We start from the raw sequence: 85,026 nt of genomic DNA, 5'->3' as shown, positions 1-85,026 counted from the left end.
GCAGAAGAGAAAATTGAAAACAATTGTATTACCCGATATCTGAACAGCAATCTTTTGACTATAAACTACAGTACCAAAACAGGTACATTTCCTTTTGTACACAAATACACTTCTTTTCAAGATGGCAAAGTGTTACAATTCAGAAAATCCAAGTTGGTAAAAACAGGAGAAAAACAATTCGAAAAATACTACTCCGATGCAGAGCGGGAAAGCGACAAAGACAATTTTAAATTGTTTGGTGTTTTTCAATTAAATGATCAAAACTTATTGAGTTCTTATTACTTTTTTAAAGATGGAGTAAAAAGCAAGATCAAAATCGACTATGCTTATTTCAACGAAAATTAATGCTTGTTATAAGTCGTATCCGCTAAAAACGCTTGCAATGTCAACAAAAAGTAAGACAAAATATTTTATGAAACTTAAGAATATCGTTCCATTTAAAATAACATTCCTCTTTTTAATCTTCTTAGCACCATCAGCCTTTGCCCAACCAACACATAAAAAAACGGATGATCAATTAATAACTGATTATCTGCACAAGGGGTATAAGTATCAGGTAAATAAACAGCCGGATTTAGCGATGATAGAGTATGACAAAGTGTTGAAATTGGATAGTACCAATCATACCGCTTACTACAATACAGCGTTGATTTATGCAAATTCTAAACAACAGCTTAAAGCCATTGCCATTTGCGATAAAGCCTTACAATTTTGCACAGAAGATTTGGCCGATTTTTATCGTACAAAAGCAAACTGCTACTCAGATTTACAGCAATATGAAGAAGCATTGCCACTGTTTCACAAAGCTCTTTTATTAGAAGGTTCAGAGGCTAATGACAACACCCATTATAATCTCGGCTATACCTATTTTAAATTACAAAAATGGGAAAGCGCGATTGTTTATTTAAATAAATACCTTGAAAGAAGTGACGAAGAGAGCGGCAGTGTTGGTGATGCTTTATTTTTTTTAGCCACTTGTTACAGTGAATCAGGTGACGATAATAAAGCAATTCAGTATTTTGATAAGGCCATTGCCAAAAGTCCACATTACTCCTACTATTACAACAAAGCAGAAACGTTGGTGAACCTTAACAAAAAAGATGAGGCCCTAAAAGTTATCAACGAAGCATTGGTTAGTTACCCGGATAAGGCAGACTTATATTTCAAGAAATCGCAAATTTATACCTCATTAAAGCAAACGGAAAAAGCTAAGATTGAATTGAAACGTGGTTATGAAATTGACTCTACAAATACCAATATTTTATTAGATATGGGTGTAATATATGAGCACGATAATCAAATGGACATGGCGATAACGATGTATAAAAAATGTATTGAATTAAAGGGCAACCTATCAGGTGCGTACGGTAATTTGGCCCTCATATATGGTGATATTGAACTTAAGAGAGACAGCGCTTTATATTATTTTCAAAAAGCGTTATCTGTAGATAATAAAAACCCTATTAATTATTATAATATGGGGAATTATTACAGGGAAGAAAAAAAATATGATCTTGCTTTAGAAATGTATGCCAAAGCTATTGAATTGAAGCCTTTGCTTGCAGCCGCATATACTAATACCGCGATAATATATGAAGACAAAAAGGATTTGAAAAAAGCAATTGATCTTGCATTAAAAGCACTTGATATAGAACCGGATGATTATTACGCAAACTCATATCTAGCATCTCTTTACTTTGATTCAACTGACTATGAAAACACAATTCTTTATACAACAAAAGCTTTACGTCTAAGTGCGAACCCCAATATAGATCATCTGTTATTATACAAGAGAGGCGTGAGCAGGCAAATTGTTGGTGATTATAAAAATGCACTACATGACTACTTAGATATTGTAAAAAGATATTCCGACGATGAAAAAAAGGATCATGCAGATGTTTATTCCAATATTGGATATTGTTATATGGAAGACGATCAACTGCAAGCCTCGTTAAAATATTTTCAAGAAGCTGTGAATTACAAACCCGATATTGACCAGCTTATAGGTTTGTTTACTGTTCAATATTTACTCAATGACAAAGTAGGAAGTAATAAAACAGTATCTAAAGCAAAGAAAGTCGAACCAAAATTAAAGCAAGGGTATAAGGGAATTGAGCAACTAGAAAAAGACGGGTATTTTTATACAAAAAAGCATAAAGAGATTCTTAAACAGATATTGAATTAAGATTTTAAAAGTTCGGGAATCTAAATAAACATTAATACATATACTTAACAATACTACCGTTCTTTTTTCTTGTAAAAAATCAAAAAAGAAAGTCAGCAAAAAATCCCTAAGAATAAGGATAACATTTATAAATGAGAATACTAATAATCATACTCGCAGTTGGGCTTTTTTCATGCGGGCAGGCATTGAAAGATAAAAAAAGTGTTGTCGAAAAGGTCAAAATGGTTGAAAAGGTTGAAAAGGTTGAAACGACAATATCGGATTTGCCTACAATTGGAGAAAAAATTCAAGGGGACTTTAACGGAGACAGACATATGGACACTGCAACTGCCACTAAAATTAAAGAGGGAAAAGGAAATCCTGTTGAAGATGGCACTGCTGATGAGTATGCTATTCAATTTTCTGAAACCAGCCTAAAATCAATAGACGCAGGCTGTTGCAGCATTTGTTTAATTAATGAAGGCGACTTAAATAATGATGGAACCGACGAAATTTCAATATTCCAGGCACCTATGAACGGGTGCACCTGTTCAATGACCAGCCACCATTCTTTGCGATAATCTCAAAACCGCCGTCACAAGACCGGATCGGTATGAACCTGTCTTCACTGATGTTTGCTTGCAGCTCTCAGAACATTATGCCACGACCTTCAGCGCTACGCGCCCATACTCTCCACGGGATAAAGCCATGGTAGAACGGGCAGTGAATATTGTCTATAATAATATTTATGGTCCCTTGCGCCACCATGAGCCCACCAACTTACAGGCACTTAATACCGCTATACAGGAGCAATTAGTACTGCTCAATAACAAGCCTTATAAAAACACGCCCTTCAGCCGCCGGTATTTTTTTGAACAGCAGGAACGCTCTTTACTAAAACCTTTGCCTGCAACACCGTTTACCTCCAAAAAAGTAGTAACACTTACCGTGCAACGCAATTATCATATTCAACTCACAGAAGATCGCCGCTATTACAGCGTACCCTACCAGCATGTAGGCAAAAAAGTAAAAGTGCTTTATGACAACCGGGTAGTGGAAGTATACCTGGACACTGAACGCATCGCATTGCATATGCGTAAAAATCATCACAAAGCCTACACAACCCTGAGTGAACATATGCCACCGCATCACCGGCATATGCAACAGATCAAGGGTTGGAACCGCGATGATCTGCTGGCGCAGGCTTCGCGCATCGGCCCCTCTACAGTACAGGCAGCAACCTTTATGCTGCAAAACAGCATTTACGTAGAACAGAATTACAAAGCCTGTTTCGGCATGCTGATGTTACACAAAAAATATGGCGCTACCCGCCTGGAAGCGGCTTGTAGCAGAGCCATGCAGGGATCACGTGTCAACTATACCATGATAAAGAATATACTGGAACGGGGACTGGACAAACAGGTAGAGATCTTCATTACATCTGCGATACCAAGCCATGACAACATAAGAGGAAAAGATCATTATCAATAACCAATAAAAATCGGCCACACAAAATGAACACAACACAAACTCTGGATCAAATGCAACAACTACGACTGTCCGGTATGCATCATGCTTATCGTTCGCAATTGGAACTACCCATTGATCAGCAACTGGACGGACACGACATGGTGGCCCATCTGCTGCAATCCGAAGCATTACACCGCAGCAATGAAAAAACAGCTTGTTATCTGAAGCTCGCAAAACTGCGGCTGCCAGCTTGTATAGAACAGGTGGAATGCAGCGCTGCGCGCAACCTCACCAAACAACAACTCGCTTCACTTATTGAGGGCCGTTATCTTAGGCAGGGAGAAAATATTCTCATCACCGGTGCCACCGGTTGCGGCAAAAGCTATCTCGCCTGTGCATTGGGCCACCAGGCCTGTTTGCAGGGACACAAAACAATTTACCTCAACATGAACCGGCTCATAGAAAAAATAACGCTGGCCAGGCTCGATGGTTCTTACATTAAACTCCTTAACCAACTGGAACGACAAACTCTTATTATACTCGATGACTTTGGATTGCAGCCATTGACACAAGATATAAGGCTCACGCTGCTACAACTACTCGAAGACAGGTATGGTAAGAAAAGTATCATCGTCACCTCACAGTTACCAGTAGCCCAATGGTATGAATTTATAAATGATCCTACACTTGCCGATGCAATCATGGACAGGATGACAGCTAATGCAAACCGTATAGAGTTAAAAGGTGAATCATTACGAAAAAGAAAAAAATAATTAACAAACACAAAGCTCTTCGTATTTTTAAACGCACATCAAGCTCTTTCTCTTATCGCCATATACCGGGGTGGGTTAACATGCAGGAGTGATGGGTCACCATGGCAAGAATAGACATCCAGCAACTTGCATTCATACTACCATCACCGTTTTTGTCAAGATTGTTTACAATTTTTAAATTGCAAATAACTTCAAAATTATCTCGAAACGTCATAAAGTCCTTTCTCCAAATTGTAAGTCCGTAAGAACCCAGAAAGTATGGTTTAGTCTCAGGATGAATAGTTCACATTTTATCGAGTTCCATATCGGAATATTTAAAACGGTCATTCTTGGTGTTTCCTATTCCCCAAAATTCGCAGTCAAGTATGTTTGTAATTGTCGGCTTGTTTAAACTGTTATAAGTCAATACAGCGAAAGTGAAGTATTGCGAACTTTTGTCCTTATAAGTGCTTGTACAAAGTAGCACTTTGTATTTATTGTCAGTCGCTCTAAATGTCAATAGGTCGCCTTGACTTATGTCTTTTATTTTTTGCTTAGAGTGGTCTGTCTTAGCATTGCTGGTAACGGTCTCGCATTGACGTTTGTGGCAGCATTTTGAATTCCGTCAGCCCGTAACTGTTGGTGAATAAAAATACTAAAAGTTGACGATTAAAATTAAAGCTGATTTCTATTCTTCTGCCGGAACTAAAGCTCAAAAAAGAATCGATATTCATACGCAAATTTGTAAGGGTTAAATGTAAAATTCTTGTAAAGATCTATGGTTTCATTCAGAGTGTTGGTTATTGGGTTCACTGACTCGGTATTTTCGGATTATTCGATAGAAATTTGACTTTTCTTTTCATCGTCGAGATGCCGAATGTTTTATTGAAAATTTGAAGATTGATGCGGGCGGTGTAATTCCAATTTAAAACAGAATAAGAACGTTCTGAATTTTACATGCAAAGTAGGTTATTGACTGATTAACGCTAACAAGTGGAGCTGAGGGGAGTCGAACTTGACCTAAATATGCTTGCTATATCTGCATTTTAGGTCATCTCTATTTTCTACTCACCGAATCAATCACCAATATTTTTCATGCTTTTGCTGCAATGCTTAATATGAAATTACTAATAAATATGATATATGTGATTATTCGAAGGGAAGTTGATTCTCATTTTTTAATTTTTCTGAAACTCCTCCGAGGGTTCCTTTTGTGTATTCCTTTTCAATTTGGGTGTCAACACGCAATGGTTTTTTAGCTCCATGTAGACGTTTTAATGAAGACTCTCCATATTCGTTTTTTTCAACGATGGCCGCTTGATCGCGTCGGAGAATATTTTTGCCCAACAAGAAAGTACTGTGGGTTGTAAAGATCATCTGAGAACCTGAAAAGTTGACCTTCTTGCTAAGAAAAGTTTTCAGTAAAAATTTTAACAACAAAACATGAAACTTAGAATCAAGTTCATCCACCATAATTAATTGACCTTCTTTAATTGCATAAGACAAATAACAAGCCAGTATAAAATATTTGATAGTACCTGACGACTCACTTTTTAGTAGTTCAAATAAAGTACTACTCACCTTTTTATACTCTCCATCATAAATATCATGTCTAGTGTAAAGTTCAAAACGATCTAATTCCATTGAGTAAATTAAATCAATCAGCTCTTTATCGAGAGACAATTTATTTTTGAGTTGACTATCTATTTTTTCAATAATTGTCACAAACCCTAAGTCAGCTTTTTCAATAAAGCTATTGATAATGGATCTGTATTTTGGTGAGGAAAGTATTAAAATTGCTCGTTTCAGGTGAGTGTCGCTAGTGATATCAGTAATGATAATATTTCCCTTTAACCATTTAGCAATTTCAGAAATTTGGGAAATACTTCCTTGTGAAATTAGAACTGATAGAAGTAGGTTTGTCGGTTTTGTAAAAAATACAGATTGATCGACCTTGCCCTCGGATTCCTTGCTCCATACCTTACTTAATTTGAAATCCTGCTCCAATCTTACAAACAAGTGATTTTCCCTGACCCTAGATTCAGAATAGTAAAGCCATTCTTCAACAACTTTTTCACCGGTAATCTTAAAGCCATATCTATATTTCTTTTCCCTAATGTAAAATTTGGCTTCAAAATAACTTGGTTGAGTAGCTGTAGATGTATTTAGTTTAAAATTTTCAATAGGTATCGATTCTTCTGACCTCCCAATTTTAAAAGAAGAAAAAATGAAATCTAGAAAAAATTGATAGCCTTTTAAAAAGTTGCTTTTCCCATGTGAATTGTGACCAAAAATTCCAACCGCTTTCAATAGTCGCGCTTCGAAATCGTATAAATATGGAACGTGTAAAAAATCAGTGTGCTCCTTTAGTGCTTCAGGGGTTAGATCTAAAGTTTGTTCTTTTTTGAAGGATAAAAAATTGCGCAGGGAAAAACTAATAAGCATGCTGTTGATTCAGGTATCAAATATATTGAAATATTCTATTTATTCACACTCTGTGGATAAGTCTGTAAGATCTGTATTTGTTAAAATTGAAAAACACAATAATTTTGATGTCAGATAATTTATATTGTTAGTTCAGGTCGGGAGTTTTGTTGAATTGGCAATTTTCCTGCTTGAAGGTTTTTTTAAATTAAGAGATGATGAACGATATTTTTTCAAATTTTATGGTGCAAAGAGAGGACATCCTGACAAGAATTGCAGAGAGTCTTCAATTGGATACCACCAGACGTCAAAGGATGGAAAGCGCTTACAAAGCCCTATGTACCATTATTAATGAAGATCAAGGGTTCTTTAAGGGGATGGAAATTGATATTTATCCGCAAGGATCAGTTGCTATCGGTACGACTGTTAAACCATTTCAGGGCGATGAGTTTGATCTTGACGTTGTCCTCCATATTAAAAGAGGCTATTCAAATTTTACCCCGCTGGAGATATATAATGCATTGTTGAAAAAGCTTGAAGGTGATGGTCGGTATAGTCATATGGTAGAGAAAAAGCGCAGATGTGTTCGTCTGAATTATGCTGGTGATTTTCACATGGATATTCTTCCAGGATGCATGATTGTTATTAGTGACGAAAAAAATATAATGGTTCCAGACCGTGAATTAAAAGATTGGACAATCAGTAATCCAAAAGGTTATGTAGAATGGTTTTTGTCTATTGCAAACCTATCTAAAAAGTCAGAGCTTCAAGCTTACTATAATAGATTGTATGAACTCAAAGCTGAAATTCAGGAGTTACCAGACGACGATTTTTTATCGAAGAAGCCATTGCAAAGCGCTATTCAGCTTATCAAACGTTACAGGGACATTTATTTTGAACATAAGTCGGAATTTGCTACCTCAAGCATTATTATCACCACAATTGCAGCAGGCTTCTATCGCGGTGAAAATTCTATTTTTGGAACTATCGACTCGATTCTTACGAGAATACAACAAGAATCGCGATTGCCGCAATTCAAAACATCGCGCCTTAAAGTAACGAATCCCGTAAATCCTAATGAGGATTTTTCTGAGAAGTGGGATAGTGATCCCCGCTTATACCAACACTTTTTAGCATTCGTTAAAGACTTGTATGAAAAATGGCAAATGTTAAAAAAGGATTTTTCAGAAAGTGCTCTTACATACGAAACGCTGTTTGGCGAAAATATATATAAAGGAGCCATTAGGCAACAGTTACAAAAGCTAGGGCAGAAATCTTCAAATAAGCTCATACAGTCTGGGACGTTGATTATTGGAGCAAATATGAGAACAGATAGAGACGGCAATATTAACCTTCATACAGGAGAAAGAAATGAAAGGCATAGGGATTTTGGAGACAATATTGGTTAAAAAAGCAAAGCAGAATAGCTACTCATATTTGCTAATTGAGAAAATTTTAATTGAGAGCAAATATGATTGGCTTCGTTGTGTTATCGACGGCGAGAATTTGTTTTGTAGAGGATTTTTAAAGCTGGATAAAGGCAAGTATGAGGTAATGATTAAATATTCGTACAACCATCCGCAAAGATTTGAGCGAATATGGATTGCTAGTCCCTCAATTAAATTTCATAAGGAAACTCACATGTATTTTGATAATACTTTGTGCTTGTATTATCCGAAAGATTTGCCTGCTACGAGGATGACCCCTTTAGTGAAAATGTTGCCGTGGGTTTCTGAGTGGATAATTAAATATGAATTTTGGAAACGATATAAGGTTTGGATTGGAGAAGAAGCTCCACACAACTAGAAAAATATGAAAACAACTATACCCAAGACAATTGCATTCTCAATAGCCCTTACAGTGATTTTATTATTAACCAAAAGGCTTCCGGATAATCCGTGGTCTTTATTAATTGTTGGCTTATTGATAAATATAATTTCGGCGCCAATAGGCTTTTACATAGTGGAGCTTATCGCCAACATCAAAAGGTTGCCATTGTTTTTCCAAACAAGAATATTATTACCGGAGCAGTATATAAGAATGTCTTTTGCCTATCTAATTAGAATTAAGGTGAATGGTAAGTATTTGTTGGTGAAAAACAGGAAAGGGAATTATTACCAATTAGTTGGTGGAGCTTATAAAAGGTACGTGTCATCTGAAAAGCTGTTTGAAGAGCTTGAAATTAAATCAGACAGACAATTTTCGACTGAACATGGAATAGCAAAAAATGACCTTCGTATGCAAGTTAAAGGGAAACATGTCCTCGATGTTTTTAAATGGTTTGCTTCCAAAGAAGACCGCGAAATTTCTCAATGGCGAGAATTTTGTGAAGAATTATTAAGTACAGGTATATTAAATAAGGAGTTGTTCAGGTATATTGATTATAAATATGTTGACACTCTACTCACTCCATTTCAAAAGGCAAGGTACCTGGATTGTCAAGAATTATTGATTTACGAGATATTTGATTTGATACCAAATGAAGAGCAAATGCACGAGTTAGAAAAGTTAATTGATCAAGGAAACAATGAAAAGGTAAAGTGGGCTGACGATATGCTGATAAATGGTTTGGGTTTTAATGAATGGAGCAGGGAAACGGAATTTGAAATTGGAGCCCATACAAAGTGGGCTGCGAACTTGAAATATAGTAACGAATAAATTGCAGTGATCATAAGATGGAAAATTTGGCAATGTTGGCACCACTTCCGCACAAGAAATTACGTTTAAATTTTCGCGATTAGCGAAGTCACCCTTGGCGTTTTTTCCAAAAGGATTAATAAATTGAATATTATGGCAGAAAAAGGAAGTGTATTTCAAAAAGGAGGTGGCGGGACTAATTTCGAACAATCCATTCAAACGGCTTTTATTACAGGCTTGGTAATAACTGGTAGTGCGCCATGCTTGCCAGCGAATGAAATAATTGAAGTTGGTTTTCAAAATACCAGCAGAGGATATGAAACTGATGACTTGTTAGTCATTGCAAAATCAGGACTTGGCGAACATAGATTATTGATGCAAATCAAACATGACGTATCATTTACTGAAAATAACGACACTTTCAAAGAGGTGTTACAAGCGTTTTGGAAAGACTATAACAATACCACCATTTTTGATAAAACAAAAGATAAGCTGATTATCGTAAAAGGTGGATTAACTAAGGATGAACGCAATCATTTTAAATCCATCTTTAACTGGGCTAATTCACATGCGACAGAAGTTGATTTTATTAATGAAGTAAATCGCATTAAAGGTAAAAAGGAACGCTTAGACACTATACATACCATTTTGAAAGAGGCCAACGGAAATGTTGCCTTAACAGATAAAGAGATCTGGGAATTTACAAAATGTATGGATGTATTAGAGTATGATTTGTTGCAATCAGGAAGTGTAGACCAAGCATATTTTTTAAACCTGATTAGGCTTGCAAAGAGCAGAGTATCTGCCCTCAACGAGAAAGAAATATGGGATGGATTATCAGCCATTGCCGCTACATTTAATAAGGATGGAGGAAATATCACTACCGCAACCATCCGGCAAATGGACATTTATAAAAATTTTTCTGCAGAGAATTTGATTCCTTACTTTAACGCAATAGAAAAATTAAAAAGTGATAGTAGCGCCATAGTTAACCCGCTAAAAGATACCATTGGAGAAGTACATCTTGAAAGGTCAGATATCACCGATAATATAGTTCAATCGATTTCGACATTTCCTATCACTATAGTGACCGGAAAACCCGGAGTTGGTAAATCAGCCCAGGTAAAGGATTTGTTGCAGAATGTATTTACGACATCAGGTGTCTTTGTATTTAGAGCAGACCAATTTAATCAGCCACATATTGCCAATGTTTTTTCAAACCAAGGTGTTGACATATCTATCCGGGACATATTTTCTTGTATCTCACTTCTTCCGGATAAAATCTTATATCTGGACAGTTTTGAAAAATTATTGGAAGCAGATCCAGAATGCGCATTTAAACAACTTATGGGCATATTGGCTGAGTATCCTGATATTAAATTAGTTGTCTCTTCAAGAAAGTATGCTATCGATCTGATTATTCAGAAGTTTGGATTAAGCAGAGAAAAAATTGGTGTTGTTGAAATTCCGCTATTGACAGATGAAGAATTTGAAATCGTTTTTCAAAAATACCCTCAGTTAAATAGTGTTCTGGGCAATGTAAAAATAAGGCCATTGTTGCAAAGCCCTAAGTATTTAGACTTTGCCGTTAAAGCCTTACATAAAAGTGGCGATGATTATGCTAATATTGAACTTGCCGATTTTAAAAAAAGGTTGTGGAATATTCTTGTCGTTGATGAGGCAAACGAAATAAACGGGCTACCAATTAAACGGGAAAATGCCTTCATGGAAATAGCAATTAAACGGGCTAAAGAAATGAAACTGTTTACGCAACCAGCTACGGCTGATGCGGAAGCAACTGCATTGCTTGTAAAAGACGAGATGCTGGTGCAGGAACCATTGAACAGGCGATATACACCTGCTCATGACATATTAGAAGATTGGGCACTGATAAAACATATTTCATCAGTTTATGAAGATGCAGCCAATGTAGATGACTTCTTCAGTAAAATAGGGAAAGAGCCTGCAATAAGAAGGGCATTCAGGCTTTGGATAGAAGAATTGTTAGCAGAAAACGGGACAAAAGTAGTAACGCTTGTAAGAGATGTTTTAAGCAGTAAATCATTAGAGCGCTATTGGACAGACGAAATTCTTACCGCAATTTTCAGATCACAAGTCAGTGAAGCCTTTTTTATTGGTTTTGAAAAAGACCTGTTAGCAGGAAATGCAAAATTGCTAATAAGATGTTTGCATATAATTAAAACATGTTGCAAGGAAAACAATGACAAGGTAAATCTCTTATTGCCTGTAGGATCTGGCTGGAGAGAAATCCTTATGTTCATTGGAAAGCATATCGATCAGCTTGCCGCTAACAGGTTTAATATTATATCTTATTTGTCTGACTGGCACTTAAGACTGATGTTTCAGTTCAAGGATATAGACCAGTATGAATTAGCGTCTGCTAAAAAACTCGTACTACACTACATAAGTGAAATTGAATCGGGTTTAGAATTTTGGCAAAAAAGGGAAATGGAAGGCAGGAAAAAGGATCTGATAGCTATTTTGTTCGACCTAGCTTCCATCGCAAAAGACGAAATAAAAAAACTTGTTGAGCAGGCATTTGCAAATGAGGAAAGCAATTCCCGGCAAGGTCGTTCATTGGACAAGGCTGTAATTAAAAAATGTCTTTCGGGATTGGGTAACCAAGAGTTAATAAAAGAACTGCCTGAATTGATAGTGGAAAGCGCATGGAAGGAATGGAAGCTCCGTCCCATTGAACCACCGCCACCCGGTAGCATTAGTGCAATGATTGGTGATGATAGCTTAAATAGTGATAAATGTTGGGGCATTGAAGATAAGCACGAATTCTTCCCTTCCGGTATTTACAAAACACCTTTGTTTAACCTATTGCAATATCATCCTCTTAAGGGATTAGAATTCCTTGTACAGTTCATTAACTATTCGGTAGAGTTTTATGTAAAAGCAAAATGCCAATATAAACATCAACTAGAAGAAGTTGAATTTGAATTGCCTGATGGAACAATGAAAAAACTATGGGGAGCGGGAGAATTATGGGTCGCCTATCGGGGGATAAGCGTTACCCATTATCTTTTGGAATCGCTTTTGATGAGTTTTGAAAAATTCCTTTTAGGTATGGCTGCCAGGAAAACAGAGACAAGCCGGGCCAACCTCAAATTTATTTATCAGTACATCTATAGCAATACAAATAATGTGGCACCTCTTGGGGTACTGGCGAGTGTTGCTATAGCATACCCCACAGAAGTGGATGAATCGATATTGCCTTTATTAAAAGTAAGAGCATTTTATGAATGGGATTTAAATAGGGCGCTACAGGAACATGCTGCAATGGCTCCTTCGGACCAAAAAATCCCATTTGCACAAGAAGAACGATGGAAGGCCAACCAATTGCCTCATAGAAAGAAATTTAGGAGGGGGCTTAGAGATTTTATTTTAGATTATCAATTTAATATCAGGAAGCTCAATAACGAAATATACCAGGTATTTGATCAGCTAAAAACAGATATTCAAGAGAACGATATTGTTTGGAAAAAAACAATAACGGAAATAGATATCAGGAATCATAAACTTGGTGAATACGATGAAAAAATAGGAGGTTTTCCTATAGCACCGGAATACGACAAAGATGTTCAGGAGTTTATGGATTCCGGCAAAGAAGAGTTTGAATCTGATAATAAAGCAATGAATTATTCAAGTCAATTGCAAAAAGCATTTGATGGAAAGGAACACATAAGTTATCCAGACTGGCAAGCTTGTCAGAAAGAATATGAGAGCAATGAAAATCTTAATATCCTTTTCGACCGTCCGGTTACACTAGCTATTATAGGACTAAGAGATATTGCCCGGCAACTGAGTGAAGAAGAAAAAATGTGGTGTATAAATAAAATTCGGGGAACCGCAGCAATAATTATCCAGGATACGACCAGTCGAAATTTTGGGTTGAATATGAGCTACAATCTTAGGGAAAAGGAATTGGCTTTATCTTCTTTTCATCTTCCCCTTAATTTTTTAGAATCGGAAGAAGATCGTCGGAAAGTACTGCTCATTATGGTGCATATGGTTATTGCTCCATTTTCTGAGCATGAAGTTGGCGAAATAACTAAATATATCAGAGGTGTTTTTTCCAATCATCATCCTAAAGACGCAAAAACAATATGGTTTTCAGTAGTACAATATGCAGCGTATCGCAAAGCCAATCCGTATTTCCATATTGGTCATGATGATAACAGTCTTCAATTAGCAAAAGAAAAAGAACATCAATACATTGAAGCACAAATAAAAAAAGATAATGCAGTTTTAGATCTTTCTACTGTTACTCTTGATAGCCATTCAGGATATTTATTAACACGGGCATTATTGATAATTCCTTGTGCTACCGATGATGTTCTGCTTAGAGAATTTATTCGGCATTTCGTCTTGCTACTTGTAGAAGATCAGAAACTTGAAGAAGATTATTCATATAGAAGCAGAAAAGAAGGTAAGCAAATAGGATTTCAGGAGGTTTTAGAAATCAAATTCTATTTGGCAGAATTGCTTATAGTGGCAGCCCCCTCATTCTCAAAACGAATTTTGGATATTATTTTAGATGAATGCGACAGAACTATAGCCGACGCAGATACATATAGGCACCAGGATGATCTTTTCGAATTTGCTGCAGATGTTTTAAAATTTTCTGTAGCCAAACTGGACGATATTGTCGCTAATAATCCAGACGATACAATTAAGAATCTTGCAATTAAACATTTTTGGGACGTTTGGGAACACCTGTCTGGTAAAATTAAAAAAAGTGGGACTGGTTATTTTGCCAAACAATTACTACTTGATACCGGTTGGAAGGAACAGGCAGCAGACTGGCAGCCACTACACGGCAAAAAAGAAATTTACCACCAAATGATCAGTGATTTTGGCGCTTCTAATGCGCAGTCCATTTTAAATGTTTTTTCTACAATTGGTGAAAAAACTTTCTTACCAGAAGGCCTTAGTTGGCTTGTAGAGCTTATTAAAAAAGAATCATTACAATTAATCGCACTAATGTCAATAGATGCCGAACGATTGGTGAAAAGGTTATTCTATAATCATATATCTGAAATAAAGAAGAGCAAAAGATTGATAGACGATTTTGTTTGGCTCCTCGATAAGATGATTGAATTAGGTTCTTCTGAGGCTTATTTGTTTAGAGAAAATGTGATAACATTCAAGAGTGTTACGTAAGATAATATATGTACTGAAATAAATTGTAATGATTAGTATTTAATCGTACAGACATTGTCAGGAAAGTTTAAACTCATCGTAGAATTCTGTTCCATAATATTTTCTGGCAATGTTCTTCTACAAACAAGAAAGGACTTGACTAGAAAATATTTAAGTCAAGAACTTGGATTTATGACGGGGCATGTTATTTGTCCAATTAAATACTGAGTTTTACAAATAAATTAGATAATTATGTTTCTAAATCAACTTGAGATTTACAAATATCAAGACTGCTGCTGAATATTCTAACCTTTCTTTGTAATCACCAATGACTGCAGTTCTGGAGTGTAGACAATTCTGTCTAGTTCATAGGAAACAATTTTTTTTACAGCAGCTTTTATTTCATAAAAGCGCACTCTATACTTATTTACTTCTAACGTCGAGTAATCACAAATCGGTTTAATCGAATGATCCAGCACTTGTTTGGAAAGATCAATCTAGCCAGCTCTCAAATGAATCGATAATTATCCTTTGTTGCTATCAACTATACTAAGGATGGCAGAGATGCTTTAATACCGTGAAATTCAATGAATATTTTGTTAGTAAGCAAACTTTTAATACCTTAATTTGATTAAACCCAAACCATGATTATAATTCTCCCAAATTGTAAAACAAAAGCATTGCTTTTGTAAAAATCTCATTGCTAATTGCCAAATACTCATCAAAAAATACTTTAATGGAAATTTTTGCTGTATGAAAACTCTCTATACTGGAAATTGGCATATTGACCGGTTGAATTGTGTGGTTAATGCTTTAGCAAATCTTACGGGAAACGATATTTGTCCGAAAATACTCTTGCGTATTTTTAAAGGTTGTTGGTGAGCAAGTATAAAAACTGTGCGACCAACATTAGAATACATTAAATAGAAAGGCTTGTAAAAGCATAAAAATTATCTTAGGTCATCTATGAAAATAATTAAACTCGAAGTTGAAAACTTTAGATTACTCAAGAAATTCTCAATAGATCTTGAAGGGGACCTATCCCTCATCATTGGAAAAAACAACACAGGAAAAACTTCCATCTTATCTGTGCTGGATAAATTCTTAAATGAGAAATATAAGTTTTCTTACGACGATCTTAATATCGATTTCAAAAATGATCTGGAAGCTTTAATTAAAGCAGCCGGTACTCCCGAAGAATTTGCACCTAAAGGAATTAAACTAAAGGTCTTTATCGAGTATGATGAAAAAGATGATCTGTCAAATGTCAGTAGAGTATTAATGGATTTGGATCCTGACAATAATAAAATTGTATTAGGATTTGAATACACTTTGAGTTATACAGACTTTCTGAGAGTTCGAGCAGAATATTCCGATTTTTCAAGAACTGAAAATGAGAAAGCAGAGAAGAACGAAAAATACAAGCCCAGAGACCTAAAAGACTTTTTGAAACGAGGAATTGACGACTATTTTGATACGCACAAAAAATCCTTCGAGTACGATATAGTAAACAACATTGTTAATGAAGGTAATTCAATCAATCTCGAAAGTGAAGGCATTAGTATAAAGGATATTCTTAGTTTTAAATACATCAGTGCAAAGCGCGATGTAACCAATAAGGAAAAAGAAAATACACTGTCGAAACAAACCTCTGCGCTCTATAAAAAGAAAGAAGATACCAGCGACAAAACACAAGCCACCGAGAATTTTAAAGACCAACTTTCTGAGACAGACAACACCTTGAGTGACATTTATAAAGACCTGTTCAAAGATGTTATAGAAAAGGTGCAAAATTTTGGCGGCATAAGACTCAATGATACAGATATTGCTATCATCTCCACTCTTCAACACCGGGAGTTACTGGAAGGAAATACCACGGTAGTCTATACGCACGATGAACATAAGCTCCCGGAGCATTATAATGGCTTAGGTTATATGAACCTGATCAGTATCATTTTCGAGATTGAAATTCTTGTGCAGGATTTTAAACGGGACAAGGATAAAAAGCCGGCAGATATTAACCTGTTAATCATTGAAGAGCCGGAGGCCCATACTCATCCTCAAATGCAATATGTTTTTATAAAGAACATCAAGAAGCTGCTTGCGCAAGGGGTGAAAAGGGAGGATGGAATAACCAGGCCACTTCAATACATAATCACAACACATTCTGCTCACATCGTTGCCGACAGCGATTTTGATGATATCAAATATCTAAAAGCTGAAAGTAAGAATAATGTTGTTGCAAGAAACCTGAAAGACTTAAAACAAGAATATGAAGTTAATACCGATCAATATCAGTTTTTAAAACAGTATCTGACCATAAGCCGCGCTGAAATATTTTTTGCTGATAAAGCAATTCTTATTGAGGGGGACACAGAAAGGATTCTGATACCAACTTTTATGCGAAAAGTGGATTTAGAAGAAGCTGCCCGTCTGAAAGCAGAACATAAAGAGGATAATTTTCTGCCACTCCTGTCTCAAAATATATCAATTATAGAGGTGGGAGCATATTCACAGATATTTGGAAAGTTTATAGAATTTCTTGGAATCAAAGCGCTCATTGTTACCGATATTGATTCTAAAGGAGACATAGGAAATAAAGACAAAAAAGGGAACATAGTTTTAGAAGCCTGTCCGGTTCATCTTGGTATTGAAACAAGCAATACGGCCTTATTGCATTTTTTAGATAGTACTTCCTGGCAAGATTTAAAGATACTGACAATCGAGCAAAGGACGCTTACACGAGGGAGTGCTTTCATTTGTGTATGCTACCAGCAAGAGGAAGAAAATACAGGAAAGAAAAAATATCATGCAAGAAGCTTTGAAGATGCGTTCATCCATTTAAACAGGGATTTTGTAAAAAAGAATAAAACGACGTTTAGAGGATTGAAGAATGCGGATGATTTTAATAATGATGGAATTTGTGCTTATAATCTGGCAGAGTCTTGCATCAAAAAGAAAACGCATTTCGCTTTGGATATCCTTTATCACAGCGATGAAAACTTCAGCAATTGGAATATTCCGGCGTACATTAAAAATGGATTACTATGGTTGAAGAAAGACTAAAATTAGAGCCGGAAGTGCAAGAAATTTTCCGATCTATTGATAATGGAAGAAATTTTCTTTTGAGCGGTGGTGCCGGCAGTGGTAAGACTTATTCTTTGGTTAGTGTAATCCGTCAAGTGATTGCCGAAAATCCGACAGTTAAAGTAGCTTGTATGACCTACACCAACGCGGCTGTCAAAGAAATTGAAGAAAGGGTGAACCATCATAACTTAAACGTATCAACGATACATGATTTTTTATGGGATAATATAAAGCACTTTCAAAAGGAGCTTAAAGAAGCGCTTATTGCTTTGGTCAACGATGACACTATAACTCAAATCTCAATTGACGATATTAATCCAGTTTCGGCAGGTTTCTATGACCATTTACCTGAAGGCATCCAGTATAAAGAGTTTGTAAGATTACGCGATGGTATTATTTCTCACGATGAGCTGATTATAGTAACAAACTATCTTTTTGAAAAATATCCGAAGCTCAGCAGTGTTGTAAAGGATAAATACCGTTTTATTTTTATTGACGAGTACCAGGACACAGATAAATCTGTAGTTGAAATATTTCTCACGCATTTCAAAAAAAGTACAAGAAAAAATATTATTGGATTCTTTGGTGACGCAATGCAGTCAATTTATGATGAGGGCATTGGAAATCTCGATGACTATAAGGGAACAGATGTGAGTAAAGTAAATGAGATTCCCAAGACGCAAAACAGAAGAAATCCGCAAGTTGTTATCGATTTAGCAAATGAAATCCGAACTGATGGCATTCAGCAAATACCTTCTTCTGATTCTACTGCTCCCAATATGATTAATGGTGTGGTAAAGCAAGGCTCTCTTTTATTTCTGTATTCTGCAGATGGAGATACTGATGCCGTGAAACAGGTTTTGACAGAGAGATACAACTGGGACTTTAATAATGCGAAAGATACTAAAGAACTGAACCTTACCCATAACCTGATAGCTGATAAAGCTGGCTTCAGAACATTAATGGATATCTATGATAAAGATCAGATCTTAAGCTTTCGGGACAGAATAAAGAGATACATAAAAGATCAAGCTATCACTACTGACTTCTCTGAAAATACATTTGGTGAAGTAGTTGCAATACTCCAACAAAATAAAACTGGACGTGAGTTAAATGCTGTTAGCCCAACTAACGCCATGAAAACTTTCATTGATAGTAATCTGGATCTGTATAATTATGCGACATCTTTAAACTACGGTGGTTTTGTAAAGCTGTATGTAAACAAAGACCAATTGCTCGATGACAAAAAACAAGATAAGGATGATGAGAATAAAAAAGGCTCGAAAAGAGATAATTTGATCAAGCATCTGTTCAAAATTCAAAATAATATTTTCCTCTATCAAAGTAAAAGATACAATGAGTTTTTAAGAGCTACTGATTACCGTATTAAAGTAACAAATATTGCGGGCAAAAGAGCTTTAAAAGAAAACATTGATAATCTTGTTGAGGTCGGAGATAAAACCATTGAAGACGTAATTACTGAAGCGAACGAAACTGAAATTTGTCTTATAGACGATAGGCTTTTGGACTTTAAGCAGAACAAACAGTACTTATATAATCGCGTAAAAGAAGTGAAATTTAGCGAATTTCAAAAACTATATAAATACCTGGAAGGTCAAACACCATTCTCAACCCAGCATAAAACAAAAGGTGCTGAATTTGATAATGTATTAGTGATTCTTGATAATGGGAATTGGAATAATTACAATTTCAGCTATTTGTTTTTAGGCAATGGATCAGCAAGTGTATTGGAAAGAACACAGAAAATCTTTTACGTATGTTGTACACGGGCCAAAGAGCAGCTAGCTGTTTTCTTTCATGATCCGAGTGAACAGGTTATAGCTAAAGCCAAAGAATGGTTTGGCGATGCTAATGTTATCAGTATTGATTAAATGTTGATTATCGTTTCTCGAAGAAATCTTAACAACAATCGAAGAAATCTTTATCATGACAACCCAACACCAATATTTAGACCGTTATCCCATAACACCAGATAGTAAATTGCTTATACTGGGAACAATTCATCCGCACGATGTTGAAAGTTTTCAGATACCTTTCTTCTATGGCAATAAGAACAGCATCTGGAATTTACTTAGTGATGCCTTTCCTGATGCGTTACAGAAACCGATCACATTAAAGGGAGTGCTTACCTTTTTAAAAAGCAGGCAGATTACAGTTAGTGACACCATCGTACAATGCCGAAGGCAAAACCCTACAGCTTTGGATCAAGACCTGATACCCGAAATACTCAATCATGATTTGGTGCAACAAGTATGGCAATCAAAAATTGAACGCATCCTTTGTACGAGTGCTTTTGGAAAGAACAATGCGTTCAAGCTATTTTACGAAAACATACTTGGACAGAAAATAACACGCGCCATACGTGCAGATCGAAATATGCTACTTACGCCTGCAATCTTTGGCAGAACAGTACTGGTAAAAGCACTTTATTCTCCTTCGGGGTCATCTAATATTTCTTTATCCAAACATCCGCTTTATCTCAATAACAGAGACAAGTATAAAGGTTCTTCAAGGCCTGTTTATGACTTTAAAGTGGATTATTATCGTGAACAATTTTCAATGTAAAAACAAAAATTAAAAATGGCAGAACAGAATAAAACACCAAAAGAATCTGTAGTAAAAATTCTTCTGACTAACAGTAGTCATGCAAAAAAGTTTGAAGGAGAAAATTTGATTCATCAAGAGGAGTTTGATGAAACGATAAGATTGATTAATGAATCTTTGGCAAATGCAAAAAATGACCCAGACAGCAAATATCTTCATAATACCATTACCATTTTAGGAACAAGGGGAAGTGGAAAAACTTCGTTTTTATTAAGCATAAATAAATTTTTAGAAAAAAGTAATGAGATTGAAGTACTTAATATTATAGATCCTACGCTAATAGAAGAGAAAGGTCACGTATTTCTGAATGTTATCTCGCTGATTATGGATTTGGTTGAGACAAAATTAAATCAAGATGAATGCCATAAATCAGCAGAAAATAAATCGTCAACATATACTCGAAAAGAATGGCGTTCTTTTTTAAATGACTTGGCAGCAGGCTTGCCCTCCATTGATGGTATTGGTAGTCATAATGCCGATAGTTGGCAAGACCCGGAGTTTGTGATGGACAATGGATTGAAAGGCGTATCTGCCTCTCAAAAATTGGCTAACAATTTTAATAGATTTCTAAAAGCATCTCTTGACATTTTAGGGAAGAAGGCTTTCTTACTCATGTTTGATGATATTGACGTGGATGCTTCTAAAGGGTGGATTGTACTCGAAACCATAAGAAAGTATTTTACGAGTGCACGGTTAATCACATTATTAAGCGGTGACTTAAAATTATATTCAACTGTAGTTCGTCAAAAGAAATGGGAGAATTTTGGCAAGGAAATATTAGCTTATGAAGGGAAGCAGCAAAACCAGATATCGCGATTTAACGATATGGTTACAGAACTGGAAGCTCAATACTTGCAAAAGATAATGCAAACAAATTTGCGCATTCACATTCCTACATTAGAACAGAAAAACAAAAAAATACAAAATATAAAAGTCTGTACAACCTCAAGTGAATCCTCAAAAAATGAAATAATATGTACAGGCTTAAAAGTGTACTATTATGAAATTTTAAAATATTTTGGAGTTCACAATGAATTTCAGGCTGACTGTTATTTCTTTTTTTTACTAAGGCAGCCTCTAAGGTCGCAAATACAATTCATGAACCTGTTCAAGGTTGCGGATAAATATACATTATCGGAGCCGAACAGACTTCTGGATATATTTTATAGTGATCTTTCAGAAAAAGGAATAAATATTCAGCTCATTTCTCTTTCAGACACCGACATAGTTTCAGAAATATTGAGGTTTTTAAATAAAGAGAAAAGACTTTTTGATATATACCAACTACAACCTACTACAACCGACAATAGTTTAAACGCAAGTCTTGCGGCTTTAAATTTTCTTTTATCTCACCGCATACAAGAGGACAATATTTATTTGGTTTTCGAGTACTTTATAAAAATTGGCTACGTAAGGAATTTACTCCCCCTGATTGCAGACAATTCAGAGAAAAACGTCGGGCCTAACATTAATGATTTGTGTGTCAGTTCAAATCTATTCAATGACAGCGTCTTTCGAGATCAGGTTGGACACATGATTGCATATATCCGTGCATCGATCGATTTTACTACAAAAACAAGTGAATTCAAATTAAATGCAGGTACCGTTCCATTGTATGGCGAAAGAGCTAAACGCAAACAGAAATTAGAAACGCTTTCAAATAGAATAGATAGCCACCTTAGTAAAGAGGACAATTTATTAAAGAGGCTTGTTTATATTCCGCTAAGCGCAAATCAATATAGCAAAAAGCATTCTTCACTATTAACCTATTCCATTTACCTATTGTTGGCAACAATTGCAGAGATGTTAAAACGTAATTCTGCTTCTGAAAGCATGGTAATAAGTGACCTACTTGAATTATCTCAGCTACGATCATTTGTTATGCCAGATTTCAGAGGTGCTAACGATGATGATGAAAATGAAGCAACAGACGACGCAGCAATTAATGAAGAAGAAACTTCAGTTGTGAGCGATCTCGAAAAAACATTTGTTAATAGAATTGAAGAATGGAGGTCAGAAGGAAGAAACATACAGATCAACCCACATGTAATGGGGAAAATATCGACTAGGCTTTCTTATGCTTTAGATAATATAGAAACGGCTTACAATGGTAAGGAAAATTTAGGACAGGTTTTTCATGCTCAGATAGTTTCATTCTTAAACGCTGTGTTAATCGAAGATGTAAGGGAGAAAAGTGGCATAGAAGGACTGAACTTGAATAATACGCGATTCTCTGACAAAATATTTATTAGCAATATAAAATCACAGTTAGTCGAAGAGGATGGCAAATTGAAAGTAAAAAAACAAGAGGAACTGACTTTTTCGAGATGGTTATTCAAATGCCCTCTACTTATATGCTATTTAAATATAGAAGAGAAAAAACAACGAAATATGCCCAAAACATTAAAGGATATTAACACTATCCAGCAGGCTATTGAAAGCTACTGCACTTTTACACAGGAGAAAGATGCAAGCCTGTTTAAAGATTTTTCAGTTTTTTCAATCTTAGAAAAAGTGTCCATTAGGAATCGAGGTAAGGAAAATCTAAGTAGTAATAGAATCAGTTCAACTGGGAAAAATGTTCCTAATAAGCAACTCTCTTTAGGTGCAACAAGACAATATGACGATATAATAAAACTGCTAAAAGCAATTCCGCTTTCTTTTGATCTTTTCAAAGAGAATGGAAGATCCGAAACTACCAAAAACAATAAAGTAATTATAGCGGAATTAGAAAAACAAAAAATGACTGGCTTATCATCATTTAATATCGCAACATTTAGAAAACACCTTAAGGATAACAAGATAAAATGGTAACAATTTGATACTGAAATTTCTTTTGACGGACACTGAATCTCTTGCCCGCTACAATCACGGCAAATTTGTTTCATTTGCCGATGTGAAAAGGCGTTTGTTCCTCAAAGCAAGAGAACAGAATCGTGCTGTGCCCGATTCTCATTACTTATTGGCCCGGGAAGAGACATTTAGAAGTATTGAGTCAATAGGTGAAATTTTTACCAAAGGCTTAAAAGAACTATCGGAAGAGTATTTGGAGCTTCTGGGAAAGAGGGTGTATGTGAAAAATGCGAAGCAAACACAATGGCAGGAACTGATTACCTATATTCCTCCATTATTATTGCAATGCGTATTTTTCCAGGATAAAATAGCTTTCGATATAAACGACAATGCATCATTGATTGCGGTGGTAAAAGATTACCTGTTACCCAACACAAAATACACCGCTATTCCCAATGCACGCATCCCACAGTTGGACTATTACATACACCAACAACAAGGGTTGCATGATTTGCACATGCACCTCAACGGTGCATTGGAAACAGACCAGGTGTGGCAGGACTACTTGTTTGCTCCTACTAGTGTGTACCAGGATCTGAAAGCAGGCTTTAAAGCTCCAAAAGTCAAGGAACAGTTAGAGCAAGAATCGCATTTACTGGAACCTGAAAGCTATATTTCCTTGCTAAAAGCGGCACAAAAATTACGGAACTTCTTTTTTGAGTATTTATTTCCTGATCCTATACGAGATGATAAGGAATGCACATTGGATAAGGTGCATACAAAAGACCAAACTAATACGCCCTCCAAGCACGAGGATAAGGAAAGTATACCCATCAACAAATATTCACTACTTCAAAAAATACTAAACAATCACTCCGACTATGCGGGGAGCTATAAGCATCCATTTGCTTCGCTAATAAGTCTTGATACTAGTTATCCTTATTTAATGTCTGTAGAGGCATTAATGTACTTATTGTTATTAGATCAGATCAAAAAATTTAAAAATGAAACATTAGCAGGCTTCTTTCATTTTTATCTGCTCATACTTGGCCTAACCAATCGGTTGCTGGTACAGCAAACACATCAGAACGGATTTGATCAATTTCAAAAACACACTTTGAACGGTCTTCGGGAGGAAAGTGAGCGAATTTATCGAAGACGATACTTTCAAATGCACGGAAATGATTCGCGTCATCTACATTTCCTGGAAGGAAGGTTTTCGCCCAAAAAGAATGAAAAGGACTCTATTCAATTTATTGATGACATCTGGAACGGTTGGGAGAAGATGTGTAAACACTTGAAAGAGATTCAGGAAAAAGAAGAACCGAATATCTTTAAGGAACCTAAGCTGAAGCTCATTGCACACTTCATCAAAAAAGAAGACAAAAAGCCCGATAGCTTTATCAGGCACAAAGAGTTAAGGTACGATCTGTGGCAAAGAGGTAAAGTACTGGCATTATTGCTGAAACATTATGTTAAATACCGTGAAAGAGTTACTGCCGTAGATGCTGCTGCAAATGAGTTTGATGCCACGCCCGAAGTATTTGCACCTGTGTTTCGACTGATGCGACGTTATAACATCAGGCATTTCACCTATCATGCAGGGGAAGACTTTTATCACATCCCCGGCGGCCTTCGTGCCATATACGAGGCGATTGTTTTTTGTGATTTAAGAAACGGAGATCGCATCGGCCACGCCACGGCAACAGGCTTGCCGCCTTTACAATGGAGTCAGGTTGTAGGCAATCAGATATTGTTGCGGCAAGGAGAATATCTGGATGATCTCATCTTTGCGTATCATTTAATCATTGCCTGTAAAATAGAAGCACTGCATAGTGTCGTTCCTTTTATTACCAATAAAATACATGAACTGAGTTTTAATATCTACAAAGAGTATTATCCTGTTACCATTTTGGAAAATGCTTGGCTCATGCGCCAATGCTGTCCTATTCATACACTGGGGCAAAGTAAAGAAAACACAGAATTAAAACGTGTTTTTAATGATGAAGAATGGGTGTATCCGATAAAAAAAGGGTTTATTGGAGATAGAAAAAATGTAGGTCAAAATACTGCATGGACTATATACGAGCGATATCATGATGAGAAATTTAGAAAGGATTACAATAAGATTATTGAAGTCCTCCCTTTTGAGATCCTTAAACCCGAACAAATCGAAATGCTTCAGTTGGCATTATTAAAAGAAATGAATCAACGCGAAATTGTGATAGAAACATTGCCCACCAGCAATGTACGTATAGGCTTTCATAAAGATTTCAGTACCTATCATTTGTATAACTGGATCAAATGGCGCCAGGAGGGTAAGAGCATTCCGCCTATTGTGGTAGGCTCTGATGATACAGGCATCTTTGCCACCAATATTTACAACGAGTATGCAAACATTTACTGTGCACTGCTCAATCATCATCACATGCCGCATGCACAGGTGATGGAAGTCATTAAAAAGCTGGACGAAGACAGCCGTATTTACAGGTTTGAATAATAAGTCTATGAATCTACCTGCACTAGAAAAAACAATTACACCTGAACGCATGTATCATGCCTTTGGCGAACTATTCCCGAGCGAATTTGAGTTTCTTGTATTGTACCACTTGTATCTTAATTATCCAGAAGCTGAAATACAATATGCAGAAATAAAACAAGCAATTACAGATACTTCCCGTCTTCCGTTTTTACAGGGCAAAGACAAACAGGTTGAACGAACCTTTAAAGGCCTGTTGCGCAATTTTATAGAGCGGGCACCCACAAAGTACAATCGCTTTTTGCTCACACTACATGCAAGAAAAGTAATAGAAATAGTCACGCAACGCATCCATAATCCATACCTGAAATTTCCGCTGAAAGAAACTTTTGAAACATATTTCAAACTTCCTGTAAATGCAGGCGAAGATACTACGCGCTTACAAAGCTGGTTTAAGTTTGGGTTTCTGAACAATGCGCAACAGGTTGTGACTGGTCATTTGGAAGGGCTGAAATTATCTGTAGATGATGCCATAAAAGCATTAAACCAAATATTGGAGGCCGATGACCTTTCGGCTATGCAAATGCTGGAACAGTTTTCAAAAAACTTTCAAATACTGGGTGATAAGGCGCGACAAATAACCGAAGCAATCAAGATGAAAGTGGATGTTCATTATCAACTGCGTGATATTGTAGAGGTGTTTACGGATACGACGTCTGATAAAGAAGGAACTTCGATGGACACTGCCACCAGGCATAATAACCGTCGTATTGCACTTGAAATAAAAGAAGATGTGCATCGTTTTTTTGACAAAGTAGATAAGCAATTAGACCTTATTAACATGAAAATGGTATTTGCAAGTACGAAGATCAAGGAACTGCAAGAATCATTACGAGCGCAATCACTGTATAAGATCAGCCTGAAAAAGCTATTGGTATATCTGTTGGAGAATAGCAAAATAGATTCACAAAAACGGGTACAACTACCCGAAAAATTTCCCACAAAAGGATTGGTGCTTGAAAAATTCCGCTTTAGAAGCATACGGTATTATGATATGGGTTTTCTGAAAAAAGCAAAACCAATAGAGCAGGAAACAGATGAAGCCTACGAAGAAGGTCAGCGAAAATTGTTTGAGCATGAGTTGTACAAGCAAGCACAGATACAGCAATATTGTGAACAGATTGGCGAAGAGTTGTCTGTGATTAAACTGGTAGATCTTAATGCAAAACTGTTTGAGATCATGCAACAGGATGACGGCATAGAGATCGGCATCCAAACAGGATATGAATTGATACGGAACCTCTCACGAGATAGCCACGTTGAAATTGAGGAAGAACTTATGAGTAACGAAAGCAAAAGCATTCATTTATGGAAGACAACCATACAGGAACATTTGATTTCCTGAATAAACCGCAGGTGCAAAAGCATTTTGCAGAGTTAAATATAGAATTGTTGAAAGGCAGGCACATCATGCAGTCCACTCCTGCGCTGTTTGCTTTGCTGGATGAATTTGAAAAAGAGGTGGGCAGCTATTACAGAACATTATATGGCTTAATATTGGAAAGGCGAAGCCATGATAGCGTTAGCTATTTTTATCTTGAGTTTCCTGAAGCAGGCAGAGGAAAGCTGTCGAATCCGCTATTGTATGATGAAATGGATGCGAAAACGACTATTGTTGCCTGTATTCTTGCCAACCTGTATTTTTCCAACTACTTCAGCTACGACAAAAAATTCCAGTGGGATGATATACAATATGAGATAGAACACGGTGAACATCGCGAAGCATATCAGCAACTATTTTTTAATGATGTACGATCTGATTATACAGACAAAGAGTGGGAGGATGTACAACAATGGTTTAAAAGTGTGATTAATTTCTTTAACCGTATCGGGCTGGTGGAAAAAGAGGATGCTGACGATGGCCTGCAATTTACCATTCAGCCAACCATTCATCATTTTATAGAGATCTATAAAAGCGAGATCGAAGACATAGACAATTTTCTCCGTGAAATAAAACTATAACAAGCAACGCTTTTGGTTTGCCAACAACACGACTTATTATGACACCACGTTTATATTCCATATCTACCGTTTGCCTGCTGAAACACTATAACCAGGATTATTTGCTGCATGCTTTAAGAACTGATTTTACGGGTTCCAACGGCGTAGGGAAATCTATCATAGCCGATCTTTTCCAGATCGTTTTTGTAGCAGACACAAAGTATATAAAATTTGCTACAGAAGGCATTGATAAGAAGAAGCGTAAAATAGAAAAGCTGCCGCATGAAAGTGGTGTTGGCTATGCATTTTTTAATGTGCAGGTTAGCGAAGGGGCTTATATAGCCATAGGCGTAGCCATTTTTGCAAATGGTAACCAGATTGTAAAACCATTTATTATTACCTCCTCCATAGCATTAGAAAAAGACAAACTGGAACAACATACGTTTGGGGCAGACAAATTATTGTTTAGCAACAATTTTTTAAAGCCAACCCGTGAACCATATATGTTGGATGAACTAGCAGGTATATTGCCTGATAAACACGGCTTGTATCTGCATTACTTCAATACAAAAGAAGAGAGAAGTGGGTATTATAACTGGCTATACAAACATGAATTGCTGCCTATAAACCTTGCTAGGGAAGGCAACTTGAAGGCTTATGCAAAAGTGATACAATCTTTCTCCAAATCTAAAGCATTAGACATTGACAGCTCTAAAAGCCTGATCGAATATTTGTTTGAAGAAGACGAAGTGGAAATAAACCTGGAATACCAGCAGCAGGAGCAAACCATTAAAAAACTACTGTACCATTTTAAAACAACGAAGGATCAGATCAATGATATTTCAAGTAAACAGACTGATCTCCGACGCCTGAAGGAATATGAAGGCGAAAGCAATGAGGCAGACTATAAATTGGCTGTAGCTACCTATATACAGACGCACCAAACTAAAGTAAAAAAGCAGGATGAGTTTGATAAGCTGACAGCAGAGTTATCGGGCAAAGAAAGCAGGCTTGAGATGCTTGTGGAGCATTTGAACAATTTGTCAGAATCGGTTAATGAAGCAGCTGTTATAGCGCAACGGGAACATAAAATATTTACAGATCTGGCGGGAAAGCAAATTTTATTTACGAAGTTAAAAGAGCTTAAGGATGAGGAACGGTCGCTCAGAGATATTGATACGGAAGGATTATTGGACGAAACATTTGCAGAGCGAACTGTGGAATTATTGAAGCAAGATGCAAGATTTTATATGGAGAATATAGAGAGATCAAAATCCGTCTTGCAACGCTACAGCACAATGAAGGTTTTATTACAAAAAAAAGAACAGCAAGATGAATGGTTGAAGGGTAAGCTGAAAGATATTGACAATAAAGAAACACACCTGAATAAGTTTAAGAATACACTGCAAGATGTAGCTAAAAATAATATATTTACACAAGCACTGTCCACTACTGATAACTTGAGTAAAATGCAGCAAACAGTATTGGTACATTTGCGCGATGTAGTACTTAATAAACCTGCGGTAGTGTCAGAAGGAACACGTTATGTGGAATCCATTAAACAGGTACTTGATTTAGAGCTTACCGAAGATAAGGTCAATAAAGGATGGTGGTTGCATGCAGGAGTGTTGCATGAGTTTGTGCCCGAAACCTCTACACTGTTACCCGATCTCTCTAATATTTCGTTCAACAACCTGGAGCAACTAAAAGCATATGTTGATAAAGAAAGTGAAGCATTGCAGGAACAAAAAAGGAGATACACTAATTTACAAAAAGGTATAACAGTCGAAGATTTTTCTGAATATAATTTTGATATCGATCTCTCAGATCTAACGAAGATCAGTAATCACAGACTCGCAGCGCAATTATGTGCTATAGTAAATTACAAAATTGAAGAATTGCAAAGGCAGCAGATTAAAGAAGCTGAAGAGATAGAAAAAGCCAAGCTGCAATATGGAATAACTTTAGAAGGAGTAGGTTATGAGAAACTCTTTGAAAAAACAAAAGAGCGTGATGAAGAAGCAAGGCGTAGACATGAAGATCTTAAGGATCAACTAAGCGAGAAAAAGACTGAGATAAGTGGTCTGGAAACCTCATTGCCTTTGTTGAAAGAAAAAAATGAAGGTTTATCTAAAGAATTAGAAGATGCTCAAATCATATTTAACAAGGAGGAAGTTTCTTATCAATCAAAATATCCCGATTCAGAGATGCCCGACACAGATACTGGTTCAATTTCTTTATCGGAAATACGCCAGTTGAATGAGCGTTTCACAAATGCTGCAAGCAAATATTTAACCGAGTACAATCAAATTGTCGGTAAGTATGAAGAAACGAAAGACCATCGGGACATTCGCGTAAGTGAACAAATACGCAATCGTAATTTCGATTTTCAAATATTGGAACGGGCATTGTTAGGCAATAAAATACAAACGCTGGACGATATAACCGATCATTTGGAGGTATTGAATACAGCGTTATTAGAGATAGCTGATGATCTGTTGACAAGCCTTGTAAAAGTGTTTGGAAAAACAGAGACTTACTTTGACCGGTACAAAGAGTTGGTCAACAGTTTGAATGACTTTTTTAGTGGAAAACTCATTAGCAATCGCTTTTATTTCAGGATAGAGTTTGAGCCCGCACTCAAGCTGGATATCAAATGGATTGAACATCTCAGGAAATCGACCACAGATATCGCAAAAACAAAGATGGCCGGTGACATGAGTTCTGAACAATTCATAGAAACGTTTTACTTGCAATACTCCGGTAACAAATCCATCGTAACGGTGGAAGACCTGTTAAACCCCAAACGTTATTTTGTACTGAAAGCAAGGCTTACCGACAAAAACGGAAAAGATATTCCCGGCAGTACAGGCGAAAGCTATACCGCTATTGCATTACTTGGTATAGCAAGGTTGTCTATTGTGCAGGATGGCGAACGGTCAGGCTTGCGGTTTATCATCCTGGAAGAATCTGCCACTTTAGACAATGTAAATTTTAGTCTGTTTCCTACTATTGCCAAACAGTACGGCTACCAGATCATCACCATGACACCAAAGCCTTATGCCGTTGGTGATGATGAAGGTTGGATCATTCACCAGCTCATTCCGGGTAAAAATAATGAAGACATTAATTATCCAAAAACGATGAGCTATTTTAGGACAAATAAATCGCAAATGGAACTTGAGAATTATTTAAAAGCAAGGAATAACAATGAACTGGCAAACATTTAAATCTTTACATGAGCTTTATGAAACTGGCAAAACAAAGAAGAGGCCGAGCCTTGCGATCGATGCTGTTTTTAAATATCATACAGCTCAGACAAAAGAACTATTGTTTACTAAGAAGGATGTGCTTGTAAAGAATAAAGCATTGTTCGATCAAACCTTCAGGAATCGTTATCTCAATGAATACGACGAATGCCAAGAGCTTTTAAACAGTATAGATGAGAATACACCTCAATGCAGGTTTGAGGTAGAGGATATTTTGTGCCTGCAGGAGATGAAACGCCAAATGGATAACGGCGAATTTGAAGATATCAGAAAGCAAATTATAGACTCTAACGAAACACGACGCGGTGTTTCATTGATGTTCTTCAAGCATGAAAAGCATCTCGACTCAAGAGAGGCTTTGGAGCGTGCCGTAAGGAAAATTCTTCAAATAGAGCAGTTTGCAGATAACCGCGACTTCCAATATTTGTATGTATTGCAATGCCACGACCCAAAAGTAATTGTCCTCTGCGAGAATCTATACTTTCTCAAAATGCCTGAAAAAGCGCGTAAACGTCATATTGAGCTTTGGTATGCCGGTGGTCGGAATATTGAAAAATTGATATACACCGAAAGCCGCGAGTTGCCGATCTATTACTTGTGCGACTGGGATCACGATGGGTTGGATATTTATGAAGCTGTAAAAGAGAAGATTCCCCATATTCAACTTCTAACGCCGAATGGCACTCCAAGAGATATTGTGAAAACGGAACATAAAAGTCTGTGGAGATTTCCCGAGACGCCTGCGTATTTATCTGGACTAAATAAATCGTTGTTTTCTGATGAGCAAAAATATCTGATAGAAGCACTAATCAGGGATGGTACTTGGATTGTGGAGGAGTCGAATGATATAGTTGGAATGATTGGAGGGTGAACGGTTACCACATTGTCTTATTTCGCTCCGTATGAAAAAAATGCCAGCATCATACCAAATTTTATTGTCTGAAATCTTAGAAAATTTAAGCTTTTTTGTGGATAATAATGCTTAGTTCCGGTGTATTTATAATTCGGCTCATCTCTTCAATAACTAACTTTTTTATATCTGTTTTTAATTCAATGTATTTTTTGTTTATGAGCTGACGAACCGGGTCGGTTTCTTGAACAAGTAAGTCCGAGTAGTGATTTTTCAAGGGACTGTTGACTGGGAATTTTAATTCCGCATGAAACATCTTCCTTTCAATTTTTTGGTCCGGATTATCCGCAACAACTCCCACAAATTCCCCCGCCGAGAGGCTCGCTATTGTTGAATGCGGAATAGCATTGTCGAGCTGTCTTGATTGGCTAAATGAATTATCGCTACTATTTGTGGTCATGCTATTCCTATCCTGCATAATATTTCCAAATCTTTCAGAAAGCGATTTCGCTGTCTCATTCGTAACTTGCCCAGAAATTATATTCCCGATCATGGCATAGATAACATTAGCTTGCTTGATGCCGTAGTGCATTACCAGTTGGCTCACGTCTTGGATAACTAATGTAGTGGACACCAGATAGCTACGGCAAACTGACAAGAACTTATCCACCCCATGCCATGATATATTAGCAAACTCCTCCAACACAATGCCGCAAGGTTGTTCCTCCTGTTCTTTTAGAAGCTTTTGAAGGTTATTTAGGTAAAGAGAAATAACGGCACTGTAGACGTTGGAGATTTGCGGATTGTTGGCGATGCAAACAATCTTAGGATTTGCAGGGTCATTAATGTCCATTGTAAAATCATCACCGGAGAGTACATAATACAAGTTTTCAGAACTCAGTGTTCCGAGACTAATGGCTGCTCCTGATAATTGTCCCATGAGTTGCTTCATGGCATCGCTATTATATGCGGCAATAAAAGGATTGACCAATGCTTCTAAAGTTGGCTCGGCTCTTAAAATAGTAAACAGTTTTTCAAATTCAACCTGTGCCAGTTCTATCACATGCGGTAGTGTACAATAAATGCCGTCTTTATATTTTCTAAGAAACCAAATTAAAGCAGTCACATAATTGATAGATGACTCCACCCAAAAATCTCCTTGTTTGCTCATCCATTCCTGGTTGAGTCCCAGCATGATGGCGCGGGAGGCAGAAGCCGCATCGGTAATGGTTTTAATGGATTTTACCATTAAGGGATTGCAACGGTGAACAGGACTATCAAAATTGATAATATAGAACTGCGGTTCTTTTTTGTAGGATTTTTTATTTTTCAGAAAATGATGATAGGCGACATTGGTAAGATCAGGGTATTTAAAATCGTGGATGAACATGGCAAATCCTTTTTCAATTTGTTGTTGAATTACCTGCTTCACTACAAAGGCCGTCTTGCCACTGCCGCTTAATCCCATCACAAGTAGTCCTCTGAAGCCATTGATCACGTTCACCCAGCTATGCCGGGTTCTACCTTTCAGGTTATATTGAGCCCTAAAATTCATGCTGTATTTATTTTCGATCAGTCTTTCTTCCTGCGGAAAAGTTTCGTTTAGTTTATTAAAAACATCGGGAGAAAGTTTTTGAATAACTAATCGGCTGAGTAGAGAGCCACCGGTTAGAAAAAGGATGTAGCCGGTAGTAGTAACGAGTATGTATGCTGTGGCAATAATCTTTGGCTCTTCATTGAAATAGAAAATCCAAACACTGCCAAAGTAAAAGAACAAACCAAGTCCAAGAAAAATGAGTGTTGATTTAAAATTGACAGACACATCCTTTCTGCCTTTTGTTCCCAGTAGTGATATCGCTAAAAATCCCAGGGCAATCAATTTGCTGCGGTGAATACTATTTAATAAACCTGTGTGACTAATATTTTTGAGTAAGCGATTCCCGATTGGGTGTATCCAGCCCAACTCTTTAAAAGCGGCATAACAATAAAAATAGAAGTGCAGCAAGAGAATAACAATACTGATCGTTCTTGTGAGGTCCACGATCTTTTTCAACCCCATTTCATTTTCACTTTTGAGCATAGTTGTACAATTTTAACGTTCAAGTTCACGATTCCTGCGCCTGCGACGTTGTTCTTCTTCGTTCCTTAGTTCTGCATTCAGGGATTCATTTGTGTTTTCAGGAGATGCGAGATCTGTAAGAGTTTTGGAAACCTCTTTGAGTGTTTCCTTGGTAGGAGAGATGCCAGTTTTCGTTGATTGCGTTTCCTTTGTTTCTAACAGGTTTTCTTTTTGAGGTGTTTCTTTTTGTTGTACCTGTTCCCGTTTTTGTAACGACTGTTCTTTTTCCTGGATTAAAGTCTGCGGTTCAATACCCAGTCTTTCAAGGATGCGTTTGGCTGCATATTCTTTGCCAAGATCACTTCCGTTGAAAACTGACTTCGTATTCAGGTCAACATAGGTCAGTCCATACACTCTTCCTTCCGGGTTTCTTCTTACAACTACAGCGATTTTTTCTTTCGCTAAATTCCTCACGAGTTGATCAACCGTGCGGGGCTTTCTTAGGATTTCCCAATCGATCATTGTCCTCAATGGTTTTTTATCGGCCTCTCTTTTTGTTTCGTTCTCCCGGAATTTTTCTTCCAGTTTTTTTAATGTGGGCTTGGAATAAATATCGCTTGCCTTGATTGGTACGCCCACTTTTTGTCCCTGTTCATCCAACACGCGGTATGTTAATCCGCCCGTTTTATAGATCCTTCCATTTTCATTTCCCCGGTCGGCCATTACGTTGTAAAGTTTTAGCACCGCATTTAGTTCCTGCAGGCTGGTATACTTATACCGGTCAACTACATTGTCGAGAACATTAGTGATACTTCGTTTGGTTTCCGATTTTCCGTATTGTACTTTCTGTGCATTCACTACCAAACTTTTTTCTTTTTCTGTCGCACGTTCTCTTTTATCTGCACTCACGAGACCATATTTTTGTTCCAGTTCCTTGCGCGCTTTTTCCGAAATATCCTTTCCGAGGTTGTGCGTATTGATGCGACTCCCATCTTCTTTTATCAGTGTAGAAACAATATGCACGTGCGGATGTCCTGCATCATTGTGCTGGTACACGAGATAAGGTTGGTTGCCAAACCCAATCTTTTGCATGTATTCATCACTAACTTTTTGCAGGAATTCTTTTGAAAGTTTGGGCGAATCGTCGGGGTGAAAGTTGAGAGACACGTGCATCACTTTTGTTTTTGCACGGTCATTTAATTCCATGAGTTTTTGAAAACGTTCCAGTTTTTCATGGAAGTTCATCTCTTCTCCACGCTTTAAAAAGTTGGCGGCATGTAACAAAGTCGCCTGTTCGTTGTCCACTTTATGTTCGTTGTAGTTCAATGCGCGGCTGATACTTTGGGGATGTTTTATTTGTGGTACCATTGTTCATAGAGTTGGATCATAGTAAGTCGGATGTCTTCAATTTTGTGCAACAATATTTGCTGCGTGTGTTCATTACTGACAGCCCATGACCTAACTTCGGGAATGGTGTCGAGTGTGTGCAACTTATGAACCACCTGGTTAAAATTATTTCCAACGGCACTCAGCTCGTTTTTGATCCGGTTGAGCACTGACAAAATTTCATCGGCAGACTGGTTGCGATGATTGATCACAACCGGTTTGTTTAGTAAAACCTTCCTTGCATACTCGCTTAGTTTGCGACAAGTGGTAGAAGTGAAGTGACCGTGTATGATCAAATACTCGTCATGCTTCACACGAAAGCTGATCCAATTTTTGGGTGTTTTGATTTGTTCTTTCATCACAATTTCATTTTCACGTTTTCAAAATCACTGCATCCTACAGATGCAATCACAATAAATGTCTCATCCGCTTTTCTCCGCAACGACTCCGGAGTGTAGGAGCGAGGTCCGAATGTGCAACATTTGTACACCTCGCCGGTTGCGGGGACCGGCAACCTGGATAGCTTTTGTCTTTGGTATTGGACAAAGTGGTTTAGGATGTAGATGTCTTTGTAAATGTTTTTTGATCCTGTTCTATATACTGAATGGATAAGTTTCAACAAAAGTCTTTGAATTGGTTAGCTTAGGTTTCTTGTGTTTGCAAATTGCGGCATTGCTCCATACAGAACAAAAATTACAAGAGTGCGACGCAACGGCTGCTTCATAGTAGCAATACTGCCGGGTTCATAAAAAAAACAAACTGAACAGAACGCCTGCCTGGAGTAATTAAAACCTGTAAAGTTGACAGTTGCCGGTAGCTTCAAAAAAGACTTACGGGCAACCATTACCATTTGAACAATTTACGGTTGTATCTTTTGTTGTAAAAGGTTATGAGACAAAAATAGATTGTGCAACAACGCCAGACAAGATGTTTAAAAAGTGAACAGGTGGTTAGTGTTGGGCTTTGAGTTTTGATAGCGATAAAAGACAGGGATAATTTCATTTTAATTAAAGGACAATGATCGTGGTTGCCCAGATTCTCGGAGGTTTAGGTATTAATACGGTTGACCGACTGCACCACAAATTTTAATTTTCCAATAAAATGTATTGTGTTATTTGGTAGAGCAATCAATAATTAAATCTTAATTGAATGAGTTATCATAGAAAATTACACGCGGCATGTCTTACCCTTGCTGAGGAGTTGAACTGGAAAGAAGAATCAGAAATGACTGCAACCTATGTCAAGCAGACGGCAGAAATGACCAGGAAATTTATTGAGATAGCAGATAAATGGTTTCTAATTATTTTAGACTTACCAAACAACCAGTCAATAATTATTGGAGCGATTAACTATTTAAGAGGACAAGCTGTAGGGCCAAGTCCTGACTATTATACCTGGTTTGAAAATACGTTGGCAACACTTTTAAAGATTTGTAACCATCAGTTACCGATTAGTTTGGAAGATATCCCCTTCCTTATTTCTTTGCAACAGGGCACACTCAATGCTATGCAAGAGGTTTTAAATAAAAACGCAGAAGAAAAAAAGACACGCAACAATAATCGACAGACACGACAAAAAAGATTGGACAAATAGTTTTATGTTTCCTATATATTACTAGGATGCATAAAAAAGGGGGCGATCAAATCGCCCCATCATCAGCAAAGGAATAATAGCTTTCAGGAGTTATAATTAAATGATCCAGTATTTTTATATCCAGCAATTTCCCGCCTTCACAAATTTTATGGGTCATTTGCACATCACTATTGCTGGGTTTTAAATTCCCCGACGGATGGCAGTGACTGATAATAGCCGAAGATGCTCCCGCTTTTAACAGCAATCCGAAAACAAGTTTAGGATCAACGATGGTAGCGCTGATGGTGCCACTGGAGATTTCACAAATACCCAGTACGCGATTGGCATTGTTTAGAGCCATTACTTTGAACTGTTCCAGCAGTTCAATCTTGCCCATATCCCATGAGGCGAGAAACAGTTTGTAGGCATCGTTTGACGCTTTGATCTGCGGTCTTTCAGAAGCCCTGATCTTTGGTTTGTAAATGATTTCAAGTTCTGATACTTTCATCCAGGCTGGTGAGCTTGCTAACTTTTCCATAATTCAAGATTTTAAAGTGAAGAAATTATGGAACCATCACCTGGCTTTTACTTTGATTAAGTGGAAGGAGGAGCGGAATAAATGATGGCTTTGTGCGGAGGGTTTACTGTGTTTATGCCGCAATTCCTTGCCAACTTATCAACAGTAAAAGCCTAACTTTTGCAATAATTGATGCAGTAAAAAACTCAATAAAAAACAATCAACCAAAGGTTACCCTCGGCATTAGCCTTTCTTTTGCCAAGCTTTTATTTTGGTGCCTGAAAAGAAAAGCGGCGACCGCGGCATGATTATGCCGAGTCGTCGCCCGCAATAATTGAGCTGTAAAATATTTTTACTTTAATGAATCCGGCTAGAAACAGACTGGAACTTTTTTTGTAAGGCCGCAAATTGTTGCGCTTGTTTGCCTGCAAAATTTGCCGACCATTCTTCCAGCTCTTCGAGTTGCCCTTCAATTTTTTCTTTGGTTCGGGATAATTTTTTCATAGCCTCCGCATCTCCACCGAGGGTTTTATCAATCAACTCTTCATATTTGGCGATGGATTTAGTGCAGTCTTCCAGTTCCTCTTCAATAACCGTAGTTGAAAGCATGTCGGTGCCCGAGTCTGCGTGTAAAATGGTTGGAAGTTTTGTTTTAACGGGTTCGTCACATGATGACAATAAAATTGTCAATAATGAAAGAAGGGGTATTATGTTTTTCATAGTAATTTTTTAAGGCTCGAACTAAGTTGTTTATTTGAAAAGAAACGTTGCATTTTTGTGGGGGCTGTCGAAAAAAAAGCATTGCCCTACCAGTTTTTTGGTTTAAAAGTTTGGGAGATGTTGTAAAAGGCCGTGCCACAAAACAATGGCACGGCTAGAATAAAAAGGCTATTTTAAGAAAGGGATAATTTGCCAAAGTTTGAACACAGGTCGAATGCGGTTTGTGTTCTTTGCTGCGCAACACCTCCCAGCAAAATAGACTTTAGTTTTGTTTCATCATTCTTGTATTGTTTTACATTTTGAAAATAGCCGGTGATCCCGTTATAAAAACCAAACAAAGTGCCTTTTGTAGTGTCTAATTGTTGAGAAGGAGCTGCCAACATATATTCAAAAGTATTGTCACAAATATTGATAAATTGGGTCGAAAGTTCATCGTCTTGACCGTTGTTGATCTTTTCCAATACTTCTTTGTTTGGTACCATTGCCAACTGGATTAACTTTTTGATTTCCTTGTCAGTGATTTTTACTTTTGACCAATGGTTAAACAGTTCACTAAGTTGACCCGACAATTTGTAAGTAATGCCCATTAAAGTATGCGCCTGTTGCAATCTTTCTTTGGCGCTGGTAGTGTGCCTGATCTTTACCGCATTGCTGCAATTGTTGAGTGCGGCGGCGAGAGTGTTCGCGCATACAACTCTTACGGGAGTAAAAGCGGCGGTAATGCTACCTAATCCATCATGAGAAGTCGTAAGGAAAAGGTACTGTTCTATCAAATCACCTCTGCCCACCTGTATGTAATTTGGAAGTTTAGCGGTTATAAAAATTCTTTCCCCTGAACCCAAGGCACCGGCGGTCTCATACATGATACCGTCACCTTGTACAATCGCATCAAAGAAAGCAAAAGCATCTATATTTTGTACCACTTCATAATCTTTGCCCACCACACCTAAAACCTGTTCGGTGTCGGTGCGAATGGTAGCGTAATAATTGGGAACAAAAATCTCAGGGATTTTTAATTCCGTTTCTTCGTCTGCTAAATGATTTTCATTGTCATAAGTAAACAAAGGTCTTTTTTCAACGGTATAATCCAGTCCTGCAAATTTAATCGCTTCCTTACTGGTAGGATAATTCTCAACAATGGTTCCCAGACCATGCCAGGCTTTTTGTTGAACACTGAAAAAGCTGTGTTGATTTGTCTTTTGATTGTGGTTGATATTATGTGCCATGATTATAATTTTAAAAAGTTTTAAATAAGCGTGGTACTACCTGCAATACCACGCTTTGATTTTTTAGAATGGTAAATCTTCTTTTACATCGTCGGCTGTTGACGAATTTGGAGTTTCCGTTTGCTCGCCTTCTTTGCGTGTGCCATTAAAAATTTTAAGTTGTTGCACATGCATGGTTAAGCCTCCTTTTGGTTCACCGTCCATGTTTTTCCAAACGTTCACCCCTATGCGACCAAACAGTTCCACCACGGAACCTTTTTTAAGAAAAGCGGCCACACCGGGGTTGATCCAGTAGGCACATGCAACGTAGGTTACGATATTTGTCACCTCGTTACTGCCTTTTGATTTAAAACGGTCATTGATGGCAATAGAAAAATTGACTACTTCACGTCCGTCTTTTAATGCTGCTCTTTGAGCGTCCTGTGTTAATCTGCCTGTGATTTCCATAACTGTATATTTTAAAGTGATAAAATGATTAGCGGTTAAAAAGGGTGAGGGTCTGCGGTTGCGTTTTATTCGCATAGTTGGTATGGCTAAACCTTCGCGTAAGGTGATACACCGTTATATCCTCGTTTTGAAATATTGCCCATGCAGAAAGTAGGGCTTTGTTTCGTGTGATCTTCCTTTTGCGTTGGATTTCCCAAGAAAGAAACATGAGCTTTGATAGCTGTTGTGTGTTGTGCATAAAGACTGGTTTTAGAGTGAGTAAATATTTGTATGAATCATTCGGCTACGCCTCATTCTCATACTTGTAGCGACCAGTCATTAGTCATGTGGAGATGGGAGAAAGTTTTGCGCAGAAAAAATACTGTCCGGACGAAAAAATGGAAGAAGGCCAAAAAACAGGACGCAGATTTTTTCTGTGCAAACGTGCAAGCCGCAGGTTTACCGCAGGCGCAGACTTTCGGACATTGGAGCAGGACAATAGCTTTGCGAAAGAGTATCGAATGAAAGTTTATTGTAAAAAAACGAATATGAATTGCAGCACACTGACATGCAACCAATTGCCTAAAGCTTAACTCTACTATTGAATTTAGTATTGTCGTATCATCTTCGTGATACGAGGGTTAAAGTTAGACGCTCCTCTTCCTGGGAGTATTTTTTATGGAACCTAGAGTGTACTAGCAAAAGGTGTAACTGAAAACGCATTACCTAAATTTGGAAATCGGTTCTCTGCTTATAAATATGAATACCGCATATGTAGTGACAGTGAACTATTTGATATTTTTGAAACTCAAAAAAGAGGGCGTCTGCTATTTGAATATGTGAAAAGTTCTTCGGATAAGTTTGTTACGATATATGACTTAAGAAGAAAGGAAATTGTGTACAAGTAATATACCCCCCTAAGCTATGCTTTGAAAGAAAAAGATCTTCGATTTTAGATTCGTATGCAACTTTAAATAAAAAGAGGTTGAAATGAGTTTAATTTCTCTCAGCCACTTTTAGAATTCTTTAATAAGTCAGAAGCCGAAAAGCGTTTTATTCAAACAAAGACATTGTGATGTTTTTTTGTTGTCACAAGGTTACTCCCATTTGGTTGTTTTAAGCATAATCTTGATTTTAACAACGGGTGAAAGAGTGATCCTAACTGTTATAATCATACTAATTAGTTAAAGCAAAATAATTTTTTGCCGGCACATTTTTTCGCTTAATTTCGTTTTTGCAATTACAAGTGCCCCCTCCTCATACTTACCGGAACAAAACTCTGCCATATGAAGCAAATTCCGGTAAAGCAAAAACTGCCTTTATTTTTAATAATTCTGTTCGCGCCTCTACTCGCACAGGCACTGGCTGACAGCGTATTCAATTTCCCCGGCAAAGAAATTTCAACGATCGACAAAAAATACAATGCGCTTAACGATCGCCTCGAAAAGCAGCTTGCTAAAACACTAGCGCATTTTGCCAAACAGGAAAAGAAGATACAGAAGAAGCTGGTCGCAAAAGACAGCTCTGCAATTGCACTGTTTGCTTCCTCTCACCAACAGTATGAACAACTGCAGCAGCAGTTGAAAAATCCATTGAAAGGAAAAAGGGTCGCTAACTACATTCCCGGATTGGACAGTTTGCAAACCGCTTCAAAATTCCTGCAGCAAAGCGGGATTTTGAAAAACGACAAACTTGGCGAAGTAAGACAGCTAAGCAACGACCTACAAAAGCTGGAAGGCAGCTTGTATTCAGCCGAACAGATCGAAGTTTTTATAAAACAACGGAAAGCCTTACTAACATCTCAGTTGGAAAAGTTTGGCATGACGAAAGAATTAACCAGCCTGAAAAAACAGGTTTATTATTATCGCCAGCAAATAGAAGAATATAAAAATCTGTTCCACGATCAAAAAAAGCTGGAAGAAAAAGCGCTGGCAACACTTCGTGAACTGCCCGCCTTCCAATCTTTCATGCAAAAGAACAGTTACCTCGCGCAGTTGTTTCCTTCGTCAAATGGTGCAGGCACAGGTGATCCTGCTACTGCCATTGCGGGGCTGCAAACAAGAGCCAGTGTACAATCCATTTTACAGGAGAGGCTAGGTGCAACCTCACTGCCTTCCCCCGGCAATACAAGCGCTGCAGCGGTCAATCCATTGGATGAATCAATGCAGATGGCGCAGCAACAACTGAATACGCTAAAAGACAAGGTCAACAAACTTGGCGGTGCAAACAGCGACCTGGATATGCCCGATTTCAAGCCCAAAACGCAAAAAACAAAAACATTCCTGCAGCGCCTGGAACCGGGCATTATCATTCAAAGCAGTGGCAGCAGCAAATTTTTACCCGGCATTCTGGATCTGGGCCTGTCACTGGGTTATAAACTGTCCGACAAAAGCACCGTTGGCCTGAAAGCAGCATGGAAATCGGGGCTTGGCCATCCTATAAAAGACATTCATTTTTCAAGTGAAGGCGTAAACATGGGTGCTTTCATTGATATCAAAATTAAAAAATCGTGGTGGCTCAGCGGCGGCGGCGAATACAATTATCTGCAGTCTTTTAAAAGTTTGCAGGAGTTACATGCCAATGTAAAGGTATGGCAGCAAAGTGCACTGCTCGGTATTTCCAAAAAAGTAAAAGCGAGTAGACGCAGCCGTAATGTGCAATTGCTGTATGACTTTTTGTGGAAGCGGGAAGTGCCGGCAGCGCAGCCGTTGAAATTTAGAGTGGGCGTGGGGTTGTGAGGGAAATCACAAACTATTCTTAAACAAAAAATAAAATAATTGAATTCTTAAAACTAAAGTCATTTATGAAAAAAGCTTTTTTATTGATCCTTGCATGCAGTGCTTACTTTGTATTGTTTTCTCAGAACGCATTTCTATCAAACGGAAATGTATTAATTAATACTTCAACGGATAATGGAAATCAGTTACAAGTAAATGGTTCTGCAACTATTACAAAAGATATAATCGTTAATGGTATCACGGTTGGGAAGGGGGCTGGTAATTTGGGGCAGAATACCGCGTTGGGCAGTAATGCGTTGATGAGTAACACTGGTGCCTATAATACGGCAATCGGCTACAGCACATTGGTATATAATACCACAGGAATTCGAAACACAGCTGTAGGGGTGTGGGCGCTGCCGCAAAATACAACAGGCAACTATAATACGGCAGTAGGTTTTCAAACGCTTTATAACAATAGTACAGGTGTTTTTAATGCTGCATTTGGTCATGCTCCTCTCTATAGCAATACAACGGGAAACGGTAACATCGCGTTCGGCCAGGGTGCACTTTTCTATTCCACAGGAAGTTACAACATCGGGTTAGGCTACCGTGCCGGTTTTAATCAATCTGCCGGCGATAATAATATTATAATTGCTGCCAACGCCGCCTTTCCCGACCTGCCTAACCTTACCGGTTCTAATCAACTAAACATTGGTAATATTATTTATGGAACTGGTGTTAATTCTTCGACAATAGGAGCTGGCAATATTGGAATAGGAACAACTTCACCCTCCGAAAAGCTTTCAGTTAATGGCAACATAAGGTCCAAAAAAGTTATTGTGACCCAATCTGATTGGGCCGACTATGTCTTCGAACCATCTTATAAACTTCCTTCTTTAGATTCGGTGTCATCATTCATTAAAGCAAATAAACATTTACCTGAAATACCCTCTGCTGCTGCCATTGAAAAAGATGGCCAGGATGTAGGTGAGATACAAAAGTTGTTATTGAAGAAGGTGGAGGAGTTGACGCTGTATGTGATTGAGTTGAGAAAAGAGAATAAAGACCTTAAAAAAGAAATATTGGAATTGAAAGCCCAAAAATAGTGTCAGTTATTTATCGCCGGCACTTCAATTTAGAATTCATCAAATAAAACAAATGTAAATGCATTTTATTATTAGGAAGTTTTTCATCTTAGGAATTTGGATATTAGTTCTTAATACTGGTTACTCACAGGTTTGGGGAACGAATAACTCAAGATCAGAGACACGGGATGATGCCAGTGTAGTTACACAAAACGGCTCATCTGTACCATCTGGTTTTTTTGAAACTTACAACCCAATCAATTATCCAGCAGGTGCAAGCGGGTTGTGGCATTTATTAGGTATAAGGTATTCAAACTCTTCGAATAACCCGGTTAACCTTATTGGAATGCAATTCGCGGGAAGTGCATTTGGCAAAATTTGTATTTCCGGAAGCCATCATATTATACTGCACAGCCGTGGTCAAGAATTTTAATGGAAGATCCGATCGGACGTGTAGGGATTGGCACTTTAGATCCCGGGTATACTTTGCATGTAAAAGGCAAAATCGGGTATTTATTCAATATCGAAGACGATAACGGAGTAGGGAATTTCGTTGGCCTGCGTATGCAATCAACTTCATCCACAAAGGCACTTGGACTGCATTTAATTTCTGATGGGTTTCAAAATAACTCCTTGAGGTTTGGCTGGTATGGATTAGGTGGTATATATGACTGGGAAGCAGTTCCGGTTATTTTTGGATTGAACGCTCCGAGCGGCAGCCTTGTTTTAAATGACGCCGGCTATTTAGGAATTGGAACGTTCCGCCCAACGGAAAAGCTTGCTGTAGATGGCAACATAAAAGCACGAAAAATAATCGTAACGCAGTCCGGCTGGGCAGATTATGTTTTTGAATCTTCATATAAGCTTCCATCAATAGCTTCCATCGTTTCATTTATAAGAATACATAAACATTTACCCGGAATGTCACTGGCCAGCATCATTGAAAAAGAAGGCTTGGATGTTGGCAATATTGTAAAGCAACAGCAAGAAAAGATAGAAGAGCTGATGCTTTATGTAGTTGAATTGAAGGTAGAGAACAAAAAGCTACAACAGCAGCAACAAAAGACCGAAGAGCTGATACAATATTTGATGCAAATTAAGGAAGAGAACTTGATACTGAAGCAGGCTATGACAGCATATAAAAAGAATGGTCATATAAAAAGAATTTAAAACCCGAGAAACAAATTTAATTATGAAAAATATTTTCTTTTTAGCAATCCTACTGATTGGTTATCAAGGATACTCGCAGGACCCCTTACTTTGGGGTAATAATAATTCACGAACCGAAGGGCGTGATGATGCAGGCTTGCAAGGCAATGCTGGAGCGCGGTCAGGTTTTTTTGAAACCTACAACCCTATTAATTTTCCTTCCGGAGCATCCTCATTTTGGCATTTGTTGGACGTGCGCCATTCAAACTCGGCTAACAACTATGCTATGCAGTTCTCCGGAGGTTTTTTTGATCAAAATTTTTATTGTAGAAAAGTGAATAACAATCCTGCCCAACCCTGGTCTCGAATACTGCTTGAAAGCGCAGATGGAAAAGTTGGTATAGGAACTACTTCGCCAGAAAATGCAGAAGGCTGGCAAAGAGTATTGGAAGTACATGGAGATCTTCATTCAAAAATTATGACCACTACCAGCGGCATTCAAACGGGTTTATATGCTGATGGTTATAATGGTTTCTATAGCTGCCCCGCGGGCGAAGCGGTAGGTACTGCAACGAATCATCCCTTTTCGATAGTGACAAATAAAATAAACAGGGTTACTATTGGTGAAAATGGACTTGTTGGCATAGGTACAACAACGCCACAAAACACTTTGCATGTGGATCCTAAAGGGTCTGGCGGTATTAGCATTGGAAATGGTTTTGATAACGGAGGGTATACCAATTTTCTAGTGGGAATATCGCAGTCGTCAGGCGGATATTCATATCTGCAAAGTATTAAAGCTGCCGGCTCTGTATGGGGCGATTTAATATTAAATAGTAGGGGCGGTAATGTTGGTGTTGGCACCACCTCTCCTACAGAAAAGCTTGCTGTAAACGGGAACATACGTGCTAAAAAAGTAATTGTAACGCAGTCTAACTGGGCTGATTATGTGTTCGAACCTTCTTACAAACTTCCTTCATTAGATTCTATTGCATCATTCATTAAAGCAAACAAACATCTTCCTGAAATGCCTTCTACATCTACGATTGAAAAGGACGGGCTGGATGTTGGAGAAATGCAAAAGTTATTGTTGAAGAAATTAGAAGAATTGACGCTATATATAATAAGCCAGGAAGACAGGATAAAAAAATTAGAAGAGGAGAATAGACAGTTGAAAAAATAATTGTTGATCTAAAAGTTAAAATAGGAATGGGTATAGCGGCATGTGTAATTGCGGTGCACTAGAAGCAGCAAATTGATGACGCAGCAGCAGCAGTATGCATTGAAGGGATGGGAGATTTTTAAGCAACAAGTCATAAAATAGTTCCGTGCTTTATGTAATAAAAGCACCGGCTTTGCAATGCCCCAAAAGTCAGGCACTAATTGGGGGCATTTTTGTTTTTCGGAAATCAGATAATAATAAGTGCCAATCTGAACTTTAGCCAGACTGCAAGTCGCCATACCCGTTTCCTTCAGAATAGCTCCATGAGAGATAGCTTACGTTAGTTTGTTTTCACTTCCATCTATTGCTGAAGCGGGTCTCAGCATTAGTGAATGTAGATGTAAATAAAGATTATTTTACCAATACAAAAACTGTCCTTCTATTTTGCGATCGTCCTTCAGGTGTGTCATTATTTGCAATAGCGTGAGCGTCTCCCAAACCTATTGCTTGCATTTTAGTTCTATCAATGCCTTTAGACGCAAGATATTCCAGCACAACAACTGCACGTTCTTTACTCAATTCCCTGTTTCTCTTCGTGGTTCCGGTATTGTCCGTATACCCTTCTATTGTTAGTTGCTTATATTGCTGTGTAGTCAGCAATCTTGCAATAGTATCAAGTATTTGAGCCGAGAGTGGCATAAGCGTAGCTTTGTCGGAATTAAAATGAATCTCTTTCGCTAAATTATTTATAACGTCTCCAATATAGGAAGTCGCAGGAATGTTAGAGGTGTCCACTATTACAAGTTGCGGCGGACGGCTAACAGGAAGAGGGCACCCGTTAAGCCGTGCAAGTCCTGGTATAGTTGGACAATTGTCTTTATAATCAGGTATTCCGTCTCCATCCGAGTCGGGAAATCTGGTAAATGATTTTGGGCCTGCAATAGTGGAGCAAGAATCATTAATGTCAATAATTCCGTCATGATGCTGGTCATTTGTTTTTTGTATTGTTGATACAGAACGCTCAGCAGTGTTTGCAACAGGTTTTCTTTTTCGTTGAAATATTGTGCCCAACAGTCCTATCGAGACGGAAGTATTGTTATCGACCTGTGACGAAGTATTTATTTGATAATTGAATTGGGTATGCAGAAATATTTTACTGGTGAAACGAATTTCAAATCCCGCTCCCGCATTGAAAAAGAAATTTGTTTTGCTGGCTGTAACGCCAATCCCAGGACCTGCGTTTATAAAAGGATTGAAAGAAACTGAGTCAGAAAAAAAACGTCGTATTCCATTTACTGAAATAAAATGAAGCAAATCCTTATTGCTGGCATTTTTGCTAAAGGCAAATTTGGGTGAAGTACTTCCTGCCTGGATCATATAGTCATATTTGCCGGCGATCCCATCTATAAAAGAAAAAAAATAGCCCGTGTTAGTTTGAGATAGATTGAGTGGCCTTGAATAATTGGAAGCGTTGAAATGAATGCCCAACAAAGGATTTCGTTTGTAGAAATTGGTGGGGCTGTTTCCCGTCTGTGTAAATACATTGCAAAAACAAAAACAAACGGCAACGAATAGGGTAATTCTTTTATTTTTTTCAAGGACAGTAAACATGCGGCAAAGTTATTGAATACTGAATGTCTCTTTTTTTGCCACTAAGGTTGCTTGAATAAAAAATTGTTTTGTTAAAAAATCTCCATTACTTTTGTTATACCTAGTACAATAAGATCAGCTATTGATCACCGTTATACTTTCTGTGTAGCCCATTCCAAAATACTTCCGGTTAATCATCAACATCATTTATATTAATGCGCCATTGTATTTGGTGCGGCTATATGAACAACTACTGCTTATATATATTGAAAGCAGGCATTACACTTCTATTACTTTCAGTAATGCAATCTGTCGCCACGGCGCAGACAACTCCCGCCTGTATATGTAAATATGTCGATACTGGTATGATTACTCACGTTGAGAGTGAGGTGAAAAATATCCTAAAAGGACCGCCTTCAGATTCCGCTCTTGATCAAATAAGAAAGCTGAAAAAAATTAAAATTGAAGCCTCACCGGTTGGTATTGCAAAAGGACGACTTTTGGATAATCACATGCTCAACTATAGGGCAACCTATATATCAAGAATCGAAGGGGTATATGATTACAGCGATATCATTCAACAAAACATAAATTATACAACGAAAGTGCATGCGGTAAAGGACCTGCCGTTTAATGTATCTGTGTTCGGACGATATACTAATTCAGCTTATTTCAGGAACTATGTAGATTTCAATATAGGATTAAATGGGAAAGAAGTGGCTGGTCTTGCAAAGGATAAGTACCAACAAAACGCTCAAAAGGCATACCAGGCCGAGCAGCAAATGCTTCAATTGTATGTTGATGATAAGTTGGCCAAGTTAAATTCTTTATCAGATGAGTTTAAAAAACGGGATAATCCGGAGTGTCTCAATAAGTATATCCATTATAAAGAGATATTAGCCAATAAGCAGGTATATATTGACAAAATAAAGGACGGGGAAGATTCCATTTCTGCAGCGGTAGAATATGTAAGCAAATTCGACAGCATTCAGCATTCTATGGATGTTCTGCAACGATTGACGGACAGTTTAAAAAATGAATACAACAATGCGGCGGTTGAAATAAGAAAACTGCAAAAAGCAGATATAAACGACCTGAAAGGCCAAGAAGAGCTGTTAAGAAAATATGCGCCATACTTGAAAAAAATGCATGTCGATACTTCTTTTGTCGATGAGTACCGAAATAAATTCTGGGAGGGTTTTCAGAAGCTGTCATTAGGCAGAAGCATTGCAACTTCCACCCAATTGAGTTTTCAGAACGTCTCAATAAACGGCGTCAATATGGAATATGATTTGGGTGATGCGTTCTTGTCAGTACAGGCTGGATGGACAGATTTTGGGTTGCGTGATTTTGTTTTTAATACTTCGAAAAAAAAGGTCAACAACTTTGTTTATTCAACAGGTATCGGCATCGGGCTGCGAACTAAAAATTATGCGATGATTAGCGTTTTTGGAGGAAAGCATAATCCTGTTTATAGTGGTAGTCAGTCGGGTAGCGCAGCGCCGGGTTCAATAGGGATGAGCCTATCAGGACAGTTGTCTTACCGGCATCTCACACTTAATGGAGAAGTTGCCCAGTCAACGTATGCAAAACCCGTGGCAAACGGAACGAAAAATTCGTTTAGCATAAACGATAAATCCAACAAGGCTTTCAGTTGTTCTTTTTATAGCATATTACCTAAAAGAGGATTGAATGTAAATGGTTATTACAAGTATTATGGCGCTAATTTTTATGGATTCAATGCTTATCGGTTAAGTGCCAATAATAGTCAATGGGGTGTGCAGGCAAGTAAAAGTTTCTTTCATAATTTGTTAACCATAAATGCAGGAATAAAAAAGAACGACTATCAAAACCCATATGTGGAGCAAGTGTACAACGGTAAAAATACCGTGACCACATTAATGGCAACGTTTAGAAAAAACAGGTGGATTGTTTCCGCCGGTTATATGCCCTCTTTTCAATACGTAAGCATACACGATACCGTTTATGAGAACAGGTACCAGGTTCTGAACTGTATGGCAAGCTATTCTTATAAGGTGGGAGACGTGCCGGCTACGTCAACACTTATATTCAATAGGTTTATGAATAACAGTGCATCAGGTTATTTCTATGGAAACTCTTCGAACATTGTTATGACCCAGCATTTTCAGTTTGATAGATATAGCTCAGGGTTAACAGCTTCCGTTATAAAGAACAACATTTATAGTTATGTAGTATTCGACGGACATATACAATACATGATTAGTCGTAAAGTCACTGTTAAAGGCGGCTTTAAAATAAACAGTTTATCTGCTGCGGAATATGAAAGCAAAACAGGCGGCTACGGCTCAACAGCATTGACTATTCCTAGGGTAGGCGTGTTGTCTTTGCAGGTGGACTGCAACTATTATCCGGATATTAATTACAAATTATATAACAATACGATGGGTGTATTAAGTTTTACGACCTATTTTAAATAACACTATGAATGTGAGAATCAAAAATCTTCTAATTGCATTTGTGATGCTACTTGTCACAGGCAACGAGTTTGTTCAGGGCCAGGACCTGGTCGTAAGTGCTTTTTTGCCACCAGGAGCATTGATTGAAAAAGAGCAATTGTGGAATGTAATTATTGCAAACCCTTTATCTACACCGAGGCATTGCCAGCTGTCAGTAACAATACTCAATAAAAGCAATGGGCAAAAGATGATGACTGCTTTATCGGGCAGCATTGTAGTGCCTACAGGAGCAAGGCAGATGCAGATTGCAGACGTGATGCCTGTTGTATACAATTCGCTTAGCAATGACATTGACTTGTCATCACCTGGTTTTTTACCCGTGGGCCTTTACCAGATTTGTTATGAGGTATTGGAAGGTAAAGAGATGGCTTCGGGTGGAAATACCTGTGTCGATGTACAGGTAGATGTATTGGCTCCCCCTCAATTGATATTTCCGGAGAACAAGTCTGCGGTGAAAGAGACGCAACCTTTATTTAGCTGGGTGCCACCTGTACCGCTGTCACTTGTACGCAATTGTACATACGAATATAAGATTGTTAAGGTTGGGGGCAACCAGGTCCCTGCAGACGCCATCCGCGACAATGTTCCGGTATATGCCTCATCCAGGCTGGCAAACACAACACTTCCATATCCCGCATTTGCAACTGCGCTGGAAAAGCAACAGCTGTATGCGTGGCAAATAACCGCCCAGTCTTCCACCAGCAATCTGAAAAGTGATATCTGGACCTTCACCATTGAAGACGAAAACGACCCTACTGTATTGCCCGACGAGGGAAACACCTATACCAAACTTGCAAAGGGATATGACAAAGCCGGTTATTCGATTGTGCAGCAGATGCTAAAATTTTCATTTTTTAATGAAAGCGCAGATTCTGTTTTTCAAATTACCATAGCAGATGTTACCAGTAGCGCAGGGATTCGCCAGGTAAAACTTAACAAAGACAAACAGCCACAATTTTTGCGTGGCCTTAACCTGGTAGATATGGGACTGGAAGAGCAAGGAAAGTTCATTAAAAATCACATGTATGAATTTACCCTCATTGATAAGATAGGACAGGAGTGGAAAATGTTATTTGAGTACAAGGGAAAAAATAGAAAGGGCTAGCCGGGTTTTTTGAATTAATTGTAAACAACAGATCGACAATACGCTATTATGTTACAACTTCTGGGAGAAAGATATAAAAAGCAGATCGCCTTTTTTTTGGTGAATATTTTTTATATGGGATTTTTAGGGCAATTGCAGGCAGGTTTGTTAGCAGCACCGATAGGCAATTTTAAATCTCACTTTGATTTTAAATCAAAGCGATTGATATTGCCTGGAGATAATGATAGCGGTGCAGAAAATATATTTTCAGTACACGCAGGAAAAACAAAAACAAAACTCAATCCTTTGCCTGATGAATACAGTGTCTCCAAAGATGTTGCGCAGATTACGGAGTCCAATAAGCGAGAGTCTTCTCCAGCCATTGGCCCAAGTCAGCCGGAAAGCTCAACTTTTCAAAGTGCAGGAACGGATAATATGGTTGATCTATTCTCCGGTAATTTCTCCTACAATATACCCTTGATGGATGTGGGCGGTTATCCCGTGTCCATTCACTATAACAGTGGCATAACAATGGATCAGGAAGCCAGTTGGGTCGGATTGGGTTGGAACATCAACCCGGGCTCGATTACGCGTAATATGCGCGGCTTGCCGGATGATTTCAATGGAACGGATTCGATTACAAAAACGGAAACCATAAAGACAAATAAGACGGTGAGTGTGGATGGTGGATTTAGCGTTGAGATAGTTGGCCTGAAGCAGGTGGTAAAATCAGCAAAATTTGGTGCAGGAGTGAGTTCTACTTTAGGCGTTCGTTACAACAATTATATGGGTTGGGGCATTGAGTCAAGTATAACGCCCACGGTGAGTAGTAGTATTTCAGGCGGCGCAAATACCGCCGGCAAGTTAACGGCTAGTTTGTCCATAGCCAATAACACAATGTATGGCCCCAGTATTTCTCCCAGTCTTTTTGCGTCTCTAGGCGATAAGAATAATAGTAAGTCAGTTAGTTTGGGTATTGGTACTTCTTATAACAATCGTACGGGCATCAGCGGTCTTCAGCTGGACGCGGGATATAAACAAGCGCCAAAGTCTTACCAGAATGCAAAAGCATCCTTGTCTGGAATGGATTTGCATTTATCATCCTATATTTCCTTTGCAGTGCCTTCCTATACACCTACGATTACGATGCCGATGAGGAACACTGCATACAGTTTTACGGGAAAAGTTACTGGTGAGATATGGGGACTGGCACCTGGCATTTCTATAACAGGAGCTGTTCAGCAACAAGAAATACCTGATAAATACAAGATCAGGAAAATGCCGGCTTATGGCTATATGAACTATACCAGGGCAAAAGATGATGTGAATGCGCTAATGGATTTTAACCGGGAAAAGGATTTGACATTTAATAGTGAATCTACACCACATATTGCGGTACCTGTTTATACGCCCGATCTGTTTCAGATAAGTGGGGAAGGCACAGGAGGCATGTTCAGGGCCTATCGTGGTGATCTTGGTTATATCCGTGATCACAAGATGGAGACAGAAAGTGGCTCTGATAAACTGTCGACAGAGGTTGGACTAGGCGATTATGTTCACGTGGGGGCGGACCTTATGAAGGTAGATGCTTCTACTACCAACTCCGCCTGGAAGGATGATAACAAGCTTGCCAGTAACTTGACTTTTAAAGATGATGACACCACTTTTGAAAGTGCGTATTTCAAAAATCCCGGGGAACAAACGGCGGTCGACAGAAATTTTTACGCAGCTGTAGGAGATGATGACTTGATAAGAGCTTCATTAACTGGAAGTGGAGAAAATGTATCGCTTGATTCAAAGTTTGAAAAAGTACGTGGTGGTGCTTTTATCAATGGAAATGTAAATGTAGCAACTGCGATAACCCGTAAAGAAAGGGACAAACGAACGCAGTTGATTACTTACCTCACAGCGGAGCAGGCCGATAAATACGGCTTCAATAAAAAGATACTGTCCTACCCTGAAAATGAATTTGGAAAACCATCCATGATCAATCCCGGCGGAGATACCAGCTGCATGACAGGTATCAAGGTTATTGATAGAATAGGCAGCATAAGAAAAGGCAATCACCTCTCCGAAATTGACGTTTTGGGCAATGATGGAAAAAAATACGTATACGGCATACCGGTATACAACACAATGCAACAGGATGTGACTTTTTCCGTTAAGCCGTCTCCCACCAACATGAACAAAGGGTGGATAAATTACGATCCAACCGATGCTTCCCTTGCCAACAAGAGTGGCAAGGATAACTACTATTCAAATGAGCAAACACCTGCTTATGCACATTCCTTCCTGTTAACAGAAATCTTGTCGCCCGATTATGTAGACATACGGGGTGATGGGGTAACGGACGACGACCTGGGTGATGCCATACGATTTAACTATACGCAGGTTTGCAGTGAAAAGGACCCTTTCCAGTGGCGCATACCGTATACAAAGGATTCGTTCATGGCCAACTATAATGAAGGCTTTAAATCGGAAAGTCGTGACGACAAAGGCTCTTATACATTTGGAAAAAAAGAACTCTGGTACCTCAATACCATCGAATCCAAAAACTTTATTGCGGTCTTCACCACCTCCAAAGAAAGAAAAGATGTCATAAACATAAAGGATTCTACTGGTGGTTTTGACTACAACGAGAGTAAGGCCCAGAGAAGGCTGAAACAAATTGATCTCTATTCAAAAGCGGACTGGGTGAAGAATGGCAATAGCGCGAGACCGGTTAAGACGGTTTATTTCGACTATGATTATTCTCTTTGCAAAGCCGTTACAGGCGTTGACTCAACGGGAAAACTTACGTTGACAAAGATTTCCTTTAGCTACAGTAATGGTAAAAAGAAAAATCCTTACCTGTTCACCTACGGTGGGAAAAATCCTGACTACAATCCTGCGAGCTATGACCGTTGGGGAAACTATAAGGACATGTCCGGAAATCCTGTATCCGCAAAAACTACTGCGCTAAATAACTATGATTATCCATATTTAGTACAGGATAGCACCGTTGCAGCAAGTAATGCTACTGCCTGGAACCTGACCGACATCCAAACACCCGCGGGTGGAAAAATGAAAATCACTTACGAGAGCGATGATTATGGGTATGTACAAAATAAACGGGCTTCCAGGCTTTTCGATATCCGCGGTTTTGCTGCCAGCCCTACAGGTACGCCTACAAAATATATTTATGGCGATGCCCAGCTCAATGAGAAATTATATGTAATGGCAAGGGTGCCTGTAGCAGTAACTAAACCGCAGGAAGTAAAAGAATTGTATTTGCAAGGCATTACCAAGTTATTTTTTAAACTCAATGTCCCTATGCCTGCAGACAAATGGGGCAATGGCAACGAATGGATCCCATTATACGCAGACATCGCAGATGCCGGTGTTGTAAGCGGAGGAGACAATAAAACCATTTGGATAAAAGTAAAAGATGTAGATGGCGTTAGTCCTTTCAAAAAAGTGGCCATGCAATTCCTGCGGCTGAACCTTCCTTCCAAAGCGTACCCTAATTCTGAAACCGGCGATGATGTCAATTTTAAAGACATGGTCAAGGTGATCTTTTCTTCCATGAGCGGTTACCTGCAAATGTTTTCAAAATTTGAAGCAGTAGCTGCAAACAATGGATGGTGCAAAGAAGTGTTTTTAGGCAATTCATTTGTACGATTAGATGAGCCTACCTTGAAACGATATGGAGGAGGATCAAGAGTAAAGCGAATTGAAATATTTGATAGCTGGAACAAAATGACAGCAGGGCAGCAGCAGGATGCATCTTACGGGCAGGAATACATGTATACAACAAGCCAAATCGTGAATGGCGTTGCTGCTACTGTTAGCAGTGGCGTGGCATGCTATGAGCCGCAAATAGGAGGCGATGAAAACCCCTTCCGCATTGCAAAAGAGCTAAGCGAAAAGACAAACCTGCTTGCTCCGGTAAATCTCATGTATTCGGAAGAGCCCATTGGGGAATCTTTCTTTCCGGCACCCATGGTCGGGTATTCAAAAGTGAGAACAAGAACCATTCACAGCAACAATAAATCAGCAAATGGATGGAGCGAAACGGAGTTTTATACATCCAAAGATTTTCCAACGGCAGTAGAAATGACGCCGCTCGATGGTTCCGGCAAAAAGCCTTTCAGATCGAGCCCTCTGGGACAATTTTTGAAAATAGAATCCCGCCAATACATGAACCTGAGCCAGGGATTTAAAGTGGAGCTTAACGACATGAATGGCAAAATGAAATCACAAGCTTCTTATGCAGAGATAGATCCTGCTAACCCGATTGCCTATACGAGATATTATTACAAGGTAGATGATAACAACGCTGACCATAAACATCTTAATAATGAGGTGGGCGTGATCCTTGGAAACAAAGGAGAAATAAGCCCTGGCATGGTGGGGAAAGATATCGAGGTAATGGTTGACCTGAGGCAGCAGCTATCACAAACCACCTCGCTTAATCTGGGTGTAAACGTAGACGTGGTAGCCGCAGGCGTTTGGCCGCTGCCGTTACCATCCGCCATTCCGTTTCCGCAAAAAGAAACTATGCGTTTTCGTTCTGCTGCTGTCGTTAAGATAATTAACAGATATGGTTTGCTGGATAGCGTGGTACAGATGGATAAAGGAAGTATTGTGTCCACTAAAAACGTGATATGGGATGGAGAAAGTGGACAGGTGGTGGTGAGTCGCACAAACAACGAATTCAATGATCCTGTCTACAACGTAAACTATCCGGCTTATTGGGCATACGATGGCATGGCACCAGCATATAAAAATATAGGAATCGATCTGGCTAAAACTACAAACGTCAGAAAGCAATTGAAAATAATAAGAGGAAAACTGTTTGATTATGATGATAACCCATTGCCAAATTGGGAGGCATTCTTTAAAAGCGGCGATGAAATCATTGTGCAGCGCGGCCTGGAAGAAGATGTGCAGCAGCTCACTCCGATGGCAATGGACATCCCCGTAACCTCTGACCCCACATTGTGTGGCGATCCAAAATGGCGTGCTCCAATCAAACAATATATTAAACTATGGGCCATTGATGCGAGCATAGGCAAAGAGCACAACCAGGGAATTTATTTTATTGATCAGGAAGGGCGCCCTTATAGTTGTAAGGAAATTAAAGAATTTAGAATTATACGCTCTGGCAGAAGAAACATGATGGCTGCAGCAGCGGGGTCGCTGGTATCCCTTGCTAATCCTATCCGCACAGTAAACGGCATTGATAAAATTCAAATAGATGCGCAAACAAATGTCTTGCAGGCATCGGCGGCTACCTATAAAGATTTATGGAAGGTGGTGAATCATTGGTATGTGAAGGATACTCCATATATCGTAACGCGGAATTTTACTACCACATTGCAGCCCACTGTAACTATTTTGAAAGACCAGAATGGTACTTTTAGTTATTCAAATAATGCTGGATATATCGTTAGCAGTTTTTTCTATTTGGGAAGAATTAAAGGACTGTGTGGCAGACATTCGTTTGGAACATCATCCCAATCTATCATAAACTTTCCAATTGAAAAAATACCAAAAGACGCTGTCATTGCAAATGCCACGCTTAATTTATCTCCTTATGCTCCACAGGATGTTTTTCCTATTGTAACAGTGGGTCGTGGTGCTTGTGGTACAAAGAGGAATTCGTTTGATTGGGGAAAAAACACAGCTTACTATGCTAATCTATTTTACCTGCCTCAATCCCAAACGTCTGCCGCCGCTAAACTGAGCCGGATTACATCGACTTGGACATCAAGCTTGCAGTTAACAGTGCCAACTACCACAGATAATAATGTGGCAATTACTCAGGATAATTTCACCAACCTTAACTGTACAGGATTGGTTAAAGATGTGTTCACAAGAGAAAATTTCGGCTTTTTATTTAAAGAAGATGTAATGAGCCCTAATAATGAGACCGAAGATCAGAATAACTTTCTCAGCTTTTGCAACACGGATAATATTTCAAATAATTCGACCGGAAATGGTTTTGTATGCGATAATAGTGGTGTTTATTGTAAAACATGTTCTGTTTCCAATTTGAAAATAAATTACAATAAAAGCGTTGACAGTGTTGGACAGATCTGCAAACAATTCATATCAGACACCGTAGTTAATCCTTACCGATTCGGTATACTTGGTAACTGGCATGTCGATAGAAGTTATGCATATTATAGCGACAGAGATGAGCGCAAGGAAAATGATCTGTCGTCTGCAGTCGTGTATACAAGAACGGGTGGCACACTTGCAGGTTTCAAACCCTTCTGGAGTTTTGGAGGTGATGTAATGGCTGCAACCGCCGACACTACTCAGTGGAACTGGACGAGTGCAGAAAACTTTTTCAACAGAAAAGGTTACGAAATGGAAAACTATGACGCATTGTACAGGTACAACTCCGGGCAGTATGGGTATAACCAGCAGTTAGCAATTGCTGCCACTCAAAATGCGAAGAACAGGGAAACTTTCTTTGATGGATTGGAGGACTACGATTACAAAACCAATAAGTGTAATTATCTGTGCAAGGATGCAAGAACTTTTGATGGCTTTACAATTACAAATGCAGATGCGCATACCGGTTTGTATAGTTTGAGCCTCGCAGCGGGGCAATCAAAATCTATTACTTTACCGCTTACTGCCAGTGCAGATACAGCAGCAGCTTTGTCGATCAAGGTTGATTCCTCACTTGTACCAAGAGGAACGGTAATACCTAAGGGAACTGGATTGACCGGCTATTATGTAGCAGGTGATAATAACCAGTCATTGACACGCACCGATGCCAGTATTAACTTTAATTGGGCTGTAAATCAAGCGCCAGATCCCGGTTTGCCTGCTAATGGTTGGTTGACAATAAACTGGGTGGGCAAACTACAGGTGCCGGAAAATGATACTTATACTTTTTATATTGACTATCATGATGGAAGAACCGTTAATTATATAATGACTGTCAATGGGGTCCAGGTTGTTTCATTAGGCACCGCAACTGTTCCAGTCTTTTTGGAAAAGGGAAAGCTATATGATATAGCAATATATGCAACAACGGAGCGGAGCCATAAGTTTTGGACTGGAACTGACAATATTGCCTTCAACTTCTCCGCTTTATGGAGCCGCGAAAAAGGCTTCACAAAAACGCTTATTCCTACAGGGGCCATGTATCCTATAGGTGCTGATACTTCCGGATCCTTTAAAGTACAAAACTTCTATTGTGTAAAACTAAACAGCGTTAAACCACAAAGCGTGATTCTCCCAAAAACAGCTCCGATAAAGGGTTCACAATCTTTAATAACGGCTTGGGTGAAGGTCAAGGATGATAATACCAATACCGCTAATGTAGACGGCCTTGCGCCAATTAAAATTCAATACGCGGGATTGTCAGGCTCAGACGCTACGCTTGCGCCTACGGGTGTGCGCATTGAAGGATGGCAGCGCTATGAAGCCGTTACAAAAATTCCGGCGAGTGCCACCAATATGCAACTGGTGTTTCAGCCAGGCACGAGAAATATTCTGGTGGACGATATACGCATTCACCCGTATAACAGTAACATGAAATCGTTTGTGTATGATCCTGTGAGCCTGAAGTTAATGGCAGAACTGGATGAGAATAACTACGCCACTTTTTATGAGTATGACGATGAAGGCAATTTGATGCGTTTGAAAAAAGAAACAGAACGAGGCGTTATGACCATCAAGGAAACCCGGAGCAACACACAAACTGCGTTATAGAACAAGAACTGATTTATTAAAATGACTCAAAGTAAAAATATGCGATACCTGTTGAAAGCGTTGATAGTAGCTGTATTGAGCATGAGCCTGTCGGCAGGTGTAAATGCGCTTCAAGCCCAAAAGGAAATGCAGCCATTGGGAATAAGGCTGGCAAGTCGTACCAATGCATTTAAGGAAATGATTGCTATAGGAAATGCTTATCAATCAACCGATCTGCTTAGCTACAATGTAGCTTACGATTTTGCCGATAGTGCCGCCTTGTCAACATCACTGGAGCATAAGGAGGGGCAATACAAAATGTTTGATAAAATGTTCTGGGGTATTGTCGACAGTAGTATGGAGTATTTGCAGGGAAACCAATATTATATCTCAATCGATCACGATAGCAAAAACATATATATAAGCAATAAGCTTAATTATTCAAGAGCACTGAATATACCGCTGTTGGATTCCATATACAACGAATCAACCTTGCAGGATCTTATACTAAAAAATGCCGGGGGCATTTATAAAAAACTTACCATTCAATATTTGCCAAACATGCCCTACAAGCAAGTTGAGATGGTATATGATTCCACAACTCATTTGCTGAAGAGCATCGCCTATTATTATAACACCATTTACTATCCTGATCAGAATACTTTATGCGATAATATGCAGAATCAATTAATTGTTCCTTCTACCGGAACAACTATGCCTGTATCTATTACGCCTGCGTTACTGATCAAAACCTATAAGAACTTTATTGCAGAATTTCCCGGGCATACAAAAGGTGCAACCGTACATATGTTTGTGCCAGGGTCTCAAGGTTCTGCATATAATAGTGTAAAAAACTATCGGCACAACGATGTGTATGCTTTGATGCAAGAACCGGGTAATTTCAGTTATACATATTCCCTGGCAGTTAGTAAAGCAAAGGGAGGGCCGAATAACATGGATGAGTTCACTGCCACTCCAAACCTCGTAACCGACTCTATCACCCCTCCGCCACCGGCATCCAAAGTAAATTTACTAGGCGCACCTGCCGGCAACTGGGTTGATTCTACGATGAATGGTTTGCAACTTTTTGAATGGTACATGAATGAGCATTTGGCTTTAAATTATAAAGCTGAGGTATACGCTGAATGGTTGGTTAATACTTGTAATTATAAACTATATCAGTTGCCATGGAGCAATGATATAGCGATAGTGTCTGATACCTTGCAAAATATATGGAACCAATTTGCGAACCAATATCCTTCCAATCAATTATCCATCACAGAAACGATTAATGTCCCTATTGTTAATTCAATGCTGATCAAATCAGATATGCCCACAGTAGTCGCAAATGAAGATGGTATAGTGGCCGGTACGTGGACAAACGGCACTTGGTTTGTTCAACGAGCCGGCGCTACGTTTGATTTATCAATGCTGGCCAAAAATGCTACTATAAACAGTGCGACCCTTAATTTATATGCCAACAATTATTACGGACTATTCGCCAGCCAATTCCGCTATGTCAGCCAATATCCATTTATGCAGATACAACCTGTGAGAGGTATTTATGTCGCCGGTAAAACCACATTTGAGTTGCAACCCGAAGTCAATACAAACATAACCGCAGTAAATCTTCCATCTCTCAGCAATACGCAAATCTCCAGCGAGAGCTCTGATGACTTTTGGAGCGAACAGAACTATTACGGGCAGAAAATAACGGGGCTTATTGCCTCTATGTATACAACCATTAATAACACTGGCATTAACTATCCTGTGCAGTACAGGATGAACGACGAAGGGTATGTTTATAAAATAATGCAGTTCGGCGGCATTTCATGCAGCAACCCGGCTAAACGCCCGTCATTAAATATTTCTTACACAGCTGCACGTTGGGATGTATTTACTGCTTTTGTAAACAACACGCTAAAGCTTAATCTATCGAATGATCAGGTGAAGGACATATACAAGTATGCGGGAAAATTAGAAATCAATAATGACTGTACGGTTGCCTCGGCAGGGATTGGCTGTGGTGGCGCAAGTGTCGGCAGGCCTATTACCGGAGTTACAACCATTACGCTCAATCAAACAAATGCTACAGAGAATGACTTGCCATATTTTGGAGAATCAAAATTCATTTATAAAGTAGGGGATGCCTTTTATCCAACCGCAGCTTACTCCGGGTATAAAATCATTCCTGTGTTGAATAATAATTAGTAGTTAATAGGATCCCCATTGCCGTTAGTAGCCCTCGCATCAAATACCTACCGAGATTTATTACAAATAGTAACAGGCAGAAGATTCAACAATCTAATTATGAAACGAATTGTTTTTTGGGTGCTATTATTGGGTGGTTTAGTTGTCAATAACAATGTATCGGCACAATGGAAATATGAAGAATATACCAAGGCGCTCAATGGTGCACAGAATCCGCTAAATGTTGGCGACGTGTTGACGGTGACCGATGTACTCCTGGCTGATCCGGGTGCGAAACCTGCCGTTACTGCAACCAACGACATTACCAATATAGTATCGCTGGCATTCAACGAACAGTTTCAGCCGGGTGCGGCACCATTGCCCGATACTTGCAGTATTACTGTTCGAGCTAAAATTTCAGTGTCTCAAAATGATCCTAACATCATAAACACAACAACCAGAGACTTTACAATAACCTACAGTAAAGACAATCCATATAAGAAGAACGACGTATTCTATTTCACGAGCGGAAGAAGTGTCAAAGTTGAAATTATAGCCATCGACAAATCTAACATTGACGTTCAAGTTGCCAAAACATTGATTGTCCTTACCAATGATCTGCGCATTGACAGGAACTATGATATGAATTGTACAGATTGCGGACTAAGACCCATTTCCGGTTATGCAACTGGCACCAATGGCAGTGGAGGTCTTGTTAATATCAATTGGTCCGCCAGCAAATGGGCAAAGGCATATGATCTTGAATGGACCTATATAAGCAGCCAGGCCTATGCAGATAACAGATACGGTACTTCAGGAACGGCTGCATTTGCGCAAAATGTTTTTAGAAACAATGCCACACGCGTAACCGTTAAGGATGTTACGTATAGCATACCCCTATTATTTAACGATAACGGCTATGTGTTTTTCAGGTATCGCGCCGTACAGGAGCTGGCAGATGGCCAAAGGCTCACGTCAAAATGGAGCTCGGAATACGATCCCGCAAATGGGCTAGGGTCTTATTATTATATCGGGCACGAAAACAACCTCAACTGGAAAACTGCCACTTCGTTTGCTGAAGAAGGAAAACGCAAAAGTGTGGCGCAGTATTATGACGGTACGCTAAGGGAGAGACAAACGGTAACAGCCGACAATACAACCAACAGAAACATAGTGGGAGAAACCCTCTATGACAACCAGGGTAGGCCCGCCATTACAGTTTTGCCTGCGCCAACCATATACAGTCCCATCCGTTATTTGCCAACAGTAACCAGTTTGAATGCACCCGGCTCAGAGTATACCAAGGACCTGTATGACGGCCTGGCAGCAAATGCGGATTATTGCAATGGTGCTGCTCCCGGCATGGGCACCGACAATGGCGCCTCGCAATATTACTCACCGGCAAACCCTGATAAAAACACCGGAATCAATAAGTTCATACCGGATGCGAAAACATTTCCGTTTTCTGAAACTAAATACACGCAGGATAATACGGGTCGCATCGCCGCACAAGGTGGGGTCGGAGAAAGCTTTCGTTTGGGAAGTTCACACGAAACAAAATACTATTATGGCAGTGCAAGCCAAATGGATCTCGATGCTCTGTTTGGTACAGAAGTAGGAGACGCCTCACACTATCAAAAAAACATGGTGCGGGATGCAAACGGCCAGTACAGTATTAGCTACATGGATATGAAAGGGCGCACCGTAGCAACAGCTTTAGCAGGAGCCGCTCCGCCCAATGTGTCGCAGTTAGACAGCTATGCTTATGCAAGCCAAACAGAAAGCCTGCTTACTCCGGTAAATAATATCTCAAAAGATAACAGCATTGTATTTAGCCGCACTTTGCTTGTGCCGCAACAAGATACCATCTCCTTCACGTATTCGCTGAACCCGCAAACATTAACCATGGCCAACTGGAACAATCAGCCAATTTGCTATGATTGTTTGTATGACCTCACTATCACCATTGCGGATGAATGCAATAATCAAAACATGCCAGACGGAAAGCCTTTTGTCTATACAAAGTCAAACTTTTCGCTTGACGAGATAAACAGCAATTGCGCGGATCCTTCAAAGGGACTTACTCAATCGTTTGATGTGGTGCTTCCTGAAGGTTCTTACACTATAACCAAAGAGTTATCCATTAGCCAGTACGGCAAAAATTATTATCGCGATAATATTTACATGCCCAATAACAGCAAGACTACATTTCAGGACATTTACAACCAGCAAATGACCGTAGTGAAGCAGCAGCTTGGTGATTGCAGTACCAATGGACAGTTTACAAAGGCACCTGACTATGAATACTACAGGCAGGCCATGTATGATCAAATGGAACCAAGAGGGCCCTATGAAGTTAAGTACAACCGGCCCTTAAGACCGGGAGAGGAATTGAGCATGGACGATGCCATTACGAACCATCCTGAATTCAACGTATATCAGAATTATAAATTGCTGACAGCAAGCAATGATTGGGATGATGCAATGAATGCCGTCACCACTTATGATGAGGCAGTGCAGAAAGGATATTTGAACCCTTTAACTATGGGGACACCCAACGCCCAAAAATTTGCATCCAATGGAAATGCTGATCCCTTTTTTGCAGGTATTGGTCAGCGTTATAAAGGCCAAATGACGGATTCCATAAATAGAGCAGTAGTAACTGCCCTTGCAAATGGTAAGCCTTCCGCTTATGCCGATCTTTGGTCGTTAAGCAACATGATGGCAAAATGCGGATTGGTAGATGGAATTATGGATAAAAACTGCATCAACACCTACAGCAATTCCGCCAACGTTTTTAATACTTCACTTCTTTGTCCGACTGAACTGGATGATGCATGGAATAAATTCAAAACCATTTACCTCGCGAAAAAAGGGATGTTAACAGCCGCTTTCCTGTTCTCGGTTGGCCACCCGGTAGTAGATGACAATTTCAGAATATTCCCGGATCCCCGCTTATACATTAACAAAGATTCGTTAAAGGGTGTTGATCCTTATCCAACTGATCCGGTACAACTGACGGAGCAAGCGAAAGCAGCCTTACAAAGTTCGGTGGATGCCAACTGCCGTGCTTATGCCGACTATTGGTGGAGCAAGCTGGAAGCAGCTGATTGTGGGTTTGACAAAGCAAAAGACTATGATAATGTCATTAGTCGCCTGGTAGAAGTCTGCAAAGCAGGTGGCGACGCAACGCATCCATTGGGCGCAAGCACCATCAAACCCGGTGCCACAGCTTCTTTCAGAAGTTTTAATGATGCCATTATAGACTATGCCAAAAATAATGCAGACCGCATCGTTACCGATGTTACTATTTGCAATGGTACGCTCATAGATGCCCCCGGCCCCTATGAAAAGCCGTTCATTAGTGTCAACGAGCCTGTGTCTGCAAAACCTACCGATTGCGAGTGCAAGAATATTAGTGGCTTATACCAGGTGTACAACAGCACCTACAAGTCGAAATATCCAACCATGAGCAGTTTCATGAAATCGGTGTATAAAACAAACATAACAGATGGTGCCATCGATAGCCTGCGCCGTATGTGTAATGATGAACTGAAATGTACACGCATTCCGATGGCGGTTATTTTGCCTCCCGTATTGCAATGCGGCAATGTGCAAAGCGTGTGTGCCGATTGTGAAAAAGTAAACAATGCATTCAGCGATTTTAAATCGGCTTATTTCAACGTAACGCCCACATCTGACGAGGACACTGCAAAGAAAAATATATTCTTCGCAGGTTATATGAACGACAGAACCGGGCTGGGCAAAACAGCGACAGACTATCTCAATTTTATTGATCAATGTAACAAGACGCCGGGAGCTTATGCAGGATCTGTTGATGTTGTTGATAGCGCAAGCAACTGCATGCCGGATGTTATTACATTTCCGTCGACAGGCGTTCCAAAACCAACATGGATAGATTGCAGTGACCTCATCAATGCCTATCAAAACTTCATAGTAGAATTTCCAAATCATACCAAAGGTGCGACGGTGCATATGTACGTATTTGGTGATTCGCCATCCTATCTTGCCGCCACGGATAAGCAGGTATTGAAGCAGGAAAATAATAGCAACACAACGTGGACGATATTGCAGGCCAATGATCGCTTAACAAAAGGAGGCGCAACAGCTTACCTGCTTCCCGCGATGATGTCTGCCAAAGTAGTGGCGAACAGTATTGCGCTTTCAAATGGAGAAGTAACGATGAGCGGTGACAGCATACTGCCACCACCGCCGGCTCCCAAACTAAATCAGATGGCAACGCCGGTCTACATTTGGAGAGACTCCGTTATGAATGGTAAACAGCTTTTTGAATGGTACATGAGCGAGCATTTAAACGTGGTGGGATATGGCTACACCTATTTAAACTTTGCGGACTGGTTGATCAATAGCTGTGGCTATAAATTGAACCAGCTGCCATGGAATGACACCGTGGCCGTACGACAGGATACTTTACAAAACATCTGGAACAGATTTATGGCAAAGTATGCTGCTGACAAGCTTTCCATTACAGAGACCATTGGTGTGCCCATTATAAAGTCAATACTCATTAAGTCTAACGTTAGTACAGTGTTATCCAATGAAGATGGTATTGTTGCAGCCACCTGGTGTTATCCGGGATGGTTTACACAACGGACAGCCAATACATACAACCTGGCGGCTCTGCCTAAAAATGCCAATATAAACAATGCCACACTCAATCTGTACGCGTATAGGTTCTATGGTTTGTTTGCGACCCATTTTCGTGACGTAAGCCAGTCACCATATATGCAGTTACAACCGGTAAAGGGAGTCTATATTCCTGCAAGAAATACATTTGATATTCAGCCGGGGAACTATGCCGGAATGTCGGCCATAAATCTTCCGGTTACAAACTCGGCACAGGTAAATAGCGGCAATCCAAATGACTTTTGGAGCAACCAGAATTATTCGGCACAAAACGTGACAACACTTGTTTCATCGATGTATGCTAATATAAAGAACACCGGTATTAACTATCCGGTGCAATACAGGCTCAACGATGAGAATGTTATAAATAGCCTGCAAAAAATCATACAATTCGGCGGCCCTTCCTGCTCCGATGCGTCGAAAAAATCATCATTAAACGTATCCTACACCGCTTCGCGTTGCGATGTGTTTGCCGCGTTTGTAAACAATGCTTTGGGCACCTATATGGACATTGCCGCTATAAAGGCATTGTATGCTTCCAAAGGCAAACTAGTTATTAGCGATGATTGCACAAGTGCAGCCGCAGGACCGGGTTGTGGTGCAAAAGAACAGGAGAGAGCTTATTTACAACTCAGCGGAAATCCATATGACGAAAATGTTGGTTTTACCAGTATCACCAATAACTTCACTATGGAGTTCTGGGCAAAACCCACCTCTGCCCATGAAATAGATTGGGAATCCGGCTGGGGATACGATGGCCTTAGCGGGCAGAAATATGCCATCGCACCAGCTTACGGCCTCATCACTGGGAATGCGAATATGGCCGGGGCCGGTGTTTCCGTGGGTACAAATGGAGTAAGTGTTTATGAGCATTCTGCCAACTACATGCCGGCAGTAGCAGTTTGGACAGGTGATCTCACAGATTGGACACATATTGCCGTGGTATATACCAACAAACAACCCCAGATATACATCAATGGTCAATTGGTACAAACAGGCGAAACCTCCATTAAAGCCGGTGTGTTTCCAAGCTATGGCTTATTTGGAGGCATATATGGTGGGATGGATGGCTATCTGGCCGAAGTGCGCATCTATAACAATTCCAGAACGCAGGCCCAGATACAGTTGGATATGAACAGCACAACTGCTGATGTTAACGACAATAATCTCGCTGCTTACTGGCCACTCAATGAGGGCAATGGAACCTTTCTATATGATGCAAGTGGTAAAGGCAAAGGATTAACGATAGAAAATGATGCTACATGGGCAAACGGAACATCGGCCATACTGCCGGTTGCAACAGCTCACGCAAAAATTTATGCATCCGACCTTTTGCTCTGCGGCAACAATACCGAGCCCACTTTCATGCCATTGCCGGCAAGTGTATTGCCCAATGCATGTAAAGATTCCACTTCCATGGCCTATGCTTTTGCCCAGGAAGTGTACAATTTCCGGCAGGATTCCCTGCTCGGCAATTTTGACAATGAGTACACCAAAAAATGTTTGTCTGCCGCGGCATATGAATCCCTTACCATGACCAGCCGCACCAGCGAATATCATTACACGTTATATTACTATGACCAGGCGGGTAATCTTATCAAAACAGTGCCTCCCGCAGGCGTTGCTGTTAACCGCGATCCCTCCTGGCTGGCGCTCGTGGCGCAGAAACGGGCAGCCGGTGGCTCCGAAACGCCGCTCCATAAGCTATACACATTGTATAGGTACAACAGCCTGAACCAGCTCGTGAGTCAATACTCACCCGATGGTGGCCAAACCAATTTCTGGTACGATAAACTGGGGCGACTTGCCGTAAGCAAAAATGAAGAACAAAAGAAAAATAGCCTGTATAGTTATACACTGTACGATGCACTTGGGCGCATTACCGAAACGGGGCAGAAGCAACAACCCTCTGCCATCACCGATGCGATGGCACGTGATGTAAGCTCACTGCAAAACTGGATCAATTATAATAACAATACGTATCCGCAAACACAGGTTACCAGGACAGTATACGATGATATGGCGCCCATTGGCAGCGTATATACAGCCTTGCACCAAAAGGCTTACACCCTCAGGAACCGGGTAAGTTACACACAGTATTTTGATCAGTTGCAATACGCTGCAAATGCGCCATCTTATCTCAACCATGACCAGGCAACATACTACAGCTACGATATTCATGGCAACGTAGATGTCTTGCTGCACGACTATGCCACCGGAGCCATGGCCGCCAACGGCTACAACCGCTTTAAACTGGTCGCGTATGGCTACGATCTTGTAAGCGGAAAAGTAAACATGGTAAGCTACCAGCCTGGTAAACAGGATGAAATGTACCACCGCTACGAATATGACGCGGAAAATAGGCTAACCAATGTGTACACCACCCATCGCAAAGCATTTGTAGGCGACCAGAATGTAGAAGAAAAAGAAGCCTCCTACAATTACTATCTGCATGGGCCGCTGGCGCGTACCGTTCTTGGCAATAATGTACAAGGTATAGACTATGCGTATACGTTGCAGGGATGGTTAAAGGGCGTAAACAGCACCGCACTCAACCCCGCTTTTGATATGGGAGGCGATGCGGGCAGCAGCTCACTCACGGCAAAAGATGCCTACGGCTTTTCCTTGAATTACCACAAGGAAGATTATAAAGCCATTAACCAAACCGTGCTGCCTTTTGCAGAAACGGGTACAGACGTAGACGCACTAACACGTGGAAGCTACAAGGCTTTGTACAATGGCAATATCAGCAACATGAGCGTAGGCATAAAGGGCCTGGGCACCCTGCTGTATAACTATGGCTACGACCAGCTCAACAGGATACGGAGCATGGACGCCTACAATAAATTTGACAGTGTAAACAATAGCTGGGCCGGTTTAAATGCAGCAGGAGTGTACGGAGAAAAAATAACCTACGATGCCAACGGCAATATTAAAAGTTACGATCGCGACGGCAATAAAGCTGGTAGCAACCTGGCAATGGATAGGTTAACATACAACTACATCGATGGCACCAACAAACTTGATCATATAAAGGATGCCGTTCCAGACGACGCCTACATAGCAGATATTGACAGCCAGGCAGTACACAACTATACCTATGACGCCATTGGTAACATGACGAAAGACTCGAAAGGCGGCGTAGACAAAATGGAATGGACAGTGTACGGAAAAGTAAAAAGAGTAACAAAAAGCAACAACATCACCATAGATTATACCTATGATGCAGCCGGCAACCGCATCAGCAAAACCCTTAGCGGCAGCGGAGTAACAGACGGGCCTGTAACCACCTGGTACGTGCGGGATGCGCAAGGCAACATGCTTACCACATACACCATTAAACAAAACAGTATAGTAGCGGCCGACCAATCCATATACGGTAGCAGCAGGCTTGGGGTGATTAACAGGAACCTTATACTAAACAGTTCGCTGGAGATTGCCTCAAGCACTCTACCGGGCATAGGCACTGTATACGCTGATGAAATGATACGGGGCAAAAGGCAATATGAGCTCACAAATCATTTAGGAAATGTGTTGGCCACCATCAGCGACAAGAAGAAACCGGTGATCACTGGTGGGAAAATTGATTACTTCGAGCCCATTGTTTTGACAGCAACAGACTATTATCCTTTTGGAATGACGATGCCGGGAAGAACACTTGCCATAGGATCTGGTGTGGCAGGGGCAACGGTGAGTGGAACCACCACGGTGAATGGTTACACTGTACCTGTAGATTTGTCGGTAACGAATAGAAGCAGTAGCCAGCCAACTGAATATGTTGCATCAAATCGAGTAGTATTAGAGGGAGAGGTCCAATCACTTGCCAGTGATGAATTTGTAGCCTATATTGCAGACGGAAGTTATGCCGGAACCGGAAACCAAGGAGGTGGTGGGTCGAGCGGATCAACGGAATTGTACATGTACGGCTTCAATGGTAAAGAGCGCGACAACTCAATAGGGACGGATGTTTATGATTATGGGATGAGGATCAGCGATAGTAGGACGGGGAGGTTTTTTAGTGTGGATCCACTTACAATAAAATATCCTTGGTTATCAACTTACCAGTTTGGAAGTAACAGACCAATCGATGGAATAGATCAAGATGGATTAGAACATTCTCCTGCTGGCAAATTTGGTATATACAATGAAGTTGTAGTAGATGCTACTGCAAATACCAGGTACAATATGAATCCTGCATTACTGCAGCAAGCAGTAGCAGAGGCTCCTAAAAGAGAAGCGCAAAGAACCATTTCCGCAATACATTCGAACTATTCACCTTCTGTTCTTAAGCAGTCGCCAGTTCCAAGTGGCCCATATGAAGCGGCTCAATGGAAAGCATCAAGTGAGAGACAGTTTGAGGCCGCTGGATACAATGCAGACGGTAGCAGACCACCATTGATGAGGCTGGCAGATAATAAAACGTTTAAGAATGCTGCTAATAATTTAATTCTTCCTGGAATAGAGTTTTATGGATATGTAGATGGTGCATCAGAGTTGAAGGCTTTATATAAAGGGGCTGGAAAGTTGTGGCTAGGCAGTAGTAAGTTTGGAGCTGATGCTGCAACACTAAAAAGTTTTGAGAATTTGAAGCCTAAAAAAGGATGGTTTGATGTCGTTGTTCATGGAGATAATGCAGCTCCTGGTGTATTGTTTAATATCGATGGAAATCCGATTGGAGCGGAGGGGCTTTATAAAACCATGCTTGAAAACGGTTATAATGGCACCGATAAAATAAGATTGATTTCTTGTAATGCGGGCTTAGGAGGTAAAAGTAGTGTTGCTCAGGAACTTTCAAATTTGACGAATACGCAAGTCATTGCCCCTAGTGCAAAAACGCTTGTTGATAAATCTGGAAAATTTATAACGTCTGATGCAAGTAAATATAAAGTGTTTAATCCCACACCTTAAATCTAACTATTATGAAGTTTGTTGGATTTATTAAAGAAGAAGATGAAAATATCAGGTCTGCAAAGCATTTAGAAGAAATGTTGTTTTCAGAAAATAACGATCAGGATATTCGAAATAGAATTGTCGAGTACTTAGAAAAGGGCATTTTTCTAACTGGCGTCATGTCTTATATCTACGACAATGAAAACAAGCCAATAGGGAATTTGGATTATTTTACGGATGGAGAATTTATATGGCCGATTTATTATCCTTACTATTTAAAAAAGTACGCGAATTTTAGTATTGATGAAGATTTGCTTCAATATGCAAAAATAAATTCTTTCAAATTTAGTGTTATTTCTAAAGAGAGGTTGGGTGAGTTGGAAGATATTTTTCTGATGGAATGGAGTGGTCGTTATCGTTAATGTATCCACTGCTGTGCACTGCTGTGCAATGTCTATGAGGAATCTTCGATATTTCTTCTAAAATTCGAAAGGAAAAAATAGGGGTAGTCGCCTTAAAAAAACGGGAAAGTTATTCTGAAAAAAAAGATTTGTAAACAATAAGGCATACCAATCCCGTGCTATTAAAAGCGACAGAAGATTGTTTTATGTGAAAGAGCTTTTGGGTTAAGAAGATTTGCTAGCAGGTATCACACGTAACATTTTGGTTAGCGGATATTCTTTTTTTTCTGGCTATGAAAAATTGTTTTTCAAATCTTTTAAAGTCGGGTGTTTTTCCGGCGAGTACTTCGTTTGGAGTATAAGCCGATAAGCTAACAAGTGGCGTATTATTGTACTCCTCAATAATAGCTGGAAGTTTATTTTTGAGTTCGGCAAGGCAGGCAATACACTGTTTATATAAAAAACGGTGTTTGATAATTTTGTTAGCAGCTTCCACCATGCTATTGCTTTGTACAATATCAACTTGAGCAATTATCTTTTTCCAAAGCATGCCGGGTTTGGCGAGCATATCTGTAACGGCGCCTTTGTTTTCGGAACCATCATCAGTTATCAGCATGCCTAACCGCTCCTTTTTTGGGGATTCGGCGTCCGTTATCAACCTACCTTCTTTATACTTTTCACCCATGGTTATCTAAAACGTCCGGGAACGCATTGCGCACAAGTTGAAAGCAATAGCCGGCAGCCGCTTGCTCTCAAGAATGGCTTTGCTGTGTAGTAATAGCATTGTGTGCTTTTATACAGAAAGCAATCATGCGTTTTGCGAACTAAAATGAGATAATAGAAGCGAAGGCAGCCTAGCGCTGTTTCATTTTTTTGATTGGAAATAAATGACTTTTTTGATAAAAGTGTTTTGGAAATAGGCAATAGTTTAGAGCGACAAAAGAATCAAGAGATCGCTCCATCTTATTTTGAAGAATTGAGATATTCTAAGCAAGTTGAAAAGACATTTTGAAGTTTAAGATGCCAGGCAAGATGAATGGAGATATGGACCCTGTATTTAATCCATTCCGCATGAAACAAATAATAATAACCCTAACCTTATTCCTGTTTTATAACGTAATTTTTGCACAAAGCAACCTGAATAATTTAAGTTTTGAAACCGGCAATACCACCAAATGGGTTTTTTCTGCAGGTGACGTAACCTTGGGCCAGTGTTGCAGCCTTGTTCCTGTTCAGCCCACCAAAGGGATATCTGTTATAGATAAAACCACCGGCTTGAAGGATGTGAATATAACTGCACTCACTGCTTACCCCATAGATAATTATAACAAAAGCAGGTACAGTTTACGGCTGGGATTTGATTCAGTGTACGCAACAGGAGACAGTACGATTCCTTCACATGACCCCCATGGTGTTTACAGAGCCTCCAATAGTTTTACAGTAGACCCTGCCCAGCCTTTATTAATGGTTGATTATGCAGGAGTATTAGGGGCTTCTGCCCCTCACGATTGTAAACAACAGCCATATTTCTCCATAAAACTGAAAGATAATAAAGGAGTTGAATTAGCTTGTTCCACAGTAGATATGCACGTACCGAGCGAAAATTGCTTAAACCCTCTTTTTTATGTTGATTATATTAACGATACAATGCCTTTTCCAAAGGGTGATGGAGTTGTTTGGAATGAGAAATCTTTTTTTCTCAGTTATACAGGTTGGAAAGTGCTTGCTTTCGATTTAAGGCAATATACAGGCCAAACGATAACGCTGGAAGTTACAGCATCTGCCTGTGTAGCAAATGCACACAAGGGTTATGTTTATTTTGATGCGGATTGCTATCCATTTGCTCCGTTATCAATAAATGTTGATGGGACAGATATAGCACCTGATAATACAGGTATAATACAGGTTAATAAACCCTTTTGCAAGCAGATGAGTACTCATACTTTAGTTGCACCGGATTTGTTTCAATCATACGAATGGTATTCCACAGGCAACCCCGGCACGCCTGTTTCAACAAACAGAAAACTAGAAGTTGTGCAAGGTAACTACACATTAAAAATGTATCCATTTGGTTACCTTAACGCGAGCACTTGTAGCAACATAACTACTTTGCAGGTAAATGTTAGTTCCCGTGTACAAACTATTACTGCCGATTTCAAAAGTATTGTAAGCGGATGCATAGGATCCGAAGTTTCATTTACAAACTATACTACCGCGGGCACATACAATGATAAAAATACCCTTACATACTTATGGGATTTTGGTGATGGCAGCACAATCACAGCAGAATCGCCTAAACATACATACACCAACCCGAAAGATGCGTACACTGTCAGGTTAATTGCTTTAAGCGATGCTGGTTGTGCAGATACAGTTCTTAAAAGTATTACCATTAAGGATACTACAAAAGCGTCTCTATCAGACTCGCTATATTTTTGCCAGGAAGCGAACTTTACTCCATTACCTATGCCTACAGCAGCTAATACAAAATGGTATAGTAACAAAACATTTTATTTAGGTACGACTCCCCCAACAATATATAAATTGATGGCTGGGGTAAATGAATATCAATTTACGTATACAGATCCCGGAAAATGTGAAAGTCGCCAAGCCAATTATTATGTACAAATAAAGCCATCTCCGGGAGCAGGCACCGTTAAACAAGATCAAATATTATGCGGTATAGGTAAGCCTAATTTGCTAGAAGAATATTCGGCTTCCAGCGGTGGTAGCCTCCTCCAATGGCAATCATCTATCGATAAGATAAATTTTACAGCCATTCCCGGCGCAACCGATAAAACATACCAGCCCGGTGAGCTTGGTGCAACAACATATTTCAGGAGAGCCGTAACTGCAAATAACTCTTGTAGCAGCACGAGTAATATCGTTACCGTAACAATGCAGCCGCAAATAAATGCGGGTACAATAGGCAGCAGCCAGGTGATAACAGCGGGCAGCGGGACTATAGCACCATTAACAGAAACAGCACCACCAAGTGGTGGTAACGGCAGCTATTATTACGGATGGCAATCATCCACCGACAATGTCAATTTTACGGATATTGCCGGGGCGTACGATATCTCATTTACTCCAATGGCAACCCCCGGCGTTATGTACTATCGGCATGTAGTGAGCTCCGGCAGTTGTCCTGCAGCGTACAGCAATAGTGTAAGCATAGAAGTGAAAGGAGTGTCATCCACGCCATTAACTGCAGGATCTATAGCAGCAAGTCAAACCATATGTGTCGGGTCTGTACCTAACACGTTGGTGTCTGTAAGTACAGCGGCAGGCGGCACTGGAAGCCTCACTTACCAGTGGCAGTCATCTGCGGATAACAATATTTTTACCAATATTACCGGTGCCCTAAATACTGTGTACACTCCCAATGCATTAAGCACCACTACTTACTACAGGCGCCGAGTAACCGATGCTACCACTACAATGTACAGCAACACGGTTACAATAACAGTATTGCCTCAAGTAAATGCAGGTGCAATAGGCAACAGCCAGGTTACAGCACCCGGCGGAGCGGTTAGTGCATTAACGGAAACAACAGCCGCAAGCGGTGGCGGCAACTACCGTTACCAGTGGCAATCATCTGTCGATAATATTAGTTTTACCAATATTGCGGGTGCTACGAGTATCTCATTTACCCCACCAGCAACGCCTAGTATTATCTACTATCGGCGTGTAGTAAGTTCCGGTAGTTGTCCTGCGGCGTACAGCAATAGTGTAAGCATAGAAGTGAAAGGCATGTCATCCACGCCATTGACTGGAGGATCTATAGCGGCAAGCCAAACTATATGCGCGGGGTCTGTACCTGACGCATTGGTGTCGCTAAACACGGCAGTTGGCGGAACTGGAAGCCTCAAATACCAATGGCAGTTATCTACCGATAATATTAATTTTATAAATATCTCCGGAGCTAACACTACTGACTATTCGCCTTTAGCATTAAGTGTCACTACTTACTACCGAAGAAAGGTTGCGGATGCTGCCACTACTGTGTACAGCAACATTGTTACAATAACAGTGCTGCCGCAGATAAATGCGGGTATAATAGGCAACAGCCAGGTAATAGCCTCCGGCGGAACGATTAGTGCCTTAACAGAAACAACAGCCGCAAGTGGTGGTGGTAACTACGGTTATCAATGGCAGTCATGTACTGACAATATTAACTTTACGGATATAGCTGGTGCTGCCAATGTCTCATTTACACCACCAGTAATGCCCGGCATTATCTACTACAGGCGTGCAGTAAGTTCCGGCAGTTGTCCCGTAGCGTACAGCAATAGTGTGAACATAGAAGTGAAAGATATCTCCGCCACGCCATTAATTGGAGGGTTCATAGCCGCAAGCCAAACGGTATGCGCTGGTTCTATACCCAATGCATTACTGTCTGTAATCGCAGCTGCAGGCGGTACAGGAAGTCTCTCTTACCAATGGCAGTTATCTAATGATAATATTAATTTTATTAATATCTCCGGGGCTAACAATACTGATTATTCGCCTTTGGCATTAAACGTTACTACTTACTACCGAAGAAAGGTTGCGGATGCTGCTACGACTTTATACAGTGATACTGCTACAATAACTGTGTTGCCGCAGATAAATGCTGGTGCAATTGGCAACAGCCAGGTTGTAGTCGCCGGCGGAACGGTTACTGCATTAACGGAAGAAACAGCCGCAAGTGGTGACGGCAACTACGGTTATCAATGGCAGTCATCTGCTGACAATATTAATTTTACAGATATTGCAGGTGCAACTACTAATTCTTTCACACCAGTCGCAACGCCCGGTATTATGTTTTACCGCCTTATGGTTAGCACGGATTTGGGTTGTCCGGCGGCTCAAACCAATAGCGTAAGCATTGAAGTAAAAGACGCAGTTGTTGCTGCATTAACAGCTGGTAAAATAGCGGCAAGTCAAACCACGTGTAGCAACTTCACTCCAAACGCCCTGCAGTCTGTAAGTGTGGCCACAGGCGGCTCCGGCAGCTACTACTACCAATGGCAATCATCTATGGATAACATTAATTTTATCAATATTGCTGGAGCCATCAATACAATGTATGCGCCCAATAAGTTGAGCACAACTACTTATTACAGACGTGGTGTAACGGATGCAACCACCACAGAGTATAGTGATACCATTACCATAACCGTATTGCCTTTAGCACCTATACCAGTTGCAAACGACATGGAAGTGTGCATGGGTGACAACATGAACAGATTAAATGCCATAGGTACAAATGTGCAATGGTACGATAGTACCGGAAAATTACTAGGGGGCGCACCAGAGATTACAACAGAGAAAGCTGCTTTTTATGTATATTATGGTACAAGCAAATCTGCCGCCGGTTGCGAGAGTGATAAAGTGCGGGTTACTGCCATCGTAAAAGCAAAGCCACAATTAATCTTAGTCGGTAAAACCGAACCGACTTGTTTCGGCTACATAAAAGGCTCTTTTGAAGTAAAAGCCGCAGATGATAATGTCGGGCAATACTGGGAACTCATCTCTGGCCTTAGGCAATCTTCAGGTGTGTTTGCCAGCTTGTCTGAAGGGATTTATACTGTTAGAGTAACAGGCGAAAACGGATGCAGCTCAGACCTGGACGTTGTTTTAAGCAGTCTCGAAAGTAGATGTGATATAGAAATGCCCACCGCGTTTACGCCTAATTTCGATGGGAAAAATGATGTATTTAAACCTGTTCGGTGTGGTAAAATGGCCGCCTATAATTTGCAGATATTTAACCGTTGGGGTGCACGTATATTTGAAAGCAATAACCCTGCAAACGGCTGGAACGGGTATTTCAATGGAAGGCCGGCAAACAGTGCTACCTATGTATGGGTAATAAAATACAAAAAAGAAAATGACAGTCAACCTATAATATTAAAAGGTACTGTGGTGTTAATACAGTAGAGAAATATACCTTATAGTATCTGGTTTGTGATCCTTCTACAAAGCAGGAGGGTAGGCTTGTCCTTTTTCTTAAGGAATATGGCCAGCCCACAACCGAAACAATCAAACAGCTGGTTGGCTTGTTCCTTATTCAAATCTACTTCTGCCCGGAATGCAACCCTTAAGTACTTCGTTAGGAGAATAGGGGTCAAAGCCATGTCCGGGATGTTATTAAAATCGTTAATTAATATGGGTATTGAAGACAGAAAATGTTGAGTGTTGGCAATAAGCTTGTAATAGTTTTTGATAAATGCAGAGTAAATAAATAAGACAGCAAACTATTTATTTAAGTTCATTGTGATGAACAAGTAAATGCACGACGTGCGTGTTTTGATGATCGACGTAATCAAAGCTCCTGGAGCCCGGCAAAGCCCAACCGCCAACTGTAGTTTAAGCTTCGATAAGATATAGGTTGCGTTTCATGGTGTAGATTGGGATTACTGAAGGGGATGTAAGGAATGACTTTTAGTTGTAGAAACTAGTTAAAACAATAGCGTATTAGACATTGACAAATACAAAAAATCCACGGAAAACTTTCGTGGATTTTTTATAATCTTATTAAAGCCTTATTTATTGCTTTTCATATGTATTAACCCATTTGTATTTTTTCCTGTCATAAAACTCTTCAATTACCATATCAAACTTAGTGCTTGATAACTTATTGATCTTGGCGCTGTCTGCTTCGATTCCGGCGGAACTCCCATCGGTATTGAAACTTTCGTCTATTGTTAAAAGCTGCTGAGTGATGTTGTTATAACTCCAGGAACCTTTATAGGATTCGTTTATAAATTGACCTTCGGTAAAATTTAGCTTTTGAATGGAAGAGTTTTTAAAATCTACTATTTTTTCTTTATGCATTAAAAGCCTTTCGTAGTTACCTTTTGATGTCAAAGCTATCTGGAAGGTCTTCCAATAAGCCGAATCACCACCTAGCTCCAAAGTTGATAGCTGTGGATCGAATTTTCTAGGAATAGTTATAGGCTTCCCATCATAGAGATAATCAAAACTGTTATACATGTAATCGTCCGTGAAAAGCTGTACTCGCAACAAGGAATCTCCTTGCTTATAATAGACATAACGCTGATGAAATAAGTCCATTGTCCATTTATCATAGGTCATAAGCATTTCTTTATACAATTGTCCATCAACAAACAACTGCGAATGTTTAAGTTCCCATGTTCCGTCCATCCATGCACTATTTTCATCCGTTCCTAGATAGTTAATATAAATACAAGTAGTGACAGGATTGCTTACCGCTCCGAATGCATCAAATGCCCAATACTTTACGCAAACAGTGTCCGGAGCTTTAATATTGGCAGGCAATGTAATGACTATAGCGCTGTCATTATTATTGTCATCATAGCCCATAACACTAAATGGCGAGCGGGTGGTGGGTAGTTGTCGTTTTTGTCCTTGACCAGCAATGCTTGCCGTTGAAATTGACGAATGGTTGTTGCTTATAGCAGACGTTTTTCTTGGCATTGTATAGTCCACTTTAAAATAATCCGTAGCTCCTTCCACCTGTACATAATAGCCGGCCACATCTCCGGACTCTACAATGGGTTTTATGTAACCGTAGCTACCAGCAATGGCTTGTATATGTTCCGTTTTAAGGCCATTAATTTTTAGGTCAGTAGATTTGTTACTAGCAGGGACTGTGCCTGTAACACGTTGGGAATGCCATACGCCTATTGCATTTGAAATCGCCACTGGACTTTGAGACGATAATTTAATGGAATTGTCTGGAATCTGATTGTTTGTTGCTGAGGCTTCTTTTTGGCACGAAGAAAATAAGAAAATACTTACCGCTAATACTGCAAACAAAGCCGAGAGATAAATTGATTTCATTTTAGATTTTTACTATTTCTTTAAAAAATAAACGAATAGTAAATGGTCGAGGCTCAAAACGATGGTAATGGGTTGCAAAAGTATTGATAAATAAAAGTAAATAAAAATTAGAACAGTTGTCGGTTGAGAACATTGTAAGCAAAAGTGGTATTAATGAAGGTGGCAAGCACATGGCTATACGGAAGAAATTAATAACGACTCAACGTTTGCTATCACAAAGTCTCAAAGATTTTTACGCAAAAATGAACTTTCCTGCTATGCTTATGGTTAAGGTATGTCACATGAGAGAAATAGTAGCTGACTGGGGCGTGGATAGGCCTCATTTCAAGAAGTTCTATAATACGATGTTGAATGCACTCGGGGAAGGTGTAGTGTTAAACAAAGATAGCATACAAATTGATAATCCACTTGCCAAAGGCAATGTTGATTTTTTTCCATTCAGCAACGGGATTGCGTTGGTGCGAATAAGTCTTTTCTTTACGGAAGCCGTCAATTTTAAGCGACTACTTGAAGCTGGACCGGAGTATTATGCGTGTTTATTCTCTTTGAAAGAAGGTGTTGATATGCACGTTTTTGACGACGCTGATGACCACGAAATGCATGGTATGGGTCTGTCTGCTAAGCACTCTGTGCTTTATTTTTCATCAGATGTTCAAAGCCTGTTTAGGGTGACACCTGACGAGGAAACAAAAATTGTGATTTTGGTTTTTACAAGTGGTGCTCTTCATAATATTTTTCCTTTTTCCGCTAATAGCGAATCTTCGGGTTTTCGTGTTGGTCACTCTTTAAAAGGATATTCAAGCAAAAATGCAGATATGGTTGAGAAAGTAACCGACATATTTGATCATGTATCTGTAGAACATATTCAGTCCTTGTATTTGCAGGGGGCTGTTTATCAATTGCTCGCAGTTTTATTTCTGAAAATGGAAGAGGATCGCAAATTACTTATGCAATCTACAGGAGTAATAGAGGTCGCGAGAATGATCCAAATAAGAAATTTATTGATTGCAGATTTTTCAAGTGATTGTCCGCTGCTGGAAGAAATGGCGAAAAAGGCTCAAATGAGCCCTACTAAATTTAAGACCCTTTTTAAGAAGTTATTTAACTTGCCATATTATCAATATTATCAGCGCTATCGGCTGCATGGGGCTCGCCACGCTATAATTTTGGGCAAATCAATTGGCGAAACAGCCTATGAATTTAGTTTTAATTCAATCAGCAATTTTAGCGTAGCATTTAAAAAAATGTTTAAAATATCTCCAAGTCAACTTGAAAGGCCAACCGGATGATTTATCTGCTGTCTCACTTTAAGATTAATGGGAGTAATTCAAATCTTTAACCATACGCAAAAAAGCTGAGTAATGTAGTAAAGTATTAAATAAAACCTGCTTTAGATATGAGCCCAATTTTCACCGCTCTTAATCCTGTACAAAGTCATTTCGGTAACTCCATATTTACCCGCAAGTTGTTTTATAGTAAGTTTTCTGTCTCTGCTGGCAAGAATCGTTTTAATTCTTCTTACTTGAGTAGCGTTTAGTTTAGAGCCTTTGGTTCTATTTGCCTGCACTTTCTTATAAGCAAGTTTTGCAGGGCTCATTTGCTGATGCGCCATCATTTCATCAAGAGTGGCCCAAGCGAGATTGTTTATGGAATTATCTGTTTTGTTGTGATTGATATGTATAACGTATTTGTGTTTGGGTGAAGGCTTCTTAATAAAAAGAGTAGCAAGCTCCCTGTGCACATACAAAGTGCCGTTGCTTTCTAGTCGATGTAAATTGAGGGTCTTATATCCTGTTGTTAGAGAGCCTCCAAGTACTCTGCCGTCTTCCTCCAGCTTGTTTGTATAGCTGGCAATACGGCCGTGAGAGGAAAGTGCATATTTTCTACGTAACAATTTCCAGCCTGTAAATTGTAAAGACTTCCATTCTTCTCCGGGAAGTAGCTTGATCATCACCGATGTTTTTAAGTTAAAAGATAAAGGCGAAGATGAGGCATGTGGTATTTAATTTGTTGTCAAAAGGGACAAAATAAACATTGAAGATAATTTAAGTAACGACGTTTTAGCTCTTTCTGAGTTCACATCATTGCTTTTTGTTTGTATTGTTTCTCCACAAAATTATTATGAACTTTTCGATAGCTCAGGGAACTCAAGAAGTAAATTTATCAGATCTTTCAGCCGTGTGTATAGTGACATATTTTACTGCACACATGGGAAATGAAGGTGAACCGGATTGTTGTGGAAGGTCTTTCCAAGTTTCACAAGGAAGGTCGATTATATCTCTGTTCAAATATGGATAGGAAATTCCTTTACTGCCTTTTGAACCTCTGCAATAACTAATCGTGTCATGTAACATAAAATCGCGTTGATATAGCGCAATGTTTTGTAAAAGATATAATGGAAGACTTGGCTTGTCCTTTGGGACGAAATATTTAGATATGAATTAATATCTATAACTATTCACAAAGTTAAACAAAAACCCTTTGATTGGCGACTGATCTTCTTGGTTTAAAGACTACCGACAATGGGTAGTCTCTTTGTATGACTTGTTATTCCATTAAATTGCTGATTAAAGTTCCTTTGATGTTATAGTGGTTTATCGGGTAGAAACTCTCTGGGAGAACATTTGAAAACTTTTGCCAGTTCATTCAAATGTTGATTGTTGTATTTTGCTCTGCTGCTTGGGCTTTCGACCTGCCCTATAAACCCTGTAGAAAGATTTAAATGAATGGCAACATCTTCTTGTGTATATCCTTCAAGTAGTCTTTTGTTAATGACTTGGGTGATTATATACCAGTTGTATTTTACTTTTTTGAATTTTGTATCCCATTTCTTCACAAGCGCGGGATAATGGTTGTGTTCTCCCGAAAAACGTAGCTAGGATTCTAAACTGGCTATGAAAATTTTACTTATTTTTTGCGTTTAGTTGCATTTTTTGCTTTTTCAATCTCGGACATATAAGTTATTACAGATTCATCAGAAATCTTCTCGATACCCTGGAGAAATTTATGAAGTGGTATTCCTAGCCCTTCAGATAATGCTAGGAGCGGTTGTGAATTGTGGGTCTTTTTTGCCAGATGAGATTCTCTGTACGATTGCGTACTCTAGCCCGGAAGATGCCGCCAATTTTCTCAAACTATTTATTGAGTTAACTTTTCCACCGCTTTTATTTTCGGCAATAATGTTAGAAAGACATAGAGCCAACTTATATTTTGCAATGTTCTTTTCTTTAGTATCCATGGAGTTGAAGTTTCCAGCAACAAAGAACTCAAGATTGCTGTCATCACTGATGTACTTATAACGGTTTTTCAGGAAGGAGATCCCTTGGCGAGCATTTGAAAATTTTGGCTAATTCATTAAGGTGTTTGATATTGTATTTGTCCCGATAATTTGGGTTCTCAATGTTGCCAATAAATCCCTCTGATACATCTAAGAGTCGCGCCAAGTGTGCTTGACTCATATTTCTCTCCATTCTCATTTCCTTCACTTTGTCAATTACAAATTTTTCTATTGGTGTTAGCTCAATCATCAAACGAAGCAACCTGATTATAGAAAATTTGCCACACAGACATGTCTGTGTGATTTGTTTTATTTCGTATATTCGTATTTGTAGAAATAGCTATTCACATAATTTCGCGATTCTTCATAAACTAATTTGAAGCATTCGCTTTGAGTCTCGATTTTGAAACCTAGGAAATTTCATGCACACGAGACGATAAGTAGAATGCCCACGCTACGGCGTGGGCTCTCTTATTCGTGTGCGGGTTCTCCTAGGTACCCAAAATCGGTAAGTTGAGTTCCGCGCCATTTTTTATTCCTGCGACAGCACTTACAGGACTCATGATTTTTAAACCTGCTAATTATGAGTCCGCTTCAAAACAAAACCGACCCGGAACACTTACTGGCCCTACAACAAGATAATGAAAGTGCCCTGCAATATTTTTTCAACCAATACTATGACGCTTTGGTATATTTCGCATTCGACATCACCAAGGACATCGCTGTCGCTGAAGAAATTTCTTCCGATGCCTTTCTAAAGCTTTGGCACCACCGGGATCAATTCTTTAAAGTGACTTCTCTAAAAGCTTATCTATACAGGGTGGTAAAAAATGCCTCCATTGATTTTAACCGCGTCAACAAAGTGGCGCAGAAAAATGAGCATGGCTATCAATACCTTACCGAACCCACTGAAAAAGCGATCGAGGAAAAAATAATTGCGGCCGAAACGTATGCACTGGTGCTTGCGGCCCTGGAAGCCATGCCAGCAGGCTATCAGAAAGTCTTTCGAGGAATTTATCTTGAGGGTAAATCCTACGAGGAGCTGGCCCAGGAAATGGATACCAACACCGTCAATATCAGGAATCAAAAATTCAAAGCCATCCTGTTTCTTCGAAAGAAAATTCCACTTACCATCCTCCTCATGCTGTTTTTTATTTAATAAAAAAAAGTAATCCTCCAGGTTACAACCCAACAATTTTATCGTTTTAATGGTATGCAACTTTTCATCGGTATTTACGTAATTATACCTACAGGAAAAGACATTAAATTATATTAATTTAAGGCGATGAACTACCAATTTCAAGAAACGGAAGAAAGAGCTCAACGAATTGCTTACCTGATAGCTGGGTTTATCAACCGAACCCTGACTACGAGAGAGCATGATGAACTTGATCTGTGGGTAGAGGAAAGCGATGATAATGTTGAACTTTTTGCACAACTAACGGACGAGCGGAATATCAACGAGGCCATGGCATTTATGAAAAGTCTCGACAAAGACAAAGCCTATAAAAAAGTAAGGTCTGAGATCTTTCCGCAACATAAAAGCCGCCGATGGCTGCTTCCCGTATCGGTCGCTGCTATTTTTTTAATTGCCGTTGGCATCGTGTGGCTAATCAGATCGAAGGCAGTCGAGTCAACTCTACCATCAGATGATATAGCAAGTACAACAGACATACAACCCGGATCAGCAAAAGCTATTTTACAACTCGCAAGTGGCAGATCGATTGAACTTGGAAAACAGAGCAATGGCACCATAGCAAAGGAGGGCAGTGTAGCGATCAATGCCAGTGAACAAACCTTAACCTATGCGGGGACGGAACAATCAACAACTACCGCATTCAATGTGTTGTCTGTTCCCAAAGGAGGCAAATATAAATTGGTATTATCGGACGGTACGCAGGTATGGATTAACGCCGCTTCTTCTATCAAATACCCGGCTGTATTCAAGGACGGTGAAAGAAAAGTGATGGTAGAAGGGGAAGCTTTTTTTGATGTTGCCAAAGATGAAAAGAAACCATTTATCGTCCAGGTAAACAAGGCTACGATACAGGTGCTCGGTACCAGTTTCAATGTGACCAACTATGGCGACGAGCCAACACAAACAACCGTTCTTGTGTCCGGTAAAATCAAAGTGTTGGCCGCAAACAAACAACAGGAGCTATCGCTCGGACAACAGGCAACTATTGGAACAACCGGTGACATCTCTGTAACTGATGCCAATGTACAGGCCGCCACTGCGTGGAAAGAGGACAAGTTTGTATTCAAAGAACAATCCATTGAGAACATTATGCGACAACTGGCCCGCTGGTACGATGTCAAAGTGGTGTATAAGGGAAATATAAACTATCATTTCAGCGCGAAGATTTCGCGGGATCAACCAATATCTACCATACTGCGCTTGCTTGAAGAAACAAAGCACGTACACTTTACCATACATTCCGACTGGGTAGAAGTCGGTCAATAAAATTAGCATCAACGAAAAACCGCTATCATAGAATCAAACCTCACTGTGAGTAGTTAAGGCACTCCAGCTGTCATTTGAACAAGGGCTGTCGGTATTTACCGGCAAGCACAACCCTTTTGATTTTAAAACTGCATTTCTTTCATTAAAACCAATACAACTATGCATGTGACTGCATCCGGCACGTCATTGCCTACACGCTTATGCCCCCAACGAAGACTACTATTAGTAGCATGGATGGTGATGGGCAGCCTGTTTATGACCGCGCCAAAAATCATGGCGCAAAAGATCTCCCTGTCATTAAAAAAAGTTCCGCTTGAAAAAGTATTCGACCAGATCGAGGAGCAAACGCACTACCAGTTTTTCTATGCGTATGAAGATCTTGCAGGACTGCCGCCAGTAACGATCCGCGCCAAAGAACAAAGCCTTTCCATTATACTCGATGAATGTTTTAAGCATTCAACCCTTACCTACCACATTGATAACGACTATGTGACCATCAAGTCCATCAACCGAAGCTCTGTGCCTGACAGGAAAGACAGCGGCCGATTGCTCAGCGTAACTGGCAGGATCCTGAATGAAAAAGGAGAGGGGTTGCCTGGCGCGACTGTGCAGATAAAAGGAACCCAAACTTTTATCAATACCGATGGTAATGGCTATTTCAGTATTGACCAGGTTGCCAAAGGAGCCGTTCTTGTTATCAGCAGTATCGGTTACCAAC

At 39.5% G+C, this 85,026-nt stretch carries 50 protein-coding genes (1 of these 50 only partly in view); 35 read left to right on the top strand and 15 right to left on the bottom strand.

The annotated features are described in order from the left end of the window. The 5 genes from QJ048_RS16650 to istB all read left to right on the top strand — a co-directional run. The coding region (locus QJ048_RS16650) for a hypothetical protein (RefSeq protein WP_282335534.1) at nucleotides 1–345 on the top strand (345 nt) is incomplete at its 5' end. Nucleotides 346–382: 37 nt separating this feature from the next. Further along, on the top strand, nucleotides 383–2,185 hold the full coding sequence (locus QJ048_RS16645) for a tetratricopeptide repeat protein (protein ID WP_282335533.1): 1,803 nt from the start codon (nucleotides 383–385) through the stop codon (nucleotides 2,183–2,185). A gap of 131 nt (nucleotides 2,186–2,316) precedes the next feature. Next, nucleotides 2,317–2,745, top strand: a complete 429-nt coding sequence (locus QJ048_RS16640; protein ID WP_282335532.1) for a hypothetical protein — start codon at nucleotides 2,317–2,319, stop codon at nucleotides 2,743–2,745. A 58-nt stretch (nucleotides 2,746–2,803) separates the two neighbouring features. Continuing rightward, the gene (locus tag QJ048_RS16635) at nucleotides 2,804–3,655 is read left to right on the top strand and encodes a Mu transposase domain-containing protein (protein ID WP_282335531.1); all 852 of its coding nucleotides are present in this window, start codon (nucleotides 2,804–2,806) and stop codon (nucleotides 3,653–3,655) included. A 23-nt stretch (nucleotides 3,656–3,678) separates the two neighbouring features. Continuing rightward, nucleotides 3,679–4,407: an IS21-like element helper ATPase IstB gene (gene istB / locus QJ048_RS16630; protein WP_282335530.1), complete on the top strand. Its 729-nt coding sequence runs from the start codon at nucleotides 3,679–3,681 to the stop codon at nucleotides 4,405–4,407. A gap of 1,128 nt (nucleotides 4,408–5,535) precedes the next feature. Here istB and QJ048_RS16625 read toward each other — a convergent pair. Continuing rightward, nucleotides 5,536–6,831: an AAA family ATPase gene (locus QJ048_RS16625; RefSeq protein WP_282335529.1), complete on the bottom strand. Its 1,296-nt coding sequence runs from the start codon at nucleotides 6,829–6,831 to the stop codon at nucleotides 5,536–5,538. A 194-nt stretch (nucleotides 6,832–7,025) separates the two neighbouring features. Between QJ048_RS16625 and QJ048_RS16620 the strand changes: the two genes are divergently transcribed. The 13 genes from QJ048_RS16620 (at nucleotide 7,026) to QJ048_RS16565 (ending at nucleotide 31,741) form a co-directional block, all read left to right on the top strand. Further along, entirely contained in the window at nucleotides 7,026–8,219 is a 1,194-nt protein-coding gene (locus tag QJ048_RS16620; protein ID WP_282335528.1) for a nucleotidyltransferase domain-containing protein, read from the top strand. After that, nucleotides 8,182–8,616: a type II CBASS E2 protein gene (locus QJ048_RS23505; protein WP_478355657.1), complete on the top strand. Its 435-nt coding sequence runs from the start codon at nucleotides 8,182–8,184 to the stop codon at nucleotides 8,614–8,616. Before QJ048_RS16620 ends, QJ048_RS23505 begins: the two co-directional genes overlap by 38 nt. A gap of 6 nt (nucleotides 8,617–8,622) precedes the next feature. Then, a complete protein-coding gene (locus QJ048_RS16615; RefSeq protein ID WP_282335527.1) occupies nucleotides 8,623–9,468 on the top strand; it encodes an SMODS-associated NUDIX domain-containing protein in 846 nt (281 codons plus the stop codon). Nucleotides 9,469–9,600: 132 nt separating this feature from the next. Then, on the top strand, nucleotides 9,601–14,637 hold the full coding sequence (locus tag QJ048_RS16610) for a hypothetical protein (protein ID WP_282335526.1): 5,037 nt from the start codon (nucleotides 9,601–9,603) through the stop codon (nucleotides 14,635–14,637). A 945-nt stretch (nucleotides 14,638–15,582) separates the two neighbouring features. Continuing rightward, nucleotides 15,583–17,682, top strand: a complete 2,100-nt coding sequence (locus tag QJ048_RS16605) for an ATP-dependent nuclease (protein WP_282335525.1) — start codon at nucleotides 15,583–15,585, stop codon at nucleotides 17,680–17,682. After that, the gene (locus tag QJ048_RS16600; RefSeq protein ID WP_282335524.1) at nucleotides 17,664–19,595 is read left to right on the top strand and encodes a UvrD-helicase domain-containing protein; all 1,932 of its coding nucleotides are present in this window, start codon (nucleotides 17,664–17,666) and stop codon (nucleotides 19,593–19,595) included. Before QJ048_RS16605 ends, QJ048_RS16600 begins: the two co-directional genes overlap by 19 nt. 55 nt (nucleotides 19,596–19,650) lie before the next feature. Further along, nucleotides 19,651–20,289 carry a hypothetical protein gene (locus tag QJ048_RS16595; protein WP_282335523.1) on the top strand — a complete coding sequence of 213 codons (639 nt, stop codon included), beginning with the start codon at nucleotides 19,651–19,653 and terminating at the stop codon, nucleotides 20,287–20,289. A gap of 15 nt (nucleotides 20,290–20,304) precedes the next feature. Beyond that, nucleotides 20,305–23,142 carry a hypothetical protein gene (locus tag QJ048_RS16590; protein ID WP_282335522.1) on the top strand — a complete coding sequence of 946 codons (2,838 nt, stop codon included), beginning with the start codon at nucleotides 20,305–20,307 and terminating at the stop codon, nucleotides 23,140–23,142. A 4-nt stretch (nucleotides 23,143–23,146) separates the two neighbouring features. Continuing rightward, nucleotides 23,147–25,621 carry an amidohydrolase family protein gene (locus QJ048_RS16585; RefSeq protein ID WP_282335521.1) on the top strand — a complete coding sequence of 825 codons (2,475 nt, stop codon included), beginning with the start codon at nucleotides 23,147–23,149 and terminating at the stop codon, nucleotides 25,619–25,621. Nucleotides 25,622–25,628: 7 nt separating this feature from the next. After that, complete coding sequence (locus QJ048_RS16580; protein WP_282335520.1) at nucleotides 25,629–27,005, top strand: hypothetical protein; 1,377 nt, start codon at nucleotides 25,629–25,631, stop codon at nucleotides 27,003–27,005. Further along, on the top strand, nucleotides 26,969–27,622 hold the full coding sequence (locus tag QJ048_RS16575) for a condensin complex protein MksE (protein ID WP_282335519.1): 654 nt from the start codon (nucleotides 26,969–26,971) through the stop codon (nucleotides 27,620–27,622). The genes QJ048_RS16580 and QJ048_RS16575 overlap by 37 nt, the downstream gene beginning before the upstream one ends. Nucleotides 27,623–27,660: 38 nt before the next feature. Further along, on the top strand, nucleotides 27,661–30,831 hold the full coding sequence (locus QJ048_RS16570) for a hypothetical protein (protein WP_282335517.1): 3,171 nt from the start codon (nucleotides 27,661–27,663) through the stop codon (nucleotides 30,829–30,831). Further along, the gene (locus QJ048_RS16565; RefSeq protein WP_282335516.1) at nucleotides 30,812–31,741 is read left to right on the top strand and encodes a hypothetical protein; all 930 of its coding nucleotides are present in this window, start codon (nucleotides 30,812–30,814) and stop codon (nucleotides 31,739–31,741) included. Before QJ048_RS16570 ends, QJ048_RS16565 begins: the two co-directional genes overlap by 20 nt. An 85-nt stretch (nucleotides 31,742–31,826) precedes the next feature. Here the strand turns inward: QJ048_RS16565 and QJ048_RS16560 are convergent, their stop codons facing one another. Genes QJ048_RS16560 through QJ048_RS16550 form a run of 3 tightly spaced genes read right to left on the bottom strand, consistent with a single transcriptional unit; the run spans nucleotide 31,827 to nucleotide 35,524 of the window. Next, a complete protein-coding gene (locus tag QJ048_RS16560) occupies nucleotides 31,827–33,800 on the bottom strand; it encodes a YWFCY domain-containing protein (protein WP_282335515.1) in 1,974 nt (657 codons plus the stop codon). A gap of 12 nt (nucleotides 33,801–33,812) precedes the next feature. Next, nucleotides 33,813–35,147 (bottom strand): relaxase/mobilization nuclease domain-containing protein, encoded by a 1,335-nt coding sequence (locus tag QJ048_RS16555; protein WP_282335514.1) that lies wholly within the window; start codon nucleotides 35,145–35,147, stop codon nucleotides 33,813–33,815. After that, entirely contained in the window at nucleotides 35,132–35,524 is a 393-nt protein-coding gene (locus QJ048_RS16550; protein WP_282335512.1) for a plasmid mobilization protein, read from the bottom strand. Before QJ048_RS16550 ends, QJ048_RS16555 begins: the two co-directional genes overlap by 16 nt. Nucleotides 35,525–36,314: 790 nt before the next feature. Between QJ048_RS16550 and QJ048_RS16545 the strand changes: the two genes are divergently transcribed. Next, the gene (locus QJ048_RS16545) at nucleotides 36,315–36,758 is read left to right on the top strand and encodes a hypothetical protein (protein WP_282335511.1); all 444 of its coding nucleotides are present in this window, start codon (nucleotides 36,315–36,317) and stop codon (nucleotides 36,756–36,758) included. Nucleotides 36,759–36,804: 46 nt separating this feature from the next. Here QJ048_RS16545 and QJ048_RS16540 read toward each other — a convergent pair whose 3' ends face one another. The 4 genes from QJ048_RS16540 to QJ048_RS16525 form a co-directional block, all read right to left on the bottom strand. Then, nucleotides 36,805–37,275, bottom strand: coding sequence for a JAB domain-containing protein (locus QJ048_RS16540; protein ID WP_282335510.1), 471 nt, complete (start codon nucleotides 37,273–37,275; stop codon nucleotides 36,805–36,807). Between the two features lie 336 nt (nucleotides 37,276–37,611). Then, the gene (locus QJ048_RS16535) at nucleotides 37,612–37,974 is read right to left on the bottom strand and encodes a hypothetical protein (protein WP_282335509.1); all 363 of its coding nucleotides are present in this window, start codon (nucleotides 37,972–37,974) and stop codon (nucleotides 37,612–37,614) included. 173 nt (nucleotides 37,975–38,147) lie between these two features. Further along, complete coding sequence (locus tag QJ048_RS16530; RefSeq protein WP_282335508.1) at nucleotides 38,148–39,200, bottom strand: DUF932 domain-containing protein; 1,053 nt, start codon at nucleotides 39,198–39,200, stop codon at nucleotides 38,148–38,150. Nucleotides 39,201–39,263: 63 nt separating this feature from the next. Then, entirely contained in the window at nucleotides 39,264–39,647 is a 384-nt protein-coding gene (locus QJ048_RS16525) for a single-stranded DNA-binding protein (RefSeq protein ID WP_282335507.1), read from the bottom strand. Nucleotides 39,648–40,912: 1,265 nt separating this feature from the next. Between QJ048_RS16525 and QJ048_RS16520 the strand changes: the two genes are divergently transcribed. The 5 genes from QJ048_RS16520 (at nucleotide 40,913) to QJ048_RS16500 (ending at nucleotide 45,763) form a co-directional block, all read left to right on the top strand. Then, nucleotides 40,913–42,364 carry a hypothetical protein gene (locus QJ048_RS16520; RefSeq protein WP_282335506.1) on the top strand — a complete coding sequence of 484 codons (1,452 nt, stop codon included), beginning with the start codon at nucleotides 40,913–40,915 and terminating at the stop codon, nucleotides 42,362–42,364. 65 nt (nucleotides 42,365–42,429) lie between these two features. After that, nucleotides 42,430–43,452 (top strand): hypothetical protein, encoded by a 1,023-nt coding sequence (locus QJ048_RS16515; RefSeq protein WP_282335505.1) that lies wholly within the window; start codon nucleotides 42,430–42,432, stop codon nucleotides 43,450–43,452. A 58-nt stretch (nucleotides 43,453–43,510) separates the two neighbouring features. Then, nucleotides 43,511–43,864: a hypothetical protein gene (locus QJ048_RS16510; protein WP_282335504.1), complete on the top strand. Its 354-nt coding sequence runs from the start codon at nucleotides 43,511–43,513 to the stop codon at nucleotides 43,862–43,864. Next, complete coding sequence (locus QJ048_RS16505; protein WP_282335503.1) at nucleotides 43,864–44,601, top strand: hypothetical protein; 738 nt, start codon at nucleotides 43,864–43,866, stop codon at nucleotides 44,599–44,601. The genes QJ048_RS16510 and QJ048_RS16505 overlap by 1 nt, the downstream gene beginning before the upstream one ends. 22 nt (nucleotides 44,602–44,623) lie before the next feature. Continuing rightward, on the top strand, nucleotides 44,624–45,763 hold the full coding sequence (locus QJ048_RS16500; protein WP_282335502.1) for a hypothetical protein: 1,140 nt from the start codon (nucleotides 44,624–44,626) through the stop codon (nucleotides 45,761–45,763). Nucleotides 45,764–46,153: 390 nt separating this feature from the next. On the opposite strand, the gene QJ048_RS16495 is transcribed toward QJ048_RS16500, so the two are convergent. Then, nucleotides 46,154–47,353, bottom strand: coding sequence for an OmpA family protein (locus tag QJ048_RS16495; protein WP_282335501.1), 1,200 nt, complete (start codon nucleotides 47,351–47,353; stop codon nucleotides 46,154–46,156). 344 nt (nucleotides 47,354–47,697) lie between these two features. On the opposite strand from QJ048_RS16495, the gene QJ048_RS16490 reads away from it, so the two are divergent. The 6 genes from QJ048_RS16490 (at nucleotide 47,698) to QJ048_RS16465 (ending at nucleotide 70,779) form a co-directional block, all read left to right on the top strand. Then, nucleotides 47,698–49,791: a prefoldin domain-containing protein gene (locus tag QJ048_RS16490; protein WP_282335500.1), complete on the top strand. Its 2,094-nt coding sequence runs from the start codon at nucleotides 47,698–47,700 to the stop codon at nucleotides 49,789–49,791. 43 nt (nucleotides 49,792–49,834) lie between these two features. Continuing rightward, the gene (locus QJ048_RS16485; RefSeq protein WP_282335499.1) at nucleotides 49,835–50,935 is read left to right on the top strand and encodes a hypothetical protein; all 1,101 of its coding nucleotides are present in this window, start codon (nucleotides 49,835–49,837) and stop codon (nucleotides 50,933–50,935) included. 48 nt (nucleotides 50,936–50,983) lie between these two features. Beyond that, complete coding sequence (locus tag QJ048_RS16480) at nucleotides 50,984–58,630, top strand: PA14 domain-containing protein (RefSeq protein WP_282335498.1); 7,647 nt, start codon at nucleotides 50,984–50,986, stop codon at nucleotides 58,628–58,630. 39 nt (nucleotides 58,631–58,669) lie between these two features. Further along, the gene (locus tag QJ048_RS16475) at nucleotides 58,670–60,820 is read left to right on the top strand and encodes a hypothetical protein (RefSeq protein WP_282335497.1); all 2,151 of its coding nucleotides are present in this window, start codon (nucleotides 58,670–58,672) and stop codon (nucleotides 60,818–60,820) included. A gap of 99 nt (nucleotides 60,821–60,919) precedes the next feature. Next, nucleotides 60,920–70,375, top strand: a complete 9,456-nt coding sequence (locus QJ048_RS16470; protein WP_282335496.1) for a LamG-like jellyroll fold domain-containing protein — start codon at nucleotides 60,920–60,922, stop codon at nucleotides 70,373–70,375. A gap of 11 nt (nucleotides 70,376–70,386) precedes the next feature. Further along, the gene (locus tag QJ048_RS16465; RefSeq protein ID WP_282335495.1) at nucleotides 70,387–70,779 is read left to right on the top strand and encodes a hypothetical protein; all 393 of its coding nucleotides are present in this window, start codon (nucleotides 70,387–70,389) and stop codon (nucleotides 70,777–70,779) included. A 217-nt stretch (nucleotides 70,780–70,996) separates the two neighbouring features. On the opposite strand, the gene QJ048_RS16460 is transcribed toward QJ048_RS16465, so the two are convergent. Beyond that, the gene (locus QJ048_RS16460) at nucleotides 70,997–71,374 is read right to left on the bottom strand and encodes a hypothetical protein (protein WP_282335494.1); all 378 of its coding nucleotides are present in this window, start codon (nucleotides 71,372–71,374) and stop codon (nucleotides 70,997–70,999) included. A gap of 455 nt (nucleotides 71,375–71,829) precedes the next feature. Between QJ048_RS16460 and QJ048_RS16455 the strand changes: the two genes are divergently transcribed. Beyond that, nucleotides 71,830–76,680 carry a T9SS type B sorting domain-containing protein gene (locus QJ048_RS16455; RefSeq protein WP_282335493.1) on the top strand — a complete coding sequence of 1,617 codons (4,851 nt, stop codon included), beginning with the start codon at nucleotides 71,830–71,832 and terminating at the stop codon, nucleotides 76,678–76,680. A gap of 609 nt (nucleotides 76,681–77,289) precedes the next feature. Here the strand turns inward: QJ048_RS16455 and QJ048_RS16450 are convergent. After that, nucleotides 77,290–78,567: a hypothetical protein gene (locus QJ048_RS16450; protein ID WP_282335492.1), complete on the bottom strand. Its 1,278-nt coding sequence runs from the start codon at nucleotides 78,565–78,567 to the stop codon at nucleotides 77,290–77,292. A 116-nt stretch (nucleotides 78,568–78,683) separates the two neighbouring features. Here QJ048_RS16450 and QJ048_RS16445 point away from each other — a divergent pair, with 116 nt between their 5' ends. Then, nucleotides 78,684–79,856, top strand: a complete 1,173-nt coding sequence (locus tag QJ048_RS16445; protein ID WP_282335491.1) for a helix-turn-helix domain-containing protein — start codon at nucleotides 78,684–78,686, stop codon at nucleotides 79,854–79,856. Nucleotides 79,857–79,957: 101 nt separating this feature from the next. Here QJ048_RS16445 and QJ048_RS16440 read toward each other — a convergent pair whose 3' ends face one another. The 4 genes from QJ048_RS16440 to QJ048_RS16425 all read right to left on the bottom strand — a co-directional run bounded on the left by QJ048_RS16440 (nucleotide 79,958) and on the right by QJ048_RS16425 (nucleotide 82,043). Further along, complete coding sequence (locus QJ048_RS16440) at nucleotides 79,958–80,518, bottom strand: HNH endonuclease (RefSeq protein ID WP_282335490.1); 561 nt, start codon at nucleotides 80,516–80,518, stop codon at nucleotides 79,958–79,960. A gap of 633 nt (nucleotides 80,519–81,151) precedes the next feature. Beyond that, nucleotides 81,152–81,403, bottom strand: coding sequence for a helix-turn-helix domain-containing protein (locus tag QJ048_RS16435; protein ID WP_282335489.1), 252 nt, complete (start codon nucleotides 81,401–81,403; stop codon nucleotides 81,152–81,154). Nucleotides 81,404–81,595: 192 nt separating this feature from the next. Continuing rightward, on the bottom strand, nucleotides 81,596–81,805 hold the full coding sequence (locus QJ048_RS16430; RefSeq protein ID WP_282335488.1) for a hypothetical protein: 210 nt from the start codon (nucleotides 81,803–81,805) through the stop codon (nucleotides 81,596–81,598). A 55-nt stretch (nucleotides 81,806–81,860) separates the two neighbouring features. Next, the gene (locus QJ048_RS16425; RefSeq protein ID WP_282336703.1) at nucleotides 81,861–82,043 is read right to left on the bottom strand and encodes a helix-turn-helix transcriptional regulator; all 183 of its coding nucleotides are present in this window, start codon (nucleotides 82,041–82,043) and stop codon (nucleotides 81,861–81,863) included. A 384-nt stretch (nucleotides 82,044–82,427) separates the two neighbouring features. On the opposite strand from QJ048_RS16425, the gene QJ048_RS16420 reads away from it, so the two are divergent. The 3 genes from QJ048_RS16420 to QJ048_RS16410 all read left to right on the top strand — a co-directional run. Beyond that, nucleotides 82,428–83,003 (top strand): RNA polymerase sigma factor, encoded by a 576-nt coding sequence (locus QJ048_RS16420; protein ID WP_282335487.1) that lies wholly within the window; start codon nucleotides 82,428–82,430, stop codon nucleotides 83,001–83,003. A 126-nt stretch (nucleotides 83,004–83,129) separates the two neighbouring features. Next, complete coding sequence (locus QJ048_RS16415; protein ID WP_282335486.1) at nucleotides 83,130–84,308, top strand: FecR family protein; 1,179 nt, start codon at nucleotides 83,130–83,132, stop codon at nucleotides 84,306–84,308. 159 nt (nucleotides 84,309–84,467) lie between these two features. Then, nucleotides 84,468–85,026: the beginning of a SusC/RagA family TonB-linked outer membrane protein gene (locus QJ048_RS16410; RefSeq protein ID WP_282335485.1), read on the top strand. It continues 2,735 nt past the right edge of the window; 559 of the gene's 3,294 nt are visible here — the first part of the coding sequence; it begins with the start codon at nucleotides 84,468–84,470; the stop codon falls past the right edge of the window.

Source organism: Pinibacter soli (assembly GCF_029961145.1).
In the GTDB taxonomy this organism is placed as follows: Bacteria; Bacteroidota; Bacteroidia; order Chitinophagales; family Chitinophagaceae; genus Pinibacter; species Pinibacter soli.
This window is presented reverse-complemented; position numbering and strand designations above follow the sequence as displayed.

Bases quoted from the DNA above. Each gene is read 5' to 3' on its own strand.
- QJ048_RS16645 (WP_282335533.1), top strand. From the start codon at position 383: ATGTCAACAAAAAGTAAGACAAAATATTTTATGAAACTTAAGAATATC.
- QJ048_RS16640 (WP_282335532.1), top strand. From the start codon at position 2,317: ATGAGAATACTAATAATCATACTCGCAGTTGGGCTTTTTTCATGCGGG.
- istB (WP_282335530.1), top strand. From the start codon at position 3,679: ATGAACACAACACAAACTCTGGATCAAATGCAACAACTACGACTGTCC.
- QJ048_RS16625 (WP_282335529.1), bottom strand. From the start codon at position 6,831: ATGCTTATTAGTTTTTCCCTGCGCAATTTTTTATCCTTCAAAAAAGAA.
- QJ048_RS16620 (WP_282335528.1), top strand. From the start codon at position 7,026: ATGATGAACGATATTTTTTCAAATTTTATGGTGCAAAGAGAGGACATC.
- QJ048_RS23505 (WP_478355657.1), top strand. From the start codon at position 8,182: ATGAAAGGCATAGGGATTTTGGAGACAATATTGGTTAAAAAAGCAAAG.
- QJ048_RS16615 (WP_282335527.1), top strand. From the start codon at position 8,623: ATGAAAACAACTATACCCAAGACAATTGCATTCTCAATAGCCCTTACA.
- QJ048_RS16610 (WP_282335526.1), top strand. From the start codon at position 9,601: ATGGCAGAAAAAGGAAGTGTATTTCAAAAAGGAGGTGGCGGGACTAAT.
- QJ048_RS16605 (WP_282335525.1), top strand. From the start codon at position 15,583: ATGAAAATAATTAAACTCGAAGTTGAAAACTTTAGATTACTCAAGAAA.
- QJ048_RS16600 (WP_282335524.1), top strand. From the start codon at position 17,664: ATGGTTGAAGAAAGACTAAAATTAGAGCCGGAAGTGCAAGAAATTTTC.
- QJ048_RS16595 (WP_282335523.1), top strand. From the start codon at position 19,651: ATGACAACCCAACACCAATATTTAGACCGTTATCCCATAACACCAGAT.
- QJ048_RS16590 (WP_282335522.1), top strand. From the start codon at position 20,305: ATGGCAGAACAGAATAAAACACCAAAAGAATCTGTAGTAAAAATTCTT.
- QJ048_RS16580 (WP_282335520.1), top strand. From the start codon at position 25,629: ATGAATCTACCTGCACTAGAAAAAACAATTACACCTGAACGCATGTAT.
- QJ048_RS16575 (WP_282335519.1), top strand. From the start codon at position 26,969: ATGGAAGACAACCATACAGGAACATTTGATTTCCTGAATAAACCGCAG.
- QJ048_RS16570 (WP_282335517.1), top strand. From the start codon at position 27,661: ATGACACCACGTTTATATTCCATATCTACCGTTTGCCTGCTGAAACAC.
- QJ048_RS16565 (WP_282335516.1), top strand. From the start codon at position 30,812: ATGAACTGGCAAACATTTAAATCTTTACATGAGCTTTATGAAACTGGC.
- QJ048_RS16560 (WP_282335515.1), bottom strand. From the start codon at position 33,800: ATGCTCAAAAGTGAAAATGAAATGGGGTTGAAAAAGATCGTGGACCTC.
- QJ048_RS16555 (WP_282335514.1), bottom strand. From the start codon at position 35,147: ATGGTACCACAAATAAAACATCCCCAAAGTATCAGCCGCGCATTGAAC.
- QJ048_RS16550 (WP_282335512.1), bottom strand. From the start codon at position 35,524: ATGAAAGAACAAATCAAAACACCCAAAAATTGGATCAGCTTTCGTGTG.
- QJ048_RS16545 (WP_282335511.1), top strand. From the start codon at position 36,315: ATGAGTTATCATAGAAAATTACACGCGGCATGTCTTACCCTTGCTGAG.
- QJ048_RS16540 (WP_282335510.1), bottom strand. From the start codon at position 37,275: ATGGAAAAGTTAGCAAGCTCACCAGCCTGGATGAAAGTATCAGAACTT.
- QJ048_RS16535 (WP_282335509.1), bottom strand. From the start codon at position 37,974: ATGAAAAACATAATACCCCTTCTTTCATTATTGACAATTTTATTGTCA.
- QJ048_RS16530 (WP_282335508.1), bottom strand. From the start codon at position 39,200: ATGGCACATAATATCAACCACAATCAAAAGACAAATCAACACAGCTTT.
- QJ048_RS16525 (WP_282335507.1), bottom strand. From the start codon at position 39,647: ATGGAAATCACAGGCAGATTAACACAGGACGCTCAAAGAGCAGCATTA.
- QJ048_RS16520 (WP_282335506.1), top strand. From the start codon at position 40,913: ATGAAGCAAATTCCGGTAAAGCAAAAACTGCCTTTATTTTTAATAATT.
- QJ048_RS16515 (WP_282335505.1), top strand. From the start codon at position 42,430: ATGAAAAAAGCTTTTTTATTGATCCTTGCATGCAGTGCTTACTTTGTA.
- QJ048_RS16510 (WP_282335504.1), top strand. From the start codon at position 43,511: ATGCATTTTATTATTAGGAAGTTTTTCATCTTAGGAATTTGGATATTA.
- QJ048_RS16505 (WP_282335503.1), top strand. From the start codon at position 43,864: ATGGAAGATCCGATCGGACGTGTAGGGATTGGCACTTTAGATCCCGGG.
- QJ048_RS16500 (WP_282335502.1), top strand. From the start codon at position 44,624: ATGAAAAATATTTTCTTTTTAGCAATCCTACTGATTGGTTATCAAGGA.
- QJ048_RS16495 (WP_282335501.1), bottom strand. From the start codon at position 47,353: ATGTTTACTGTCCTTGAAAAAAATAAAAGAATTACCCTATTCGTTGCC.
- QJ048_RS16490 (WP_282335500.1), top strand. From the start codon at position 47,698: ATGATTACTCACGTTGAGAGTGAGGTGAAAAATATCCTAAAAGGACCG.
- QJ048_RS16485 (WP_282335499.1), top strand. From the start codon at position 49,835: ATGCTACTTGTCACAGGCAACGAGTTTGTTCAGGGCCAGGACCTGGTC.
- QJ048_RS16480 (WP_282335498.1), top strand. From the start codon at position 50,984: ATGTTACAACTTCTGGGAGAAAGATATAAAAAGCAGATCGCCTTTTTT.
- QJ048_RS16475 (WP_282335497.1), top strand. From the start codon at position 58,670: ATGCGATACCTGTTGAAAGCGTTGATAGTAGCTGTATTGAGCATGAGC.
- QJ048_RS16470 (WP_282335496.1), top strand. From the start codon at position 60,920: ATGAAACGAATTGTTTTTTGGGTGCTATTATTGGGTGGTTTAGTTGTC.
- QJ048_RS16465 (WP_282335495.1), top strand. From the start codon at position 70,387: ATGAAGTTTGTTGGATTTATTAAAGAAGAAGATGAAAATATCAGGTCT.
- QJ048_RS16460 (WP_282335494.1), bottom strand. From the start codon at position 71,374: ATGCTGATAACTGATGATGGTTCCGAAAACAAAGGCGCCGTTACAGAT.
- QJ048_RS16455 (WP_282335493.1), top strand. From the start codon at position 71,830: ATGAAACAAATAATAATAACCCTAACCTTATTCCTGTTTTATAACGTA.
- QJ048_RS16450 (WP_282335492.1), bottom strand. From the start codon at position 78,567: ATGAAATCAATTTATCTCTCGGCTTTGTTTGCAGTATTAGCGGTAAGT.
- QJ048_RS16440 (WP_282335490.1), bottom strand. From the start codon at position 80,518: ATGATCAAGCTACTTCCCGGAGAAGAATGGAAGTCTTTACAATTTACA.
- QJ048_RS16430 (WP_282335488.1), bottom strand. From the start codon at position 81,805: ATGGATACTAAAGAAAAGAACATTGCAAAATATAAGTTGGCTCTATGT.
- QJ048_RS16425 (WP_282336703.1), bottom strand. From the start codon at position 82,043: ATGAGAATGGAGAGAAATATGAGTCAAGCACACTTGGCGCGACTCTTA.
- QJ048_RS16420 (WP_282335487.1), top strand. From the start codon at position 82,428: ATGAGTCCGCTTCAAAACAAAACCGACCCGGAACACTTACTGGCCCTA.
- QJ048_RS16415 (WP_282335486.1), top strand. From the start codon at position 83,130: ATGAACTACCAATTTCAAGAAACGGAAGAAAGAGCTCAACGAATTGCT.